This window comes from Flavobacterium sp. 38 (genome assembly GCF_057799715.1).
In genome coordinates, this window is record NZ_JBYNWZ010000010.1 from 57,672 (window position 1) to 148,565 (window position 90,894).

Genomic DNA, 90,894 nt, shown 5'->3' on the forward strand with positions numbered 1-90,894 from the left:
CTTCTACAACAAAATTGAAATTATATTTTTCTTTCAATGATTTAGAATATTCAACTAAAAGTAAAATAGGTATTATTGATTGTAGACCTGAGGCAGATTCTAGTAAATCAACTTTTTCGTTTTCGCTGTGATATATATAAGAGGTTTTTCCTTCTCTTTTATATTTAATTTTTTTGTCAATAATAGTTAAAGGTAGTTCTTTAATTGTTTGAATAGCTTTTTCATAATCTTGTCCACTATTTAATAAATGCTTAGGAATTTGTATATTATTATTTATTAATCCTAAAGTGTTTTCGGAAATTAAATGAAGGAAATTTCTTTCTGCAGGAATGTACAGTGAGTCAAATAAAAATATATTGGGAAATACACTTATTATTTTTTCATACAAAAATATATAACTTTCAATATTTTGCTCCCTTTTTAAAATATCAATTAATAGATCAATATGTGTATCATTAATCTTAAGTTTTTTTATTCTCACATTAGAAAATTCAATTTCAAATTTGACTTTTTGAGTTTCATTCTCAAATATATTGTAGAAATTTTCTCTAAGTAAAAGTTTGTACGTATTTACAGTTGTTTTGATTAATGTTTTAGTGATTTCTATTATCTGTTTTTCTTGATCTAAATTATTAAGACTAATGTTTTTAATTCTGCCAACAAGATTTTGTAGTGTTGTTATGTCTAGCTTGTTTTTTTGAAAAGTAAAATCAGCAATTGTTGTGCTTCTATTCTTACTTTTGTACTCAATATATGTATTGTCGTTAAGATAGGATAAGATATTGTATTTTTTTAATTCCTCTTCAAACGATATTTGGTGATCACCTCTAAAATTCTCATCTTCAAATATTGAAATCAATTTAGCCAAAGTACTTTTCCCTGAAGCCTGTGCTCCAATAAAAGTAACCATTTCTCTAACTTCGATTTCAATATCTTTTAGAGGTCCAAAATTTTTAACAATAAGTTTTGCTCTTTCCATGTTTCAAAATTAAGGAAAATATTTATATATGAAAAAGGAGCTTTAACAAAAGCTCCTTTTAATTTTTGTATTATTTTTAAAGGAATCTACCCAACCAATTCCACAAACTTAAACTCACCATCCACAGCTACTTTCGTCAAACCGTGTTTCGATAAGTTTTTCATAGAAGCATCCCATTTTTTACCGCTTAAGTTGGCAGCAACTTTTAGCTGAGATAAATCCATTTTATTTTCATTTCCTTTCAAAAGAGTAATAATTACTTTTTCTTCTTCAGTCAACTCAATTTGTGCTTGTTTTTTCTCTGGACGCATTTGTGGGAACAATAAAACTTCCTGAATAGAAGCGTTATTTGTTAAATACATAATCAAACGATCCATTCCAATTCCCATTCCAGAAGTTGGAGGCATACCATATTCAAGCGCTCTTAAGAAATCTTCATCGATAATTCCGTTTGCTTCATCATCACCTTTTGCCGCTAAACGCATTTGATCTTCAAAACGCTCACGTTGATCAATTGGATCATTTAATTCAGAATACGCATTTGCAATTTCTTTACCGCAAACCATTAATTCAAAACGTTCCGTCAAGTCTGGATTATCGCGGTGCTCTTTACAAAGCGGTGACATTTCTTTTGGATAATCTGTAATGAAAGTAGGCTGAATATAATTTCCTTCACATTTAGCTCCAAAAATCTCATCAATTAGTTTTCCTTTACCCATTGTTTCGTCAACCTCGATTCCCATTCCTCTGGCAGCTTCGAATAATTCCTGTTCTGTTTTTCCAGAAATATCAAAACCAGTAAAATGTTTGATAGAATCCGTCATGGTAACACGAGCATAAGGCGCTTTAAAGTTGATTGTGTGCTCGCCAAAAGTAACTTCGCTAGTTCCATTTACGGCAATTGCACAATGCTCTAATAAACCTTCCGCAAATTCCATCATCCAGTTATAGTCTTTGTAGGCTACATATATTTCCATTGCAGTAAATTCAGGATTATGCGTTCTGTCCATACCTTCGTTACGGAAGTTTCTAGAGAACTCATAAACACCTTCAAATCCACCAACAATTAATCTTTTTAAGTACAATTCGTTTGCAATACGCATGTAAAGCGGAATGTCAAGCGAGTTGTGGTGCGTAATAAACGGACGCGCAGAAGCTCCACCAGGAATTGATTGTAAAACCGGAGTATCAACCTCTAAATATCCAGCATCGTTAAAATAACCACGCATTGCAGTAAATAACTTTGTACGTTTGATAAAAGTTTCTTTAACCTGCGGATTTACCGTTAAATCTACGTAACGCATTCTGTAACGCAATTCAGCATCGTTGAAGGCATCGTGTACATTTCCTTCTTCGTCAACTTTTGGCAACGGAAGAGGGCGTAAAGTTTTGCTCAAAAATGTAAAACCGTTTACACGAATACATTTTGCTCCAACTTGAGTAGTAAACAATTCACCTTCAATACCAATAAAGTCTCCTAAATCGGTTAATTTTTTGAAAACTTGGTTGTATAAAGTTTTATCATCACCTTCACACAAAACATCGCGGTTGACGTACAATTGGATACGTCCTTCGCTGTCTTGTAACTCAGCAAAACAAGCTTTACCTTGATCACGAACACTCATCAAACGTCCAGCAACAATAACCTTCTTACCTTCTTCAAACGTTTCCTTTATCTGCTTTGATGTATGATCTACAGGAAAAAGATTTGCCGGATAAGGGTTGATACCCAAGTTGCGTAAGTTTTGAAGTTTTTCTCTTCTGATGATTTCTTGTTCTGATAATGCCATTTTTGCTTTATTTTTTAAGTGTGCAAAGATAAAAAAAAGAATGTAGATTTTAGAATGCAGATTTTAGATTTTTTGCAGCATCAAATTATTGGGTTTCAATCAACTTTAGTCCCGCTATCCGCTTGTATCTTTTCCTTGCTAAAGAAGCAAGAAAAAGGATACCGCTTCTATCGGGGCTAGTTTAGAAGTTTATGTTTTCAGAACAAGTTTTAGTTGGAGCGTAGCGACTAAAAACTTAGTATCTTCGCCCGAACAACCTAAATCTAAAAATATGAAAAAATATTTACTCTGTTTTATTGTATTAATTTGTACGACAAGCTGCATGTTTAAAGAAAAGATGACCATAAATGAAAATGGATCAGGGACTTTTTCATACGGATTTGATATGTCTCCAATGTTTAAAATGGGATTTAAAAGCAATGATTCGATAAAAAAGAAGCAGGTATTAGATACTGTTTTTACTTTTAAAGAGGTTTTTGCAAAAGCAAAGGACAGTATTGCAAAACTATCAAAAGAGGATCAGCAAAAAATAAAGGCACTTGAAAAGTTTCAAGTTGCATTCAAAGTAAATGAAGATAAAAAACAATTTGAATTTAATATGGAATATAATTTTCCATCATCAGACAGTCTTAAAAATATGGTTTCGCCTCTTGAGGGGCTTGAAGCAATGCCAAAATTAGGACCAGGTAAACAATTAGGAGCTTTAAGTGCAGTTCCAGAAGATGAAAAGAAAAAAAGTAGATTTACTTATAACTATGACGGAAAAGTCTTTGAAAAGATATTGGTAGAAGGAGATGCTGTTAAATCAAAGAAAGTAAAAAAGAAAAAGGAAAAAGAGGAAGACAATATCTTTACAAAACAAATGGATGAATATATGAAGGAATGTAAGTATTCTTTGGAATATCATTTTCCAAAAAGGATAAAAACGGTTTCATTAAAGAATGCAGTCATTTCAAAGGATAGAAAAAGTTTTACGCTGGATATTCCAATAAAAGAACTTCCAGACGATGAAAAAGATATGGATTTCAAAGTAGTATTTGAGAATTAATCAAGATACTTAAGGCATAATAAAACAATTGAAAATACTCTTTGTATCTTTGGTAAAAAATATACTACGATGAAATTATATCAATTACTTAGTTTTTCTTTTTTAATAGCGACATTAACCAGCTGCACTTTTACCGAAAATATTACGATCAACGAAAACGGAACAGGAAAATTCTCTGTAGACATGGACGGTTCTGCTTTAATGGAAATGGCTGGTGATCAAATTGCAGGGCAAATGGGAGACGCTAAAAAAGATATTGATACAACTTTTACTTTCAAACAAATATTTGAAGAGAAAAAAGACAGTATTGCTAAGCTGTCACCAGAAACGCAGAAAGAGCTTAAAAAACTGGAAAACTTCGTTGTAGCCACAAAAATGAGCTCAGAGAAAAAACAGTTTCTAATGACAATGGGAACTGATTTTAAAAATGTAAATGAGCTGCAAGATATTTTACAGACATTAGGCACTTTACAGAAATTAGAAGGAAGCGCAAACGCGTCTCCGCTTGGCAGTGGTTTTGGAGACAACGGAAGTAAATTAACGTATACATACGACGGAAAGAAATTTACAAGAAAAGCAGTAATTGATCAGCAAAAACTGGCAGCAAAAGCAAAAGATACGGCTGGCGATATGTCAAAAATGATGTTTGCTTCTTCTAATTATATTGTAAAATATCATTTTCCAAAAAAGATAAAGAAAGTCTCTAATCCGAATGCTTTGTTTAGCGACGATCGAAAATCAATTACAATTCAATATTCTTTTACGGATTATATGGAGAATCCTGACAAACTTAACTTTGACGTTGAGTTTGAAAAATAATTAAAATGAACAAAAAAATCCAACTTCAGGATCTGGGCAAAAAAGACTATAAATCGACTTGGGAATATCAAGAAGAAATCTTTAAAGACATAGTCGATTTAAAAATCAAGAACAGAAGAGAAGAACTAGATCTGCCAACGCCAAATTATTTACTTTTTGTGGAGCATCCGCATGTTTATACATTAGGAAAAAGCGGCGATCTTGAAAATTTATTATTAAACGAAAAACAGCTCGAAGCAAAAGGAGCAACTTTTTATAAAATCAACCGTGGAGGAGATATTACCTATCACGGACCAGGACAGATTGTCGGTTACCCGATTCTTGATTTAGAAAATTTCTTTACCGATATTCATAAATACCTGCGATTGTTAGAAGAATCGATTATTCTAACTTTAGCGGAATATGGTTTAGAATCGGGCAGGAGCGAAGGCGAAACAGGAGTCTGGCTTGGTGTAGGAACTCCGTTTGCCCGTAAAATTTGTGCAATGGGCGTTCGCGCTTCAAGATGGGTAACCATGCACGGATTTGCTTTAAACGTAAATGTCGATTTGGGATATTTTGATAATATTATCCCGTGCGGTATTCGCGGAAAAGGTGTTACTTCTTTGAATGTAGAACTTGGTGTAGAAAAAGTAGACGAAGACGAAGTAAAAGCTAAAATTATCAAACATTTTACAGAGCTATTCGAAGCAGAATTCATTTAAAAAACCAAATAATTCAAGTATGGAAAATGAAGATAAAAAATCATTTTTGGAGCATTTAGCTCTTCCAGAAAAAGAATTACAAGAGTTATTGGATATTTCTCAGTTTAACAAAATAGCCAAAGGAGATTATTTTATAAAAGAAGGCCAAGCGCCTCGTAAAATGGCTTTTCTTGTAAAAGGTTTGTTTCGATATGTTTACACTCACGAAAACGGAAACGAATTCACTAAAAATATTATAGCCGAAGGGAATTTTATAAGTTCTTATTCGGCTATGATTTATAATACACCTTCCTATTTTTCTATAGAAGCTTTAGAAGATTCTGAAATCTTAGAAATTGAATATTCAGATTGGATTGGAATAAAAGAAAGAAATCCTTTTTGGAACCTCTTTTTAGTACAAATTCTCGAAAAAGCATTTTCTATAAAAGAAAAACGAGAAAGAGAATTACTCCTTTTAGATGCTGAAAAACGATTTGAGATTTTTACTGCCGAATTTCCTAATATCGAAAATCGAGTTTCGCAGCAAATTATAGCTTCTTATTTAGGCATTCAGCCAGAATCTCTCAGCAGGCTCAAAAGAAAAATCAAGAGTTAACATAGGTCAATGTAATTGATTGTAAGGCAAACTATTTTTGATTTCTAATTTTTAAAAATGAAATTATGGAAATCTCAAATAGCACCATTGTTATTACAGGCGGAAGTTCTGGTCTAGGACTTGAAATGTGCCGTCAGTTGATAGAAAAAGGAAATAAAGTAATTGCTTGTTCCCGCTCTTTAGAAAAGCTGCAAGAAGCTCAAAAGCAATTGCCCGATTTGGTTATTTACAAATGTGATATTGCGAAGGAATTTGAATGCGAAGCTTTTGCCGAATGGCTTCGAATAAATTATTCGCAACTGAATGTTTTAATTAATAATGCGGCGATTGCATATAAAATTCATTTTGTAGGCGATCCATTTTCTTTAGAAAAAATGAATGATGAATTCTCGGTCAATTTGCAAGCGCCAATACGGCTGATAAAATTGCTTTTTCCTCTTTTAATTGAAAACCAGAATGCTAAAATTATCAATATTACAACCGGATTGGTTTACGTTCCGAGAGCAACTTATCCGTTTTATAATGCTGCAAAAGCGGGATTGCATTCTTTTACTCAAGTTTTGAGAGAACAACTGAAACAAGAGAAAATTAAAATTATAGAAGTATTATTTCCTGTGGTTGATACGCCTTGGCATAAAGGAAATCCGCCGAAGATTGCCATTTCTCCTCAAAAAGCAGTTTCTGAAATGCTAAAAAGCATATCTCGAAATCAAACAGAAATAAGAATTGCAAAAGTAAAATTGCTTTATTTTCTTTTTAGAATAGCTCCTCGATTTGCATTTAATAAAATAAATAATCTCTAAAATGTGCTTCAAGGCATATAATTGCAGGTTTTGGAAATCGTAAATAGTATTTTTTTTAGATAGAAATCGGTTTTTCTCTAAAATTATATTCAAAAAACTGAAAAACCATTTCGCAAAAGTTAAGATTTTGAAGGGATGACAAATTATACAGAAAGCATAGTTTTCTGATGTATTTATGCTAAATTTGAGTACTTAGTATTCAATTTTAAATTTCACTTCATTTCTGATTGCTTATGAGAAAAATCTACCTATTCTGTTTTCTATTTGTGCTTAATGGTGTTTTTGCCCAAAAGAAAGATAAATTATATCCAGTTACAGTTTATGAGAAAGTGTGGCAGGAAAAAAACAGCGATACCAGATTAAAGATGATCAAATCGATTTGGTTGGAAGACAGTACTTTTGAAGACCCTTCGGCTTCTACAAAAGGAATTGCGGCTTTTAATAATGTTATCAACGAATTTTACAAGAAAAACCCAGATGCTGTACTAACGTCGGGACCTAAAATTGTAAAAGACAATTATGTGACTTGGGAGTGGAAAGTTCTGGATTCTAAAAACAATCTTGTTTTGACAGGAAGAGATTTTGCGCGTTTGAATGGAAAAGGTCAGGTGAGCAAAATTATTGGTTTTTGGGATAAAGGAGCAACTTTGTCTGAAGCGGATATTTTGAAAAACCTAGAAGCAGACAATCTAAAAGTGGTAGAGAAATATTACGAAAGCCTCTTTAAAATAAGAAATCTGGATGCCTTAAAAACTGTAGTTGCAGATGGTGCAGTTTATAGTCAAGCTACAGGTTTGCCTTACGGAGGAACTTATGTTGGTTTTAGCGAATGGACTAAAATGTTTGCAAAATCGGCTGAGTTTTTTGATTTGCAAATAGAAAAAGAACCAGTTTATTTTAGCGATGCTTCTAAAAATGAAGTAATCATGTATTTTACGATAAATTGCAGATCTAAAAAATCGGGGAAAACAATGTCGGTTCCAATTTCAGAACATTTTGATCTGAAGGACGGTAAAATTACGACTGTCAGACCTTTTTATTACGACACCAAACAATTTGCAGAGTTTTTAAAAAGCAAAAAATAACATAAAAAAAAACGACCTATTAAGGTCGTTTTTTTATTGAAAGAAATCGAGTTCCAACTGTTCTGGCAATAGTCTGAAACTCATTCTATGGTATTTTGTAGTCCCGAATTCTTTAATGGCTTCTCGGTGTTCTTTTGTTGGATATCCTTTGTTTTGTTTCCAATTATACATCGGGAATTCTTCATGAATTTTATCCATGTACTCGTCGCGATACGTTTTGGCTAAAACAGAAGCGGCAGCAATGCTTAAATATTTCCCATCACCCTTTATAATACTTTGATTAGGAATCGATTTTAAAAGAGCAATTTCATCTGGAGAAAACTGTTTCCCAAAAGTGTTTTTCAGTCCAAGTTTAGCATTCAAGGCACGATTTCCGTCAACAATTATAAATTCGGGAACGTGCTTTAATTTTAAAATGCATTCCTGCATTCCTTTCATCGAAGCGTTTAAAATATTTATTTCGTCAATTTCGTCTGGAAACAAATGTGTTACAGAAAAACACAATGCTTCTTTTTCTATAATTGGCCTTAAAAGCGCTCTTGTTTTTTCAGACAATTGTTTACTGTCGTTCAGAATTTTATTTTCAAAATTTTCAGGTAAAATTATGGCAGCGGCTGTTACTGGGCCAGCCAGGCATCCTCTTCCTGCTTCGTCCGTTCCAGTTTCTAGGGCAAATCCTGAATAATTAAGTTGTAACATTTATGCTTTTTTATAAATACAAATATTGTGTTTTTTTATTCAGATTCACAAATGTCAATAACGATAAAAAAACTTTAATAAATTGTTAAATAAATTTTTAAAAATCGACTGAATTAACATTTGCGAAACAAAATGATCATTTAAAACAATAAAATAACAAATTGTTTTGTCAGTTTTTTATCCACTATATATGCTTTTTATTGTTAAGTAAAAAGCGTTTTTCACTAAAATTATGTTAATTAATTGTTAAAATTAAATTAAATAGAATCATTCTAATTTTATGTATGTGTCTGATATTGTTGTAGTTTGTTTAAAAAAATACTGACTTTTCGGAAATTTTTTGAAGTATCTCTAAAACGAAAACGTTTTAGCTTTAAATGGGTATATTGTTATTTTAAGAAAATATTAAGATGTTTGCCGGATACTAATTCAAAATTTTTTAAAATGAAACTTAAGTTAAATGGATTCTTAGTGCTTTTAGTGGCGCTGATTACGCAACTAACCTTTGCGCAAGAAAGAACTGTTTCGGGTGTAGTTTCCGATAATGCAGGAATGCCTCTTCCAGGTGTGAGTGTATTAGTTAAAGGAACTAAAAGCGGAACGCAAACAGATTTTGATGGAAAATTTTCTATCAAAGCAACGTCAAGCGAAGTCTTGGTTTTTACTTACATTGGAATGAAAACACAGGAAGTTGTAGCTAGCTCTACAGCTTTAACTGTAAAATTGACTAGCAATACTCAAGAATTAGAGAGTGTTGTAGTTACTGCCTTGGGTATTAAAAGAGAGAAAAAATCTCTTGGATATGCTACTCAGCAAATAAAAGGTGAAGATTTAGTTGGAGGAGTTTCGAGCGCAAACTTCCTTAATGATCTTTCTGGTAAGGCTGCCGGGGTATATATTAGAAAAAACACAAATTTTGGTGGATCTACAAACGCAGTTTCAAGAGGGGTTAAAAACCTTACTGGAAATAACCAAATGCTTATTGTTGTTGATGGTATGCCTATTAATAACCAGAACGTGAACTCTAGCAATGGAGCACAAACAGCTGGTGCACGTAATACATACGATTATGGTAATGCTGGTATGGATATCAATCCTGATGATATCGAGTCAGTAAACGTGTTAAAAGGTGCTGCTGCATCTGCTTTGTACGGTTTTCAGGCTGGTAATGGTGTAATTATGATTACTACTAAAAAAGGAAAAGCTCAAAAAGGGATGGGAGTTACTATCTCAAGTGAGTTTGGAGTTGGTACTGTTGATAAAAAAACGTTCCCTGTTTACCAAAACAAATACGGACAAGGGTATGGACCAACGTATGATGCTGCAGGAAACCCAAAAGGTGTTCCGGTTGGGCCAACAGGTGCATTTTTTGTTATCGATAAAAACGGTAACCAAGTGGTAAGTACAACTGATGACGCTTCTTACGGTGTTGCATTTGATCCAAGTCTTTCAGTTTACACTTGGGAATCATATACTCCATATTCTTCAAAATTTGGACAAAAATCTCCATGGGTAGCGGCTAAAAATGGTCCAATTACATTTTTTCAAACTGCTCAGACATTCAATAACTCAATCTCTTTTGAAGGAGGTACTGACAAAAGTAACTTCGTAATCAACTATAATAACTATAAAGAGACTGGTATTTTGCCAAATAGTGAATTGAAGAAAAATAATGCAAGTATTAAATTCAACCACAAATTAACTGATAAACTTTCTGCAACTGTTTTTGCAAATTATTTTGCACAAGATACACAGGGTAGAAATACTACTGGTTATGGTGGTGATAATATCATGGGAACATTCCGTCAATGGTGGGGAACTAACGTAGATATTCAATCTCAGAAAGAAGTTTTCCAAAATTCAGGAGGACAAAATATTTCTTGGAATATGGCAGACCCTTCTAATGGAAATACCAATCCTAAATATGCTGATAATCCATATTTTACAAGATATAGAAATTATCAGACAGACGAAAGAAATCGTTTTATCGGGTATGGTCAGTTAGATTATAAAATTACAGATTGGTTAAATGCTACAGGAAAAATCAGTACAGATTCTTATTCAGAATTACGTGAAGAAAGAAAGGCGGTAGGATCTTTGGCTGCAACATTTGGGATTAACCGTTTAGCTGTTGGTTCAGGATACCAAAAATATACTGGTATGTTTTCTGAGCAAAACTATCAGTTTACTTTAAACTTCAATAAAAAACTTACTGAAGATTTCTCTTTGACAGGTTTGGCTGGTTATAATGCTTTAAGAACAAGACGTACTTCTACATTATCTTCTACAGATGGCGGACTTATTATTCCAGGAATCTATGCATTATCAAATTCAGTAAATGCTTCTCCATTCCCAATTGAGGTTGAAGAGAATTCAGCTGTGAACAGTGTTTATGCTTCTGCGTCATTAGGATTCAGAGATTTCCTTTTCGTAGAAGGTACAGTACGTAATGATGCATTCTCTATGTTGCCAGAAGGTAATAATGATGTAAATACATACTCTGCTTCTGGAAGTTATGTTTTTACAAAACATGTTAATGCTCCATGGTTAACTTTTGGTAAATTAAGAGCAAGTTATGCAGAAAACCCACAAGGAAGTATTGAGATTTATGCATTGCAAGATGCCTATACTAAATTTAATCCATACGGTACAAATCAGCTTTATTCAAGACCAAACATTGGAAATAATCCAGATTTGCACCCTGTAAAAACTAAATCTGAAGAAATTGGTTTAGAGATGCAATTCTTTGACAGAAGATTAGGTTTTGATGTGAGTGTTTATAAAACTTTAAGTGAGGATCAAATCTTTCCAGTAGACTATTCTACTGCAACAGGTTACTCTTCTAAATTTGTGAATGCAGGATCTGTTGAGAATAAAGGTGTCGAGGTAATGTTCAATGCAACGCCTATAAAAACAAATGACTTTTCTTGGGATATTAACGTAAACTGGTCTAAAAATGAGAATACAGTTGTAGCTTTAACACCTGGTGTTGATGTATTAACAATTGGTACATTCCAGGGCGGTGTTAGTATTGTGGGGACAAAAGGAAATCCTTATGGAGATATCCTTGGTAAAGATTATGTCTACAAAGACGGACAAAGAGTAACTAAAAATGGAGTTTATTTGCAGACAGCAACTACTAATAATGTAATTGGTAATGTTACTCCAGACTGGATTGGTGGTATTCGTAATAGATTTGCTTATAAACAAGTTTCTCTAGGTTTCTTAATTGATGTTCAAAAAGGAGGAGATATTTTCTCTCTTGATCAATATTATGGACAAAGCTCTGGTTTATATACAACTACAGCAGGAAACAATGAGTTAGGAAATCCTGTAAGAAACACACTTGCTAATGGTGGAGGTGTTATCTTACCTGGAGTAAATGAAGATGGAACTCCTAATACTACAAGAACTCCAAGTCCTGAGGTAGCTGGAAGTATCTATGGTTATAATAATAACCCACAAAAAGCATTTGTTTACGATGCAAGTTACGTGAAATTAAGAGAGGTAAGTATTACTTATAGTTTCCCTAAAAACATTATAGCTAAAGCAGGTTTGAATGATTTACGTCTTTCTTTAGTAGGTTCTAACTTATGGATCATCAGTAAAAATCTTCCAGATGCAGATCCAGAAAGTGGTCTAAGTTCAGGTAACTTATCAGCAGGTTATTCAGGAGGTTCACTTCCTACAACAAGAAACATTGGTTGTAACCTAACATTAAAATTTTAAATCATGAAAAAAGTACTTTTATTAATGTCTGTGGTGGGTATGATGGTTTCGTGCAGCCAGGACATTACAGATATGAATGTTGATCCTAAAAAGCCAACAACAACCAAAGCAGAATTTTTGTTTACAAATGCTGAGAAGAAATTAGTCGATCAAATGGTTAGCACTAGTGTGAATAATAACGTTTTTAGATTATTTGCACAGCAATGGACAGAGACGACTTATCCTGATGAAAGTCAGTATAATATTACAAACAGAAAAATTCCTGATACTCACTTTTTGGTTTTGTACAGAGATGTTCTAGCAGATTTTCATGATGCAAGAGTTATGATTGCAGCAACAGCTACAGCAACTCCTGCAGATGAGGCAACTAAGCAAAATAAATTAGCGCTTATCGATATTTTAGAAGCTTATGCTTATAGTGTATTGGTAGATACTTTTGGAAACGTTCCTTATTCTCAGGCAATTGATATCCAGAAATATCCTTTACCAGCTTATGATGATGCAAAAACTATTTACCAAGATCTTATCAAAAGATTAAGTGCATCTGCTGCAGTTTTAAAAGCAAATAATACTGTAGCTAACTTTGGTTCAGCAGATATTATCTATTCTGGTAATGCTGCAAGTAATGCTAAATGGGCAAAATTTGCTAACTCGTTAATCATTAGAATGGCAGTTAATATGTCAGATGTTGATCCTGCTTATGCAACTACTCAAGTTCAAGCAGCTCTTGCTTCTGGTGCTTTGGCTGGTAATCAAGATAATACAAAGTTGACTTATTTGACTACATCAGGAAATCAAAACCCATTGTATGCAGATTTAGTAACAAGCCAGAGATTTGATTTTATTCCTGCTGAGCCTTTTGTTTCTGCTATGGATGCTGTTGTTCCTGGAGGTGACCCAAGGATGCCTAAATATTTTACTAACCTAACTTCTCCAGCTCCAGTTATTCCTACAGGAAGAACTTTCGTAGGAGGTACTTATGGTGCAGGTAACGTTTATACATCATATTCTCAGATAACTTCAACATTAAACAATCCAGTTTTCCCAGGAACTATCTTTGATTTCGCTGAGTTGAATTTCTTATTGGCAGAAGCTGCTGAGAAAAATTTAATTCCAGGTGGTTCTGCTCAAGCAAAAGTTTACTACGAGGAAGGTATTAAGGCTTCTATGGCAGACTGGGGAGTGACTAATACTGCTGCTATTGATGCTTACATTGCAAGTCCAAAAGTAGATTATAACAATGCTTTAAGTGGAGCAACATATAAAGAGAAGATCGGTAATCAAGCATGGTTTGCTCTTTATAACAGAGGATACGAAGCATGGACGTCTTACAGAAGATTGGATTTCCCAGTTTTAAAAGCGCCTCAGGCAGCTATCAACAAACTTATTTTTACTGTGCCTGTTAGATATACTTATCCAGGAGTTGAAACAAGTATCAATAAAGCAAACTATACTAAAGCTGCTGCTGATATTGGTGGAGATTTATTAAACACTAAATTGTTCTGGGATAAGTTCTAATTTTAGAATAATCCATAAGCAATTAAGTTGAAGATTTAAAATAATTATACCCTCTTAAGGGAATAAGAAAAATAAATATTTTGATTTTTTTTGAAAGCCCCGTATACTTTTGTATACGGGGTTTTCGTTTCCAAAAGACCGAAATTATTTCAATTTCATATTATATATTATGTTTTTTCGTTTATACCTTTTTATCTTACCTTTGCTTAGCAAATTTGTCAAAATAAATTTATACAAAGCCATCAAATGAGAATATTCATTTTTTTATATCTATTAGTTGTTCCAACATTATTGTTTTCGCAAGAAAAAAAACCAGCTTCTAAAAGTAATTTAGATATGAATTCGGAATATTCTAGTATTACGGATACTCTAAAAAAGAAAAAGAAAAAAATAGCGACAATAGACCAATATAAAATTGTCACTTTAGAACACGATACCATTTATGCCGATACATCGCTGACTCTTAAAAGTGCTTACAGGCAAAATCACCTAAGAAGAGATCTTTTTGGACTTCAGGAATTTTCTAATATTGGACAGCCTTTAAATACGCTGCAATATAGCTTGACAAGTTTTTCTCCGTATCCAGAAATTGGTTTTACCGGAAAACATTCTATTTATATGCAAGCAGATCAAATTAGATATTATTCTGTTGCAACACCTTTTACAGAGTTGTTTTTTAACACTACTATTAATAAAGGACAGAATGTAGATTCTTTTATCACGTTAAACGTTTCTAAAAATCTAAATTTCTCTATTGCGTACAAGGGTTTAAGATCAGAGGGAGATTATATTAATCAGTTGGTTAGTGCAGGAAATCTAAGAATTACAACTAGTTATGCTACAACCAGCAGACGATATGCAATAAATGCACATTTTGCAAATCAAGATATCTTAAATGAAGAAAATGGAGGTATTACAAATGATACTGATTTTGAAAGCGATAATCCAGATTATAAAAATCGACAACGTTTACAGGTTTATTTAACCGATGCAGAATCCTTTTTAAAAGGAAGAAGATTGTTTTTTGATCATGCCTTCAGAGTAAATCCGAATGATGGAAGCAATAATTTATACATTACGCACCAATTTAATTACGAGTATAAAGCTTACGAATATAAACAGCCAACCATACTTTCAAGTGTAACTGGTAGTGATGGCACGACAAAACGCATACCGCGATTTGGAGATTCGTATGCGGCAAGTAATATTAATGATCAGACTAAATATGAGAGACTTTATAATAAAGTAGGTGCAGCTTATGAAAATTCGCTGTTAGGTAAATTCATGTTTTTTATAGACGATTACAGATCTAATTATAAGTACAACCGAATTATCGTGGATACAGCTGGAAATGCAGTTCCAGACAATTTGTTTTTGCAGTTTAATAATTTTGGTGCTCAGTACGAATACCAAAAAAACAAATGGAATGGTAGATTTTTATATTCAAGATCAATTACCAACCAATCTCTTTCAGATTTAGATGCTAAGCTGCGTTACGATATGAGCGAAAAAATTAAGTTTGATTTCAGGTATCGTAACATCAATAAATTGCCTAATAACAATTATAATCTTTATCAAAGTAGTTGGATTCAGTACAATTGGTCGAATGATTTTAAGAATGAAAAAATTAATTCATTAAGTGCAGAAATTACAACACCTTGGCTGACAGGTCAAGTTCAATACACCGTTTTAAACGATCATTTATATTTTAAAGATGATGCCTCAGTTGCGCAGAAAGCAGCAGACATACAAATTGTAAAACCTTTTCAATACGGAAATGCAATTAATTATTTAGAAATAAAAGCAAGCCGTGAATTTAAATTTGGAAAATTTGCTTTAGATAATACCCTTTTATATCAGAAAGTAGATCAGTCCGATTTAATTTTAAATGTGCCTGATTTTGTAACTAGAAATACATTCTATTATTCTGGTCATTTCTTTAAAAAGGCATTGTTTATGCAAACGGGACTTGTATTTAATTATATGACAAAATATTATGGAGATGATTATAATCCTGTAATCGCCGAATTTTTTGTGCAGCAGGATAAAAAAATCGGAGGTTTTGCAACATTCGATTTCTTCGTAAATGCCAGAATACGCCAAACGCGTTTTTATTTAAAAGCAGAGCACTTTAATGCTTTATTTTCACAAAGTAATTATTATGCAACGCCTAATAATCCGTATCGTGACTTTGTGTTGCGTTTTGGTTTGGTTTGGAATTGGTTCGAATAAAAAAGAGTTGAAGATTTATTATAAAATCAAATATTTAAATAATACAAAATGGACTTTTCAAATAATATTTTAGAAACAATAGGCAATACGCCGCTTGTAAAACTCAACAAAATTGTTGCTGAAATTGATGCGTTAGTATTGGCAAAAGTCGAAACCTTTAATCCTGGTAATTCTGTAAAAGACAGAATGGCTGTAAAAATGATTGAAGATGCAGAAGCAGATGGCCGACTAAAACCTGGAGGAACTATTATTGAAGGAACTTCAGGAAATACAGGAATGGGACTTGCACTTGTTGCAATCGTAAAAGGTTACAAATTAATTTGTGTGATTTCAGACAAACAGTCTAAAGAAAAAATGGATATTCTTCGTGCTGTTGGTGCAAAGGTTGTCGTTTGTCCTACAGATGTAGAACCGACAGATCCACGTTCTTATTATTCAGTTTCTAAGCGCTTAGCAGAAGAAACTCCAAATTCTTGGTATGTGAATCAATATGATAACATGTCAAATTCTTTGGCACATTATGAGCAGACTGGACCAGAAATCTGGAAACAGACAGACGGGAAAATTACACATTTTGTGGTAGGAGTGGGAACAGGAGGAACGATCTCTGGAGTTGGAAAATATTTGAAAGAAAAAAATCCGAATATTAAAATCTGGGGAATTGATACTTACGGTTCTGTTTTTAAAAAATACCACGAAACGGGAATCTTTGACGAAAACGAAATCTACTCTTATATAACAGAAGGTATCGGAGAAGATATCTTACCTAAAAACGTTGATTTTTCTTTAATTGACGGTTTTACAAAAGTTACCGATAAAGATGCAGCTGTTTATACCAGAAAGATTGCTCTTGAAGAGGGAATTTTTGTTGGAAATTCAGCAGGAGCTTGTATAAAAGGTTTATTGCAGCTGAAAGAGCATTTTAAACCAGAAGATGTTGTTGTGGTATTATTTCACGATTCTGGAAGCCGTTATGTCGGAAAAATGTTCAATGACGACTGGATGCGTGAGCGCGGATTCTTAGAAGAAAACGTAACAAAAGCAGAAGATGTTATCAAAGATCATATCGATAAAGAATTGATCGTCGTTCGTACTGAAGAGCTGGTTTCTCATGCCATTGAGCGTATGCGTAAATATAAAATTTCGCAGATTCCAGTTGTTGACATCAACGGATTTGTTGGTTCTGTAGACGAAACAGATTTATTTAGAAGCTACGTTGCCGATAAAAACGTTGCCGAAAAACCAATTAAGGATGTAATGGGCAAACCTTTCCCGATTGTAAAATTAGGAACACCAATTGAAGAAGTTTCAAAACTTTTCAGCAAAGAAAACGATGCTGTTTTGGTTGATTTAGGAAACGGACATCATCACATTATTACCAAATATGACATTATTGGCTCAATAAAATAAGCCATTTCAAACAAAATAATCCATAAACCCTTATTGTAATTCAATTGGGTTTATGGATTTGTCTTTTAAAAATAGAAAATGAATTTTACTGCTATTGATTTTGAAACTGCGACAGGATATCATCCTTGTTCTGTAGGTATTGTTACAGTTGAAAACGGAGTTATCGTTGATGAATATGTCTCACTAATCAAACCGCCGAACAATGAATATAATCCGTTTACAATTCGCGTTCACGGCATTTATCCAAAAGATACAGTCAATGCAAAATCTTTCTTTCAAATCTATCCCGAAATTGAAAAACGACTAAAAAACAGAGTTGTCGTAGCGCATAATGAAAGCTTTGATCGTAATGTTTTGATGAAAACGATGCTATTGCATGGTTTAAATTATGAAGATTTAAATATCGCTTTGAAATGGGAATGCACGGTCAAAATATATAAAGCTAAAGGCATCAAGCCAACCAAATTGAGTGATTGTTGCCGTGAGATGGAAATTCAGCTCAATCATCACGAAGCGTTATCTGATGCAAGAGCTTGCGCAAAGCTGTATATGCTTCGTTAAAAATATTTCTTTTATTTTGTAAGAATAATATTAAAATTTAATTACTTTTAGATTTTGTAATCATACTATAAAATCTAAATGAAAGAAGACTTCCTTCATTATCTCTGGAAATTCAAGAAATTTGATACCTTGAATTTGAAATCTGTTCAAAACGAATCAATTACTATTATTAAAACAGGTGATTATTTAGAACTTTCTGGACCTGATTTCTTTAATGCTCACATAGAAATTGGAAATCAAAAATGGGCTGGCAATGTCGAGATTCATTTAAAATCTTCAGACTGGTACCTTCATAACCATGAGAAAGACCCTGCCTATAAAAATGTTATTCTTCATGTGGTTTGGGAGAATGATACTGCTATTTTTAGAGAAAACAATACAGAAATACCTGTTTTGGTTCTTAAAGATTATGTTTCAAAAGAAATAATAGAAAATTATACCGCATTGATTGCTCCAAAAACATGGATTTCTTGCGAAAGAGAATTAAAGCAAATTGATGACTTTGTTTTCAAAAACTGGCAAGAAAGATTGTTTTCTGAGCGTTTAGAACGAAAGTCAAAGTTTATACATCAATTATTAGAAGAAACCAATCAAGATTGGGAAGCAGTTTTATTTTGCCTTCTCGCTAAAAATTTTGGTTTAAATACGAATGGGAATTCTTTTTTGCAAATTTCTAAAGCAATTCCTTTTTCAGTCATTCGAAAAGAAAGCTTTGAAGTCGAAAATTTAGAAGCGCTTCTTTTTGGAACTTCAAATTTATTAGAAGCAGAAAAAGAAGACGTTTATTATAAAGATTTAAAGTTTCGTTACTTTTATCTATTACATAAATATCAAATAGAAAAAACGTATACAGATCCGCTTCAATTTTTTAAACTTCGTCCAGATAATTTTCCGACGATTAGACTTTCTCAATTGGCGGCTTTATATCATAAACACCAAAATCTGTTTTCTAAAATAGTTGATTTAAAATCTGTTACTGCTGTATATCGTTTGTTAAATGTCTCTGCAAGTTCCTATTGGCAAAATCATTATCTGTTTGATAAGGAAAGTCCGAAGAAATTAAAAATGCTCTCTAAGTCGTTTATAGATTTAGTAATTATCAATACCATTATTCCGCTTCAATTTGCGTATTCAAATATTATGGGAGAATCAATTGCCGAAGATTTAATTGATTTTATGAATGAAGTCACTTCAGAGAAAAATGCTATTATAGATAAGTTCAATTCGTTCGGAATTAAGTCTAAAACTGCATTTGAAAGCCAAACCCTATTAGAACTCAAAAATGAATATTGTGAGCGCAAAGCTTGTTTAAAATGTGCAATAGGGGTAGAATTGCTTAAAAATAATTAGCCAATTAGAAAATGAGATAATTATATAATTTGTATTTTTGTAAATCTAAAATCTCAAGTAATAAATCTAAAATTATAGATGTCAGCAATTTTAAAACTTAAATTCTTCTTCGAAAAATATGGTTTCCATGTTTCTTCAAGATTAGCAGATAAACTCGGAATGCGCGTAACAAGCGTGCGATTGTTTTTTATCTACATTTCCTTTGTCACAGCCGGTTTAGGATTTGGAGTTTACCTGACTCTGGCTTTCTGGATTAGACTAAAAGATTTAATCCGTTCCAAAAGAACTTCAGTATTCGATTTATAAAAAAAAGGCTCCAAATTTACGTTTGGAGCTTTTTTTTATTTTTTATGAAGATGTATTTATTATTCTTCGCTTGTTGTATTATTAAGTTTAGATCTTTTCTTGCTATATCCAAAGTAAACTAAAATACCAATTATAAGCCATCCAAATGATAATAATTGAGCGTCTAAACTTAAATTGAAAATTAAGTAAGAATTGATCGCGATTCCCAAAACAGCAATAACCGGAAGAGCAGGAACTTTAAATGTTCTGTTTAATCCTGGTTGTTTTACTCTTAAAATCCAAACTGCGATACAAACCATTGTAAAGGCAAACAGAGTACCAAAACTTGTCATATCGGCCAATTTGTTAATTGGTGTAAAAGCAGCAACTGTTGCAATAATACCACCAAGAATCATTAAGTTCGTTTTTGGTGTTCCAGAAATTGGGTTTACTTTAGAGAAAACTTGCGGAATTAAACCATCTTTAGACATTCCTAAGAAAATTCTAGATTGTCCCATAATCATTACCATTAACACAGAAACTAAACCAATAGTAGCTGCAACAGTAATAATAGAACCAGCCCAACCTTGTCCAGCAATATCAAAAGCATAAGCAACAGGAGCTTTAATAGCTTCAGGATATTTTCCTAGCGGGTTAAAATCTTGGTAATTCATCATTCCAGTTAATACTAAAGAAACTAGAATATATAAAGTAGTACAGATTAATAAAGAAGCGATGATCGCAAAAGGAACATCTTTTTTAGGATTGATAGCCTCTCCAGCTTGAGTAGAAACAGCGTCAAAACCAACATAAGCAAAGAAAATTGCAGCAGCTCCAGAAATGATTCCTCCAATTCCGTAAGCATTATGAGTAGTTTCTTTTTCAATAATTTGAGTTGCTTCAGGAATAAATGGGCTCCAGTTTGCAGTATTGATGAAGAAAAGACCAGCAACAATTACAAAGATTACTGCCGAAACTTTAAGGATTACAATAGCATTATTTGCTTTGGCAGCGCTTTTTGTTCCTTTAATAAGTAATGAAATAACTAAAATAACGATCAAGAAAGCAGGAAGATTCATAGAGAAACCTTCTCCAGTATAACTTGCAGGATCTGTTGTAAGCCAATCAGGAAGTTTTATGTGAAATAATTTTAGCAATTTATTGAAGTATCCGGACCAGGAAACCGCTACAGTCATGGATCCCATTGCATATTCGAGAATAAGTCCCCACCCAATAATCCAGGCAAAAATTTCTCCAATTGTACCATAAGCATACGCATAAGCAGATCCCTCTACAGGTAAAATTGATGCAAATTCAGAATAGCAAAGAGCCGCAAAAACACAAGCAATACCTGCGATGATAAACGAAATTGCTAATGCTGGACCTGCATGGTAATAGGCTCCAGTACCCGTTAATACAAAAATTCCTCCGCCAATAATGGCACCAACTCCAATTGCAGTAAGGCTCCATTTTCCTAAAACCCTTTTTAAATCACTTTTTTTCATATCGGCCTCAAAGGCAGATATTGGTTTAACTCTCATTATTGACATACTATATAATATTGGTTTATTGTTATTAAGTGCCAAATGTATTGTTTTTTGTAAAAAATAAAAACAATTATCATCTTTTAAGTTATAAAATGTTTCTTTTTTTTACAGTACTCGTAAGAAAGATTCTCTAAGTATTGATATTCATTAAATTAATTGGGGTTTTGTAACAGATTCGATAATTTTTTAAAAACTACTTTTCTTACTAATTTTCTTAATAAATTTGAAAGATTTTTCTTAAATTGTTTTTTAAAAGTATTTTCTATCATGAATTTTAAGTTTCTCAATAAGTATTTCCATTTTACAAAACAGCAGCGAATAGGCATTTTTATGCTTTTTGTTCTAATAATCGGTTTGCAGCTGGTTTATTTATTCGCTGATTTTAATATTTCAGAAACCAGTAACGTAGAAAAAGAGCAGTGGCTAGCGCTGCAGTCAGAAATTGATCAGGAGAAATTAAGCCTTACAAGCGCAAAGCCCGTGGTTTATCTTTTCAATCCAAATTTTATTTCAGATTATAAAGGTTACAAACTCGGAATGTCGGTAGAAGAAATTGACCGTTTAATGGCATTTCGCAAAGAAAATATATATGTAAACTCAGCAGAAGAATTTCAAAAAGTTACAGGAATTTCAGATTCATTATTAAATAAAATTTCTCCTTTGTTTAAGTTTCCAGATTGGAAACAGAATAAAAGTAATTCCCCTGTAGAGAAAAAAGAATTTGCTGTAAAAAGCTTTCCGAAAAAAGAAAAGCTCCCAATCTTGGATATTAATCAGGCAACTCAAGAAGATTTGATGAAAATTTACGGAATAGGAGAAGGCTTGTCTTCAAGAATATTAAAGCAGAAAGAAATCTTAGGAGCATTTGTGTCGATGGAGCAGATGAAAGACGTTTGGGGGCTTTCGCCTGAAGTCATAAATGAATTGAACAGCCATTTTAAAGCTCAAATTCCCTCAAACATGAAGAAAATAAATGTAAATGAGGCGTCACTAAAAGAATTAGCTCAATTCTCATACTTTAAATATGGACTTGCAAGAGAAATAGTAAAATATAGAAGTATGAACGGAAATTTTAATAATATTGAGGATTTAGCAAAAATTAAAGATTTTCCTGTTGAAAAAGCAAAAATAATTAGTTTATATTTGGAGTTCTAAAAGAAACTAACTCATGAACTTTGATTACAACGAAACACAACTAATGATCGCACAGTCGATAAAAGACTTTGCAGAAAAAAATATTAGACCTTATATAATGGAATGGGATGAAGCGCAAATTTTTCCGATTCCGTTGTTTAAGCAACTTGGCGAGATGGGCTTCATGGGCGTTTTAGTTCCAGAAGAATATGGAGGTTCTGGTTTGGGTTATCATGAATATGTTACAGTAATAGAAGAAATTTCAAAAGTAGATCCTTCTATCGGATTGTCTGTTGCGGCTCATAATTCTTTATGTACCAATCATATCTTAACTTTTGGAAACGAAGAACAAAAGAAAAAATGGCTTCCAAAACTGGCTACGGCCGAACATATAGGAGCTTGGGGATTGACAGAACACAATACAGGCTCTGATGCTGGAGGAATGAATACTACGGCAGTTAAAGACGGAGATCACTGGATTGTAAATGGAGCTAAAAATTTTATTACACACGCAATTTCGGGAGATGTTGCAGTTGTTGTAGTGAGAACTGGTGAAAAAGGCGATTCTAAAGGAATGACCGCTTTTGTTTTCGAAAAAGGCATGAAAGGCTTTTCATCAGGTAAAAAAGAAAATAAATTAGGAATGAGAGCAAGCGAAACAGCCGAATTGGTTTTTGATAATTGTCGTGTTCCCGATGAAAATAGATTAGGCGAAGTTGGCGAAGGTTTTGTTCAAGCCATGAAAATTCTTGATGGCGGAAGAATCTCTATTGGTGCTCTGTCTTTAGGAATTGCAAAAGGCGCGTATGAAGCTGCATTGAAATATTCAAAAGAAAGACATCAGTTCGGACAGCCAATTAGTAATTTCCAAGGAATCTCTTTTAAGTTGGCAGACATGGCAACAGAAATTGAGGCTTCAGAATTATTGCTTCATAAAGCCGCTTTCTTGAAACAAAAACATAAACCAGTTACGACATCAGGCGCTATGGCAAAAATGTATGCTTCTGAAGCATGTGTCAAAATTGCCAATGAAGCCGTTCAGATTCATGGAGGATATGGCTATACCAAAGACTATCCGGTAGAAAAATTCTATAGAGATTCCAAATTATGCACAATAGGAGAAGGGACAACTGAAATTCAGAAACTTGTTATTTCTAGAAATCTGCTAAAATAAAACTATCATTTTGGGCGTGCCCCTAAAAACAAAAGCATTTAGCAAACGCGTAGAAGCTTTTGTTTTTAGGGTCGGGCTTTCCACTATAATCTTTTTGTTTTTAAAGAAAAAACAAAAAGGATTTCCGTTGCAATCCCTCACGCATACTCGGTAAAATCGAGTTTAGTGAAAATAATTCAAAATTTATAAGTCATAATTCATAATTAATACATACATTTGCAGCCTTAACGAGAGGAGGTGTCTATATTATGTTAATTATACCAATTAAAGACGGAGAAAATATCGATAGAGCATTAAAGCGCTATAAAAGAAAATTTGATAAAACAGGAACTGTTCGTCAATTAAGAGCACGTACTGCTTTTATTAAGCCTTCTGTTATCAAAAGAGCTCAAATCCAAAAAGCGGCTTACATTCAAGGCTTGAAAGATAGTTTAGAAAGTTAGTATTAGCTTTTCGAAAATAATTACCGTTAGTGGTCAAAATGTTTTAATTTTGATGCTAACGGTTTTTTTATGCTTAATTTTTAGATTCAATGAAAACGAACAAAGAAGCTTTTTCGGATTATCTTTTATTAGAAAAGAAGTATTCTTCACATACGGTTGGGGCTTACTTAAATGATATAATGTCGTTTGAGTCATTTTTAAAAGAATCTTTTGATCAGGAAAATGCTGATTTGGTAAATTATAGTCAGGTGAGAAGTTGGATTGTTTTTTTGGTTGATCAGAATATTTTAAATGTGTCTATTAATAGAAAAATGGCTTCTTTAAAAGCTTTTTATAAATTTCTTTTAAAGACAAAACAGATTGAAATTAATCCGATGCTGAAGCATAAGTCTTTAAAAACGCCAAAAGTAATTCAGATTCCTTTCTCAGAAAAAGAATTGCAAGATTTGCTTACTGTAATAGATGTGCCTGTTGGTTTTGAAGAAATTCGGGATAAGCTTATTGTGGAGATGTTTTATGTTACAGGAATGCGTCGGGCGGAGCTGATTCACTTGATGATTAAAAATGTAGATCGCTCAAATAATACAATTAAAGTTCTAGGAAAAAGAAATAAAGAACGCATTATTCCAATCTTGCCAATTATTGCAGATCAAATTGACTTATATATTAAAGAAAGAGATGGTTTGGAAAGTGTAGCAGATTATGACTATTTTTTTGTTTCGAAAAAAGGGTTAAAATTGAGTGAATCTTTTGTTTATCGTTTAATAAATTCATACTTTAGTAGGGTCTCAGAAAAGGTAAAAAAAAGTCCGCATGTGCTTCGGCATACTTTTGCAACTCACCTATTAAACAATGGGGCAGATTTGAATTCAGTTAAAGAATTGCTAGGGCATTCTAGTTTGGCGTCTACTCAGGTTTATACTCATAATAGTTTGGCGGAACTTAAAAAAGTTTATAGAGGTGCGCATCCAAGAAATAAATAGCAGTTCTAAATGTTAACCCTAAAATTTTTATTATGAAGGTAGATGTTCATGCAGTTAATTTTACTGTCGACAGAAAATTGGTCGATTTTATCCAGGAAAGAATGGGTAAGCTAGAGAAATACTACGATCGAGTGGTTTCATCAGATGTTTTTTTGAAAGTGGAAAGAACGAGTGATAAAGAGAATAAGATGGTGGAGATAAAGATTAATGTTCCTGGTGATGATTTTCTGGTAAAAAAACAGTGTAAAACATTTGAAGAGGCGGTTGAGCTTTCGGCAGAATCGTTAGAACGTTTACTTGTAAAAAGGAAGGAAAAAATTAGAGCGCACATTTAATTGAAATTTTTTTTAAAAAATGTTTTGATTAAAAGATAAAATAGCTACATTTGCAGTCCGTTAGAAATAGCGGACTTTTTTAATGTATTCGCCGATGTAGCTCAGCTGGCTAGAGCAGCTGATTTGTAATCAGCAGGTCGTGGGTTCGAGTCCCTCTATCGGCTCAGAAAATTTCAAATACGATTTGAAATTGGTTCTTTAAAATAATGGAATCATAAATTATTAGGGGAGATACTCAAGCGGCCAACGAGGGCAGACTGTAAATCTGCTGTGTGAACTTCGCAGGTTCGAATCCTGCTCTCCCCACAAAACAAGAAGTCGAGATTTGGTATTGTGGATTTTGGAAGAAAAATCTGAAATCTAAATTCTGAAAATCTAAAATCAGAACTCTCTGCCGGTGTAGCTCAGGGGTAGAGTGCTTCCTTGGTAAGGAAGAGGTCTCGGGTTCAAATCCCGACATTGGCTCAAGTAAGTAGGAAATTGAAAATTAATATATAACTAAGATTAAAAATTAAGTAAAATGGCAAAGGAGAATTTTAATCGTTCCAAACCGCACTTAAACATAGGTACAATTGGACACGTAGATCACGGAAAAACTACATTAACTGCTGCAATTACAAAAGTATTGTCAGATGCTGGTTACTGTCAAGCAAAATCGTTTGATCAAATCGATAACGCTCCAGAGGAGAAAGAAAGAGGTATTACTATTAATACATCACACGTAGAGTACGAAACTGCTAACCGTCACTACGCTCACGTTGACTGTCCAGGTCACGCGGATTACGTAAAGAACATGGTTACTGGTGCTGCTCAAATGGACGGTGCTATCTTAGTAGTTGCTGCTACAGATGGTCCAATGCCACAAACTCGTGAGCACATCCTTTTAGGACGTCAGGTTGGTATTCCAAGAATCGTTGTTTTCATGAACAAAGTGGATATGGTTGATGATGCTGAGTTATTAGAGCTTGTTGAAATGGAAATTAGAGATTTATTATCTTTCTACGAGTATGATGGAGATAATGGTCCTGTAGTTCAAGGTTCTGCTTTAGGAGGATTAAATAATGATCCAAACTGGGTACCTAAAATTATCGAATTAATGGAAGCTGTTGATGCTTGGATCGAAGAGCCAGTACGTGACGTAGCTAAACCATTCTTGATGCCAGTTGAGGACGTATTTACAATTACAGGTCGTGGAACTGTTGCTACAGGTCGTATCGAAACTGGAGTTGCTAACACTGGAGATCCTGTTGAAATCATTGGTATGGGAGCTGAAAAATTAACTTCTACTATTACAGGAGTTGAGATGTTCCGTAAAATCCTTGATAGAGGAGAAGCTGGAGATAACGTAGGTTTATTGTTAAGAGGTATTGATAAAGCTGATATCAAAAGAGGTATGGTTATTATTAAGCCAGGTTCAGTAAAACCACACGCTAAATTCAAAGCTGAGGTTTATATCTTGAAAAAAGAAGAAGGTGGACGTCACACTCCATTCCACAATAACTACCGTCCACAGTTCTACGTACGTACAACTGACGTAACAGGAGTTATTTCTTTACCAGCAGGTGTAGAGATGGTAATGCCAGGTGATAACTTAACTATCGAGGTTGCTTTATTAAGCCCAATCGCTATGAACGTAGGTTTACGTTTCGCTATCCGTGAGGGTGGTAGAACAGTTGGTGCTGGTCAGGTAACTGAAATCGTAGAGTAATTCTATTAAAATAAATAAAAAGCCAGTTGATTCTTAATTGAAACAACTGGCTTTAATTACGGGCGTAGTTCAAGGGTAGAATAGCGGTCTCCAAAACCGTTGATGGGGGTTCGAATCCCTCCGCCCGTGCAATAAAAAATATATCAAATGACAAAAGTTACTAATTATTTATCAGAGGCTTTCGAAGAGTTAAAGTCAAATGTTACTTGGCCATCTTGGGCTGAAGTTCAAAAATTGACAATTGTTGTGGCTGTATTTTCGATTTTATTCGCTTTGGCAACATGGGGAGTAGACGAATTTTTTGCAAAAGCTTTGGCTGGATTTTTTAACTGGTTAAAAGGATAATTTTTTTGTGATGGCAGATAATAATGTGAAAAAATGGTACGTAGTTAGAGCGGTTAGTGGTCAAGAGAATAAAGTGAAAGCTTATATCGAGACTGAGATTGCGAGATTAGGTATGGAGGATTATGTTTCTCAGGTTTTGGTTCCTACAGAAAAAGTAGTTACTGTAAAAGATGGGAAAAAATCATCTAAGGATAAAGTGTATTTTCCTGGATATGTTATGATCGAAGCTAACTTGGTTGGTGAGATTCCTCATATTATTAAGTCAATTACTAGTGTTATTGGATTTTTAGGAGAGACAAAAGGCGGAGAACCTGTTCCTTTGAGACTTTCTGAAGTAAACCGTATGTTAGGTAAAGTGGATGAGTTGGCTGTTAATACAGATACTCGTTCTATTCCATTTAGCGTTGGAGAAACGGTTAAGGTTATTGATGGACCTTTTAACGGATTTAACGGATCTGTTGAAAAAATCAATGAAGAGAAGCGTAAGCTTGAGGTAATGGTTAAGATTTTCGGAAGAAAAACTCCATTAGAACTAAGTTTTATGCAAGTAGAAAAAGTATAATTTTTTGTTACACTATAATAAACCATTGTAATCGCTTCCATTGATTACAGTGTTAAATTTTTTAAAAATGGCTAAAGAAATTAGTAAGGTAGTTAAACTACAAGTTAAGGGAGGTGCTGCGAACCCGTCGCCACCGGTTGGACCTGCTTTAGGAGCTGCTGGGGTTAACATCATGGAGTTTTGTAAGCAATTTAATGCTAGAACTCAAGATAAACCTGGCAAAATTTGTCCAGTGCAAATCACTGTGTACAAAGACAAATCATTTGATTTTGTTGTTAAGACTCCTCCAGCAGCAGTTCAGTTAATGGAAGCTGCAAAGCTAAAATCTGGTTCTGGTGAGCCTAATCGTAAAAAAGTAGCTAGCGTTACTTGGGAACAAATTAGAACTATTGCTGAAGACAAAATGCCAGACTTAAATGCTTTCACAATCGAGAAAGCTATGAGTATGGTTGCTGGAACAGCTAGATCTATGGGTATAACTGTATCAGGAGATGCTCCTTTTTAATTAAGAAAAAGAAATGGCAAAATTAACAAAAAAGCAAAAAGAGGCTGCTTCAAAAATTGAAAAGAACAAATTATACTCTTTAAAAGATGCTGCGGCATTAATTAAAGTTGTTGCTTCTGCAAAATTTGATGAGTCTGTTGATATCGCAGTTCGTTTGGGTGTTGATCCAAGAAAAGCGAATCAAATGGTTAGAGGTGTAGTTACATTACCTCACGGAACAGGAAAAGACGTTAAAGTATTAGCATTGGTTACTCCAGACAAAGAAGCGGAAGCTAGAGAAGCAGGAGCAGATCACGTTGGTCTTGACGATTACTTACAAAAAATTAAAGACGGTTGGACAGATGTTGATGTGATCATTACTATGCCTGCTGTTATGGGTAAATTAGGTCCATTAGGTCGTATTTTAGGACCTAGAGGTTTAATGCCAAACCCTAAAACAGGTACAGTAACTATGGATGTTGCTAAAGCTGTTCAAGAAGTTAAAGCTGGTAAAATTGACTTTAAAGTTGATAAAACTGGTATCGTTCACGCTGGGATTGGTAAAGTTTCTTTCGGAGCTGAGCAAATCGTTGAGAACGCACACGAAATTATTCAAACATTAATAAAACTTAAACCAACTGCTGCTAAAGGTACATACATCAAAGGTATTCACCTTACAAGCACAATGAGTCCTGCTATTGCATTAGACCCAAAAGCAGTATAATTGGTAGTTAAAAATTTTTAGTATGACTAGAGAAGAAAAATCAATCGCGATTGAAAATTTAACTGCGCAGTTAGCTGGTACAAATATCATTTACATTTCTGATATTTCTGGTTTAAACGCAGAGACAACTTCAAACTTACGTAGAGCTTGTTTTAAAGCAGGTATCAAATTAGAGGTTGTAAAGAACACTTTGCTTGCAAAAGCAATGGAAGCTTCTGATAATGATTATGGTGATTTACCTACAGTTTTATCTGGTAACAGTGCTATCTTCATTTCTGATGTTGCTAACGCACCTGGAAAAATCATTAAAGATTTCCGTAAGAAATCTGATAAACCAGTTTTAAAAGGAGCTTACATCAATTCTGAAGTATATATTGGAGATAATCAGTTAGATGCATTAGCTACAATTAAATCTAAAGAAGAGCTTATTGGAGAAATCATTGGATTATTACAATCTCCAGCTCAAAGAATTATTTCTGCTTTACAAAATAAATTCGCTGGAAGCGAAGAAGAAGGAGCAGAGTAATCAACGTAAGGGAGTTTGCTTCCTTACTGCTTAATTAGCGCACAATAATTAAATTATATTTTTTACACAAATCATTTTAAACGATAGAAAAAATGGCAGATTTGAAACAATTCGCAGAACAATTAGTTAACTTAACAGTTAAAGAAGTTAACGAATTAGCAACAATATTAAAAGATGAGTACGGAATCGAGCCTGCTGCTGCTGCTGTAGTAGTTGCTGCTGGAGGTGGAGACGGTGCTGCTGAAGAAGCACAAACTGAATTTACAGTTGTATTGAAAGATGCAGGAGCTTCTAAATTAGCTGTTGTAAAATTAGTTAAAGAATTAACTGGTTTAGGTCTTAAAGAAGCTAAAGATGTAGTTGACGGTGCTCCAAGCAACGTTAAAGAAGGTGTTTCTAAAGAAGAGGCTGAAGGTCTTAAAAAATCTTTAGAAGAGGCTGGAGCTACTGTTGAGCTTAAATAATTAAACTCAGTTTAAGAACTAGGTTTAGGTCTTGGGTTAACACTCAAAGGCCTAAACCATTTTTCGTATAATAAAATATATATCAAGTTTTATTATCCCATAGTTTAAAATACGAAAAAGTTTTAGATCAATACGAAGAAAGAAGATTGAACTTATTTAAGTTTTAATTTTTAAAGATGTATTGATTATAATAAGAAAGTATAGATTAAACAGTGTGTATTTACACAAAAAAAATTACTTTTTTTTAATCAAAATTTTGTCCATTGATGATAACAAATCAGACTGAAAGATTGAATTTTGCCTCTACAAAAAATATCCCTGATTATCCAGACTTCTTGGATGTACAGGTTAAATCTTTTAAAGATTTCTTCCAATTAGAAACGAAATCTGACGAAAGAGGCAACGAAGGGTTATACAACACCTTCATGGAAAACTTTCCAATCACAGATACAAGAAACAACTTTGTATTGGAATTCCTAGATTATTTTGTTGATCCACCACGTTATACAATTCAAGAATGTATAGAGAGAGGTCTTACTTATAGTGTGCCATTAAAAGCTAGGTTGAAACTATACTGTACAGATCCAGAACACGAAGATTTTGAAACGATTGTACAAGATGTTTATCTTGGAACAATTCCTTACATGACTCCAAGCGGTACTTTTGTAATCAATGGTGCTGAACGTGTAGTAGTATCTCAATTACACCGTTCTCCAGGAGTTTTCTTTGGACAGTCATTCCACGCAAATGGAACTAAACTTTATTCTGCAAGAGTAATTCCTTTTAAAGGTTCTTGGATAGAATTCTCTACAGATATTAACAGCGTAATGTACGCTTATATCGATAGAAAGAAAAAATTACCTGTAACAACTTTATTCCGTGCTATCGGATTCGAAAGAGATAAAGATATCTTAGAAATTTTCGACTTAGCAGAAGAAATTAAAGTTTCTAAAACAGGAATTAAAAAATATATTGGAAGAAGACTTGCTGCGCGTGTTTTGAACACTTGGCACGAGGATTTCGTAGATGAAGATACTGGAGAGGTAGTTTCTATCGAGCGTAACGAAATCATCCTTGATCGTGATACAATTATCGACAAAGATAATGTTGAAGAGATCATCGATTCTAACGTTAAATCTATTTTGTTACACAAAGAGGATAATAACCAAGCAGATTATGCTATTATCCACAACACGTTACAAAAAGATCCAACTAACTCTGAAAAAGAAGCTGTAGAGCACATTTACCGTCAGTTGCGTAACGCTGAACCGCCTGATGAGGAAACTGCTCGTGGTATTATAGATAAATTGTTCTTCTCTGACCAACGTTACAACTTAGGTGAAGTAGGTCGTTACAGAATGAACAAAAAATTAGATTTAGATATCCCTATGGATAAGCAAGTGCTTACTAAAGAGGATATCATTACAATCGTTAAATATTTGATTGAGTTGATCAACTCTAAAGCAGAGATTGATGATATCGATCACTTATCAAACCGTCGTGTTAGAACAGTTGGTGAACAATTGTCTCAACAATTCGGTGTTGGTTTAGCACGTATGGCTAGAACTATCCGTGAGAGAATGAACGTTAGAGATAACGAGGTGTTTACACCAATCGATTTGATCAATGCTAAAACATTATCTTCGGTTATCAACTCTTTCTTTGGTACTAACCAGTTATCTCAATTTATGGATCAAACGAATCCATTAGCTGAGATTACACACAAAAGAAGACTTTCTGCACTTGGACCAGGTGGACTTTCGAGAGAAAGAGCTGGTTTCGAGGTTCGTGACGTTCACTACACGCACTACGGACGTTTATGTCCAATTGAAACTCCAGAGGGTCCAAACATTGGTTTGATTTCTTCTCTTGGTGTTTACGCGAAAGTAAACGGAATGGGATTCATCGAAACTCCTTACCGTAAGGTTACTAACGGTGTAGTTGATTTAGAAAGTACTCCAATCTACTTAAGTGCTGAAGAAGAAGAAGGAAAAATGATTGCTCAGGCAAACATTGAAATGGACGAAACTGGTAAAATTACAGCTAGCAATGTTATTGCTCGTGAGGAAGGTGACTTCCCGGTTGTTGAGCCAAATGTAGTTCATTATACAGACGTTGCACCGAACCAGATCGCTTCGATTTCTGCATCTTTGATTCCTTTCTTGGAGCATGATGATGCGAACCGTGCGTTAATGGGATCGAACATGATGCGTCAGGCGGTTCCTTTGATCCGTCCTGAAGCTCCGATTGTTGGTACAGGTTTAGAGCGTCAAGTTGCTTCTGACTCAAGAGTATTGATTAATGCTGAGGGTCATGGTACTGTAGAATACGTTGATGCTAATATCATTACTATTAAATACGACCGTACTGAAGATGAAAGAATGGTTAGTTTTGATGCTGATGAGAAAACATACAACTTAATTAAATTTAGAAAAACAAACCAAGGAACAAGTATCAACTTGAAACCAATCGTAAGAAGAGGTGACAGAGTTGTTCCTGGACAAGTATTATCAGAAGGATATGCTACTCAAAATGGAGAATTAGCTTTAGGTAGAAACTTAAAAGTTGCGTTCATGCCATGGAAAGGGTACAACTTCGAGGATGCGATTGTAATTTCTGAAAAAGTAGTTCGTGATGATATTTTTACTTCTATCCACGTTGATGATTATTCATTAGAGGTTAGAGATACTAAGTTAGGAAACGAAGAGTTAACAAACGATATTCCTAACGTTTCTGAAGAGGCTACTAAAGATTTAGATGAAAACGGTATGATCAGAATTGGAGCAGAGGTTAAGCCTGGCGACATTTTGATCGGAAAAATTACACCAAAAGGAGAATCAGATCCAACTCCAGAGGAGAAATTGCTTCGTGCAATCTTCGGAGATAAAGCTGGTGATGTAAAAGATGCTTCATTGAAAGCTTCTCCATCTTTACATGGTGTAGTTCTTGACAAAAAATTATTTGCAAGAGCCGTAAAAGATAAACGTAAACGTACTCAAGATAAAGATGCTTTAGGAGCTCTTGAAATGGAATTCGAAACTAAATTTGTTGAATTAAAAGACAGATTAGTAGAGAAATTATTCTTGATCGTTAACGGAAAAACATCTCAAGGTGTAATGAATGATTTGGGTGAAGAAGTTTTACCAAAAGGTAAAAAATATACTCAAAAAATGCTTTACGCAGTAGAAGATTTCGCTCACTTAAGTAAAGGTCAATGGGTTGCTGATGATGCTACTAATAAAATGGTTAATGATTTAATTCATAACTATAAAATTAAGCTGAACGACTTACAAGGAGCTTTAAGAAGAGAGAAATTCACTATTACAGTTGGAGATGAGTTGCCATCTGGTATCTTAAAATTAGCTAAGATTTATATTGCTAAGAAACGTAAGTTGAAAGTAGGGGATAAAATGGCAGGACGTCACGGTAACAAAGGTATTGTTGCAAGAATCGTTCGTCATGAAGATATGCCTTTCTTGGAAGACGGAACGCCAGTTGATATCGTGTTGAACCCACTTGGGGTACCTTCACGTATGAACATTGGTCAGATCTATGAGACTGTTCTTGGATGGGCTGGTATGAACTTGGGTAGAAAATTTGCTACTCCAATTTTCGACGGTGCTTCTCTAGACGAGATCAATGCTTTGACTGATGAGGCTAACGTACCACGTTTTGGACATACTTACCTATTTGATGGTGGAACTGGAGAGCGTTTTGCACAAAAAGCAACTGTGGGTGTAATTTACATGCTTAAATTAGGACACATGGTTGATGATAAGATGCACGCACGTTCTATCGGACCATACTCGTTGATTACTCAACAGCCACTTGGAGGTAAAGCTCAATTTGGAGGTCAGCGTTTTGGAGAGATGGAGGTTTGGGCACTTGAGGCTTATGGAGCTTCTAGTACACTACGTGAAATCTTAACTGTTAAGTCTGATGACGTTATTGGTAGAGCTAAAACTTACGAGGCTATCGTTAAGGGTGAAACTATGCCAGAACCAGGCTTGCCAGAATCATTCAATGTATTAATGCACGAATTGAAAGGTCTAGGATTAGATCTTCGTTTGGAAGAATAATAAAAAGTTTTGTAATCGGTCCCGATAAAAATCGGGACTGATTACTCATTTATATAAGTTTTTAAAGATTTATACCCGTAACCCGTTCCGATTTTTCATATACATTATATGACTAGCGCTTCAAATTAGATTTGAGGTTTAGAGAAGTAACCCGAGGTAGTAGCTGAATGATTAACTCTTTATTTTTTAAAGAGTAGATTATAAATCTAAAATCAATTTTTTAATTGCAAATAAATCAATAGTAAAAACTATGATGAATAACAGAAACAATAAAGATAAAAATCCAGTAAAAAGATTTAACAAAATCTCTATTGGATTGGCTTCACCAGAATCTATCCTTAAAGAATCAAGAGGAGAGGTTTTAAAGCCGGAAACAATTAACTATAGAACTCACAAACCAGAGCGTGATGGACTTTTCTGCGAAAGAATCTTCGGACCAGTAAAAGACTTCGAATGTGCTTGTGGTAAGTATAAAAGAATTCGTTACAAAGGTATTATCTGTGACCGTTGTGGTGTTGAAGTTACTGAGAAAAAAGTACGTCGTGATAGAGTAGGACACATCAACCTTGTTGTGCCAATTGCTCACATCTGGTACTTCCGTTCTCTTCCAAACAAAATTGGTTATATCCTTGGTCTTCCATCTAAGAAATTAGATATGATCATTTACTACGAAAGATATGTAGTAATTCAAGCTGGTATTGCTAAAAATGCAGATGGAGAATCATTACAAAGATTAGATTTCTTAACTGAAGAAGAATACTTAAATATTTTAGATACTCTTCCACAGGAAAACCAATATTTAGATGATTTAGATCCAAATAAATTTGTTGCCAAAATGGGAGCAGAGTGTATCATGGATTTATTAGCTCGTATTGATCTTGATGCATTATCTTATGAATTGAGACACAGCGCTAACAACGAAACATCTAAACAAAGAAAAACTGAGGCTTTAAAAAGATTACAAGTTGTAGAATCTTTCCGTGAGTCTAACGAAAACCGCGAAAACCGTCCAGAATGGATGATTATGAAAGTGGTTCCAGTTATCCCGCCAGAATTACGTCCACTTGTACCACTTGATGGAGGTCGTTTTGCAACTTCAGATTTGAACGATTTATATCGTCGTGTAATCATCCGTAACAACCGTTTGAAAAGATTAATGGAGATTAAAGCTCCAGAAGTTATCTTAAGAAACGAGAAACGTATGTTACAAGAATCTGTAGATTCATTATTCGATAACACACGTAAAGCTTCTGCTGTTAAAACAGAATCTAACAGACCATTAAAATCATTATCTGACTCATTAAAAGGTAAACAAGGACGTTTCCGTCAAAACCTTTTAGGAAAACGTGTGGATTATTCTGCTCGTTCGGTAATCGTCGTTGGTCCAGAGTTAAAATTATATGAGTGCGGATTGCCAAAAGATATGGCTTCTGAATTATACAAACCTTTCGTAATCCGTAAATTGATTGAAAGAGGTATTGTAAAAACAGTAAAATCTGCTAAGAAAATCATTGACAAAAAAGAGCCAGTAGTTTGGGATATCCTTGAAAATGTAATTAAAGGACACCCAGTATTACTTAACCGTGCTCCTACTTTGCACAGACTTGGTATTCAGGCTTTCCAGCCAAAATTAATTGAAGGAAAAGCGATCCAGTTACACCCATTAGTATGTACGGCTTTCAACGCCGATTTCGATGGTGACCAGATGGCGGTTCACTTACCATTAGGACCAGAAGCTATTTTAGAGGCGCAATTATTAATGTTGGCTTCTCACAATATCTTGAACCCTGCAAATGGTGCTCCAATTACCGTACCTTCTCAGGACATGGTCTTGGGTCTATACTATATGACCAAAGAGCGTATTTCTACAGAAGATCACAAAATTATTGGTCAAGATTTGACTTTCTACTCTGCTGAAGAAGTAAATATTGCATTAAACGAAGGAAGATTAGAATTGAATGCTCGTGTGAAAATCCGTGCAAAAGATTTTAATGACGCTGGAGAATTGGTGTACAAAATTATCCAAACAACTGCTGGACGTGTATTATTTAACGAAGTAGTACCTGAAGCAGCTGGATATATCAATGACGTATTGACTAAGAAAAACCTTAGAGATATTATCGGACACATTTTAAGTGTGACTGATGTACCTACAACGGCAGCTTTCTTGGATAATATGAAAGATATGGGGTATAAATTCGCATTTAGAGGAGGTTTATCATTCTCTTTAGGTGATATTAGAATTCCAGAACAAAAAACTAAATTGATTGCAGATGCCAGAGAGCAAGTTGAAGGTATCTCAACCAACTATAACATGGGTCTTATTACCAATAACGAGCGTTACAACCAAGTTATTGACGTATGGACTTCTGCGAATGCTCAGTTAACAGAGTTAGCAATGAAAAATATTAGAGAAGACCAACAAGGTTTCAACTCTGTATATATGATGCTTGATTCTGGGGCGAGGGGTTCTAAGGAGCAGATTCGTCAGTTAACAGGTATGCGTGGTTTGATGGCTAAGCCTAAAAAATCTACTGCCGGTGGTGGTGAGATTATTGAAAACCCGATTCTTTCTAACTTTAAGGAAGGTCTTTCGATCCTTGAGTACTTTATTTCAACTCACGGTGCTCGTAAAGGTCTTGCGGATACGGCTCTTAAAACGGCCGATGCTGGTTACTTGACAAGAAGGCTTCATGACGTTTCTCAGGATGTTATTGTAAACATCGAAGACTGTGGAACTCTTAGAGGTGTTGAAGTATCTGCATTGAAGAAAAATGAGGAAATCGTTGAATCATTAGGAGAGAGAATTTTAGGACGTGTTGCATTGCAAGACGTTATTAATCCGCTTACTAATGAAGTAATGGTTCAATCTGGTCAGCAAATTACTGAAGCAATTATGAGAACTATCGAAGCTTCTCCAATTGAAAAAGTAGAGGTTAGATCTCCATTAACTTGTGAAGCTACAAAAGGTATTTGTGCGAAATGTTACGGTAGAAACTTAGCTACTGGTAAGATGACACAAAGAGGTGAAGCTGTCGGAGTTATTGCAGCTCAGTCTATTGGTGAGCCAGGTACACAGTTGACACTTCGTACGTTCCACGTTGGAGGGGTTGCTGGAGGTATCTCTGAAGAGTCTAGTATTGTTACAAGATTCAACGGTAGATTAGAAATTGAAGATTTAAAAACAGTAAAAGGAGAAGACGGAGAAGGAAATTCTGTTGATATCGTAGTTTCACGTTCAACTGAGTTGAAATTAGTTGACGAGAAAACTGGTATTGTTTTAAATACACATAACATTCCTTATGGATCTAGTATTTTTGTTAATGATGGAGATACTGTTGCTAAAGGAACTGTAATCTGTAAATGGGATCCATATAACGGTGTAATTGTTTCTGAGTTTACTGGTAAGATTGCTTACGAAGATTTAGAGCAAGGACAATCGTTCATGGTTGAGATCGATGAGCAGACTGGTTTCCAAGAAAAAGTAATTTCTGAGGCTAGAAACAAAAAATTAATCCCAACTTTATTGGTTTACGGTAAAGAAGGAGAATTGATTCGTTCATACAACTTACCAGTAGGTGCACACTTAATGGTTGAGAATGGTGAGAAAATTAAAGCAGGTAAAGTATTAGTAAAAATCCCTCGTCGTTCTTCTAAAGCAGGCGATATCACGGGAGGTTTACCAAGAATTACGGAGCTTCTTGAGGCTCGTAACCCTTCTAACCCAGCGGTTGTATCTGAAATTGATGGTGTTGTATCATTCGGTAAAATTAAAAGAGGTAACCGTGAGATCGTTATCGAATCTAAATTTGGTGAGATTAAAAAGTATTTAGTTAAACTTTCTAGCCAAATCTTAGTACAAGAAAATGACTTCGTAAGAGCGGGAGTTCCATTGTCTGATGGTGCAATTACACCAGATGATATCTTAAGAATTCAAGGTCCAGCTGCTGTTCAACAGTACTTGGTAAATGAGATTCAAGAGGTTTACCGTCTTCAAGGGGTAAAAATCAATGATAAGCACTTTGAGGTAGTTATTCGTCAAATGATGCGTAAAGTAAGAGTTCAGGATCCAGGTGATACTTTATTCTTAGAAGACCAATTAATTCACACTAAAGATTTCATCGTTCAAAACGATAAATTATATGGTATGAAAGTGGTTGAAGATGCTGGAGATTCTTCAGTATTGAAACCTGGTCAGATCATTACGCCTCGTGAATTACGTGATGAGAATTCATTATTGAAACGTACAGATAAAAATCTTGTTGTAGCAAGAGATGTAATCACTGCAACTGCAACGCCAGTTCTACAAGGTATTACAAGAGCTTCGTTACAAACTAAATCATTCATTTCTGCGGCTTCATTCCAGGAGACAACGAAAGTACTTAACGAAGCTGCAGTAGCTGGTAAAGTAGATGATCTAGAAGGATTAAAAGAAAATGTAATTGTTGGACACAGAATTCCTGCGGGAACTGGTATGAGAGAATACGATAATACTATCGTAGGATCTAAAGACGATTACAACGAAATGATGGCTAATAAAGAAGAATACATTTATTAATTAGGAAACTATGAGTAATCCGAAACAACAGCAAGAGCAAATTAATATTGAGTTAGATGAAAGCATCGCGGAAGGAATTTATTCTAATCTTGCGATCATCAACCACTCATCATCAGAGTTTGTTTTAGATTTTGTGAGCATTATGCCAGGTATTCCTAAAGCCAAGGTAAAGTCAAGAATTGTTTTGACACCACAACATGCTAAAAGATTATTGCGAGCAATAGGTGAAAATATCCACAGATTTGAGGCAGCTCATGGCGAAATCAAAGAAACGGAACAAGCACCAATTCCGCTTAATTTTGGTCCAACTGGACAAGCATAAATTCTAAAGCCCCTTTTTAAGGGGCTTTTTTTTTTGCTACTGCATAGTTAAGAATGCAGTTTGTCTGATTTAATTTACTTTAATCGACTAAATTTCTTTTCAGTAAAGTATTATTTTAAATTGGTGTTGCCTAAAAAAGATTGAATTTTGAAATATAATGACTTAGTAAAGGTTGATTTAATTCAAGTTATAAAAAAGCGCTAATTCTGTTAGCGTTTTTTTTATGCTTTTAAATTTTAGTATAAAATTTTTTCTGCTTTCTTCCCAACCTTTTAATTGAAAATGCACTCTATATAAGTAAATGATCTGCGAAAGATCTTTAACTTAAAAAGATGCGCCATGAAAAAGAAATTCACCTTAGAAATAGCAAGCCCATGTTCTGAAAACTTTGATAAAATGATTCCAAATGCAAATGGTTCATTTTGTAATTCCTGCATGAAAAATGTAATTGATTTGAGTAAAAAAACGAATTCTGAAGTAGCTAAATTCATTTCAGAAAACAAAAACAGAAACATTTGTGCGAGATTGAAAACAACACAGCTAGAAGAAGAATTTCAATTTAATGAAACGTCTAAAATTGCTAATTTGAAATATGCGGCCGTTGCGGCTTCTATTTTGTTAGCATCAAATGTAAGTGGACAAGAAAAAGCAACTGTAGAAACAGAAATAAGAGTTCAAAAGCCAGCTCATTATACAGTTGGGAAAGTTGCTTATGTTCAAAATGAAGATGAACAGTCTATCTTTGTAAAAGGTAAATTACTTGAAGCCAAAACCAACAAACCTTTCGACAGAAAAATATATCGAAATCTTTCGATTTCTATTAATGGATCAAAAAGTAATATAAAAATGGATTCGAAAACTGGTGAGTTTTTAATTCCGATAGTAGTTGCAAAGGATTCTAAGACATTTGAAGTTACCATTACCGCTGACGATTATTATTTATCAAAAACAATCGATTTTGATATAACTAAGATTAAAGATAATGTATTGGTAAAAAATATAATTATCTCGGCAGATGAACTTTCAAGGATTTATATCGCTGGAGGATTAGGCATTAATTATATTCAGGAGAAAAGAACTAAAGAAATTTAGATTGAATCAATAATAAAAAAGGCTGTTTAAAATTCATTAAACAGCCTTTGTATTTTTATAAAAGAAAATTAATCAAACTCAGAAGTAAAATACAACTTCACACTTGGATATTTGCTTTGTGTCATCTGGATTGTAAAATCAGAATCGGCTAAGAATACCAATTGACCGTATTTGTCGTGTGCCAAGAATTTTTGTTTGATACGCTTAAATTCTTTGAACTCTTCATTTTTAGAATCGTCAGGTTTAACCCAGCAAGCCTTATGTACAGGGAAATTCTCGTAAGTACATTTTGCTCCGTATTCGTGCTCTAGACGATATTGGATTACCTCGTATTGAAGTGCTCCAACTGTTCCGATAACTTTACGGTTGTTCATTTCTAAAGTAAATAACTGAGCAACTCCTTCGTCCATTAACTGATCGACTCCTTTTTCTAATTGCTTAGCTTTCATCGGGTCAGCATTGTTAATGTATCTAAAGTGTTCTGGAGAGAAACTCGGAATTCCTTTAAAGCTCATGATTTCGCCTTCGGTTAAAGTATCTCCAATTTTAAAGTTTCCAGTATCGTGTAAACCTACAATGTCCCCAGGATAAGAAATGTCTACAATTTCTTTTTTCTCAGCAAAAAACGCATTCGGGCTAGAGAATTTTAAATTTTTCTTCTGACGAACGTGGTAATAAGGTTTGTTTCTTTCAAAAGTTCCCGAAACAATTTTAATGAATGCTAAACGGTCACGGTGTTTCGGATCCATGTTTGCGTGGATTTTGAAAACAAAGCCCGTCATTTTTTCTTCGGTAGGCTCAACGGTACGAGTTTCTGAATCTTTTGCTCTTGGTGAAGGTGCAATTGTAATGAAACAATCTAACAACTCGCGAACTCCAAAGTTATTCAATGCAGAACCAAAAAATACAGGTTGAATTTTTCCGTCTAAATAATCTTGACGCTCAAATTTTGGATACACTTCGTCAATTAATTCTAATTCTTCACGAAGTTTAGCAGCAGCTTTTTCGCCCACAATTTTATCTAATTCTGGATTATTCTGAACATCAGAAAAAGCAATTGTTTCTTCTATATTTTTACGGCTGTCTCCACTAAAAAGATTAATGTTTTCTTCCCAAAGATTGTAAATTCCCTGAAAATCGTAACCCATTCCGATAGGGAAACTTAATGGTGTAACTTTTAGACCTAGTTTTTGTTCTACCTCATCCATTAGATCGAAAGCATCTTTACCTTCACGGTCTAATTTATTGATGAAAACAATCATCGGAATATTACGCATTCTACAAACCGAAACCAATTTTTCAGTCTGTTCCTCAACCCCTTTTGCAACGTCAATCACAACGATTACGCTATCAACCGCAGTTAAAGTTCTAAATGTATCTTCAGCAAAATCCTTGTGTCCAGGAGTATCAAGGATGTTGATTTTTTTATCTTTATAATTAAAAGCAAGAACAGAGGTAGAAACCGAAATACCTCTTTGGCGTTCGATTTCCATGAAATCAGATGTTGCTCCTTTTTTAATCTTATTACTTTTTACCGCACCAGCTTCCTGAATTGCACCTCCAAATAACAATAATTTCTCGGTCAATGTTGTTTTACCGGCATCGGGATGCGATATAATTCCAAATGTTCTTCTGCGTTGTATTTCTTTTAAAAAGCTCATATTTTGTATAAATAGGTTGCAAAAGTACTATTAATTACGGCTTAATAAAAATATTCAGTTCGCAAATTGAATGTTGAAAATAGTAGCAGCTAATTTGAAAAAGTTTTTTGCCACGAATTGCACGAATTTCACTTGTTTTGCAAAAAAATCAATCCGAATTTTATAGCTATCTTTAGTAGTGAAAAGTAAACGTAAAGAATTTGTACTAATAATTATTTTAGACAGAGAAAAAAATTAGTGAAATTCGTGCAATTAGTGGCTAAAAAAAAACACACAATCTTGGCAAAAATAAAAAGCTGCTCTTGAAAGAACAGCTTTTAGAAATAGTCATTTTAAATTACTGATTAATTGACCAAACTGAATATCCTTTTGGAGGACATTGTATTTTTACCCATTTGTCTGCTTGAGTTGTTGGGTACCAAGATGAGTTTCCTGTAAAATCTTTAATTTGCGTGTTAGCCCAATTGGTCTGAATCCACCTTTCTTGCCAAACATCCGAATTGTTGATATAAACTACTAAACCTGGATTTCCGTTATAACCATTTCTTCTCGCTACATATTCGTCATTATCAGAATATAAAATTGAAGTTGTTCCGGTTGCTTTATTGTTGTGAATCCAGATCAGGTTATTCAATTTGTTTTTGTCTAGCCATTCTTCATAATCTCTATAGAAAATTGTAGGATAGCCTTCGTGAGTTAATATATAGGAGTAAGCTAACATTTTACTGTAAATCTCATCTGTATCATGATTGGTTACAAAAGTTACCGCTTTATACGGATTTCGCTTCCACATCATATCATCATTCAAAAGAGCAAGATTATTTCCATCAAAAGCATCATTCATTTTATAATAACAAGCAAAATCGAAAACAGAACTGTTTGCATTGTTTGCCCAATCATTTAATACATTAACATTAGAATCCCATAATTCTCCAACAGAAAATCCGCCAACATTTGCATTCCATGCATTTACAACCCAGGCGCCAAAACCTTTCACATAATCAAATCTCCATCCGTCAAATTTCATAGTGTTTTTATAATATTTTCCAACTCCGTCAGCTCTAAGCCAAAGCCAGTTTTGAACATTTGGGGCAGCGTGGCATAAATCTGGAAAACCTCCAAAAGATCCTTCGTCATTATTTCCGTAACTATTTTTGTAAAAATCATTATAAGTACGAGGAAATTTACCAGAAGCAACTCCTGTGAAATTAGTCCAAGTATTTGTTCCAGTAAACGGATTCGCTTCAGATTGGCCACCGCTGTTGTGGTTGATTACAATGTCTGCATATACTTTTATGTTTTCGGTATGTGCGGCAGTAATTAAATTTACTAATTCTGTTTTCGAACCAAATCTAGTTTCTGTAGTACCGTTCTGGTTGTAATCTCCAAAATCAAAATAATCTGTTGGGTCATATCCCATAGAAAAAGCTCCGTTTTGTGCTTTTGAAGCAGGAGGTAGCCAGATAGAGCCAATTCCAGCATTTCCCCATGCAGTTACTTTACTGCTAACAGTATTCCACCAAGTTCCTCCAGCAGGAACATCCCAATAGAAAGCCTGCATCATAACGCCACCGCCAGGATTGTCTACATATTTTCCAGTAGAAGAAGAATTAGAAACTCCTGTACTAAAAGGTTTTCCGTCGTGGTGTGTAACCTCAATAACTTTAAATTGTTTACTTTCAGCTTTTGCGTCCGATTCGCTGATTTCATTTGTAGAACACGAATACAGCAGTCCAGTAAATGCCGTAATAAGGCATAACTTTAAAATAGGTTTTTTCATAATAGATGTGGTTAAGTTAAATAGTTGTTTTTGTAATTGTTAAAATTCAAGTCTTAAAATGCAGATATTGCTATTTTTTGATTGTGAAAATTATCAATTACGCATCTAAAGTAATTTTTTTTTGATTTAATTTTAATTTGTAAGAAAATAGTTTGTTACGAAAACGTTGTAGTGTTAAGAACTTTTTATTAGGATGCTTATAATTAGGTTTTTATTTTATCTGAAATTTAAATTTTCAAAGCAACTATAAAGTTGTATTTCATTGAATTGAGAAAATCAAAATAGATGTTTTTATGCAGCAAAATAAAACTATCCTATAATTTTATGTTAATAGTATATCGGATAGTTGGATTATGTAATTGAATTGTTATTTTTGTTCGTTATAAGTTACGAAAGAACTATACTTTAATTATTTATGTTTAAGTTCAGCATCAATAATTTTAGAAGGATTATCTAAAACAGGCTTACATTCAAATAAAAATTAAAATAATGCTATTAAAAAAATTACAGCTAAAAACAATTGATTTCAAGTTTGCACTACCAATTTGTTTTTTTCTTTTTTTTACTCCAATTATCTCAGCGCAAGAAATTATTCCTGATGTTGTTGCTCAAAAACCAGTAGAAACTCCTTCTGGCGGAAAATTGAAAATTGACGGAATTATTGCGACAGTTGGAGATTATATCGTTTTAGATTCTGATATCGATAAAGGATTTTTGGAAATTACAGCACAAGGCGGATCTATTAAAGATATTACAAGATGCCAAATGCTTGGTAAGCTTCTAGAAGACAAATTATACGCACACCAAGCCATTCAGGATAGTATTATTGTGAGTGATGCCGAAGTTAGAGGTATGATGGAAGACCGTCTAAACTATATGACGCAGCAAGTTGGTGATATCAATAAAGTAGTAGAATACTATAAAAAGAGTTCTGTAGAAGAATTTAAAACTTATTTTGCTGATATCTTAAAGGAGCAAAAATTAGCTTCTGAAATGAGAGATAAGATTATTAAAGATGTTGAAATCACTCCAGAAGAAGTTCGTAATTTCTTTAAAAAAATACCAAAAGATGAATTGCCAACTTTTGGAGCAGAAATGGAAGTAGCACAAATTGTGGTAGAGCCTAAAATTTCTAAAGAAGACAAACAAAAAGTTATTGATAGATTAAATGCTATAAGAAAAGATGTTCTTGAAGGTTCTAGTTTTGCAACAAAAGCAGTTTTGTATTCTCAAGATCCAGGATCTTCACCAAACGGAGGTTATTACAAAATGACAAGAAAAACTCCTTTTGTAAAAGAGTTTAAAGATGTTGCTTTTAGTTTGCAGGCGGGTGAGGTTTCAGAACCATTTGAAACTACTTTCGGATACCATATTATTATGGTAGAAAAAATTAAAGGGCAAGAAGTAGAGCTTCGTCATATTTTGATTGCTCCGACAGTTTCTGAGGCAGCTTTAAAAGAAGCTAAAGAAAGAATTACCAATATTAGAAATAAGATAGTTAATAAAGAGATTACTTTTGCTGAAGCAGCAAGAACAGAGTCTGACGAAAAAGAAACTAGAGCAAACGGAGGAACATTGGTAAACCCGACAACTCAAGATACTCGATTTGAGTTGACTAAAATGGATCCAACTTTATATAGCCAGGTTTCTAACTTAAAAGGAGACGAAATTTCTCAACCACTTTTAAATACAGATGATAAAGGTAAAAAAACATATAAGTTGATTACCGTTACAAATAGAATTGACGAGCACACTGCAGATTATGCTAAAGATTATACTAAGATTAAAGAATTAGCATTAAAAGAAAAGCAGATTAACGCAATTGCAAAATGGTTTGATACTAAGATTAAAGACACTTATATCAAAATTATTGGAGAATATAAAGACTGTACTTTTGCAAACAATTGGTTGAAAAAATAAGTTTTAATAAATAAATAAAAAGAGTTAGTTTTATGAATTCATAGAATTAACTCTTTTTAATTTTAAATACATTCATAAATGTCTGACGTAACAGCAATTCACAATTTAGTTCAAAAAAGAAACGAATTAAAAAAAGAAATAGCGAAAATCATTGTAGGGCAGGACGCCGTTGTAGATCAAATTTTACTTTGTATATTTTCTGGAGGACACGCACTTTTAATTGGAGTTCCAGGTTTGGCAAAAACCTTAATGATAAACACTTTGTCTCAGGCTTTGGGGCTAGATTTTAAAAGAATTCAGTTTACACCAGATTTAATGCCTTCTGATATTTTAGGAAGTGAAATTTTGGATGAAAACAGGAATTTTAAATTCATTAAAGGGCCAATTTTCTCTAACATTATTCTGGCTGATGAGATCAACAGAACACCGCCAAAAACACAAGCAGCTTTGTTAGAAGCCATGCAGGAAAGATCGGTTACGATTGCGGGACAACATCATAAATTAGATTTGCCTTATTTTGTTTTAGCAACTCAGAACCCAATTGAGCAAGAAGGAACTTATCCGTTGCCAGAAGCACAATTGGATCGTTTTATGTTTGCTATTAAATTAGAATATCCAACTTTTGAAGAAGAAGTTCAAGTAGTAAAACGAACAACTTCTGATGTGAAGACAGAAATTAATCCGTTGTTTACTGCGCAGGAAATTATCGATTTTCAACATTTAATTCGCAGAATTCCTGTCGCAGATAATGTTATCGAATATGCGGTGACTTTAGTAAGTAAAACGCGTCCAGATAATAGTTTAACTACAGATTTTGTGAAAAACTATTTGGATTGGGGAGCAGGACCAAGAGCTTCGCAGAATTTAATTTTGGCAGCAAAAGCACATGCCGCTTTTAATGGGAAATTTTCACCAGATATTGAAGATGTTCAGGCTGTTGCAACGGGTATTCTAAGACACAGAATTATTAAAAATTATAAAGCTGATGCTGAAGGAATAACGGAAGAAGTTATTATTAAAAAATTAATGTAAAATCTAAAAATATTTTTATAGAAATCCTGATAATTTATTGTCAGGATTTTTTGTTTTTAGAAGTTGGAAAAACCTTTCTCAACGACGTTTAAAATCTTAACTATAACGTTATAATTGCTTATTTAGAAAGATTCTTAGTGAAAATAGAGGTAAAAACTTACTTGCATTATAACATAGAATTTCGACTTTGTTAAAGAAAAGATTTTTAAATGTTAATAATTCATTATTTTAATATTAAATTGATTTATTGATAAAAACAAGCAGTGAAAATCGTTTTTTAGCAATAATAATTTTTGAAAACGCTAGTTCTATTAAATTTTTTTTAATTATCGTCTTTAATGCTTAAATTTGCCTCAAAAAAATAAATCCGCTTTATTATGAATATTTATCAGGATTACATTCAAGAAATTGAAGAAAGAAAAAATCAAGGGTTACACCCAAAACCAATTGATGGAGCTGAGTTATTAAGCGAAATCATTGCCCAAATTAAAGATGTTGATAACGCACACCGCGAAGACTCTCTTAAGTTTTTTATTTACAATACTTTACCTGGTACGACCAATGCTGCAGGTGAAAAAGCAAAATTTTTAAAAGAAATTATTTTAGGTGAATCTTTAGTAAAAGAGATTACTCCTGATTTTGCTTTTGAATTATTATCGCACATGAAAGGTGGGCCTTCAATCGAGGTTTTACTAGATTTAGCTTTAGGTAATGATGTAGCTATTGCACAAGAAGCGGCGAAAGTACTTAAAACACAAGTTTTCCTATATGATGCAGATACAGATCGTTTGAAGGAAGCATATAAAAATGGAAGTGTAATTGCTAAAGATATTTTAGAAAGCTATGCAAAAGCTGAATTCTTTACTAAGCTTCCAGAAGTTGCAGAAGAAATTAAAGTGGTGACTTTTATTGCTGGAGAGGGTGATATTTCTACAGATTTATTATCTCCAGGAAACCAAGCTCACTCACGTTCAGATCGTGAGCTTCACGGTAAATGTATGATCACGCCAGAAGCACAAGCTGAAATTCAAGCTTTACAAGCAAAACATCCAGACGCAAGCGTGATGTTAATTGCTGAAAAAGGTACAATGGGTGTTGGTTCTTCTAGAATGTCAGGTGTAAACAACGTGGCGCTTTGGACTGGTAAACAAGCAAGTAAATATGTTCCGTTTGTAAATATTGCTCCAATTGTTGGAGGTACAAATGGTATTTCTCCAATCTTCCTTACAACGGTTGACGTTACAGGAGGTATTGGTGTTGACCTTAAAAACTGGGTTAAAAAAACGGACTCAGAAGGAAATGTTATTCGTAACGAAAATGACGAACCAATCCTTGAGCAAACGTATTCTGTTGCTACAGGAACAGTTCTTACAATTAATACAAAAACAAAAAAACTATACAGCGGTGATCAAGAATTGATTGACATGTCTAAGTCATTCACTCCGCAAAAAATGGAATTCATTAAAGCTGGAGGATCTTACGCTATTGTATTTGGTAAAAAATTACAAACATTTGCAGCAAAAGTTTTAGATATTGAAGCTCCGCTAGTATTTGCTCCATCAAAAGAAATTTCTATTGAAGGACAAGGTCTTACTGCGGTAGAAAAAATCTTCAATAAAAATGCTGTTGGGATTACTCCAGGAAAAGTTTTACATGCTGGTTCAGATGTTCGTGTGGAAGTAAACATTGTAGGTTCTCAGGATACTACAGGTTTAATGACTGCTCAAGAATTAGAGTCTATGGCTGCTACAATAATTTCTCCAATTGTTGACGGTGCTTACCAATCAGGATGTCACACAGCTTCTGTATGGGATAAAAAAGCGCAAGCTAATATTCCTAAATTGATGAAATTTATGAACAACTTTGGTTTGATCACGGCTCGTGACCCTAAAGGTGTTTACCACTCAATGACAGACGTAATTCACAAAGTACTTAACGATATCACTATTGACGAATGGGCAATCATTATCGGTGGTGACTCTCATACTAGAATGTCAAAAGGTGTTGCTTTTGGTGCTGACTCTGGAACTGTTGCACTTGCATTGGCTACTGGAGAAGCTTCTATGCCGATTCCAGAATCTGTAAAAGTGACTTTCAAAGGAGATATGAAAGAGTACATGGATTTCCGTGATGTGGTTCACGCTACACAAGCGCAAATGTTACATCAGTTTGGTGGAGAAAACGTATTCCAAGGTAGAATTATTGAGGTTCATATCGGAACTCTTACTGCTGACCAAGCGTTTACCTTTACAGACTGGACTGCAGAAATGAAAGCGAAAGCTTCTATCTGTATTTCTGAAGATGATACTTTGATCGAATCATTGGAAATTGCTAAAGGCAGAATCCAAATCATGATCGAAAAAGGAATGGATAACGAAAGACAAGTTCTTCAAGGATTAATCAATAAAGCAGACAAACGTATTGCTGAAATTAAATCTGCAGAAAAACCAGCTTTAACTCCAGATGCAAACGCTAAATATTATGCTGAAGTTGTAGTTGACTTAGATCAGATTGCTGAGCCAATGATTGCTGACCCAGACGTTAATAATATTGATGTTTCTAAAAGATATACTCACGATACTATTAGACCATTATCTTTCTACGGTGGAGTGAAAAAAGTAGATCTTGGATTTATCGGCTCTTGTATGGTTCATAAAGGAGATATGAAAATCCTTGCTCAAATGTTGAAAAACGTTGAAGCTCAAAATGGTAAAGTTCAATTTAATGCGCCGCTTGTAGTAGCGCCACCAACTTATAACATTGTTGATGAGCTTAAAGCTGAAGGTGATTGGGCAGTTTTACAAAAATACTCTGGTTTCGAATTTAATGATGATGCTCCAAAAGGTGCAGCACGTACAGAATACGAAAACATGCTTTACTTAGAGCGTCCAGGATGTAACCTTTGTATGGGTAACCAAGAAAAAGCGGCTAAAGGAGATACTGTAATGGCAACATCTACACGTCTTTTCCAAGGTAGAGTTGTAGAAGATACGGAAGGTAAAAAAGGAGAATCATTGCTTTCTTCTACGCCAGTTGTAGTTCTTTCTACAATTTTAGGTAGAACTCCAACTATGGAAGAATATACTGCTGCGGTAGATGGTATTAACTTAACTAAGTTCGCACCTTCTAACAAACAATTAGTTATGTAATCAATAGATTATTTAAGAATATTTTCAAAGCCCGAGTCATAAAACTCGGGCTTTTTTAGTAATAATTACTCTATTTTTTGTAACTTGTCATGTTCAAAAAAGAATAATAAAAAACAAAAAATCTATGGCTTTTGATATCGAAATGATTAAAAAAGTGTACGAAAACATGCCTGCGCGAGTTGATAAAGCGCGTGAAATTGTTGGACGTCCGCTTACTTTAACAGAGAAAATTTTATACAATCACCTTTGGGACGGAAATCCGACAAAGGCATTTGGAAGAGGAGTTGATTATGTTGATTTTGCGCCAGACCGCGTAGCTTGTCAAGATGCAACTGCACAAATGGCATTGTTACAGTTTATGCACGCTGGAAAATCTAAAGTGGCAGTTCCTACAACGGTTCACTGTGATCACTTGATTCAAGCAAAAGTAGATGCTGTAACTGATTTGGCTAGAGCAAAAACACAAAGCAATGAAGTTTTCGACTTCTTATCTTCTGTTTCTAATAAATACGGAATCGGTTTCTGGAAACCAGGAGCTGGAATTATTCACCAAGTCGTACTTGAAAATTATGCTTTTCCTGGAGGAATGATGATTGGTACAGACTCTCACACTGTAAATGCAGGTGGTTTAGGAATGGTGGCAATTGGTGTTGGTGGAGCAGATGCTGTAGATGTTATGTCAGGAATGGCATGGGAGCTTAAATTTCCTAAACTTATCGGAGTTAAATTAACTGGAAAATTATCTGGATGGACAGCTCCAAAAGACGTTATTCTTAAAGTTGCGGGTATTTTGACTGTAAAAGGTGGTACTGGAGCAATTGTAGAATATTTTGGAGAAGGTGCTACGGCAATGTCTTGTACTGGTAAAGGAACTATTTGCAACATGGGAGCTGAAATTGGGGCTACAACTTCAACTTTTGGTTACGATGATTCAATGGGCCGTTACCTTCGTTCTACAAACAGAGCTGATGTGGCTGATGCAGCAGATAAAATTGCTTCTTATTTAACAGGAGATGCAGAGGTATACGCAAATCCGCACGAATATTTTGACCAAGTTATCGAAATTAATTTGTCTGAATTAGAGCCACATTTAAATGGGCCTTTTACACCAGATTTAGCTACTCCAATTTCTAAAATGAAAGAAGAAGCAATCAAAAACAACTGGCCATTACAAATTCAGGTTGGTCTAATTGGTTCTTGTACGAACTCTTCTTACGAAGATATTTCACGTGCGGCTTCATTGGCAAGACAAGTTGCCGATAAAAATTTAAAAACAAAATCACAGTTTACAATTACTCCAGGTTCTGAGGTAGTACGTTCTACTATTGAAAGAGACGGATTTATTGATACTTTTCATAAAATCGGAGCAACTGTTTTTGCTAATGCCTGCGGACCATGTATTGGTATGTGGGATAGAGAAGGAGCAGAAAAAGAAGAAAGAAATACAATTGTTCACTCTTTTAACCGAAACTTCTCAAAACGTGCAGATGGTAATCCAAATACTTTAGCTTTTGTGGGTTCTCCAGAATTAGTAACGGCGCTAGCTATTGCAGGCGATTTGAGTTTTAATCCATTAACAGATACATTAATCAATGAAGATGGAGAAGAGGTAAGACTAGATGCTCCAACTGGAGACGAGCTTCCTTCTAAAGGTTTCTATGCTGAAGATCCAGGTTTTCAAGCTCCGGCGGCAGATGGTTCAGGGGTTCAGGTAGTAGTAAATCCAACTTCAGAGCGTTTGCAGTTATTGGCTCCTTTTAATGCTTGGGATGGTAAAAATATTGCAGGTGCTAAATTGCTAATCAAAGCATTTGGAAAATGTACTACAGACCACATTTCTATGGCTGGGCCTTGGTTGCGTTTCCGCGGACACTTAGATAATATTTCAAACAATATGCTGATTGGAGCTGTAAATGCTTATAATCAAAAAACAAACTCTGTTAAAAATCAATTAACTGGCGAATACGATGCTGTTCCTGCTGTTGCACGTGCATACAAAGCAGCTGGAGTTCCGTCTATCGTAGTTGGAGATCATAACTACGGAGAAGGTTCTTCTCGTGAGCATGCCGCTATGGAACCTCGTTTCTTAGGAGTTAAAGCAGTTTTAGTAAAATCTTTTGCGCGTATCCACGAAACCAACCTTAAAAAACAAGGTCTTTTAGGATTAACATTTGCAAACGAAGCAGATTACGATAAAATTCAGGAAGATGATACCATCAATTTCTTAGATTTAACAGAATTTGCTCCAGGTAAGCCTTTAACATTAGAATTTGTTCACGCAGATGGTTCAAAAGATATTATCTTGGCAAACCATACATACAATGAAGGGCAGATTGGCTGGTTTGTTGCAGGTTCTGCATTAAACCTAATTGCGGCTGGAAAAGCTTAATATTTAGATTTTGTATATTAGAAAGCCCTGTGAAAACAGGGCTTTTTGTTTTTAAAGAGTAATATATCTATGAGATTAGTTTTTGTTTGCTACGTTATTTTGTGATAAAACTCTAATTCGGTAAGGTCTTGTGGTTTCAAATTCATCAAGAGAGACGCTGTATACTTTTGATGAAGGTGATGTATAGTAATTTGTAAAATCATATCCTCCAATGATATATAATTTATCATTAATAAAATGCATTGCAGTAGATTTTAGTTCAAGATCAATATAATATTCTTTAATTAATTTCGATTTTGTATTGTAAACGAATAGTTTTCCATCTTCAAATATATAAATAGTATCGTCATTGTATGTAACTGCGGGATTTTCAAGTCGACAAAGTAATGTTGCTTCGTGTTTCCAGCTTTCATTTGTTAAATCGAAACTCTGGATCTCAGAAAAACTTCTGTTGTCGGGATTACCAATTGTAAAAATCTTATCGCTAATTAAAACCCCTTGCACTTCTTGAGCTAACGGCATTTTTGCTAGCTCATACCATAAGCCAGAAGTTAAATTGTACAAATGAACCTTGTCGGTAAAAGTTTTTACGCCCTTTACAGTCGATTTTATTGAGCCGCCCATAACGATAATATTATCTTTATAAGTGAAAGAAGCAAAGCTTACGGCTTTATGTGGGTTGGTTTTGTCAATTGCAAGGGTATTGTTGTTAAAGTCAAAAACTTCAATTTCGTTGTCTAGAAATTCATGTTTTTTATTGCCGAGAGGTGCTCTTTTTCCTCCTAAAACATAAAGTGTATTATTGTAAAAATTGATGTTATGATAAGCTCTTTTTTTAAATTTTTGATTTGATTTCTCCCATAAATCTGTTTTCGGATCATAAATTAACAGATCTCCTTTGTAGAAAGTTTTAGCTAAATCGCCTCCTATTTCTTGAAGGTATCTGTTTAAATAGGTAGGGTCACTAAATCTAGTAGGGTCGCCACCAATATTTTTAGATTTTATGGCAGTTAAAACATTCCATTCCTCGCTATTATCACCGCCAACAACATAAATTTTGCCATTTGCTACTGCAGAACCAAAAGCATAAATGCCGTGATCTAAAGGCGAGAGTTTGGTAAAATTAAGTTTGGATTTTAATTTGGACCATCTGTTGTCAGTTATATTTACATTTTTTAAAGTTTCAATGTCTTCTTCAAGAGAAACAATATAGTTTGATTTTATAAAATCTGTAACCGCAATTTTTGCTGTTATATAGCCAATATGAGAAACCTGAAGAGTGTCGTTTGGTTTTATTTTATTGTTTAATGAAAATTCTCCCTTCTTATTGGTTAATGTGCCAATTTGAGAGTTAAGTGCGTAGATATTTGCATCTTCTACAGTTAAATTGCTGTTTTGAGATTTAACAATTCCACTTATTGTTTGTGCGTTTGCAATTAAAGGCAGTAAAATGGCAATGAAAAGTAGTTTTTTCATAATAAAGAAATTTGGTTTTGATTAAATTCTTTAATATTCACAAAAGCCCGTTTTTAAAAAAGGCATTTTTTGTATTAGCATTAATTTGCTTGCGCTAAATTATTTTCAGATAAAACTCGAATTCGATTTGGTGCGGTCGTATCAAATTCATCAATAGAAATGCTGTACACTTTTGATGAAGGAATCTTCATAAAAGAGCCAAATGAATACCCTCCTATAATATACAATTTGTCATTTATGAAATGCATGGTAGCACCTCTTAGTTGAAGATCGACAAAGTATTCTTTAATTTGTTTTGATTTTGTATTGTAAATTGACAGCTTACCATCTTCCAAAATGTAAATGTCATTAGCGCTATAAGCAATTGCTGGGTTTTCTAGATGAGAAATTAAAGTTGCTTCATTTTTCCAAGTTTCATTTGTTAAATCAAAGCTCTGAATCTCAGATAAGCTTTTGTTGTCTTTGCTTCCAATAGTAAAAATTTTATCGTCAATCAAAACTCCTTTTACTTCTTTGGCAACCGGCATTTTTTCTAACTCATACCATAAACCAGAAGTGATATTGTACATGTGCACTTTGTCGGTGAAAGTTTTTTGTCCTTTTTCAGTCTTTTTTATCGAACCCCCCATAACAATGATGTTGTCTTTATAAACAAAAGAAGCAAAGTCTGCAGCTGTATGAGGATTGGTTTTATCAATAGTAATCTTGTTTTTAGTAAAGTCAAAAACTTCAATTTCGTTTTCTAAATATTCAAATCTTTGGTTTGTAGCTACTCTTTTTCCTCCTAAAACATATAGTGTATTGTTGTAATAATTTATATTATGATAAGCTCTTCTCTTGAATTTTGTATCTGATTTCTCCCATACATCTGTTTTAGGGTCGTAAATAAGCAAATCTTCTCTGTAAAACTTTTTGGACACTTGCATCTGAAGTAAGTCTCGATATTTTTTTTCGAAGTTAGGATCATTGTCAGAGCTTATGCTTCTTTCTTTTAAAATGTTTAATACATTCTCTTCTTCGCTGATGTCTCCACCTGTGATATAAATTTTGCTATTTATTACTGTCGAACCAAAAGAATACAGAACATTATTTAAAGATTCAAGTTTAGTAAAATCAAGTTTAGATTTTAATCTCGCGTGATGTTTTGTTATCTCTACATTATTAAGGGTTTCGATATCTTCCTGCAGTGAAATGATAAAATTTGATTTTTTAAAATCGGAAATTGCAATTTTTGTCGAAATGTAGCCAATATGCGATACCTGAAGTGTGTCGCTTGCTTTTGCTTTATTTAATGAAAATTCTCCTCTATCATTTGTTATGGTTCCAATTTTACCTTGTAAGGCATATATGTTTGCATCTTCGATTGGTAAATTTGTAGTTTGAGATTTAACGATCCCGTTTATTGTTTGTGCATTTGCTATAAAAGGCAGTAAAATGACGATGTAGAGTAGTTTTTTCACAATGTTTAGGGTTTGGTTCTGGTTAAATTAGTATAAAAATACATCTTTTTAGTTAAAAAACTGCATTTCAAAAAGTTGGCACAATTTCTATGCCTAGGCTGTTAATTTGAGGTAAAATAATTGTTAAAAATTATGGTTTTTATCGTTTTAAGCGTTAAATTCGCCTTTGAGGTAATATATTTGTAATTTTTAAGTTTAATTATGTAACTAAACTTAATAAAAGCAGAATTTAAGAACTTAAAAAGTAAATATGGTTTATAGGTTAATAATAGTATTGTTTTTTATCAGTGTTGGAGCTTTTGCGCAGGATAATTTTATTAAGCACAAAATTTCGCAAGGAGAAAACCTTTCTGTTATTGCTAAAAAATATGGAGTTAAAGTAAAAGATATTGCAGACGCAAATCCGAATGCTCCTAAAATATTGAAACTAAATTCGACGCTTTTAATTCCAAATAAAAATAAAAACACTGTAAAGTCAAAAACTAAAAACGTTGAAGTTGCAGTAAATAATACTCCTCCTAATACTTCTGGAACTCACGAAGTAGCCTCTAAAGAAACACTTTGGGGAATTTCTAAAAAATACAATATCTCTGTAGATGATTTGAAGAAAGCCAATCCGCTTCTAGAGTCTCAAGGATTAAAAATTGGACAGCAGATTGTTATTCCTTCTGACGTGGCTGTTGTTAATGAAAAACCCGTAGAAAGTACGGAAGAGGTAGTTTCGACAGATGTAGAACTTTATAGAGAAGTTAAAGCTAAAGAAACAAAATACGGCATTTCTAAAGAATATGGAATTACAGTTGCAGAATTGGAACGCCAGAATCCATCGATTAAAGGAAAAGTGCCAGTTGGATATCTTCTGAAAATTAAAGTTCCAAAAGAAAAAGCAGATGCAATTCAAGCATTAAAAGCTTCTCAAGAATCTACTGAAAATGCAATTGCTTCTTCTTCAGCTCCAGTTTCAAATCCGACAGTGGAAGCGGTATCAGAAATAAAAAGAGATTCTACATTGGTTCGAACGGGAAATCACTCAGAATTAATTGACCAGCTTATTGCAAATGCTACAGAAAATATCGGAGTTCGCTATAGATCTGGAGGAACTACAAAAGCAGGTTTTGATTGTTCGGGTTTAATGATTTGTACGTTTAATAATTTTGATATCAAACTGCCGAGAAGCTCAATTGAACAATCGCGCGTAGGAACAAAAGTAAGTACAGATGAAGCTCAAAAAGGTGATTTAATTTTCTTTAGGACCAATGGAAGACGCCAAATCAATCATGTTGGGATGATTGTAGAAGTTGCAGAAGGCGAAATTAAATTTGTGCACTCATCAACTCACGGCGGAGTAATTATCTCTTCTACAAAAGAGCCTTACTACACAAGAGCATTTTCTCAGGTAAACCGCGTTTTAAATTAAGCATGCAGAAAAGCATTTTGCAATATTTCTAATCTAAAAGGTTTATTCCAAAAGTCAGATACGTACTTATTCTCTTTGACTTTCTTAATTTCGTCGATATCGAGAGTCGATGAAAGCACAAAAATTTCTATATTTTCTTTTACATCTTCTGGCAGTTTGTCAAACTCTTCTAAGAATTCAAACCCATTCATAATAGGCATCTGAATGTCTAAAAGAATAATTAATGGATTTTGGTTCTGATTTTTCAAGATCCAATTCATTCCTTCTTTTCCATTATTAGCGATATAAGCAGGATTGATGTCAAGTCCTTTTTTAAGAAGCTTTTTAGTTACAAATTGATCAATCAAATTGTCTTCTATAATTATAAATTGAGATCTATACGGCATAAGAATTAGGTATTGTTACTATAAATTTACTTCCAACACTGCTTTCAGAAAAAACAAAAATATCTCCTCTTATATTTTCGACAGCTTCTTTTACAATATAAAGGCCTAAGCCAGAACCTTTGTTTTTATTTGTTCCAAAATACATATCAAAAATATTAGCTTTATGATCGTCGTGAATTCCGATTCCATTATCTGTTACTTCTATTTTATTCAGACCTTCGCTAAAATAGGTTTTAATCGTGATAAACATTTCCTGTTTATTACAATCTGCATATTTTATAGCGTTTGAAAGCAGGTTGTTGATAATGATTTTTAATCGTAATCCATCGCTTTCAATCTGATCAACCAAAAGTTCTTGTGTAAATTTAATTCTGTCTGCATTTTCAATATGCATTAATTGCAAAATAGCTTCATTGCACAATTCTTTCAAACTTACTGGTTCTATGATAACTTGTTTTCTCTTGTTTTTAGAATAGTCAATAATATCACTAATAAACTGGTCTTGTCTTTCCAGGCTGTGGTGCATCATTTGCAAATAATTTCGAACTTGCTGAGCATCGTCTTCCAAAGCTGTTATTTCGATTAGACCTTTCAGCGAAGTAATTGGCGACCGCAAATCATGTGAAGCGCTATAAACAAACCGATCCAATTCACGATTGACCAGAATAAGATTTTCATTTTTAACTTCAGTCTCTTTTTTCGAAACCAATAGTCTTTTAACCATTATAGAATAATAAAAACAGACACTTAAGATTATGATCAGGATAAAAAATATGTTTGTAATAATTAGTAAATCTTTTATTTTTCGGGTTCCTTCTCCTAATGTGTTTGAAAAATTACGTTCATTAACAGTTAATCGATCACTTATTGAGCTTATTTGTTTTAAGAATTTTTTCTGATCTGCTGCGGTTAACAAATTATGTTCGATTTTGGCATTGATCTGATGACCAATAACAAACAAATTAAAAATAAGTTTGTCTCCTTGTCCCCATTCTTCTATAGCTTTGGATAAAAAGCTTACATTTTTGAAATTTTCAAATAGCCAGATAATATCGTCTAAATCATCTTCGTCATTTCTGCCAATAAGAAACCCTTTTCTGGCAACTTCATTATCTCCAGCCTTTAAAAGTGTGACCCTTGCAATGCCATCACCCTGTGGAACTTTTAATTCTTCAAGAAACAAATTCCATTGTGTGGTATTCTTGGTAAATAAATAAGTGATTAAATGTCTTGATGCATCTTTTTGTCCTTTCGAATAATGTGATTCTCCATTTACATAAGCTCTGTTGGCAGATAAGATTTTAATAGTAAAAAAGTTGATGCAGATTAACAACGCACATGAAACAAAAACTATTAAAATAAGGATAAAAACATTGGGAAAGCGAAAGTTTTTTAAAGCTTGCAATCTAGACATAATCTTAAAATTAGTAGGTTAATAATAAACTGTCTTTTGCGTGTTTTTTAGCAATTATGAATAAACAATATGGGAATTAATTCATTATTAAACATTAAACACTTGTTAATATATTTTGCTATTTAAAAATGCCTTTAAAATGATTCTCTCAAATATAATAAAATTTATCTTATAGATTTCGTAAAAAAAATAATATTCAAACAAAAATATTTTTATTCCAAGTTTGTTTGTTTAACTATTTGTTGTTTAGTTTGTTGTGATTTAATTGGAAGACTTTTTTTGCTTTTGATAAACTTTTTAAGCAAGCAAAAGAACAATTTTGGAGAGGAAAAAAGAATTAAAAGAAACAATAAATTAAAAAATGACGAGCTCTCTTTTGTTTAATGATTGGAATGTATTCTTAATGAATAATTTAATTAAAACTTAGCGTAAATAATCAATCGTCTAAATGCATAAATAGATGGAACTAAAGGAAAATAAGCATTTATTCTTTTCTTAAATTCGGTAGTTAATGCAGAAAATTCTTCTTCTTTTAATCTTTCTTGGTAAACCGTTAAAGCAGAGCCAGAAATGAAGTCGAAAAAATCGTCTTTTTGATTCGAAATTAAAGGATAAACTTTTTCATAGAGAATCAAATCTTGACCGCCATTTTCGAATAGAATTTTAGCATATTCATCTAAAGTTAATACAGGCGAGGGGCGTGTCCAATTTTTAAGATGCGATGCAAAAGGCTCTTCTTGCACCAATTGTAAAAGTATTTTATTAAGGATGTTTTCGTTTTGCTGCGGCATCTGAACTGCCAACTGCCCACCTGGATTTATGCGTGAAATAATTTTCGGGAAAAGTTCGTTGTGATTGTCAATCCATTGCAATGCAGCGTTCGAGAAAATTAAATCCCACTTCGTTTCATCATCGATTTGTTCTAAAATGGTTTTTTCTTTAAACTCAAGATTTTCTTGTTTTGGAGCTTTTGCAAGCATTTCGGCAGAATTATCAATGCCCAAAACAAAAGGATTCGTAAGTTTTTGAGACAATTTTTGGGTAAGTTCTCCAGTTCCGCATCCGAGATCTATAACTTTCAGATTTGGTTTATCAATAATATGACTTGTAAGATCATCAAAAGGTTTAGAACGCTCTTCTTTAAATTCGTTGTATTTTTTAGGATCCCAAGTCATAATATTGTTTTTATTTAAAAATAAGCAAAATTTCTAGCGCTTCCAAGCCAAAGGCAACGATTGCCCCATTTGTTTAAAAGTTCCTGTGATCGTTTGGTCTTTTCCGAGAACACCTTCATATTCAATTTGTAAGTTGGAAACAGTAAATTTGAGTGTCGAATTTTCGAAAGTAATTGTTGTTACAGTAATTCCAAATGCTTTTTGGTCGACGCTGTCAAGTGTCGCACTTAAAACATTTCCGGTTTTGGTAATATGGAGAACAAGATTAAGTTCGGCTCCAGGAACTTTAAGCAGGGCTTTCCAGTCTCCTGTGTTATCTTGAGCAAATGTGTTCAAAGAAGCAAAAAAGAATAATAGCAACAAAGTAATTTTTTTCATGTGTTTTTGGAATTAAATGGCTGATTATAATGTGGAAGTAAAAAAAACTGCAAAAATATTTTGCAGTTTTTCAAATTCTATAAATTAAAGATTACTCAGATGTTTCAAGTGGGCCTAATGTGACCACTGTCGCGCTAACTGTAGGGCATCCATTGTTAAAGTAAAATGTAGCAGTGCATGCAATATCAGGCGCACATTCTGGATTTGTGAAAGACAAACGAATTTTATTGTTGTTTACATTATATGGATATGTTAATGTACCTTGGCTTTGGTTGTACAAGCTGCTAGGAGAAGTAGTTGTAAATCTTGTGCCATCAGAAAGACTAACGTCAATTTTAGAAATTGAAGACCAATCAATATTGCATCCCGCTGGAATAGATATGTCTACTGCTCCTCCAGCGCTTCCTGATCCGCTTCCTCTACAAATATATGATGCAGAAAGGATTGGTGTACAACATGAAGATCCGCTTCCGCTGGATTTTACAATTGGTATAACTGGACCGCATAATTGACCTGAGCTATCAGTTCCTAATGCTTGAATGTTACCGCTGCTGAAAGTTGAGGATGTAGTAATTGTTGCTGTTGTACCGTTTCCAATAATTGACAGACTTCCTGCAGGAATTACGTTTAATACACTCCAAGCTATGGAGTTCATAGAAGTACTGCTATTATACTGATAAGTAGCTGTTGAATTCGGGATTACAACTGAATATGCGTTATTTGTATTAACATTAAATACACTTGATCCAGAAATATAACATGTAATTGCTCCTGAAGCAACTGCTGCTGTTTTACCTGTTTTGTTTGAGATGATTGATTCTTTATTTGCAAGATTATTGTGGTTTGTTGTTTGGGTTTCCTCATTAGAACAAGAAAATAACGTCATACCGATAATTGCTAATAAAAAATTAATGCGCAAATAAATTTTTAATTTTTTCATGTTTTTTATATTTCCCTTTTTAGCACAATTGCCTTTAAAGACGAAAACTTTAGGTACTAGATTTGGGTTAATTTGTTCCGCCTTTTAGATTTTAACTTTAGATTTTGCAATCCGCTCAATTGAATTATTCGCGGTTATATCAAAGTACCCGCAAATTACTATTGAAGCGTTAGGTTAAATTTCTGTTGGTAATAATTGAATTTTTATCAATACGTATTACTGTTTAATTCAAATTTATGTAAAATAAATATTACAACATTACGTGAAGCCGTAAAGCGCTAATTTTGTTATGTTTATTATTTTTTTTAATTATAAGTAAAGATTAAGATTTCAGAAAAAAGTATATCTTTAGCCAACCTAAACCAATAAAAATGCAAGAAAACGACCAAGAACATTTTAAAAGAGAACTCGGGCTCTTAGACGGAACCATGCTTGTGGTTGGCTCTATGATCGGATCCGGGATATTTATTGTAAGCGCCGATATTGCCCGACAAGTGGGGTCGGCAGGATGGCTTACATTGATCTGGCTTTTGTCTGGATTTATTACTGTTGTCGCAGCGGTTAGTTATGGCGAATTGAGCGCGATGTTTCCTAAAGCTGGAGGACAATATGTTTACCTAAAAGAAGCCTACAACAAACTGATTGCCTTTTTGTACGGCTGGAGTTTTTTTGCCGTTATTCAGACTGGAACAATTGCTGCCGTTGGAGTGGCTTTTTCTAAATTTGCGGCTTATTTGTATGAGCCATTAAGTGACGAAAATATTCTTTACGAATTGGGAGCTTTCAAATTGAATGCTGCTCAGCTGGTTTCGATACTTACCATTATTATCCTGACTTTTATCAATAGTCGTGGAGTAAAAAACGGGAAAATTCTACAGACCGTTTTAACTATAATCAAAATTTTATCGCTACTTGGATTAGTCATTTTTGGATTAGCGCTTGCCGCGAAAGCTTCTATTTGGGATGCAAACTGGGCAGACGGATGGAGCACAAGAACATTTGACAAAGAAAGTGGTTCGTGGCTGCCTATTAGTGGTACGGCTTTGATTTCTGGAATTTCTGCTGCAATGGTTGGATCATTATTTTCGAGTGATGCTTGGAATGGCGTGACTTTTATTGCGGGTGAAATTAAAAATCCGAAACGAAATGTAGGTCTTAGTTTGTTTCTGGGAACTTTTATCGTGACTTGTATTTATGTTTTGACAAACTTGATGTATTTGGCTGTAATTCCGTTTGACGAAATGGCAACGGCAAAATTTGATCGTGTTGCAGTTGTGGCTTCAGATTATATTTTTGGAAATATCGGGGCTTTGATTATTGCAATTATGATTATGATCTCGACTTTTGCCTGCAACAATGGACTAATTATGGCAGGTGCGAGAGTATATTATACGATGGCAAAAGATGGTTTGTTTTTCAAAAAAGCAGCGGTCTTAAATAGTTCTAGTGTTCCTGCGTGGGCGCTTTGGGCGCAATGCATTTGGGCTTCGGCTTTGTGTCTGACAGGAAAATATGGTGATTTGCTGGACTTTGTAATTATAATTGTTCTTATTTTCTATATCCTGACTATCTACGGAATTTTTATTCTAAGAAAAAAGATGCCAGATGCAGAAAGACCTTATAAAGCGTTTGGATATCCATTTTTACCGATGGTATATATCATTGTAGCATCAGCAATCTGTATTTCGTTATTAATTACAAAATTCTCTACTTGCGGTTGGGGCGTATTAATTATGTTAACTGGAATTCCAGTTTATTATTTAACAAAACCTAGCGAATAATATTTTTGTTTTAGATTGAAAAGCTATTTCACAAAAAAAGCATCTTGTTCTTCAAGATGCTTTTTTATTTGGTACTTATAGTTTAACGATCAGATAAATCATTAATAATTCTTTCTTCTGTGGGTCTTAGGAAAAGAAGATAAATGAGGATAAGTATTCCGAAGATTATAAATTCTGGCTTTACAAATAAGATCAAAAAAGCGGCACCTTCTAGAACCGCCCATCGCATAATCGAAGCAGCTTGGTAAACAGGCAGTTTATCTTCGAGTTTTAATTTCGGATCTATCTGTTTTAATTGTGCTTTAAATAATATACTGCTTAAAACAAAAGCCAGAACTGGAATAGCAAGATATAGTATTGAATTAGAATCGATAACAGGAATATTCAGTTTTTCTAAAGAAAGATCACCAATAATGTAATAAGCGATAATGGCTCCCGCACAAATGGCAAGATGGATAATTTGTAAAGTTTTGATTTTTTCGGTCATGATTGGGTTAGATTTGAGTTTGATTGTATGCAAGTTAAGGCTAATTCTTTTTAAATGAAGAATTTCCTCTTTAGATTTTATTCAGGAGTGAAGTCTACCAACAAAAAAAAGACACTAAAATTAGTGTCTTTTAAATGTAAATAATCGCTGTAAACTCGGGTTATAATACAACCGGTTCATCAACAGATTTTATAGTTGAATTAATAATAGACAAAGTAAGCGGATCGGTTTCTCCAGAGAAGAACGCATCCAGAATTTCCTGAAATACCGGATTTGCATTTTCTACCAAAGAAAACAAAGTCATGCAAGAACGCAATTTTCGAGCATCTAAATCTCCAAAAATCCCGTCAGCCGATTTCATTTTAAAGGTTAATAATAATTCTGAAATCTCAATTAAATGTTTTCCTAAAATTGGATGTTCCAAATAATCAGTAGCTTCTTTTAAATCATTAATGGCATAAAGATTTGCGGTATCGCTTTTTCCTAAACCTTTTATTTGCGGAAAAATGAACCACATCCAATGCGTTTCTTTTTTCCCTTTGCTGATTTCAGAAAGAGCAGTAAGATAAAGTTTGTTCTGTGCGTCTAAGAAACGCGCTAAATCATTGTTCGAATAAGCCATTACGGTATTGTATTTAAAAAAAGGTTGCAAAAATAGTAAAAAAGATAGGTTTTGCCTAATAAAACGTTCATACAGTGCATGTTTTAACTTTTAGAGCAAGTAATATCTTACGTCTGTTTTTATAAAAAATGCTTCTTTTGGAGTTTCAATTCTATAAAAATCAAAGATTTCGATTGGTTCTTCTAAAGGTAAGATTGATCCTCGGCAAAACATCTCGAGCAGTTTTTGGAACTTGATGCTGCCAAAAACTATTAGTCGTTCCTGCCATTAATAAAAAAGAACCATGATGCAGCGGAATTTCGATTTGCGGAATTTCTTTGCTGTATTTATGACGAAGTCTGAACATTCTAGTTTCTCCAAACGTTACAGAAGCAATAATAGGATTTGGTCCTGTATTATGCTCTTTGTCGCTATGCCAGCCCACGCCATCATTTCCGTCTCGATATAAATTAAGCAGAACGGTATTAAAATCAAGTTGCGTTTCTTTTTCGACACGGCCTCTTATTTTTAATAATTCATAAGTCCAATCTGGTCCTTTGGGGTCTGCTCCAACATTATCTTTGTCTTCGTACCAAGCGATCATTCTAGGAACGGTATAGGTTTTATCATAAATTTCCATCTGATGTTCTCTCCATTTGGTTTTGCGAAGTATTCTTTCATAAAAACTGTCAGATTCTTCTTTGGAGAAGAAATTATCAATTAAAATCAATTCAGAATCTGGGATGTCAAATATTTTTTTTCCTCCCAAACCTGTTGTAAACAATTCGGTGTCGTTAAATAATGTCATGATTCTATTTATTTTTTGTCAATTTCAATCCAAACAGGCGCGTGATCACTCGTTTTTTCCCAACCGCGCACATGTCTGTCAACTCCACCCGAGCGCAACATTTTAGCAATTTGCGGACTCAATAAAAAATGATCAATTCGAAGTCCGGCATCTCGCTGATAAGCATTGCGGAAATAATCCCAAAACGTATAAATCTTTTCATTAGGATACAATGTCCGAATCGCATCTGTCCATCCCTGAGCAACAATGGTTGCAAAAGCCTTTCTGACTTCTGGTAAAAAAAGTGCGTCTTTTACCCATTTTTCAGGTTTATAGACATCTAATTCTGTCGGCATAACATTGTAATCGCCAACCAATATCACGGGAACTTTTAAGTTTAATAAGGTTTCAGCGCGATGCGCCAGACGATCAAACCATTTCATTTTGTATTCTAATTTTGGCCCCGGAGCTGGATTTCCGTTTGGGAGGTACAGACAAGCAATTACAATTCCGTCAATCAAAGCTTCTGCATAACGGCTTTGTACATCGTCTTCATCTCCAGGAAGTATGTGGGTTATTTCTTCAATTTCCATATTTCGAGCTAAGATTGCGACGCCGTTCCATTGTTTTTGCCCGTGCCAAATTGCATTGTATCCTGCGTCGTTAATGGCTTTTATCGGAAATTTGTCTTGTGGCGCTTTTAATTCCTGCAGGCACACAATATCAGGTTTGGTTTCTTCGAGCCATCGCAATAAAACATTCAGCCTTCCATTGACTCCGTTTACGTTATATGTCGCTATTTTCATAGTAGATTTAATTAGTTGTCTTAAACACTCCGCACAAATTTTAACACATAGAAACATAGTTTTTTGAAGCTTAAAAAAGGCGTTTCACTTATTTAAATTCACATAGCTCGGACTATGTGTTAGAAACGAGTTTCTTTTGGCTAATCTCTAATCGTAATCAAAATCTATGTTTCTATGTGTTAAAATGTTCTATGATTAAATTTACAGCTTTTCAAATTTTAAATCTTATATAATTTCTTATTTACTTAAAAAGTGTTTGTTAAAGAATACTTTACCTGGATATTTTTCGGCGAAAGCAAAAATTAACTGTTCAATATATTGATTGCTTTTATAAAGTGTAACATAACTTTTTACATCTTCGGGATCATTAATCGCTACATCTCTCGGAATATAGCCCATTCCGTGAAAACGGCCATTTTCAATCCAAATACAGCTTCTTTCGTCTGCAGATCGTCCTTTGTCTATGATGGCAAAAGTGGGTCTGTTATTTAATAAAAAATCAATTGCATTGTCTACTTGTTCATTATGAAGTATTGGGTCTGGTAATTCTTTTATTTCATGGTTATAGAAAAATTCACCTTCTTCAGTTCTTGAATATTTACAGAAACGATGATCGATTTGAAATTGCTCTGCCAAATTTCGCAAAAGATGAATACCAGTGTGCTGGTTATTAAATTCATGAATACAAGTCTGAAATTTGCTCATTTTCCCAATTGCGAGATATTTGTAGCCATTTCGAGCTTCGTATTGATAAATGCCAAATTTGCCTTCAAAACGTTTTAAAGCTCTGTTGTAAGTCGGCCAAAGTTTTTTGATTTCGGTGCATTCTAAAAGAAGCGCCATGAGTTCTGTAGCACAGATTTCGAAAGAAATTCCGTGAATATCTCTTAAAAAATGCTGCCGTTGAGGTTTGATATTATTTCCTGTAAAATGCGATGTAACACGTTTTTTCAGATTAATGGCCTTACCGACATAAATCACTTTTTTTGCCTGATTATAAAAATAATAAACTCCGGGTTTTTCGGGCAATTCATTAAAATCTTCAGGAGGAAGGTTAGGAGGCAAACGCTGATCTTGAGCTGTTTTCTTGATCATTTTATCAATTTCTCCAGCATCGTCCCATTCTAATAAAAGAGAAAAGAGAAGAGCAGTAGCATCAGCATCTCCGCCAGCGCGGTGTCTGTTTTCTAAAGATATATTTAAAGAATTGCAAAGATTTCCTAAACTGTAGGATCCTAATCCGGGTTTTATTTTTCGGGCGGCGCGCACAGTACAGAGTTTTCTCGCTGTCCACTTAAATCCCGCTTGTTCCAGCTGATGACGAACAAACGAATAATCGAAATTGACATTGTGCGCAACAAAAACACGATCAGTCAGCATTTCGAGCACTTTTTCTGAAATATCATCAAAGATCGGTGCATGAGCCACCATTTCGTTATTAATTCCCGTTAATCCAAAAATAGCAGGAGGAATGTCCTGTTCAGGATTTACAAGTGTTTCGTAACGATCCAGCACATTTATACCATCATGAATAATAATGGCAATTTCTGTAATACGGCTTCCACTGGCATTTCCGCCTGTGGTTTCAATATCGACTATGGCATATTCTTGCTTCTTCATTTGTATATAACGTAAAATCGATTGTTTTTCTGTTGTTCATCTCTTATTATTTGCCTAAAAACTTCTAAGCTTTAACTGTAATAACATCTTTAAGTAAAGTAGAAAACTTTGGCGATAATCGGTCTTGTTTCATTTTCCATTGTCGTCCTAAAGACTGTACGCCGAATTTAATTTTATTGTTACCATAATTTTGGTTCATCTTGTCAATCACACTCATTAAAGGTTGATGTTTAGGATTTGATGTTTGAAATAAATTAAGTTGCGTTTCATTATTTGGGGTTAATCCCATTACAATGACACCAGCCTTTTTATAGCGATAGCCTTTTTTAAAAATAGCTTTAAAACCTTTTTGCGCCGCTTTATTAAGTTCTATTGTTGAATTAGTAGGGAAATCAGTCGTAATGGTAATGCTTCTTGAATAGTGTGATTCTTCATTTTTTATAAAACTAGTCTGAATGAAAACGGTTACCATATTGCAATGACAATTCTGTCGTCTTAATTTTTCTGCACAAGAAGCTGTAAATGTGCTGATTCGTTCTGAAATTTCTTCATAAGTAGTATATCTTTTTTCGAAAGATCTCGTCGTAGCAATCATTTTGCGATCTGTAGCTTCTTCTAATTCCAAAGTTGGTTTTCCTTCTAATTCATGTTTCAATCGAAGCCCCACTACAGACATTTCTTTTCTTACCCAAGCATCAGGGAGCTGGGTAAATTCATAAGCGGTATTGATTTTTCTTGCTTTAAGTCTTTTGGCCAGTTTTCTCCCAATTCCCCAGACATCTTCAACTTTGGACCATTTTAAGGCTTTAATTCTCTTTTCTTCAGAATCAATACAATAAACGCCCTGCGTACGATCTGCGAATTTTCTAGCAATTTTATTTGCCATTTTAGCCAAAGCCTTCGTAGGCGCAAAACCTATACTTACAGGAATTCCGGTTCCTTGCGTAACTTCTTTTCGCATTTTTAAGCCCAATGCATTCAAATCAAATAAATCGTAGCCAGAAAATTTTAGGAATGCTTCATCAATACTATATACTTCGACTTCGTTAGTATAAGTTCGGAGAAGGTTCATTACTCGATTGCTCATATCACCGTACAATGGATAATTAGAAGAATAAACAAAAATGTTTTTTTCTTTAAAAATGGCTTCATACTTAAAAGCAGGAATAGCCATTGGTATTCCCAAAGCTTTAGCTTCATCAGAACGCGAAATAACACAGCCGTCATTATTAGAGAGAATAACGATAGGTTTTCCTCTTAAATGTGGCTCAAATACTCTTTGGCAAGAAGCATAAAAATTGTTACAATCAACTAAAGCAAACATTTTATTTTCTGATTTAAAAAGATTTAATGCAGTGAATCACAATTCCCCAAATCACAAAATTATTTTCTGGGGTCACTTTTATAGGCTGATAATCTTCGTTTTCGGCAATAAGCCAAATGATATCTTTTTCTATTTTGATACGTTTTACAGTAAATTCGCCATCAATTTGGCAAACTGCAATTTTATTATTTTGTGGCTCCAGACTTTTGTCTATAATTAATAAATCACCGTCATTGATACCTATATTTTTCATAGAATGTCCTTTCACTCTAGCAAAATAAGTGGTGTATTGATGTCTGATGAGCTCTTTATTAAGATCAATAGACGACTCAATAAAGTCATCAGCAGGCGAAGGAAAACCGGCGCTTATACCCACGTCAAAAAAAGGCAGTTTTACTTCCGAATTAGTATCTGGAATATATAATTCTATTGATTTTATGGTATTTATATTTCTCAATTTCATAATCACTTCAAAAAAGAGGTCTTTTTCGTATCACAAAACTAGTACAGATAATAACATTTTTTGTATATTTGCTGTTCCAAATTATAACAAATTTATTATGTCCTTATTTTCAGACAACATCAGAGCGTTAAGGGTTAAGCATAAAATATCACAGGAGAAATTAGCTGAAAACCTTAGCATTACCAGAGGAAGATACGTGAAATACGAAGACGGAACTTCGGAAGCACCGTATGATATTCTAAAGAAGATTGCATTATATTTTCATATGAGTATCGACTTGATATTATCTGTCGATATACGTAAAATTGATGTGCAAAATTTGATAAAACTCGAAGGCAATCGACTTATTTTACCAATTCAAGTGGATAGTTTTGGAGAAAATTTTATTGAAATTGTATCTCAAAAAGCAAAAGCAGGATATCTAAACGGTTATGCCGATCCAGAATATATTGAAAGTTTGCAGCAAATTACCCTTCCATTTTTAGGTCCTGGAAAACATCGCGGATTTCCCGTTGAAGGGGATTCGATGCCGCCTCATGAAGATGGTTCTATTATTATTGGACGCTACGTAGAAAAATTAGGGGAAGTAATGGATGGAAAAACCTATATCCTGATTACTAAAAATGAAGGAATGGTTTACAAACGTCTGAATAAAAATAAAAAGAACGCTTTGGTTTTAGAATCCGACAATAGTTTTTATCCGAATTATGAAGTGAAAGCGTCTGATATTCTCGAAATCTGGGAATACGAATGCAACATCGGCCGTTCAGACAAAAAACAAGAAACGACCGAAACGGGAGCAATGAAAGATTTGCTTTTAGAATTGAAAAGAGAAGTTAGGGAAATTAAGAATAATACTTCGAATACGTAGGCAATATCAATTACAATGTCAAATTTCAATTTTAAAATTCCGTAGGAATGATTTATATTGTAGCAACGGATTTTAATCCGTTGAAAATTAGACGGTCAATTTAAAAGTTCCGTAGGAACGATCCATATTTAGACGTTTTTATATGTGTCGAACCTATGGTTCTCCGAATTATCTGCGTATCGATTTTGACCGGATTAAAATCCGGCCCTACAAAATGATTCGAGCCGATGGCTCTTTTAAAAAGCATCTTTTAAATGAACATCCAAAAAGCCAAACCAGAAGACCACATAAACTTAACCGAAATCACCAAAAAATCAAAAGCATTCTGGGGATATTCGGAAGAACAAATCTTAGCCTGGGACAGACATCTTACCATTACGGAGGATTATATTCAAAATAATCTTGTTTTTAATTTAGTCAAAGAAAACAAAATCATCGGTTATTATTCTTATCTCAAAGAAGAAAATAATCAGGTAAAATTGGATAACTTATTTCTTGTGCCGGAATACATCGGAAAAGGATTTGGAACTTTATTGATGAATGATTTCTTGGAAAAAATGCGAAATGAAAAATGCCAAAAAATCATTCTTGATTCTGAACCAAACGCAGAGAAGTTTTATGAAAAATTAGGATTTAAAAAAGTGGGCGAATTTGAAACTTCAATCAAAAATAGATTTATGCCGATTATGGAGATGAGTCTATAATTAAAATTATTTTTTTCCGCCACGAATTCACAAATTATTTAAAATCAAAATTCGTGAATTCGTGGCGGGAAAAAAAATCTAAACCTTCAACGCAAACCAAAACGTACTTCCTAATCCCAAATTGCTTTCAACACCAACCGTTCCATTCTGCGCTTCAATAAATTCCTTGCTAATCGCTAAACCCAATCCCGTTCCTGTTTTTGGACTTCCCGGAATCTGAAAATATTTATCAAAAACTTTTTCTTTATATCTTGTGTCAATTCCTTTTCCAGTGTCGATAACCTGAAAAACAATCTGGTTGTTTTCTTCTTTTAGTTTAATGAGAATCGTACTCTTTTCTGATGAATATCGAATCGCATTCGATAAATAATTAATCAAAACCCAACCCGTTTTTTCACTGTCGGCTTTTACATCTTTTAGGTTTTCATCGGCATCGATAATCAATTGAATCTGCTTTTGATCGGCCTGAACTTTTACCGCTTCAACTGCATAATCGGCAATTTGGTACGGATTACTTTTTTCAATATTCAGCTGAATATTTCCAGTTTCCAATTGTGATAAATTCAGCAGTTCACCCGTAATTTTCAGCAAACGCTGACTGTCGTCCTTTATACTTTCTACCAGTTGTTTCTGGTCGTCGTTCATTTCGCCAGTTTTTGTGTTTTCAAGCAATTGCAAACTCAATTTTATAGAAGCAATTGGCGTTTTTAATTCGTGCGAAACCGTTGCAATAAAATTAGTTTTAGCAAAATCAAGTTCTTTAAACAAAGTAATATTTCGCAGAATAATCACATCGCCAATATTGATTTCTTTTTCTTCGCCAGTTGGCGTAATCGTGATATTAATGATTTCTTTTTCGAAATAACTTTCTTTAGAATTAGCAAAAATTTTCAAAGGGAGTTTTTTCAAATTTCCTTCGTCTTTCAGAATTAAAGAACGAATTAAATCATTAGTAATCGCTAATTCCGAAGCCCGTTTTCCAATCGCATCTTCCGATTTTAGCCCAATAATTTTTAGCGCTTCATCATTTGCAAACAAAACAATTCCGTCATGATCCAGACCAATAATCGGATCGTTCATATTATTGATAAGCGTTTCCAGACGTTTTTTCTCAAAAAGAAGTTTATAAACATTGCTGTCATGATATTCTTCTAGTTTTTGCGCCATTGTGTTAAACGATTTGGCCAGATCTCCAAATTCGCTATGACTTGTAAAATGCACACGCTCTGAATAATTTTTATTAGCAATTTCTTTAATGCTAAAAGTCAGTTCCTTAATCGGATTGGCAATATTGTTTGGAAGATTAACTAACAAATTAAAAGCGATCAAAAAGCACAAAGTTCCCACAATCGCAATAGATAAATTAGCCGTCTCTGCGGATTGTTTTGCAATGTCACTTTTCTGTTTGATAGCATCCAAATTTAGTTTCATGATGGCAAAAATATCTTGACGAATCTGTGCTTTTAGGTTTTCGTCAGCATTGTTTTTTTCTAAAAGAGCAAAACTAGCCATCAATTTCTCTGTAGCTTGTTTTTCACCTGGCTCGGTTATATTTCGAGTTTGCTTTTGAAGATTTTCTTCAAAATTGTGAATCGTTTCTTTCGAATCTGATTTCATTCCGTCCAAAGCAAAAATCATATTTCGCGAATATTCCAGTGTATTGTAATTCGATTTCAGAATATTCTCTGTATCCTGTTTAATCAAGAAAACAGAATAAGCGCTCACCAGCGAAAGGATGATAATCATCAAAAATAACAATCCGACACCCAGATTCAATTTGGTTTTAATTCTCATAAAAAACATATTTTTTGAACCATATAAGTCATATAAGTTCATTTAAAAGATTGTGTTTAATCTTTAGACAAATAATAGAATGCGACGATAAGCTTTTTAAACTTTAAAACACAATCCGCTTACATTTTCTTATATGACTTATATGGTTTACCCTTTAAGATAAAATAACAAGATCGACGTTTGATAAAGACAGTTTGTTTAACAGACGTCTGAAAATTGTTGTAGACAAAATTACTTTAAATAAATTCAAATGCGGCTTTCCGATACAGACAGTTGTGATTTGTTTTTCTTCGACGGTTTTTAAAATCGCATTCGCAATATTTTCATTTTCCACTTTAATCACTTCTGCGCCCAATTGAACGGCAAGTTTAAAGTTATTAATTAAATGTCGTTGTTTATCGAGCGCAATTCTCGTTGTACTTTCCTTCGGAGTTTCAACATACAAAACATACCAGATTCCGTTGTAATAACTTGCCAGACGAGCCGCTTTCCGAATCACAATTTTAGCGGTTTTATCATTACTGCTTATACACGCCAACAATTTTTCATGACGTAAAGCATGCAGATTCGGAACTTCATTCTCCACTTTTCGAACCACTTGGCTTGCTACTTCCTTCAAAGCCAATTCACGCAATTGCAGAATTTGTTCCGATTTAAAAAAGTTTGCCAAAGCCGTCTGAATTTTATCTGGCGTATAGATTTTCCCTTCCTTCAAACGCGCAATCAAATCTTCTGAAGTCAAATCGATATTCACCACTTCATCCGCCAGACGTAATACATTATCCGGAATTCTTTCCTGAACATCAATTCCGGTAATGCGTTTTACATCTTCGTTCAGACTTTCAATATGCTGAATATTTACCGCCGAAATAACATTAATTCCTGCTTCAAGAATTTCCAAAACATCCTGCCAACGTTTTTCATTTTTGCTTCCCTCGACGTTGGTATGCGCCAATTCATCTACAATTACGACTTCTGGACGAAGATTTATAATCGCCTGAACGTCGAGTTCCTCAAGCTCTTTTCCTTTATAAAAAATGGTTCGCCTCGGAATAAGAGGCAAACCAGCTAATAATTCATGTGTTTCTTTCCGATTGTGCGTTTCGATATAACCGATTTTCACATCGATTCCGTTTCGCAATAACGAATGCGCTTCCTGCAACATACGGAAAGTTTTCCCCACACCGGCACTCATCCCAATGTAGATTTTAAACTTCCCTTTCCGTGATTTCTGAATCAAATCGAGAAAGTGCTGTGCATTATTTTCCTTTTCCTGTTTCATAAGTTTTGCCACAAAGGCACTAAGACACTAAGTTTTTTTAATTAGGAATCTGCAAAATCCGCCAAATCTGCGAGAATAAAAATCTCGCAAAGACGCTAAGTCGCAAAGTTTTTTTGTTTCACGCAGATTTTAAAAGATTTAAGCAAATCGTCGCAGATTATTAAATAAAAAATCTATTAAATCTGCTCTAATCTGTAGAATCTGCGTGAAATAATTTTGCTAAAAACTAATCGCCAAAGAAGTCGTTACAAAAGTATTCGCATCCGTTGGTAGATTGTTTTTTGTAAAAATTTCATCCTTGCTTTTCAGATTTCTTGCTTCAATTCTAAACATAACATTATCAGTAACTAAGTAATCAAAGTTAGCCGAAAATCCGTAAGTTTTAAAACCGTTTGGCGTTTCTGTTGCGATAATTACTCCCTTTTCATCACTGTAATATTCACCGCGCGCTGCCAGCTGAATCTTATCTGTCGGTTTGTATTGTAAAACTAAAATTGGCGAAAACCAAGTGTCATATTTGTTACTATTTTTAGCCGATTGTTGCGAACCAATATCAAAACCAGCCGTTAGATTTGTTTTTTCTGTCAACTTAAATTGCCCATAAAAATCATTAAAATAACGCCATTTCTTGTCAATATCTGGCTGTTCATTTCCAACATAGGTGCTCCAATTCAAAGTCACATTATCAGATGGTTTATACGTAACCTGCGTTCCAAAAGCCGGAGTCTGATTGCCCTCCACTTTTTCAATTCGCTGCCAACCGTTCAAATACATTCCCGCCAAATACCATTTTCCAGATTCAGACGTGTAACCAATTTTCACGCCCGCTTCATAATAAGGCGAATTCTCAGCAAGAATACTTCTTGTCAACGTTTGACAATCTTTCCCAATCGCACTTTCAAAACCAATATGCGAAGGCATAATTCCCGCATCAATCCATAAATTATGGTTTTTCGAAATCTTCACACCAACATTGGCTTCATACACATTTTGCAGTAAATCCTGCTCTGCAGACATATTGTATTGCGCATAAGTTCCTGCCATTAAAGCAAAATTCCCTCGAATATTATCTTTAGAATAATTCACTTTTGCCATTCCCATATTCAGGTTCACTTCATTACTTTTATTATAACTATAGAAAAATCCTGGACGCGTATGATCGTCAGGTTTCCCAAAATCATAACTATAATAAACATCAACATATCCCGAAAACGTAAACGGACTTTTAGATTCTTCTTGTGCATGTAAATTGCTAAAACCAAAAGCGATTAAAGCAGTAAGTATTATTTTTTTCATAAGTCATTGCGAGGAACGAAGCACTCTCGTCCTCTTAATTAAATTAATATTTAGTAGATTTTTTAGGAGCTAATCCCGCTATCCGCTACAATCTTTTTGTGCCGAACCCCGGCACAAAAAGGATTTTCGCTACTATCGGGGCTAGGGCATTTGGGGTAAAAAAGGCGTTTTTTGTTCTAATTTTTCATTCAGTTTGTCATCCTGACGAAGGAAGGATCACACAAGAAATTCCACACAGCGGATCGCCAATCTTTGTTGAGTTACTCGCGGAGATCCCTCGTTCCTCGGGATGCCAAACTTTATGGTTACTTTATTTTAAGTCTTTGTGGGATTCATACCTACAAGGTTTTGAAAATCTTGCAGGAGAGACCTCAGGAGCTTAGTTGCTTAGAACCTTAGCACCTTTAGAAGAAAGCTGATCCAAAGCCATATTCAGTTCCAAAACATTCACAGTTTCAGGTCCAACAACAGCCGTATTAATTTTAGATTCCACTAAAGCTTTTACTTTCGCGTCATCTAGTTTTCTTTCTTTAGCAACACGTTTCACTTGAATTAAAGCGCCTTGTGGAGAAATATTTGGATCTAATCCGCTTCCTGATGCTGTAACCATATCAGATGGAATATCAGCTTTTTTCAAGTATGGATGAACCAATAATAAAGTATCAATTCGTTTTTGAACCAAAGCCAAATATTCAGCATTCCTCGGACCTTTGTTGCTTCCGGCACTTCCGGCCGCATTGTAATCTACTGCAGAAGGTCTTCCCCAGAAATAATTCGATTTATCGAACTTCTGTCCGATTTTTTGATAACCAACCACTTTTCCGTTAAACGAAATCGTTTCACCTTTTCCTTGATTTGGAGCAATCTGTGCAATTCCATAAATCGATAAAGGATATATAACCGCAAACAGAACTAAAGTGCAAATGGTAAGTTTCAAAAGAGATATTATATTTTTCATTTCATTTGTTTTTAGAAACCTGACGGGTTTTCAAAACCCGTCAGGTTTAATTTTTTTACATAAATAAGGCAACAATTAAATCGATCAATTTGATTCCGATAAAAGGAACGATTAATCCTCCAAGTCCATAAATCAAAAGATTACGTTTCAAAATTGCACTCGCACCGATCGGACGGTATTCAACACCTTTCAGCGCAAGCGGAATCAAAATCGGAATGATAATCGCATTAAAAATCACAGCCGATAAAATCGCACTTTCTGGACTGTGCAAGTGCATAATATTCAAACCTTGCAAAGCTGGAATCGCTGTAATAAAAAGAGCAGGAACAATCGCAAAATATTTAGCTACGTCATTGGCAATAGAGAAAGTAGTCAACGTTCCTCGCGTCATTAAAAGCTGTTTTCCGATTTCTACGATTTCGATTAATTTGGTTGGATCATTATCCAAATCCACCATATTTCCAGCTTCTTTTGCAGCTTGCGTTCCGCTGTTCATGGCAACACCAACATTCGCTTGGGCAAGGGCAGGAGCGTCGTTTGTACCGTCACCCATCATAGCGACTAAACGGCCTTCTTCCTGTTCTTTGCGGATATAATTCATTTTATCCTCTGGTTTTGCTTCGGCAATAAAATCATCAACGCCAGCTTTTTCGGCAATAAATTTCGCCGTCAGCGGATTATCGCCCGTAACCATAACCGTTTTAATTCCCATTCGTCGTAAGCGTTCAAAACGTTCTTTCATTCCGGTTTTGATAATATCCTGCAATTCAATAACACCTTGAACCTCATTGTTTTTAATTACTACTAATGGCGTTCCTCCGTTAGAAGAAATCGTAATGACTTGTTGCGCTGTATCTTCTGGAAAAGCATTTCCTGCTTGTTCTGCGATTTTTTTGGCAGCGTCTTGTGCACCTTTTCGAATATTAGTTCCGTCTTTTAAAATGATTCCAGAAGTTCTGGTTTCTGCAGTAAATTTTATGGTTTGTGAAATTTCAGATGTATTTTGTAAAACACTTGGTTTACTTTCATTCTTTACCTCTAACATTTCACTTAATTCCAAAATACTTTTTCCTTCCGGAGTATCATCAGCAAGCGAACTCAAAACAGCCGATTTCACGAAATCATCAAAAGCAATTCCTTTGGTTGGATAAAAATTGGTTGCTTTTCTATTTCCGATTGTGATTGTTCCAGTTTTATCCAAAAGCAAAACGTCAATATCACCAGCAGTTTCAACCGCTTTTCCTGATTTGGTAATTACGTTGGCACGCAAAGCTCTGTCCATTCCCGCAATCCCGATCGCAGAAAGCAAACCACCAATTGTGGTCGGAATCAAACAAACAAATAAAGCAATAAAAGCAGCAATAGTAATAGGAGCGTTTGCATAGTCGGCAAAAGGTTTTAAAGTCACGCAGACGATTACGAAGATTAAAGTGAAAGCGGCTAATAAAATAGTCAAAGCAATTTCGTTTGGCGTTTTCTGACGGCTTGCACCTTCAACCAAAGCAATCATTTTGTCCAAGAAACTTTCGCCAGGTTCAGAAGTTACTTGTACTTTAATTTTATCAGACAAGACTTTTGTACCGCCCGTTACAGACGATTTGTCTCCGCCAGCTTCTCGAATCACTGGAGCACTTTCTCCAGTAATAGCACTTTCGTCAATCGTTGCCAAACCTTCGATAATTTCACCGTCAGTTGCAATAACATCACCGGCTACGCAGACAAAAATGTCTCCTTTTTTTAATTGTGAAGAGGAAATCGTTTGACCGTTTTCCAATTTCGCAGGTGTTTCTTCGCGAGTTTTTCTTAAACTGTCGGCTTGTGCTTTTCCACGTGCTTCGGCAATTGCCTCGGCGAAATTGGCGAATAAAAGAGTTGCCAATAAAATTAGGAATACAATTAAGTTGTAAATAAAACTTCCCTGATCGTTGGCGCCCATTAAGATCGAAATGCAAACCACAAACATAATTGCAGTTCCGATTTCTACGGTAAACATTACCGGATTTTTAATCATCATTTTTGGATTCAGCTTCACAAAAGACTGCCATAAAGCTTCTTTTACCTGCTGGCTCTCAAACAATGATGTAGATTTATTAGTTGTCATTTTTCTTTTTGTAAAATGTTATTTGTAAAAATGTTATGCTTTGATTTTAAACACATAGAGGCATAGATTTCAATCTTCAACATAGCCCACGGTTTCAACCGTGGGTACGCAATACATTTTCTCAATCTGTGTTCCCACGGTTGAAACCGTGGGCTATGTTTGAAATACATTTCGAGAATATATTCATCCCGATAGCTATCGGGACTATGTGTGAAAACTAGTTTTTTCTAATTCCTTTTTTTAGATATTGAATTCCTATGTTTCTATGTGTTTAAAATATCTTCAGCATTATTAAAGTGTAAAATATTCAGCCAATGGCCCCAGTGCTAAAGCAGGAAAGAAAGAAAGTGCAGCAATAATCGCGATAACAGCAAAAATCATAATTCCGAAAATTGAAGTATCTGTTTTTAAAGTTCCTGCACTTTCCGGAATGTATTTTTTATTGGCTAATAAACCTGCAATTGCCAAAGGCCCAATAATCGGAATGAAACGAGCTAGCAGTAAAACAATCCCCGTAGTGATATTCCAAAACGGATTATTATCTCCCAAACCTTCAAAACCAGAACCGTTGTTGGCAGCGCTCGAAGTATATTCGTATAACATTTCAGAGAATCCGTGATTTCCAGGATTGTTCAGCCAGCCAGTTGCATTTCCGCTAAACCAATAACCCATTGCAGTATCGTGAGCTGCGAAATAAGAAGCCAAAGCAGTTCCAGCTAAAATCAATAAAGGATGAAGAATAGCAATAAAAGCAGCAATTTTAACCTCCCGAGCTTCGATTTTCTTTCCTAAAAATTCAGGAGTTCGACCTACCATTAATCCAGAAATAAATACTGCCAGAATAATAAAGATGTAGAAGTTGAGGTAACCGACACCGCATCCGCCGTAGAAAGCATTAATCATCATGGCAAGTAATTGCATAGCACCAGAAACTGGCATCGAACTATCGTGCATACTGTTTACAGATCCTGTCGAAATTACCGTTGTAGCAATACTCCAAAAACCTGAAATCGCTGGCCCAAACCGAACTTCTTTTCCTTCCATCGCTCCGGTTGTTTGCGCAATTCCCATTTTTTCTATGGCAGGATTTCCGTTTAATTCGCTTGAAATGGTTGGAACCACTAATAGTAAAAATCCAATTGTCATTACACCAAAAATGATATAAGCAAATTTTCGTTTATTTAGGAAGAAACCAAGCGCAAAAATCATCGCAAACGGAACAATCATCTGCGCCCAAAGTTCAATAGCGTTTGTTAAATAAGTTGGATTTTCTAAAGGATGTGCAGAGTTAGCTCCGAAGAATCCACCGCCGTTTGTACCAATATGTTTAATGGCAATAAAAGCCGCTGCAGGTCCGCGTGAAACTTCTATTTGGTCACCTTGCAAAGTGGTAATCGCATCTTTTCCTTCAAAAGTCATTGGAGTTCCGCTGAAAACTAAAGCAATAGCTACAATTGCAGAAAGCGGTAATAATATACGTGTACAGCTTTTTACGAAATAGTTGTAGAAATTCCCCAATTTGTCTGTAGTTCTTTCGCGCATAGCGGTAAAAACCATTGCGGCTGCTGCGATTCCGACTCCAGCTGAAACAAATTGTAAAAACATCAATACCATTTGCGATAGGTACGAAACCCCGCTTTCACCAGAATAATGTTGTAAGTTACAGTTTACAACAAACGAAATGGCGGTATTAAAAGCCAAATCGGGTGACATATTCGGGTTGTTATCTGGATTTAAGAATAACGAACCTTGAAACATTAAAACAAAAAAGCAAAGAAAGAACCAAACCATATTGATGCTTAAGAGTGCTTTCAGATGCTGTTTCCAGTTCATTTCTTCAGCCGGATTGATTCCGCTGATTTTAAAAATAAATTTTTCAAGCGGATTGAAAATCGGGTCAAGAAGTGTTTTATCTCCTTTGAAAATTTTAGCAATATATTTTCCGAAAGGAATTGCTAAAAGAACAGTCAGGATAAAAATTCCAATGACACCTAGTAACTCTGTATTCATAATTTTTTTATTATTTGTGAGATGTGAAGCTGTAAAAGTGAGATGGTATTTGTAAAAATGAGATGCATTTAACATTTCACTTTTGACATTTCACGTTGATTAAAATTTTTCAGGTTTGATTAATACATAAACCAAATACAAGAAAACAGCAATTGAAACAATAAATAGTGCAGTCATGATTTAGATTTTTTCAAAGAATTCGACAGAAAGGAAACAAATGGCAAACAGTACAACTGCAAGTCCAAGTAAAAGAAATGTGATCATTATTTTAGATTTAAGATTGTAGAGTTTAGATTTTAAACTCCGGAAGTATTAACTTGTTTGATGTATTCGGCCTTTAAAGTCTGCGGAAAAAGATGTGAGATATTGCAGTGACGCATTTCCATAAAAGAAGAAACAGAGAAAACATACACGTTTGAAATCGCATTTTTAGTTTCTAAGCTTCCGCTAATAAATAACCGTTCCGCAAGTGCTAAACATTTTTTAGCCCGAACGATATTGCCACTGATAATCGATTTTTTGGTAATCTCAGCAAACCGTTCGGCTTGTTTGTAGATGGTATTAACTTGATTTTTCATAAGAAAGGATTTTAATGTTCTTTCCCGCCTTATGCCAAATTATATTCCGAAAATGATGAGATATGGTTAAGATGTTGTAAAATAAGGGGTTATTGTTTTGTGCCAAAATTTGTGCATAATAAAAGCCTATCAAAATGATAAGCTTTTATTAAAATGAGAGGTTTCTCGAAGTATTGTACGTTCCTGCAATCCCGAAGCTTCGGGACAAAACCTTGTAGGTTTGATTTTTAAATTAAACGTGTCGAGTATAATACCTACAAGGTTTTAAAAACCTTGCAGAAAACTAAACAGAAAATGATTTTTGGAATTTGGAATTTAAATTTTGGAATTTTATATCCCATATTCTTCAATTTTCCGATACAAAGTAGCAATTCCAATTTCCAATAATCTCGCTGTTTCCGCTTTATTTCCTTTTGTATAATTCAAAACCTTCTGAATATGCAACTTCTCGATGCTCTGCATAGAAAAAGCAGACATACTTTTAGAAGATTTTTCACTTTGTTGCTGCATTTCATACGGAAGAACATCAGAAGTCAAAATTTCGCCGTTGCTCAAAATAACCGATCTTTCGATGATGTTTTTAAGCTCGCGAATGTTTCCTGGCCAAGAGTAATTTTCTAATTTCTGAACAAAATCATCAGAAACAGCCAATGTTTTTTTATTCGTTTTTTCAGAAAACTGTTTCACAAAAAAATTAACCAAAAGAGGAATATCTTTCACTCTTTCTTTAAGCGAAGGAAGTTTGATTTCGAAAATATTCAAACGAAAATACAAGTCAGAACGGAAACGATGTGCCTCGCTTTCTTCTTTTAAATCACGGTTTGTCGCCGCAATCAATCTGAAATTTGATTTTTTTGAAGTCGTGTCTCCAACTGGAATATATTCACTAGTTTCCAGAACACGCAATAATTTAGCTTGAAGATCAATTGGCATTTCACCAATTTCGTCTAAGAATAAAGTGCCGCCGTTAGCTTCTTCAATAAACCCTTTTTTATCTTTTAAAGCTCCTGTAAAAGCGCCTTGTTTGTGTCCGAAAAGTTCACTTTCCAAAATTTCTTTGCTGAAAGTACTACAGTTTAAAGCCACGAAAGATTTTCCAACGCGATTACTATTTTCATGAATTGCCTGTGCAAAAACTTCTTTTCCGGTTCCCGTTTCTCCAGTTAATAAAACGGTCGAATCGGTTTTAGCCACTTTTTGAGCGAGATCAATTACTTGTTCAATTCCTTTAGATTTGCCAATAATGGTATTGAAAGAATATTTATCATTTATGCGCTTTTCAAGTTGTTGTACTTTCTTTTGCAATTGTACTTTTTCGACAGCTTTATAGAGAAGCGGAATAATTTTATCATTATCATCTCCTTTTACGATATAATCAAAAGCGCCATTTTTCATCGCCTGAACGCCGTCGGGAATATTTCCGAAAGCGGTTAGGAGAATAACTTCTGTTAAAGGAAAACTACTTTTTATATTTTGAACAAAATCAACTCCGTTTCCGTCAGGCAATTTTACGTCACACAAAACGACATCAACATCAGTTTGTTCGAGTTTTTTAAAACCCGATTTTAAATCTTTCGCTTCAAAAACTTCAAATCCTTCCGATTTTACGATACGTGCCAGAAGACTTCTCAGTTTTTCTTCGTCGTCTATAATTAAAATTTTGTGTGTCATTTGCAGATAATGCTAAAATCAAATTTTGATATTTGATGTACAAATTTAGGGGTAAAACCAGTTTGCTTTTTTAATTAGGTCGAAATTATTTTTAAGAGTATAATCAGTTTTAAAATATTATCTTCAAAAAGAAATGTACTTTTAGTTCGAAAAATGAACCACTAAAAATTTATGTCAAAACAAATTCTCCTAATACTAACTGCTATAATTTTTAGCAGTTTCAATGGTTATTCAAACGGAATAATTGAAAAAGATTCTTCAAAAACGAAGACTATTTCATTTAAAATCAAATTAAAATCGACCGGAAAAGTAAAAATCACGCCTTCAATATTAAAATACAACAAACATTTTGCCTACAGTTTTACGCTTGACGACGGTTACAGATCGGCTTATTTGACAGCTTTCCCATTATTAAATGGAGGAAAAATTAGTGCTTCAAATAAAAATGGATGGAAAATAGATCAGGGTGGAGACGGAACAACTTCAAAAGGTCTTTTTTATACAGACGGATTGGGTAATAAAATTCCGTTCAAACTAGCATTAGCCATAAACGGAGCATCTTTAAATAATTTGCCTAATCGTGGACATCTTTCTTGGGATGAAGTTCGTGAAATGTACAATGCTGGTTGGGATATTCTCAATCACAGTTTTCATCACGCGACCAAACACGGCACCAATTATTTGACAGAAGTGACAGATAATACAAAATCAATAAAAGAAAATCTGAACTTCACAATGTCGCATTTTGTAGTTCCGGGCGGAGAAGGAGATGATAAATATTATTTAGAATATGAGAAAGAAGCGCTTCAAAACGGTCATTTTTCTGCAGCTTCTTATTATGGTGAAGGACCGATTTATAAAGCAAATGATAAAGTGAATTTAGATAAACTGATTTCGGCAAGAACTTTTGTACAGAGTTCAAAAGACACGATAAGTTTTAAAACAATGGACAACTATTTAAAAAAGATAGATTCTATTTTAAAACAAAAAGATGCAGTTTGGTTTAACGAATTCACACACGGAACAGGAAATACAAATCTTTGGAATCTCAGTACGCGTTTTCCTGATTTTAAATATTATATGACAACACTTGCCGATAAATATGGCGCAAATGGAAACGACTCAATCTGGATGGCACCGTGGCAGGAAGTCTACGAATATATTTGGCTAAGAGACAGAATAAAAATTGATTTCGTTCAAAAAGATAAAGAAGTAACGGTAACGATTCAGCTTCCAGAAATTCCAGAAACTTTCAGACACAAATCCATTTCGCTTTCAGTTGATTCTGACTCAAAATTTGAAACAGAGTCTAAAACTCCAGATTTTACTATTCAAAATGACGGAAGTAAAAAACATAAATTAATTGTGATTGATTTGAAAAACTAAAATAATTTTAAACACATAGAAACATAGTTTTTTCTCTTTATATAAAAGGAGACTAAAAGAAACTAGTTTCTAACACATAGAAAGCTATGTGAATTGATGCAAGTGAAACGCCTTTATAGATTCAGTTTAACTATGTCTCTATGTGTTTAAATAAAAAACCTAATCAATTTCCTTTTCGTTATCTTTTATAAACGTATCAATATTCATTAAATACGGATCGACAACAACACGTTGAGGTTTGGTTTTGATTTTAATTTTTCCGTTAATTTGATTGTTTTTCATTGGAAAAGTATAACGAAGTAATTTTCCGTTTTCATCATAAATTCCAATATCGATTGTCGCATCGTTTACAATTTGTTTTCGATTTCCTTTTGCGTCTTCGTTGTATTTAAACGATTCAGCTTTAAAAGAAACTTCATAAAAACCATTCTTTTTCACAGTTTCAACTTTTGAAATTTTAGAAGAATAGGTTATAATCTTTTTAAATATTTCATCCAGTTTCGGATAAAGTTTAGGATCCGTCACCAAATAAATTTCCTTCAATAAATCTTCAGAATCGGGAATTCGATTTGGATATTTATAGTGATTCAGAAAGTTGTGCAAAGCCAGATTTACTTTTTCTTCGCCAATTAAAATTCGCAATTGATGCATAACCAGCATTCCTTTATCATAAGGCAAATGCGGTGTTTCGTAATTCGTTTTATATAAAGGCGTTTCAGGTTCGTAACTTCGACTGCTGAGATATAAATCCAGATGAATTTTTAAAGTTTCTAAAGCTTTTTCTAAACCATGTTCTTTTTCATAAAGCATCAATTCAGTGTATTGCGCTAAAGTTTCGGTCAAAATCCAGCTTCCTTCTTTTTGCTCTGGACTAATCTGCGCATTTCCCCACCATTCATGAGAAAGCTCGTGCGCTGTTAATTGATTGATAACATCTTCTTTGTCTCGATTGTTGAGGTTGCTGTAAAAACCAAAATTCTCTTTCATAAAAACCGTTGACGGATATGAAGTTGCTGCAAATCCATCCGCGAAAGCGCTGACTTCGGCATAACGAATGGTTTTGTACGGATATTTTCCAAAATTATTTTGGCAATAATCCAATGTGTTTTTTACATCCTGAATCAATTTTGCAACGTTTCTGGAATGTCTTTTGTCAAAATAAACTTCAATGGAAATGCCTTTATATTTCGTTTTTTTGATTTCATATTCCGCGGAAGCGAAAGCAAATCGAAACGGAATTTTTCCATATGATCTATAATGAAAATAATTGCGATCACCTTTTTGCCAATTTCCAATTAAATCGCCAATTCCAATTGCGGTTTGATTTTTTGAAGTTGAAACTATAGTTTCGTAATCCGTAAAATCATTCGAGATTTTCGATTTATCGTCCAGTTTTTTAAGCGGAGTTTGATTAGGCAAATGTCTTTTAGCGCGTTCCTTTTCACTGCTGATTTCATTAGAATCCTGATAGCCAAAAGCTGGAAAATAACGACTTATTCGCATAAACGATCCATTATCAATAATAGAATTAAAAGCGGTATGTCCTTTAAATGGCGACCAGGTTGATTGAAAAGTAAAACTCATTTTCATTTTCTGCTGAGGTTGCAAAGGCTTTTCCAATCTATACCAATAATGCTGAAATTTAGAAACATCGTCCAGTTTTTTGGCATTTTTGATTTCAACAGAAGTCAGTTTCGAATTTCGATCTATATATAGGAGTAAACTATCAATTGGTTTTTCAGAATTATTGATCAATTCATAAGTTCCTTTTACTTCGTAACGATTTTCATCTGGAAATAAATCAACATTGCTTTTTACCGAAAGAATTGTCGGTTGAGCAAGATTTGCATATTTTTTATATTGCTTTTCGTATTGTTCGCTCCAATTATTTTGATCGTCTTTGGTCAAATACGGATATTCGATATTGGTTTTATAAAAAAGAAAACTTCCAAAACCGATGAAAATAATAAGACCGAAAGCAAAAGTTGTTTTTTGAATTTTGTTAAATGAATTTCTTCGAATGGTTTTTAGAACAGAAGTATTTCGTTTCCATAAAATTCCAATCAATGTGAGAAGTATTAAAGCCAATCCGAAATTGTATAACATCGAAATATGAAACGGAAAAGTGTAACTTCCGAAACCATTCAGATCAAAATATTCTCTTTTGAAAGAATCTCCAAATCGCAATAACGGATGTTCAATTCCTAATTGTTCGCCACTTCCGGTGCAGAACAAAAGAACGATAAAAGCCGAAATCGCCAATCCTAAATATTTGTTTTTAATGAAAGTCTGAATCGCAATTATCAGAATCGAAATCAAAAACAACGGAAATCCGATATAATAAAAAAGCGAAAGATAAAGGCCGATTTCGATTGGCGCATTGGCATTCATTAACTGAAATCCAATCCCAATCAAAATACTAATGGCAATAATCAGTATCGGAACTATAAAAAGTGCTGTCAGTTTTGAAAGTAAAACCGAAAATGGAGCATAAGGCGCGGTATTTTCGAGCATTTCAAACTTAGAACTTTCGCTACGGTTTACTAATTCATTCGAATAAAAAAGAACAATCAGAATCAGAATAAAAGGTAGGCGATCGATAATTGTCGAAATCATCAACGCCGTATTCGTTATATTTTCTGCCAATCGAATTCCGCCGTCAATTTCGTCTGAAATCTCAATCAGCAATAATCCCGAAAATAAAAGAACAATCAGTAAAAACGGAATTCCTTTTAGAATTAAATAAATATCCAATTTCAAATTGCTTTTAAAAACCGCCCAATTGTGTCTGAAAGTTTTAATTTCAATTTGCTTCGGAATTTCGGCAGAAAAAAATCTAGTTTCTTTTTGAACTGTTTTGATTGATTTTACCTTTTTAGTTTTCATTTTTCGAAAAGAAAACAATTTATACGAAACAAAAAGTAGAGCCAAAGAAATACAAATCCATAAAATTCTATTGAATAAAAAATTGCCCGAAAGCGAAAGTAACTGGGTATTTTTCTCCACAGAAGTCCAATATCGGGTTTGTTCTAAAAACGCTGCCAATCCAAACGGATCAATTTTCGCAGCCAAAGACATCGCTTTCGCTGAAGACGGAGAAGCATTTGCAAATAGGGGAGAATTCGAAAAAACCGAACCTGCGATGTATAAAATGTAAACCAATAATCCGCCAACGTAAATAAAAAGTTTACTTCTGGTAATCCACGCGAGCGCCGTAACGATTGAAAGACACAACAAAATATTCGGAATCACAATCACAAAATAAGGCCAGAGATAATTCATGATTTCAAAAGGTCCAATATCGCTTCCCTGAATCCAAGGCATTAAATGTCCAATCATCAATCCAATAATAAACATTCCGAAAGAACTTACTGCAATGACAAACGCTGTAACAAATCGACTGAACAAATAATTGAATTTTGAAATGGGAGCAGCGAAAAGAATAGCATCAAATTTAGTTTCATATTCTTTTAAGAAATTCTGAGCAGTCTGAATCGTAATCGAAAAAATAACCGTCAGCGAAATCAGACCAATCGCGTACGTCAAAACAAAAGGTCCGTTTTTGTAAGCACCCGAAAAAGAGAAATTCGCAAAAGCGCCCGTCATAAAACCCAATACTATATATATAAGGTAGGAAGCATAAAAAGTCCAGTTTCTGGAATTATTATGCCATTCAAATTGAATTAATTTAGAAAGCATAATACTATTTTTTTAGGTTTTGAGATAAAACATTGAAATACACATCGTTTAAATCTGGTGAAACCAATTCAAACTCAGAATCAGGTTTTTGTTCTGAATAGACATGAATATTGAGTTTTCCGGAATTTAAATGAGAGGAAATAATATTGAATTGCTTTTTATGTGATTCCAATTCTGTTTTCTGAATCGCTTTCATCCATATTTTATCTTTAAGAGAATTAACCGCTTCGTTCGGATTTCCTTCTAAAATCAATTTTCCATTGGCGATGACAGCCATTTTGGTGCATAAGTCGCGAACGTCTTCTACAATATGTGTCGATAGAATTACGATAATGCTTTCACCGATTTCGCTTAAAAGGTTATTGAAACGGTTTCGTTCTTCAGGATCCAATCCGGCAGTTGGTTCATCGACAATAATAATCTTCGGATTTCCCAATAAAGCCTGTGCAATTCCAAAACGCTGACGCATTCCGCCCGAAAAAGAATGAACCGCTTTGTCTTTATGCTGCAAGAGATTCGTCTGCTGCAATAAATACAAAATCTGGTCGTGTCGCTCTTTTTTATAGACAATTCCCTTCAGAATTGCCAAATGATCCAATAAACGATAAGCCGATATTTTCGGATAAACCCCAAATTCCTGCGGAAGATATCCGAGATTTTCTCTAATAAACATTGGATTTTCCAGGATATTGATTCCGTTAAACTCGATAATTCCCGAAGTCGGTTCCTGCAATGCAGCAATGGTTCGCATTAAAGTCGATTTTCCCGCGCCGTTCGGGCCGAGTAAACCAAACATTCCGTTGGTAATTTCAAGCGATAAATTATCGATCGCCTGCGTACCGTTCTCATACGTTTTGCTGAGATTTTTGATGGATAAACTGTTCATTTTTTGATTGATTTTTGATGATTATAGAAATGATGATTTGAAAAATTTAGGCAATAGAAATCCTGTCGGTCATAAAAACCGATTTTTTTAAAGTCAGAATGAAAATAGAGTTTACTCGTTTACGTATTCTAAAATATCTCCGGGCTGACAGTCGAGAATTCTGCAGATCGCTTCGAGCGTATCAAACCGAATCCCTTTTGCTTTTCCTGTTTTTAGAATCGATAAATTAGCAGGCGTTATATCTAGTTTTTCTGCCAACTCTTTACTCTGCATCTTGCGTTTGGCAAGCATTACATCAACATTTACAATTATTGGCATAGTTATATAAATAAGTCTTGTTCGTTTTGAAGGTTTAAACCTTGTCTAAAAATAGCGGCGAGAAAATAAGCAAAAGCGCCCAGCATTCCGTGTAATATGATAAACATCCAGACTTCATTATCCAGCGGAACAAAAAAGAATGCAATAAAAATCACAATACTCGGAATTAATAAATTCGCTAAATAAAAACGCCTCAAATGCGAAACCCCGTTTGGAGTAAATAATTTTGGCTGAAAAAATACTTTGAAAACATTACTGCTCAACAAAAAGAAAAGTCCGTAAAGACTCAACGGAGCCAGAAAATCAAACAATATATAAGGTAGGTTATAATCGCCCAGCATTAAAGGGCGTTCTGTAAAAGGGTAACAAACCTGAAAATACTTTCCGTTATCTTTAAAAGTTAAAAACAATCCTGTTATTAAAGAAAAAGTTGAATAAGCTGCCAGAAAAAAATAAACCGCAGCTAAAAATCGGGTCAGATAAAATAATATTCTGGAAACGATATGAGTTGTTTTCATGTATCACAAAGTTAAATTGATATTGCAAATGTATAATTAATTATTGTAAAACAATAATTAATTATCAAAATTTAGCCATTATAGTTTTAGGTTATAATATTATAGTTCAATTAACACTAGAAATAAAAAGGCATTGGCATAAATGACTTAATTTTGCATTTTAGCCTTATTTATATATGAAAAACCCAATTTCAGTCTCAATATTAGAGCTTGCGATTATCACCCAAGATAGCAACGCAGCAGAAACATTTCAAAAAACAAAAGACATTGCCCAACTTGCCGACAAAATCGGATACAAAAGAATGTGGCTCGCAGAACATCACAATATGGCACACGTTGCCAGTACAGCAACAGTCGTATTAATTGGTTATATAGCAAGCCAAACTCAGAAAATTCGCGTAGGTTCTGGCGGAATCATGCTTCCGAATCATTCGCCTTTAGTGGTGGCAGAACAATTCGGAACATTAGAAACCCTTTATCCAAACCGAATCGATTTAGGTTTAGGAAGAGCGCCGGGAACAGATCAGCCAACTGCCGAAGCAATCAGAAAAGACTTCTTCGAGCAGGCGCAGCGATTCCCACAGAATGTAAGCAAGCTTCAAGAATACTTTTCATCTGAAAATGCCACAGGAAAAGTCCGCGCATTTCCAGCAGAAGGTTTAAAAGTGCCAATCTGGATTTTAGGATCAAGTATGGATAGCGCAGCTCTCGCAGCCGCTTACGGACTTCCTTACGCTTTTGCAGGACACTTTGCGCCAAAACTAATGATTCAGGCATTTGAGTTTTACAGAGAAAATTTCCAGCCTTCTGAATTTCTAGATAAACCCAAAACAATGGCATGTCTTAATATTATTGCGGCAGACACAAATGAAGAAGCAGAATTTCTTTCTACTAGTTTATATCAAATGTTCTTAAACCTAATTAGAAACGACCGCAAAGGATTACAACCGCCCGTTCCGTCATTAGATGATATCATGAACGAAGCAGAACGCTTCCATGTAAACCAAATGACAGCCGGAACCTTTACAGGTAATAAAGAACAGTTAGTTGCAGATCTTAAAAAGTTCATCAACTACGCTAGAATCGACGAACTAATGGTAACAAGTCCAATCTTCGATCACGAAGCAAAATTAAAAAGCATTCAAATTACCAAAGAAGTAATCGATGCGATAAATGAATAATATATAAGGTAGTTTGCGCTATTATATATAGGAACGATTTTTTAGATTCATAACCCGACAGGTTTCCAAAACCTGTCGGGTTTGCTTATTTTATATGTATAGATTCCAATTTTCTGTAGAAGCGCACCGCAGTGCGTCTCACGCAACGCTATTCACGTACGTATAATATATTAATAGGCAGGCTGAGCGCAGCGAAGCCGTCAGGATTGGAATTTGGTCCCGAAGCTTCGGGATAAAAAAATTGGGATTTAATAAAGATAAGGAGCCATTTCCCGCTATCCGCTGCAATCTTTTTGGGGCGAACCCCGCCCCAAAAAGGATTTCCGCTTCTATCGGGGCTAGGGGAGCCGTTTCCAGAAGAAGTTTTACGCTTATTTGGCATAATAAAAGAGCCTGAACACTGAAAAATCCATATAAATAATGGAAGAAAAGAAGCCGAAACTGCCAAAACCATAATCAAACCAAGAAAAACCTCACAGGGAATTGAAAAACTTTAAAAATTAAAGACAAGGTTACCAGTACGTTAACAAAAAGATTGAAAAAAAGGCAAAAAAACCTGCCGAAAAAGCTTGGATAACTGTAAAAAGGGGCTACTTTTGCACCCGCAACAGCAAAAACGCTCATCGAAATGCCGGCAGGCTTTAAGGATAAAAAAGAAAAGAAATTTTCAGGAAAAAAGATTCGGAAAAGCTTGCAGGAAAAGAAAATGCTTTTTATATTTGCACCCCGCAAAACACGGAAAGCCCTTTGAAGGATTGGAAGGAAAATTAAGGAAATGGGATGAAAAAATTCCCAAAAAAAACTTTAAATTTTTCTTGCAGGAAACAAAAAGAAGTTTTAGTTTTGCACCCGCTTTGAGAAACAAGCGAAATTAAAAAGAAGACACGTTCGTAGACATATTGAATTGACAGCCGTCCGAATCGAAAGATGAGGACAAAAAAAGAATAAGAGCAGTAGAGTCGGAAGATTCGAAAAAGAACCGATAGGAAGCATCGACTATATAATATTAAAATATACGATGAAGAGTTTGATCCTGGCTCAGGATGAACGCTAGCGGCAGGCTTAACACATGCAAGTCGAGGGGTAGAAGTCTTCGGGCTTTGAGACC

General features: G+C 34.3%; 72 protein-coding genes, 4 tRNA genes and 1 rRNA gene (1 of these 77 cut by a window edge). 44 read left to right on the top strand and 33 right to left on the bottom strand.

What is annotated here, in order from left to right; translation table 11 throughout:
• Both AC3E9W_RS19460 and lysS read right to left on the bottom strand, forming a co-directional pair.
• On the bottom strand, window positions 1-979 hold the 5' portion of the coding sequence (locus tag AC3E9W_RS19460; protein WP_488769670.1) for an AAA family ATPase. 353 nt of this gene lie to the left of the window's left edge; 979 of the gene's 1,332 nt are visible here — the first part of the coding sequence; it begins with the start codon at window positions 977-979; the stop codon falls past the left edge of the window.
• 86 nt (window positions 980-1,065) lie between these two features.
• Entirely contained in the window at window positions 1,066-2,769 is a 1,704-nt protein-coding gene (gene lysS, locus AC3E9W_RS19465) for a lysine--tRNA ligase (protein WP_488769671.1), read from the bottom strand.
• A 271-nt stretch (window positions 2,770-3,040) separates the two neighbouring features.
• Between lysS and AC3E9W_RS19470 the strand changes: the two genes are divergently transcribed.
• The 6 genes from AC3E9W_RS19470 (at window position 3,041) to AC3E9W_RS19495 (ending at window position 7,823) form a co-directional block, all read left to right on the top strand.
• The gene (locus AC3E9W_RS19470) at window positions 3,041-3,817 is read left to right on the top strand and encodes a hypothetical protein (protein ID WP_488769672.1); all 777 of its coding nucleotides are present in this window, start codon (window positions 3,041-3,043) and stop codon (window positions 3,815-3,817) included.
• Between the two features lie 69 nt (window positions 3,818-3,886).
• On the top strand, window positions 3,887-4,636 hold the full coding sequence (locus AC3E9W_RS19475; RefSeq protein ID WP_488769673.1) for a hypothetical protein: 750 nt from the start codon (window positions 3,887-3,889) through the stop codon (window positions 4,634-4,636).
• Between the two features lie 5 nt (window positions 4,637-4,641).
• Entirely contained in the window at window positions 4,642-5,340 is a 699-nt protein-coding gene (gene lipB, locus AC3E9W_RS19480) for a lipoyl(octanoyl) transferase LipB (RefSeq protein ID WP_488769674.1), read from the top strand.
• A 19-nt stretch (window positions 5,341-5,359) separates the two neighbouring features.
• A complete protein-coding gene (locus tag AC3E9W_RS19485) occupies window positions 5,360-5,935 on the top strand; it encodes a Crp/Fnr family transcriptional regulator (protein WP_488769675.1) in 576 nt (191 codons plus the stop codon).
• A gap of 65 nt (window positions 5,936-6,000) precedes the next feature.
• A complete protein-coding gene (locus AC3E9W_RS19490) occupies window positions 6,001-6,738 on the top strand; it encodes an SDR family oxidoreductase (RefSeq protein ID WP_488769676.1) in 738 nt (245 codons plus the stop codon).
• Between the two features lie 233 nt (window positions 6,739-6,971).
• On the top strand, window positions 6,972-7,823 hold the full coding sequence (locus AC3E9W_RS19495; protein WP_488769677.1) for a nuclear transport factor 2 family protein: 852 nt from the start codon (window positions 6,972-6,974) through the stop codon (window positions 7,821-7,823).
• 33 nt (window positions 7,824-7,856) lie between these two features.
• Here the strand turns inward: AC3E9W_RS19495 and rnhB are convergent, their stop codons facing one another.
• Complete coding sequence (gene rnhB / locus AC3E9W_RS19500) at window positions 7,857-8,522, bottom strand: ribonuclease HII (protein WP_488769678.1); 666 nt, start codon at window positions 8,520-8,522, stop codon at window positions 7,857-7,859.
• Window positions 8,523-8,966: 444 nt separating this feature from the next.
• Here rnhB and AC3E9W_RS19505 point away from each other — a divergent pair, with 444 nt between their 5' ends.
• The 7 genes from AC3E9W_RS19505 (at window position 8,967) to AC3E9W_RS19535 (ending at window position 19,628) form a co-directional block, all read left to right on the top strand.
• On the top strand, window positions 8,967-12,251 hold the full coding sequence (locus AC3E9W_RS19505) for a SusC/RagA family TonB-linked outer membrane protein (protein WP_306158574.1): 3,285 nt from the start codon (window positions 8,967-8,969) through the stop codon (window positions 12,249-12,251).
• A gap of 3 nt (window positions 12,252-12,254) precedes the next feature.
• Window positions 12,255-13,769, top strand: coding sequence for a SusD/RagB family nutrient-binding outer membrane lipoprotein (locus AC3E9W_RS19510; RefSeq protein WP_488769679.1), 1,515 nt, complete (start codon window positions 12,255-12,257; stop codon window positions 13,767-13,769).
• 246 nt (window positions 13,770-14,015) lie between these two features.
• Window positions 14,016-16,001 (top strand): putative porin, encoded by a 1,986-nt coding sequence (locus AC3E9W_RS19515; protein WP_488769680.1) that lies wholly within the window; start codon window positions 14,016-14,018, stop codon window positions 15,999-16,001.
• A gap of 48 nt (window positions 16,002-16,049) precedes the next feature.
• On the top strand, window positions 16,050-17,411 hold the full coding sequence (locus AC3E9W_RS19520; RefSeq protein ID WP_306158580.1) for a pyridoxal-phosphate dependent enzyme: 1,362 nt from the start codon (window positions 16,050-16,052) through the stop codon (window positions 17,409-17,411).
• 78 nt (window positions 17,412-17,489) lie between these two features.
• On the top strand, window positions 17,490-17,972 hold the full coding sequence (locus AC3E9W_RS19525; protein WP_488769681.1) for a 3'-5' exonuclease: 483 nt from the start codon (window positions 17,490-17,492) through the stop codon (window positions 17,970-17,972).
• Window positions 17,973-18,050: 78 nt separating this feature from the next.
• On the top strand, window positions 18,051-19,322 hold the full coding sequence (locus AC3E9W_RS19530) for a DUF2851 family protein (protein WP_488769682.1): 1,272 nt from the start codon (window positions 18,051-18,053) through the stop codon (window positions 19,320-19,322).
• A 78-nt stretch (window positions 19,323-19,400) separates the two neighbouring features.
• Window positions 19,401-19,628: a PspC family transcriptional regulator gene (locus AC3E9W_RS19535; protein WP_008466940.1), complete on the top strand. Its 228-nt coding sequence runs from the start codon at window positions 19,401-19,403 to the stop codon at window positions 19,626-19,628.
• 59 nt (window positions 19,629-19,687) lie between these two features.
• Here the strand turns inward: AC3E9W_RS19535 and AC3E9W_RS19540 are convergent, their stop codons facing one another.
• Entirely contained in the window at window positions 19,688-21,157 is a 1,470-nt protein-coding gene (locus AC3E9W_RS19540) for an APC family permease (protein ID WP_306158595.1), read from the bottom strand.
• 264 nt (window positions 21,158-21,421) lie between these two features.
• On the opposite strand from AC3E9W_RS19540, the gene AC3E9W_RS19545 reads away from it, so the two are divergent.
• The 20 genes from AC3E9W_RS19545 (at window position 21,422) to AC3E9W_RS19640 (ending at window position 40,087) form a co-directional block, all read left to right on the top strand.
• On the top strand, window positions 21,422-22,309 hold the full coding sequence (locus AC3E9W_RS19545) for a helix-hairpin-helix domain-containing protein (RefSeq protein ID WP_488769683.1): 888 nt from the start codon (window positions 21,422-21,424) through the stop codon (window positions 22,307-22,309).
• 13 nt (window positions 22,310-22,322) lie between these two features.
• Window positions 22,323-23,462: an acyl-CoA dehydrogenase family protein gene (locus AC3E9W_RS19550; RefSeq protein WP_488769684.1), complete on the top strand. Its 1,140-nt coding sequence runs from the start codon at window positions 22,323-22,325 to the stop codon at window positions 23,460-23,462.
• 248 nt (window positions 23,463-23,710) lie between these two features.
• Window positions 23,711-23,905, top strand: a complete 195-nt coding sequence (rpsU, locus tag AC3E9W_RS19555) for a 30S ribosomal protein S21 (RefSeq protein WP_026730435.1) — start codon at window positions 23,711-23,713, stop codon at window positions 23,903-23,905.
• Window positions 23,906-23,994: 89 nt separating this feature from the next.
• A complete protein-coding gene (locus AC3E9W_RS19560) occupies window positions 23,995-24,888 on the top strand; it encodes a tyrosine-type recombinase/integrase (protein ID WP_488769685.1) in 894 nt (297 codons plus the stop codon).
• A gap of 32 nt (window positions 24,889-24,920) precedes the next feature.
• On the top strand, window positions 24,921-25,223 hold the full coding sequence (gene hpf, locus AC3E9W_RS19565; protein ID WP_125722466.1) for a ribosome hibernation-promoting factor, HPF/YfiA family: 303 nt from the start codon (window positions 24,921-24,923) through the stop codon (window positions 25,221-25,223).
• A gap of 90 nt (window positions 25,224-25,313) precedes the next feature.
• Window positions 25,314-25,387, top strand: a tRNA-Thr gene (locus tag AC3E9W_RS19570).
• A gap of 61 nt (window positions 25,388-25,448) precedes the next feature.
• Window positions 25,449-25,529, top strand: a tRNA-Tyr gene (locus AC3E9W_RS19575).
• An 87-nt stretch (window positions 25,530-25,616) separates the two neighbouring features.
• Window positions 25,617-25,688 (top strand) — tRNA-Thr (locus tag AC3E9W_RS19580).
• 55 nt (window positions 25,689-25,743) lie between these two features.
• Window positions 25,744-26,931, top strand: coding sequence for an elongation factor Tu (gene tuf, locus AC3E9W_RS19585; RefSeq protein WP_026730432.1), 1,188 nt, complete (start codon window positions 25,744-25,746; stop codon window positions 26,929-26,931).
• Window positions 26,932-26,989: 58 nt separating this feature from the next.
• A tRNA-Trp gene (locus tag AC3E9W_RS19590) sits at window positions 26,990-27,060 on the top strand.
• Between the two features lie 18 nt (window positions 27,061-27,078).
• A complete protein-coding gene (secE, locus tag AC3E9W_RS19595; RefSeq protein WP_125722465.1) occupies window positions 27,079-27,276 on the top strand; it encodes a preprotein translocase subunit SecE in 198 nt (65 codons plus the stop codon).
• A gap of 10 nt (window positions 27,277-27,286) precedes the next feature.
• Window positions 27,287-27,838, top strand: coding sequence for a transcription termination/antitermination protein NusG (gene nusG / locus AC3E9W_RS19600; protein WP_008466925.1), 552 nt, complete (start codon window positions 27,287-27,289; stop codon window positions 27,836-27,838).
• A gap of 67 nt (window positions 27,839-27,905) precedes the next feature.
• Window positions 27,906-28,343, top strand: coding sequence for a 50S ribosomal protein L11 (gene rplK / locus AC3E9W_RS19605; RefSeq protein WP_008466923.1), 438 nt, complete (start codon window positions 27,906-27,908; stop codon window positions 28,341-28,343).
• A 13-nt stretch (window positions 28,344-28,356) separates the two neighbouring features.
• Window positions 28,357-29,046: a 50S ribosomal protein L1 gene (gene rplA, locus AC3E9W_RS19610; protein WP_008466920.1), complete on the top strand. Its 690-nt coding sequence runs from the start codon at window positions 28,357-28,359 to the stop codon at window positions 29,044-29,046.
• Window positions 29,047-29,068: 22 nt separating this feature from the next.
• Complete coding sequence (rplJ, locus tag AC3E9W_RS19615) at window positions 29,069-29,572, top strand: 50S ribosomal protein L10 (protein WP_091492767.1); 504 nt, start codon at window positions 29,069-29,071, stop codon at window positions 29,570-29,572.
• A 92-nt stretch (window positions 29,573-29,664) separates the two neighbouring features.
• Window positions 29,665-30,036 (top strand): 50S ribosomal protein L7/L12, encoded by a 372-nt coding sequence (gene rplL / locus AC3E9W_RS19620; RefSeq protein ID WP_008466917.1) that lies wholly within the window; start codon window positions 29,665-29,667, stop codon window positions 30,034-30,036.
• 266 nt (window positions 30,037-30,302) lie between these two features.
• A complete protein-coding gene (rpoB, locus tag AC3E9W_RS19625; protein ID WP_306158613.1) occupies window positions 30,303-34,115 on the top strand; it encodes a DNA-directed RNA polymerase subunit beta in 3,813 nt (1,270 codons plus the stop codon).
• 250 nt (window positions 34,116-34,365) lie between these two features.
• Window positions 34,366-38,673: a DNA-directed RNA polymerase subunit beta' gene (rpoC, locus tag AC3E9W_RS19630; protein ID WP_306158615.1), complete on the top strand. Its 4,308-nt coding sequence runs from the start codon at window positions 34,366-34,368 to the stop codon at window positions 38,671-38,673.
• Window positions 38,674-38,683: 10 nt separating this feature from the next.
• The gene (locus AC3E9W_RS19635; RefSeq protein ID WP_201998146.1) at window positions 38,684-38,995 is read left to right on the top strand and encodes a DUF3467 domain-containing protein; all 312 of its coding nucleotides are present in this window, start codon (window positions 38,684-38,686) and stop codon (window positions 38,993-38,995) included.
• Window positions 38,996-39,334: 339 nt separating this feature from the next.
• Complete coding sequence (locus AC3E9W_RS19640) at window positions 39,335-40,087, top strand: hypothetical protein (RefSeq protein ID WP_488769686.1); 753 nt, start codon at window positions 39,335-39,337, stop codon at window positions 40,085-40,087.
• A gap of 68 nt (window positions 40,088-40,155) precedes the next feature.
• On the opposite strand, the gene AC3E9W_RS19645 is transcribed toward AC3E9W_RS19640, so the two are convergent.
• Window positions 40,156-41,748 (bottom strand): peptide chain release factor 3, encoded by a 1,593-nt coding sequence (locus AC3E9W_RS19645; protein WP_488769687.1) that lies wholly within the window; start codon window positions 41,746-41,748, stop codon window positions 40,156-40,158.
• A 337-nt stretch (window positions 41,749-42,085) separates the two neighbouring features.
• Window positions 42,086-43,528 (bottom strand): alpha-amylase, encoded by a 1,443-nt coding sequence (locus AC3E9W_RS19650; RefSeq protein WP_488769688.1) that lies wholly within the window; start codon window positions 43,526-43,528, stop codon window positions 42,086-42,088.
• A 489-nt stretch (window positions 43,529-44,017) separates the two neighbouring features.
• On the opposite strand from AC3E9W_RS19650, the gene AC3E9W_RS19655 reads away from it, so the two are divergent.
• The 4 genes from AC3E9W_RS19655 (at window position 44,018) to AC3E9W_RS19670 (ending at window position 52,018) form a co-directional block, all read left to right on the top strand.
• Entirely contained in the window at window positions 44,018-45,448 is a 1,431-nt protein-coding gene (locus AC3E9W_RS19655) for a peptidylprolyl isomerase (protein ID WP_306158624.1), read from the top strand.
• A 78-nt stretch (window positions 45,449-45,526) separates the two neighbouring features.
• Window positions 45,527-46,480 (top strand): AAA family ATPase, encoded by a 954-nt coding sequence (locus tag AC3E9W_RS19660; RefSeq protein WP_488769689.1) that lies wholly within the window; start codon window positions 45,527-45,529, stop codon window positions 46,478-46,480.
• Between the two features lie 377 nt (window positions 46,481-46,857).
• Window positions 46,858-49,629: a bifunctional aconitate hydratase 2/2-methylisocitrate dehydratase gene (locus tag AC3E9W_RS19665; RefSeq protein ID WP_488769690.1), complete on the top strand. Its 2,772-nt coding sequence runs from the start codon at window positions 46,858-46,860 to the stop codon at window positions 49,627-49,629.
• A 124-nt stretch (window positions 49,630-49,753) separates the two neighbouring features.
• Window positions 49,754-52,018 (top strand): aconitate hydratase, encoded by a 2,265-nt coding sequence (locus tag AC3E9W_RS19670; RefSeq protein ID WP_306158628.1) that lies wholly within the window; start codon window positions 49,754-49,756, stop codon window positions 52,016-52,018.
• Between the two features lie 75 nt (window positions 52,019-52,093).
• Here the strand turns inward: AC3E9W_RS19670 and AC3E9W_RS19675 are convergent, their stop codons facing one another.
• Window positions 52,094-53,494 carry a Kelch repeat-containing protein gene (locus AC3E9W_RS19675; protein ID WP_488769691.1) on the bottom strand — a complete coding sequence of 467 codons (1,401 nt, stop codon included), beginning with the start codon at window positions 53,492-53,494 and terminating at the stop codon, window positions 52,094-52,096.
• Window positions 53,495-53,574: 80 nt separating this feature from the next.
• Window positions 53,575-54,954 carry a Kelch repeat-containing protein gene (locus AC3E9W_RS19680; RefSeq protein WP_488769692.1) on the bottom strand — a complete coding sequence of 460 codons (1,380 nt, stop codon included), beginning with the start codon at window positions 54,952-54,954 and terminating at the stop codon, window positions 53,575-53,577.
• Window positions 54,955-55,204: 250 nt separating this feature from the next.
• On the opposite strand from AC3E9W_RS19680, the gene AC3E9W_RS19685 reads away from it, so the two are divergent.
• Window positions 55,205-56,371, top strand: a complete 1,167-nt coding sequence (locus AC3E9W_RS19685; protein ID WP_488769694.1) for an NlpC/P60 family protein — start codon at window positions 55,205-55,207, stop codon at window positions 56,369-56,371.
• On the opposite strand, the gene AC3E9W_RS19690 is transcribed toward AC3E9W_RS19685, so the two are convergent.
• From AC3E9W_RS19690 to AC3E9W_RS19710, 5 genes are all read right to left on the bottom strand, one after another.
• Window positions 56,368-56,757 carry a response regulator gene (locus tag AC3E9W_RS19690; RefSeq protein ID WP_306158636.1) on the bottom strand — a complete coding sequence of 130 codons (390 nt, stop codon included), beginning with the start codon at window positions 56,755-56,757 and terminating at the stop codon, window positions 56,368-56,370. The genes AC3E9W_RS19685 and AC3E9W_RS19690 overlap by 4 nt on opposite strands.
• A complete protein-coding gene (locus AC3E9W_RS19695) occupies window positions 56,747-58,171 on the bottom strand; it encodes a sensor histidine kinase (RefSeq protein WP_488769695.1) in 1,425 nt (474 codons plus the stop codon). The genes AC3E9W_RS19690 and AC3E9W_RS19695 overlap by 11 nt, the downstream gene beginning before the upstream one ends.
• Before the next feature lie 416 nt (window positions 58,172-58,587).
• Window positions 58,588-59,346 carry a methyltransferase domain-containing protein gene (locus AC3E9W_RS19700; protein WP_488769696.1) on the bottom strand — a complete coding sequence of 253 codons (759 nt, stop codon included), beginning with the start codon at window positions 59,344-59,346 and terminating at the stop codon, window positions 58,588-58,590.
• Between the two features lie 33 nt (window positions 59,347-59,379).
• The gene (locus tag AC3E9W_RS19705) at window positions 59,380-59,724 is read right to left on the bottom strand and encodes a hypothetical protein (RefSeq protein ID WP_488769698.1); all 345 of its coding nucleotides are present in this window, start codon (window positions 59,722-59,724) and stop codon (window positions 59,380-59,382) included.
• Window positions 59,725-59,815: 91 nt separating this feature from the next.
• Window positions 59,816-60,664: a hypothetical protein gene (locus tag AC3E9W_RS19710; RefSeq protein ID WP_488769700.1), complete on the bottom strand. Its 849-nt coding sequence runs from the start codon at window positions 60,662-60,664 to the stop codon at window positions 59,816-59,818.
• Window positions 60,665-61,035: 371 nt separating this feature from the next.
• Between AC3E9W_RS19710 and AC3E9W_RS19715 the strand changes: the two genes are divergently transcribed.
• Window positions 61,036-62,445, top strand: coding sequence for an APC family permease (locus AC3E9W_RS19715; protein WP_306158647.1), 1,410 nt, complete (start codon window positions 61,036-61,038; stop codon window positions 62,443-62,445).
• A gap of 82 nt (window positions 62,446-62,527) precedes the next feature.
• On the opposite strand, the gene AC3E9W_RS19720 is transcribed toward AC3E9W_RS19715, so the two are convergent.
• From AC3E9W_RS19720 to AC3E9W_RS19750, 7 genes are all read right to left on the bottom strand, one after another.
• Window positions 62,528-62,932 (bottom strand): MFS transporter, encoded by a 405-nt coding sequence (locus tag AC3E9W_RS19720; RefSeq protein ID WP_488769702.1) that lies wholly within the window; start codon window positions 62,930-62,932, stop codon window positions 62,528-62,530.
• A 160-nt stretch (window positions 62,933-63,092) separates the two neighbouring features.
• Window positions 63,093-63,554, bottom strand: a complete 462-nt coding sequence (locus AC3E9W_RS19725) for a DUF1810 domain-containing protein (RefSeq protein ID WP_306158651.1) — start codon at window positions 63,552-63,554, stop codon at window positions 63,093-63,095.
• Window positions 63,555-63,714: 160 nt separating this feature from the next.
• On the bottom strand, window positions 63,715-64,341 hold the full coding sequence (locus AC3E9W_RS19730; RefSeq protein WP_306158653.1) for an alpha-ketoglutarate-dependent dioxygenase AlkB family protein: 627 nt from the start codon (window positions 64,339-64,341) through the stop codon (window positions 63,715-63,717).
• Window positions 64,342-64,349: 8 nt separating this feature from the next.
• Entirely contained in the window at window positions 64,350-65,126 is a 777-nt protein-coding gene (gene xth / locus AC3E9W_RS19735) for an exodeoxyribonuclease III (protein WP_488769705.1), read from the bottom strand.
• Window positions 65,127-65,363: 237 nt separating this feature from the next.
• Window positions 65,364-66,746, bottom strand: coding sequence for an exonuclease domain-containing protein (locus tag AC3E9W_RS19740; RefSeq protein ID WP_488769707.1), 1,383 nt, complete (start codon window positions 66,744-66,746; stop codon window positions 65,364-65,366).
• 64 nt (window positions 66,747-66,810) lie between these two features.
• The gene (locus AC3E9W_RS19745; protein ID WP_456894045.1) at window positions 66,811-68,070 is read right to left on the bottom strand and encodes a Y-family DNA polymerase; all 1,260 of its coding nucleotides are present in this window, start codon (window positions 68,068-68,070) and stop codon (window positions 66,811-66,813) included.
• 13 nt (window positions 68,071-68,083) lie between these two features.
• Window positions 68,084-68,533 (bottom strand): LexA family protein, encoded by a 450-nt coding sequence (locus AC3E9W_RS19750; protein WP_456894047.1) that lies wholly within the window; start codon window positions 68,531-68,533, stop codon window positions 68,084-68,086.
• Window positions 68,534-68,630: 97 nt separating this feature from the next.
• Here AC3E9W_RS19750 and AC3E9W_RS19755 point away from each other — a divergent pair, with 97 nt between their 5' ends.
• Window positions 68,631-69,404: an XRE family transcriptional regulator gene (locus AC3E9W_RS19755; RefSeq protein ID WP_115889681.1), complete on the top strand. Its 774-nt coding sequence runs from the start codon at window positions 68,631-68,633 to the stop codon at window positions 69,402-69,404.
• Between the two features lie 254 nt (window positions 69,405-69,658).
• Entirely contained in the window at window positions 69,659-70,108 is a 450-nt protein-coding gene (locus tag AC3E9W_RS19760) for a GNAT family N-acetyltransferase (protein WP_488769709.1), read from the top strand.
• Between the two features lie 78 nt (window positions 70,109-70,186).
• Here AC3E9W_RS19760 and AC3E9W_RS19765 read toward each other — a convergent pair whose 3' ends face one another.
• The 9 genes from AC3E9W_RS19765 to AC3E9W_RS19805 form a co-directional block, all read right to left on the bottom strand.
• Window positions 70,187-71,902 carry a sensor histidine kinase gene (locus AC3E9W_RS19765; RefSeq protein WP_488769710.1) on the bottom strand — a complete coding sequence of 572 codons (1,716 nt, stop codon included), beginning with the start codon at window positions 71,900-71,902 and terminating at the stop codon, window positions 70,187-70,189.
• A 154-nt stretch (window positions 71,903-72,056) separates the two neighbouring features.
• Window positions 72,057-73,184 carry a sensor protein KdpD gene (locus AC3E9W_RS19770; RefSeq protein WP_488769711.1) on the bottom strand — a complete coding sequence of 376 codons (1,128 nt, stop codon included), beginning with the start codon at window positions 73,182-73,184 and terminating at the stop codon, window positions 72,057-72,059.
• Window positions 73,185-73,403: 219 nt separating this feature from the next.
• Window positions 73,404-74,480 (bottom strand): porin, encoded by a 1,077-nt coding sequence (locus AC3E9W_RS19775; protein ID WP_488769712.1) that lies wholly within the window; start codon window positions 74,478-74,480, stop codon window positions 73,404-73,406.
• 379 nt (window positions 74,481-74,859) lie between these two features.
• Window positions 74,860-75,438, bottom strand: a complete 579-nt coding sequence (locus AC3E9W_RS19780; protein WP_488769713.1) for a K(+)-transporting ATPase subunit C — start codon at window positions 75,436-75,438, stop codon at window positions 74,860-74,862.
• A gap of 55 nt (window positions 75,439-75,493) precedes the next feature.
• Complete coding sequence (gene kdpB, locus AC3E9W_RS19785) at window positions 75,494-77,539, bottom strand: potassium-transporting ATPase subunit KdpB (RefSeq protein ID WP_488769714.1); 2,046 nt, start codon at window positions 77,537-77,539, stop codon at window positions 75,494-75,496.
• 291 nt (window positions 77,540-77,830) lie between these two features.
• Window positions 77,831-79,549, bottom strand: a complete 1,719-nt coding sequence (kdpA, locus tag AC3E9W_RS19790; protein ID WP_488769715.1) for a potassium-transporting ATPase subunit KdpA — start codon at window positions 79,547-79,549, stop codon at window positions 77,831-77,833.
• A gap of 99 nt (window positions 79,550-79,648) precedes the next feature.
• The gene (gene kdpF, locus AC3E9W_RS19795) at window positions 79,649-79,726 is read right to left on the bottom strand and encodes a K(+)-transporting ATPase subunit F (RefSeq protein WP_269237904.1); all 78 of its coding nucleotides are present in this window, start codon (window positions 79,724-79,726) and stop codon (window positions 79,649-79,651) included.
• A 119-nt stretch (window positions 79,727-79,845) separates the two neighbouring features.
• A complete protein-coding gene (locus AC3E9W_RS19800) occupies window positions 79,846-80,127 on the bottom strand; it encodes a DUF7674 family protein (protein ID WP_488769716.1) in 282 nt (93 codons plus the stop codon).
• Window positions 80,128-80,457: 330 nt separating this feature from the next.
• Window positions 80,458-81,798 (bottom strand): sigma-54-dependent transcriptional regulator, encoded by a 1,341-nt coding sequence (locus AC3E9W_RS19805; protein WP_488769717.1) that lies wholly within the window; start codon window positions 81,796-81,798, stop codon window positions 80,458-80,460.
• Between the two features lie 171 nt (window positions 81,799-81,969).
• Between AC3E9W_RS19805 and AC3E9W_RS19810 the strand changes: the two genes are divergently transcribed.
• Window positions 81,970-83,184, top strand: coding sequence for a polysaccharide deacetylase family protein (locus AC3E9W_RS19810; protein WP_488769718.1), 1,215 nt, complete (start codon window positions 81,970-81,972; stop codon window positions 83,182-83,184).
• A gap of 159 nt (window positions 83,185-83,343) precedes the next feature.
• On the opposite strand, the gene AC3E9W_RS19815 is transcribed toward AC3E9W_RS19810, so the two are convergent.
• The 4 genes from AC3E9W_RS19815 to AC3E9W_RS19830 form a co-directional block, all read right to left on the bottom strand.
• On the bottom strand, window positions 83,344-86,883 hold the full coding sequence (locus AC3E9W_RS19815; RefSeq protein ID WP_488769719.1) for a M1 family aminopeptidase: 3,540 nt from the start codon (window positions 86,881-86,883) through the stop codon (window positions 83,344-83,346).
• 4 nt (window positions 86,884-86,887) lie between these two features.
• Window positions 86,888-87,769, bottom strand: a complete 882-nt coding sequence (locus tag AC3E9W_RS19820) for an ABC transporter ATP-binding protein (protein ID WP_488769720.1) — start codon at window positions 87,767-87,769, stop codon at window positions 86,888-86,890.
• Between the two features lie 111 nt (window positions 87,770-87,880).
• Window positions 87,881-88,087: a helix-turn-helix domain-containing protein gene (locus tag AC3E9W_RS19825; RefSeq protein ID WP_306158690.1), complete on the bottom strand. Its 207-nt coding sequence runs from the start codon at window positions 88,085-88,087 to the stop codon at window positions 87,881-87,883.
• A 2-nt stretch (window positions 88,088-88,089) separates the two neighbouring features.
• Window positions 88,090-88,605, bottom strand: a complete 516-nt coding sequence (locus AC3E9W_RS19830; protein WP_488769721.1) for a DUF2975 domain-containing protein — start codon at window positions 88,603-88,605, stop codon at window positions 88,090-88,092.
• Between the two features lie 176 nt (window positions 88,606-88,781).
• On the opposite strand from AC3E9W_RS19830, the gene AC3E9W_RS19835 reads away from it, so the two are divergent.
• Both AC3E9W_RS19835 and AC3E9W_RS19840 read left to right on the top strand, forming a co-directional pair.
• On the top strand, window positions 88,782-89,786 hold the full coding sequence (locus tag AC3E9W_RS19835) for an LLM class flavin-dependent oxidoreductase (protein WP_488769722.1): 1,005 nt from the start codon (window positions 88,782-88,784) through the stop codon (window positions 89,784-89,786).
• A 1,015-nt stretch (window positions 89,787-90,801) separates the two neighbouring features.
• A 16S ribosomal RNA gene (locus tag AC3E9W_RS19840) occupies window positions 90,802-90,894 on the top strand; the annotation flags it as partial.

What these genes read in the sequence shown, in the direction of transcription:
- lysS (WP_488769671.1), bottom strand. Translation starts at nt 2,769, where the DNA reads ATGGCATTATCAGAACAAGAAATCATCAGAAGAGAAAAACTTCAAAAC.
- AC3E9W_RS19470 (WP_488769672.1), top strand. Translation starts at nt 3,041, where the DNA reads ATGAAAAAATATTTACTCTGTTTTATTGTATTAATTTGTACGACAAGC.
- AC3E9W_RS19475 (WP_488769673.1), top strand. Translation starts at nt 3,887, where the DNA reads ATGAAATTATATCAATTACTTAGTTTTTCTTTTTTAATAGCGACATTA.
- lipB (WP_488769674.1), top strand. Translation starts at nt 4,642, where the DNA reads ATGAACAAAAAAATCCAACTTCAGGATCTGGGCAAAAAAGACTATAAA.
- AC3E9W_RS19485 (WP_488769675.1), top strand. Translation starts at nt 5,360, where the DNA reads ATGGAAAATGAAGATAAAAAATCATTTTTGGAGCATTTAGCTCTTCCA.
- AC3E9W_RS19490 (WP_488769676.1), top strand. Translation starts at nt 6,001, where the DNA reads ATGGAAATCTCAAATAGCACCATTGTTATTACAGGCGGAAGTTCTGGT.
- AC3E9W_RS19495 (WP_488769677.1), top strand. Translation starts at nt 6,972, where the DNA reads ATGAGAAAAATCTACCTATTCTGTTTTCTATTTGTGCTTAATGGTGTT.
- rnhB (WP_488769678.1), bottom strand. Translation starts at nt 8,522, where the DNA reads ATGTTACAACTTAATTATTCAGGATTTGCCCTAGAAACTGGAACGGAC.
- AC3E9W_RS19505 (WP_306158574.1), top strand. Translation starts at nt 8,967, where the DNA reads ATGAAACTTAAGTTAAATGGATTCTTAGTGCTTTTAGTGGCGCTGATT.
- AC3E9W_RS19510 (WP_488769679.1), top strand. Translation starts at nt 12,255, where the DNA reads ATGAAAAAAGTACTTTTATTAATGTCTGTGGTGGGTATGATGGTTTCG.
- AC3E9W_RS19515 (WP_488769680.1), top strand. Translation starts at nt 14,016, where the DNA reads ATGAGAATATTCATTTTTTTATATCTATTAGTTGTTCCAACATTATTG.
- AC3E9W_RS19520 (WP_306158580.1), top strand. Translation starts at nt 16,050, where the DNA reads ATGGACTTTTCAAATAATATTTTAGAAACAATAGGCAATACGCCGCTT.
- AC3E9W_RS19525 (WP_488769681.1), top strand. Translation starts at nt 17,490, where the DNA reads ATGAATTTTACTGCTATTGATTTTGAAACTGCGACAGGATATCATCCT.
- AC3E9W_RS19530 (WP_488769682.1), top strand. Translation starts at nt 18,051, where the DNA reads ATGAAAGAAGACTTCCTTCATTATCTCTGGAAATTCAAGAAATTTGAT.
- AC3E9W_RS19535 (WP_008466940.1), top strand. Translation starts at nt 19,401, where the DNA reads ATGTCAGCAATTTTAAAACTTAAATTCTTCTTCGAAAAATATGGTTTC.
- AC3E9W_RS19540 (WP_306158595.1), bottom strand. Translation starts at nt 21,157, where the DNA reads ATGTCAATAATGAGAGTTAAACCAATATCTGCCTTTGAGGCCGATATG.
- AC3E9W_RS19545 (WP_488769683.1), top strand. Translation starts at nt 21,422, where the DNA reads ATGAATTTTAAGTTTCTCAATAAGTATTTCCATTTTACAAAACAGCAG.
- AC3E9W_RS19550 (WP_488769684.1), top strand. Translation starts at nt 22,323, where the DNA reads ATGAACTTTGATTACAACGAAACACAACTAATGATCGCACAGTCGATA.
- rpsU (WP_026730435.1), top strand. Translation starts at nt 23,711, where the DNA reads ATGTTAATTATACCAATTAAAGACGGAGAAAATATCGATAGAGCATTA.
- AC3E9W_RS19560 (WP_488769685.1), top strand. Translation starts at nt 23,995, where the DNA reads ATGAAAACGAACAAAGAAGCTTTTTCGGATTATCTTTTATTAGAAAAG.
- hpf (WP_125722466.1), top strand. Translation starts at nt 24,921, where the DNA reads ATGAAGGTAGATGTTCATGCAGTTAATTTTACTGTCGACAGAAAATTG.
- tuf (WP_026730432.1), top strand. Translation starts at nt 25,744, where the DNA reads ATGGCAAAGGAGAATTTTAATCGTTCCAAACCGCACTTAAACATAGGT.
- secE (WP_125722465.1), top strand. Translation starts at nt 27,079, where the DNA reads ATGACAAAAGTTACTAATTATTTATCAGAGGCTTTCGAAGAGTTAAAG.
- nusG (WP_008466925.1), top strand. Translation starts at nt 27,287, where the DNA reads ATGGCAGATAATAATGTGAAAAAATGGTACGTAGTTAGAGCGGTTAGT.
- rplK (WP_008466923.1), top strand. Translation starts at nt 27,906, where the DNA reads ATGGCTAAAGAAATTAGTAAGGTAGTTAAACTACAAGTTAAGGGAGGT.
- rplA (WP_008466920.1), top strand. Translation starts at nt 28,357, where the DNA reads ATGGCAAAATTAACAAAAAAGCAAAAAGAGGCTGCTTCAAAAATTGAA.
- rplJ (WP_091492767.1), top strand. Translation starts at nt 29,069, where the DNA reads ATGACTAGAGAAGAAAAATCAATCGCGATTGAAAATTTAACTGCGCAG.
- rplL (WP_008466917.1), top strand. Translation starts at nt 29,665, where the DNA reads ATGGCAGATTTGAAACAATTCGCAGAACAATTAGTTAACTTAACAGTT.
- rpoB (WP_306158613.1), top strand. Translation starts at nt 30,303, where the DNA reads ATGATAACAAATCAGACTGAAAGATTGAATTTTGCCTCTACAAAAAAT.
- rpoC (WP_306158615.1), top strand. Translation starts at nt 34,366, where the DNA reads ATGATGAATAACAGAAACAATAAAGATAAAAATCCAGTAAAAAGATTT.
- AC3E9W_RS19635 (WP_201998146.1), top strand. Translation starts at nt 38,684, where the DNA reads ATGAGTAATCCGAAACAACAGCAAGAGCAAATTAATATTGAGTTAGAT.
- AC3E9W_RS19640 (WP_488769686.1), top strand. Translation starts at nt 39,335, where the DNA reads ATGAAAAAGAAATTCACCTTAGAAATAGCAAGCCCATGTTCTGAAAAC.
- AC3E9W_RS19645 (WP_488769687.1), bottom strand. Translation starts at nt 41,748, where the DNA reads ATGAGCTTTTTAAAAGAAATACAACGCAGAAGAACATTTGGAATTATA.
- AC3E9W_RS19650 (WP_488769688.1), bottom strand. Translation starts at nt 43,528, where the DNA reads ATGAAAAAACCTATTTTAAAGTTATGCCTTATTACGGCATTTACTGGA.
- AC3E9W_RS19655 (WP_306158624.1), top strand. Translation starts at nt 44,018, where the DNA reads ATGCTATTAAAAAAATTACAGCTAAAAACAATTGATTTCAAGTTTGCA.
- AC3E9W_RS19660 (WP_488769689.1), top strand. Translation starts at nt 45,527, where the DNA reads ATGTCTGACGTAACAGCAATTCACAATTTAGTTCAAAAAAGAAACGAA.
- AC3E9W_RS19665 (WP_488769690.1), top strand. Translation starts at nt 46,858, where the DNA reads ATGAATATTTATCAGGATTACATTCAAGAAATTGAAGAAAGAAAAAAT.
- AC3E9W_RS19670 (WP_306158628.1), top strand. Translation starts at nt 49,754, where the DNA reads ATGGCTTTTGATATCGAAATGATTAAAAAAGTGTACGAAAACATGCCT.
- AC3E9W_RS19675 (WP_488769691.1), bottom strand. Translation starts at nt 53,494, where the DNA reads ATGAAAAAACTACTTTTCATTGCCATTTTACTGCCTTTAATTGCAAAC.
- AC3E9W_RS19685 (WP_488769694.1), top strand. Translation starts at nt 55,205, where the DNA reads ATGGTTTATAGGTTAATAATAGTATTGTTTTTTATCAGTGTTGGAGCT.
- AC3E9W_RS19690 (WP_306158636.1), bottom strand. Translation starts at nt 56,757, where the DNA reads ATGCCGTATAGATCTCAATTTATAATTATAGAAGACAATTTGATTGAT.
- AC3E9W_RS19695 (WP_488769695.1), bottom strand. Translation starts at nt 58,171, where the DNA reads ATGTCTAGATTGCAAGCTTTAAAAAACTTTCGCTTTCCCAATGTTTTT.
- AC3E9W_RS19700 (WP_488769696.1), bottom strand. Translation starts at nt 59,346, where the DNA reads ATGACTTGGGATCCTAAAAAATACAACGAATTTAAAGAAGAGCGTTCT.
- AC3E9W_RS19705 (WP_488769698.1), bottom strand. Translation starts at nt 59,724, where the DNA reads ATGAAAAAAATTACTTTGTTGCTATTATTCTTTTTTGCTTCTTTGAAC.
- AC3E9W_RS19710 (WP_488769700.1), bottom strand. Translation starts at nt 60,664, where the DNA reads ATGAAAAAATTAAAAATTTATTTGCGCATTAATTTTTTATTAGCAATT.
- AC3E9W_RS19715 (WP_306158647.1), top strand. Translation starts at nt 61,036, where the DNA reads ATGCAAGAAAACGACCAAGAACATTTTAAAAGAGAACTCGGGCTCTTA.
- AC3E9W_RS19720 (WP_488769702.1), bottom strand. Translation starts at nt 62,932, where the DNA reads ATGACCGAAAAAATCAAAACTTTACAAATTATCCATCTTGCCATTTGT.
- AC3E9W_RS19725 (WP_306158651.1), bottom strand. Translation starts at nt 63,554, where the DNA reads ATGGCTTATTCGAACAATGATTTAGCGCGTTTCTTAGACGCACAGAAC.
- AC3E9W_RS19730 (WP_306158653.1), bottom strand. Translation starts at nt 64,341, where the DNA reads ATGACATTATTTAACGACACCGAATTGTTTACAACAGGTTTGGGAGGA.
- xth (WP_488769705.1), bottom strand. Translation starts at nt 65,126, where the DNA reads ATGAAAATAGCGACATATAACGTAAACGGAGTCAATGGAAGGCTGAAT.
- AC3E9W_RS19740 (WP_488769707.1), bottom strand. Translation starts at nt 66,746, where the DNA reads ATGAAGAAGCAAGAATATGCCATAGTCGATATTGAAACCACAGGCGGA.
- AC3E9W_RS19745 (WP_456894045.1), bottom strand. Translation starts at nt 68,070, where the DNA reads ATGTTTGCTTTAGTTGATTGTAACAATTTTTATGCTTCTTGCCAAAGA.
- AC3E9W_RS19750 (WP_456894047.1), bottom strand. Translation starts at nt 68,533, where the DNA reads ATGAAATTGAGAAATATAAATACCATAAAATCAATAGAATTATATATT.
- AC3E9W_RS19755 (WP_115889681.1), top strand. Translation starts at nt 68,631, where the DNA reads ATGTCCTTATTTTCAGACAACATCAGAGCGTTAAGGGTTAAGCATAAA.
- AC3E9W_RS19760 (WP_488769709.1), top strand. Translation starts at nt 69,659, where the DNA reads ATGAACATCCAAAAAGCCAAACCAGAAGACCACATAAACTTAACCGAA.
- AC3E9W_RS19765 (WP_488769710.1), bottom strand. Translation starts at nt 71,902, where the DNA reads ATGAGAATTAAAACCAAATTGAATCTGGGTGTCGGATTGTTATTTTTG.
- AC3E9W_RS19770 (WP_488769711.1), bottom strand. Translation starts at nt 73,184, where the DNA reads ATGAAACAGGAAAAGGAAAATAATGCACAGCACTTTCTCGATTTGATT.
- AC3E9W_RS19775 (WP_488769712.1), bottom strand. Translation starts at nt 74,480, where the DNA reads ATGAAAAAAATAATACTTACTGCTTTAATCGCTTTTGGTTTTAGCAAT.
- AC3E9W_RS19780 (WP_488769713.1), bottom strand. Translation starts at nt 75,438, where the DNA reads ATGAAAAATATAATATCTCTTTTGAAACTTACCATTTGCACTTTAGTT.
- kdpB (WP_488769714.1), bottom strand. Translation starts at nt 77,539, where the DNA reads ATGACAACTAATAAATCTACATCATTGTTTGAGAGCCAGCAGGTAAAA.
- kdpA (WP_488769715.1), bottom strand. Translation starts at nt 79,549, where the DNA reads ATGAATACAGAGTTACTAGGTGTCATTGGAATTTTTATCCTGACTGTT.
- kdpF (WP_269237904.1), bottom strand. Translation starts at nt 79,726, where the DNA reads ATGACTGCACTATTTATTGTTTCAATTGCTGTTTTCTTGTATTTGGTT.
- AC3E9W_RS19800 (WP_488769716.1), bottom strand. Translation starts at nt 80,127, where the DNA reads ATGAAAAATCAAGTTAATACCATCTACAAACAAGCCGAACGGTTTGCT.
- AC3E9W_RS19805 (WP_488769717.1), bottom strand. Translation starts at nt 81,798, where the DNA reads ATGACACACAAAATTTTAATTATAGACGACGAAGAAAAACTGAGAAGT.
- AC3E9W_RS19810 (WP_488769718.1), top strand. Translation starts at nt 81,970, where the DNA reads ATGTCAAAACAAATTCTCCTAATACTAACTGCTATAATTTTTAGCAGT.
- AC3E9W_RS19815 (WP_488769719.1), bottom strand. Translation starts at nt 86,883, where the DNA reads ATGCTTTCTAAATTAATTCAATTTGAATGGCATAATAATTCCAGAAAC.
- AC3E9W_RS19820 (WP_488769720.1), bottom strand. Translation starts at nt 87,769, where the DNA reads ATGAACAGTTTATCCATCAAAAATCTCAGCAAAACGTATGAGAACGGT.
- AC3E9W_RS19825 (WP_306158690.1), bottom strand. Translation starts at nt 88,087, where the DNA reads ATGCCAATAATTGTAAATGTTGATGTAATGCTTGCCAAACGCAAGATG.
- AC3E9W_RS19830 (WP_488769721.1), bottom strand. Translation starts at nt 88,605, where the DNA reads ATGAAAACAACTCATATCGTTTCCAGAATATTATTTTATCTGACCCGA.
- AC3E9W_RS19835 (WP_488769722.1), top strand. Translation starts at nt 88,782, where the DNA reads ATGAAAAACCCAATTTCAGTCTCAATATTAGAGCTTGCGATTATCACC.